This window comes from Arthrobacter cavernae (assembly GCF_017368795.1).
GTDB lineage: Bacteria > Actinomycetota > Actinomycetes > Actinomycetales > Micrococcaceae > Arthrobacter > Arthrobacter cavernae.
This window is the reverse complement of record NZ_JAFNLL010000009.1, coordinates 1-113189: the sequence shown is the minus strand read 5'-3', so window position 1 is coordinate 113189 and position 113189 is coordinate 1. Positions and strand designations below refer to the sequence as shown.

Annotated in this window: 108 protein-coding genes and 2 pseudogenes; 27 read left to right on the top strand and 83 right to left on the bottom strand. The window is 66.9% G+C overall.

Features of this window, described 5'->3' with window-relative positions:
• Window positions 1-43 precede the first annotated feature (43 nt).
• The gene (locus tag J1902_RS05570) at window positions 44-961 is read right to left on the bottom strand and encodes a cation diffusion facilitator family transporter (RefSeq protein WP_207615257.1); all 918 of its coding nucleotides are present in this window, start codon (window positions 959-961) and stop codon (window positions 44-46) included.
• A 208-nt stretch (window positions 962-1169) separates the two neighbouring features.
• Here J1902_RS05570 and J1902_RS05565 point away from each other — a divergent pair, with 208 nt between their 5' ends.
• Window positions 1170-1436: a GlsB/YeaQ/YmgE family stress response membrane protein gene (locus J1902_RS05565; RefSeq protein WP_207615256.1), complete on the top strand. Its 267-nt coding sequence runs from the start codon at window positions 1170-1172 to the stop codon at window positions 1434-1436.
• Window positions 1437-1568: 132 nt separating this feature from the next.
• Here J1902_RS05565 and J1902_RS05560 read toward each other — a convergent pair whose 3' ends face one another.
• The 4 genes from J1902_RS05560 to infC all read right to left on the bottom strand — a co-directional run bounded on the left by J1902_RS05560 (window position 1569) and on the right by infC (window position 4593).
• Window positions 1569-2465: a TrmH family RNA methyltransferase gene (locus J1902_RS05560; RefSeq protein ID WP_207615255.1), complete on the bottom strand. Its 897-nt coding sequence runs from the start codon at window positions 2463-2465 to the stop codon at window positions 1569-1571.
• A 25-nt stretch (window positions 2466-2490) separates the two neighbouring features.
• The gene (gene rplT, locus J1902_RS19780; RefSeq protein ID WP_207615254.1) at window positions 2491-3147 is read right to left on the bottom strand and encodes a 50S ribosomal protein L20, sunset domain variant; all 657 of its coding nucleotides are present in this window, start codon (window positions 3145-3147) and stop codon (window positions 2491-2493) included.
• Window positions 3148-3266: 119 nt separating this feature from the next.
• Window positions 3267-3461, bottom strand: coding sequence for a 50S ribosomal protein L35 (gene rpmI, locus J1902_RS05550; RefSeq protein ID WP_003798720.1), 195 nt, complete (start codon window positions 3459-3461; stop codon window positions 3267-3269).
• A 118-nt stretch (window positions 3462-3579) separates the two neighbouring features.
• Complete coding sequence (gene infC, locus J1902_RS05545) at window positions 3580-4593, bottom strand: translation initiation factor IF-3 (RefSeq protein WP_372434381.1); 1014 nt, start codon at window positions 4591-4593, stop codon at window positions 3580-3582.
• A 369-nt stretch (window positions 4594-4962) separates the two neighbouring features.
• Between infC and J1902_RS05540 the strand changes: the two genes are divergently transcribed.
• The gene (locus J1902_RS05540; protein WP_207615252.1) at window positions 4963-5355 is read left to right on the top strand and encodes a DUF1844 domain-containing protein; all 393 of its coding nucleotides are present in this window, start codon (window positions 4963-4965) and stop codon (window positions 5353-5355) included.
• 138 nt (window positions 5356-5493) lie between these two features.
• On the opposite strand, the gene J1902_RS05535 is transcribed toward J1902_RS05540, so the two are convergent.
• The 8 genes from J1902_RS05535 to J1902_RS05500 all read right to left on the bottom strand — a co-directional run bounded on the left by J1902_RS05535 (window position 5494) and on the right by J1902_RS05500 (window position 11695).
• Window positions 5494-6798, bottom strand: a complete 1305-nt coding sequence (locus J1902_RS05535) for an MFS transporter (RefSeq protein WP_207615251.1) — start codon at window positions 6796-6798, stop codon at window positions 5494-5496.
• A gap of 53 nt (window positions 6799-6851) precedes the next feature.
• A complete protein-coding gene (locus J1902_RS05530) occupies window positions 6852-7775 on the bottom strand; it encodes an SseB family protein (protein WP_207615250.1) in 924 nt (307 codons plus the stop codon).
• Window positions 7775-8518 carry a bifunctional 1-(5-phosphoribosyl)-5-((5-phosphoribosylamino)methylideneamino)imidazole-4-carboxamide isomerase/phosphoribosylanthranilate isomerase PriA gene (priA, locus tag J1902_RS05525; protein ID WP_207615249.1) on the bottom strand — a complete coding sequence of 248 codons (744 nt, stop codon included), beginning with the start codon at window positions 8516-8518 and terminating at the stop codon, window positions 7775-7777. Before priA ends, J1902_RS05530 begins: the two co-directional genes overlap by 1 nt.
• Before the next feature lie 34 nt (window positions 8519-8552).
• Complete coding sequence (locus J1902_RS05520) at window positions 8553-8711, bottom strand: CG2302 family histidine operon protein (RefSeq protein ID WP_200846897.1); 159 nt, start codon at window positions 8709-8711, stop codon at window positions 8553-8555.
• The gene (gene hisH, locus J1902_RS05515; protein ID WP_207615248.1) at window positions 8712-9479 is read right to left on the bottom strand and encodes an imidazole glycerol phosphate synthase subunit HisH; all 768 of its coding nucleotides are present in this window, start codon (window positions 9477-9479) and stop codon (window positions 8712-8714) included. It abuts the gene before it with no gap.
• Entirely contained in the window at window positions 9476-10102 is a 627-nt protein-coding gene (hisB, locus tag J1902_RS05510) for an imidazoleglycerol-phosphate dehydratase HisB (protein ID WP_207615247.1), read from the bottom strand. Before hisB ends, hisH begins: the two co-directional genes overlap by 4 nt.
• A 46-nt stretch (window positions 10103-10148) precedes the next feature.
• Window positions 10149-11267: a histidinol-phosphate transaminase gene (locus J1902_RS05505; protein WP_207615246.1), complete on the bottom strand. Its 1119-nt coding sequence runs from the start codon at window positions 11265-11267 to the stop codon at window positions 10149-10151.
• Window positions 11268-11335: 68 nt separating this feature from the next.
• Window positions 11336-11695, bottom strand: a complete 360-nt coding sequence (locus J1902_RS05500) for a LysM peptidoglycan-binding domain-containing protein (RefSeq protein WP_207615245.1) — start codon at window positions 11693-11695, stop codon at window positions 11336-11338.
• A gap of 358 nt (window positions 11696-12053) precedes the next feature.
• On the opposite strand from J1902_RS05500, the gene lexA reads away from it, so the two are divergent.
• Window positions 12054-12797, top strand: coding sequence for a transcriptional repressor LexA (lexA, locus tag J1902_RS05495; protein WP_207615244.1), 744 nt, complete (start codon window positions 12054-12056; stop codon window positions 12795-12797).
• 126 nt (window positions 12798-12923) lie between these two features.
• The gene (locus J1902_RS05490; protein WP_207615243.1) at window positions 12924-13535 is read left to right on the top strand and encodes a dihydrofolate reductase family protein; all 612 of its coding nucleotides are present in this window, start codon (window positions 12924-12926) and stop codon (window positions 13533-13535) included.
• Window positions 13536-13543: 8 nt separating this feature from the next.
• On the opposite strand, the gene J1902_RS05485 is transcribed toward J1902_RS05490, so the two are convergent.
• Together J1902_RS05485 and hflX are read right to left on the bottom strand one after the other, a co-directional pair.
• Complete coding sequence (locus J1902_RS05485; protein WP_207615242.1) at window positions 13544-15601, bottom strand: ATP-dependent DNA helicase; 2058 nt, start codon at window positions 15599-15601, stop codon at window positions 13544-13546.
• The gene (gene hflX, locus J1902_RS05480) at window positions 15594-17156 is read right to left on the bottom strand and encodes a GTPase HflX (protein WP_207615241.1); all 1563 of its coding nucleotides are present in this window, start codon (window positions 17154-17156) and stop codon (window positions 15594-15596) included. The genes J1902_RS05485 and hflX overlap by 8 nt, the downstream gene beginning before the upstream one ends.
• Window positions 17157-17582: 426 nt before the next feature.
• Between hflX and J1902_RS05475 the strand changes: the two genes are divergently transcribed.
• Window positions 17583-18197: a class I SAM-dependent methyltransferase gene (locus tag J1902_RS05475; protein WP_207615240.1), complete on the top strand. Its 615-nt coding sequence runs from the start codon at window positions 17583-17585 to the stop codon at window positions 18195-18197.
• Here the strand turns inward: J1902_RS05475 and dapF are convergent.
• The 6 genes from dapF to J1902_RS05445 form a co-directional block, all read right to left on the bottom strand.
• Window positions 18178-19146, bottom strand: coding sequence for a diaminopimelate epimerase (gene dapF, locus J1902_RS05470; protein ID WP_207615239.1), 969 nt, complete (start codon window positions 19144-19146; stop codon window positions 18178-18180). The two genes, J1902_RS05475 and dapF, sit on opposite strands and share 20 nt — an antisense overlap.
• A gap of 97 nt (window positions 19147-19243) precedes the next feature.
• Entirely contained in the window at window positions 19244-20164 is a 921-nt protein-coding gene (gene miaA, locus J1902_RS05465) for a tRNA (adenosine(37)-N6)-dimethylallyltransferase MiaA (RefSeq protein ID WP_207615238.1), read from the bottom strand.
• Between the two features lie 4 nt (window positions 20165-20168).
• The gene (gene miaB, locus J1902_RS05460) at window positions 20169-21704 is read right to left on the bottom strand and encodes a tRNA (N6-isopentenyl adenosine(37)-C2)-methylthiotransferase MiaB (protein ID WP_207615237.1); all 1536 of its coding nucleotides are present in this window, start codon (window positions 21702-21704) and stop codon (window positions 20169-20171) included.
• Window positions 21704-22222, bottom strand: a complete 519-nt coding sequence (locus J1902_RS05455; protein ID WP_307794378.1) for a regulatory protein RecX — start codon at window positions 22220-22222, stop codon at window positions 21704-21706. Before J1902_RS05455 ends, miaB begins: the two co-directional genes overlap by 1 nt.
• A 79-nt stretch (window positions 22223-22301) precedes the next feature.
• On the bottom strand, window positions 22302-23348 hold the full coding sequence (gene recA / locus J1902_RS05450) for a recombinase RecA (protein ID WP_207615235.1): 1047 nt from the start codon (window positions 23346-23348) through the stop codon (window positions 22302-22304).
• A 247-nt stretch (window positions 23349-23595) separates the two neighbouring features.
• Complete coding sequence (locus J1902_RS05445) at window positions 23596-23820, bottom strand: DUF3046 domain-containing protein (RefSeq protein WP_207615234.1); 225 nt, start codon at window positions 23818-23820, stop codon at window positions 23596-23598.
• Between the two features lie 32 nt (window positions 23821-23852).
• Here J1902_RS05445 and J1902_RS05440 point away from each other — a divergent pair, with 32 nt between their 5' ends.
• Entirely contained in the window at window positions 23853-24359 is a 507-nt protein-coding gene (locus tag J1902_RS05440; RefSeq protein ID WP_207615233.1) for a MarR family winged helix-turn-helix transcriptional regulator, read from the top strand.
• Between the two features lie 83 nt (window positions 24360-24442).
• Here J1902_RS05440 and ltrA read toward each other — a convergent pair whose 3' ends face one another.
• From ltrA to J1902_RS05400, 8 genes are all read right to left on the bottom strand, one after another.
• Window positions 24443-25819, bottom strand: a complete 1377-nt coding sequence (ltrA, locus tag J1902_RS05435) for a group II intron reverse transcriptase/maturase (RefSeq protein ID WP_207615232.1) — start codon at window positions 25817-25819, stop codon at window positions 24443-24445.
• A 557-nt stretch (window positions 25820-26376) separates the two neighbouring features.
• The gene (locus tag J1902_RS05430; protein ID WP_207615231.1) at window positions 26377-26811 is read right to left on the bottom strand and encodes a helix-turn-helix domain-containing protein; all 435 of its coding nucleotides are present in this window, start codon (window positions 26809-26811) and stop codon (window positions 26377-26379) included.
• A gap of 131 nt (window positions 26812-26942) precedes the next feature.
• Window positions 26943-27440, bottom strand: coding sequence for a CinA family protein (locus tag J1902_RS05425; protein ID WP_207615230.1), 498 nt, complete (start codon window positions 27438-27440; stop codon window positions 26943-26945).
• Entirely contained in the window at window positions 27437-28039 is a 603-nt protein-coding gene (gene pgsA, locus J1902_RS05420; protein WP_207615229.1) for a CDP-diacylglycerol--glycerol-3-phosphate 3-phosphatidyltransferase, read from the bottom strand. The genes J1902_RS05425 and pgsA overlap by 4 nt, the downstream gene beginning before the upstream one ends.
• Before the next feature lie 40 nt (window positions 28040-28079).
• On the bottom strand, window positions 28080-30938 hold the full coding sequence (locus J1902_RS05415) for an FtsK/SpoIIIE family DNA translocase (protein ID WP_207615228.1): 2859 nt from the start codon (window positions 30936-30938) through the stop codon (window positions 28080-28082).
• A gap of 151 nt (window positions 30939-31089) precedes the next feature.
• The gene (locus tag J1902_RS05410) at window positions 31090-32781 is read right to left on the bottom strand and encodes a ribonuclease J (RefSeq protein WP_207615227.1); all 1692 of its coding nucleotides are present in this window, start codon (window positions 32779-32781) and stop codon (window positions 31090-31092) included.
• Between the two features lie 28 nt (window positions 32782-32809).
• Window positions 32810-33721, bottom strand: a complete 912-nt coding sequence (gene dapA / locus J1902_RS05405) for a 4-hydroxy-tetrahydrodipicolinate synthase (protein ID WP_207615226.1) — start codon at window positions 33719-33721, stop codon at window positions 32810-32812.
• A gap of 115 nt (window positions 33722-33836) precedes the next feature.
• Window positions 33837-34826, bottom strand: a complete 990-nt coding sequence (locus J1902_RS05400; RefSeq protein ID WP_207615225.1) for a GDSL-type esterase/lipase family protein — start codon at window positions 34824-34826, stop codon at window positions 33837-33839.
• Between the two features lie 49 nt (window positions 34827-34875).
• Between J1902_RS05400 and J1902_RS05395 the strand changes: the two genes are divergently transcribed.
• Window positions 34876-36108: a heparan-alpha-glucosaminide N-acetyltransferase domain-containing protein gene (locus tag J1902_RS05395; protein WP_207615224.1), complete on the top strand. Its 1233-nt coding sequence runs from the start codon at window positions 34876-34878 to the stop codon at window positions 36106-36108.
• Here J1902_RS05395 and J1902_RS05390 read toward each other — a convergent pair.
• From J1902_RS05390 to J1902_RS05350, 9 genes are all read right to left on the bottom strand, one after another.
• On the bottom strand, window positions 36084-36572 hold the full coding sequence (locus J1902_RS05390; protein ID WP_207615223.1) for a hypothetical protein: 489 nt from the start codon (window positions 36570-36572) through the stop codon (window positions 36084-36086). The two genes, J1902_RS05395 and J1902_RS05390, sit on opposite strands and share 25 nt — an antisense overlap.
• Before the next feature lies 1 nt (window position 36573).
• Window positions 36574-37332, bottom strand: a complete 759-nt coding sequence (dapB, locus tag J1902_RS05385) for a 4-hydroxy-tetrahydrodipicolinate reductase (RefSeq protein WP_207615222.1) — start codon at window positions 37330-37332, stop codon at window positions 36574-36576.
• A 78-nt stretch (window positions 37333-37410) separates the two neighbouring features.
• A complete protein-coding gene (locus J1902_RS05380) occupies window positions 37411-37866 on the bottom strand; it encodes a molybdenum cofactor biosynthesis protein MoaE (protein ID WP_207615221.1) in 456 nt (151 codons plus the stop codon).
• Entirely contained in the window at window positions 37856-38359 is a 504-nt protein-coding gene (locus J1902_RS05375; protein WP_207615220.1) for a MogA/MoaB family molybdenum cofactor biosynthesis protein, read from the bottom strand. Before J1902_RS05375 ends, J1902_RS05380 begins: the two co-directional genes overlap by 11 nt.
• Entirely contained in the window at window positions 38356-38883 is a 528-nt protein-coding gene (gene moaC / locus J1902_RS05370) for a cyclic pyranopterin monophosphate synthase MoaC (RefSeq protein WP_207615219.1), read from the bottom strand. Before moaC ends, J1902_RS05375 begins: the two co-directional genes overlap by 4 nt.
• A complete protein-coding gene (locus J1902_RS05365) occupies window positions 38871-40076 on the bottom strand; it encodes a molybdopterin molybdotransferase MoeA (RefSeq protein WP_207615218.1) in 1206 nt (401 codons plus the stop codon). Before J1902_RS05365 ends, moaC begins: the two co-directional genes overlap by 13 nt.
• 63 nt (window positions 40077-40139) lie before the next feature.
• Entirely contained in the window at window positions 40140-41699 is a 1560-nt protein-coding gene (locus J1902_RS05360) for a molybdopterin-dependent oxidoreductase (RefSeq protein WP_207615217.1), read from the bottom strand.
• On the bottom strand, window positions 41696-42919 hold the full coding sequence (locus tag J1902_RS05355; protein WP_207615216.1) for a sensor histidine kinase: 1224 nt from the start codon (window positions 42917-42919) through the stop codon (window positions 41696-41698). Before J1902_RS05355 ends, J1902_RS05360 begins: the two co-directional genes overlap by 4 nt.
• Complete coding sequence (locus J1902_RS05350) at window positions 42906-43712, bottom strand: response regulator transcription factor (protein ID WP_242701637.1); 807 nt, start codon at window positions 43710-43712, stop codon at window positions 42906-42908. The genes J1902_RS05355 and J1902_RS05350 overlap by 14 nt, the downstream gene beginning before the upstream one ends.
• A 110-nt stretch (window positions 43713-43822) precedes the next feature.
• Here J1902_RS05350 and moaA point away from each other — a divergent pair, with 110 nt between their 5' ends.
• The 3 genes from moaA (at window position 43823) to J1902_RS05335 (ending at window position 45595) form a co-directional block, all read left to right on the top strand.
• Entirely contained in the window at window positions 43823-44947 is a 1125-nt protein-coding gene (moaA, locus tag J1902_RS05345) for a GTP 3',8-cyclase MoaA (protein WP_207615214.1), read from the top strand.
• A gap of 3 nt (window positions 44948-44950) precedes the next feature.
• Complete coding sequence (locus J1902_RS05340) at window positions 44951-45217, top strand: MoaD/ThiS family protein (RefSeq protein ID WP_207615213.1); 267 nt, start codon at window positions 44951-44953, stop codon at window positions 45215-45217.
• A gap of 84 nt (window positions 45218-45301) precedes the next feature.
• Window positions 45302-45595 (top strand): hypothetical protein, encoded by a 294-nt coding sequence (locus tag J1902_RS05335; protein ID WP_207615212.1) that lies wholly within the window; start codon window positions 45302-45304, stop codon window positions 45593-45595.
• A gap of 33 nt (window positions 45596-45628) precedes the next feature.
• On the opposite strand, the gene J1902_RS05330 is transcribed toward J1902_RS05335, so the two are convergent.
• The 9 genes from J1902_RS05330 to truB all read right to left on the bottom strand — a co-directional run bounded on the left by J1902_RS05330 (window position 45629) and on the right by truB (window position 54358).
• The gene (locus J1902_RS05330; protein WP_207615211.1) at window positions 45629-46090 is read right to left on the bottom strand and encodes a DUF1579 family protein; all 462 of its coding nucleotides are present in this window, start codon (window positions 46088-46090) and stop codon (window positions 45629-45631) included.
• Window positions 46091-46165: 75 nt separating this feature from the next.
• Window positions 46166-47509, bottom strand: coding sequence for a M16 family metallopeptidase (locus tag J1902_RS05325; RefSeq protein ID WP_207615210.1), 1344 nt, complete (start codon window positions 47507-47509; stop codon window positions 46166-46168).
• A gap of 172 nt (window positions 47510-47681) precedes the next feature.
• A complete protein-coding gene (locus J1902_RS05320) occupies window positions 47682-49922 on the bottom strand; it encodes a polyribonucleotide nucleotidyltransferase (protein WP_207615209.1) in 2241 nt (746 codons plus the stop codon).
• Between the two features lie 242 nt (window positions 49923-50164).
• Window positions 50165-50434 (bottom strand): 30S ribosomal protein S15, encoded by a 270-nt coding sequence (gene rpsO / locus J1902_RS05315; RefSeq protein WP_207615208.1) that lies wholly within the window; start codon window positions 50432-50434, stop codon window positions 50165-50167.
• A 214-nt stretch (window positions 50435-50648) separates the two neighbouring features.
• Window positions 50649-51503 carry a tryptophan 2,3-dioxygenase gene (gene kynA, locus J1902_RS05310; protein ID WP_207615207.1) on the bottom strand — a complete coding sequence of 285 codons (855 nt, stop codon included), beginning with the start codon at window positions 51501-51503 and terminating at the stop codon, window positions 50649-50651.
• 33 nt (window positions 51504-51536) lie between these two features.
• The gene (locus J1902_RS05305) at window positions 51537-52520 is read right to left on the bottom strand and encodes a bifunctional riboflavin kinase/FAD synthetase (RefSeq protein ID WP_207615206.1); all 984 of its coding nucleotides are present in this window, start codon (window positions 52518-52520) and stop codon (window positions 51537-51539) included.
• A 106-nt stretch (window positions 52521-52626) separates the two neighbouring features.
• A complete protein-coding gene (locus tag J1902_RS05300) occupies window positions 52627-53061 on the bottom strand; it encodes a hypothetical protein (RefSeq protein ID WP_307794377.1) in 435 nt (144 codons plus the stop codon).
• 20 nt (window positions 53062-53081) lie between these two features.
• Window positions 53082-53435: a hypothetical protein gene (locus tag J1902_RS05295; protein ID WP_207615205.1), complete on the bottom strand. Its 354-nt coding sequence runs from the start codon at window positions 53433-53435 to the stop codon at window positions 53082-53084.
• Window positions 53436-53437: 2 nt separating this feature from the next.
• Window positions 53438-54358 carry a tRNA pseudouridine(55) synthase TruB gene (gene truB, locus J1902_RS05290; RefSeq protein WP_207615204.1) on the bottom strand — a complete coding sequence of 307 codons (921 nt, stop codon included), beginning with the start codon at window positions 54356-54358 and terminating at the stop codon, window positions 53438-53440.
• A 34-nt stretch (window positions 54359-54392) separates the two neighbouring features.
• On the opposite strand from truB, the gene J1902_RS05285 reads away from it, so the two are divergent.
• A complete protein-coding gene (locus tag J1902_RS05285) occupies window positions 54393-55547 on the top strand; it encodes a pyridoxal phosphate-dependent aminotransferase (protein WP_207615203.1) in 1155 nt (384 codons plus the stop codon).
• 112 nt (window positions 55548-55659) lie between these two features.
• On the opposite strand, the gene rbfA is transcribed toward J1902_RS05285, so the two are convergent.
• The 5 genes from rbfA to rimP all read right to left on the bottom strand — a co-directional run bounded on the left by rbfA (window position 55660) and on the right by rimP (window position 61580).
• On the bottom strand, window positions 55660-56169 hold the full coding sequence (gene rbfA, locus J1902_RS05280; protein WP_207615202.1) for a 30S ribosome-binding factor RbfA: 510 nt from the start codon (window positions 56167-56169) through the stop codon (window positions 55660-55662).
• A 271-nt stretch (window positions 56170-56440) separates the two neighbouring features.
• Complete coding sequence (gene infB, locus J1902_RS05275; RefSeq protein ID WP_207615201.1) at window positions 56441-59296, bottom strand: translation initiation factor IF-2; 2856 nt, start codon at window positions 59294-59296, stop codon at window positions 56441-56443.
• A 152-nt stretch (window positions 59297-59448) separates the two neighbouring features.
• The gene (locus J1902_RS05270; RefSeq protein ID WP_207615200.1) at window positions 59449-59790 is read right to left on the bottom strand and encodes a YlxR family protein; all 342 of its coding nucleotides are present in this window, start codon (window positions 59788-59790) and stop codon (window positions 59449-59451) included.
• Window positions 59791-59985: 195 nt separating this feature from the next.
• Entirely contained in the window at window positions 59986-60966 is a 981-nt protein-coding gene (gene nusA / locus J1902_RS05265; RefSeq protein WP_207615199.1) for a transcription termination factor NusA, read from the bottom strand.
• Complete coding sequence (rimP, locus tag J1902_RS05260) at window positions 60966-61580, bottom strand: ribosome maturation factor RimP (protein ID WP_207615198.1); 615 nt, start codon at window positions 61578-61580, stop codon at window positions 60966-60968. The genes nusA and rimP overlap by 1 nt, the downstream gene beginning before the upstream one ends.
• 135 nt (window positions 61581-61715) lie before the next feature.
• Here rimP and J1902_RS05255 point away from each other — a divergent pair, with 135 nt between their 5' ends.
• The 3 genes from J1902_RS05255 (at window position 61716) to J1902_RS05245 (ending at window position 64646) form a co-directional block, all read left to right on the top strand.
• On the top strand, window positions 61716-62768 hold the full coding sequence (locus J1902_RS05255; protein WP_242701635.1) for a DUF4439 domain-containing protein: 1053 nt from the start codon (window positions 61716-61718) through the stop codon (window positions 62766-62768).
• Between the two features lie 73 nt (window positions 62769-62841).
• Window positions 62842-63570 (top strand): VIT1/CCC1 transporter family protein, encoded by a 729-nt coding sequence (locus J1902_RS05250; RefSeq protein WP_207615196.1) that lies wholly within the window; start codon window positions 62842-62844, stop codon window positions 63568-63570.
• 53 nt (window positions 63571-63623) lie between these two features.
• Window positions 63624-64646 (top strand): aminoglycoside phosphotransferase family protein, encoded by a 1023-nt coding sequence (locus J1902_RS05245; protein ID WP_207615195.1) that lies wholly within the window; start codon window positions 63624-63626, stop codon window positions 64644-64646.
• A 46-nt stretch (window positions 64647-64692) separates the two neighbouring features.
• On the opposite strand, the gene J1902_RS05240 is transcribed toward J1902_RS05245, so the two are convergent.
• The 3 genes from J1902_RS05240 to J1902_RS05230 all read right to left on the bottom strand — a co-directional run bounded on the left by J1902_RS05240 (window position 64693) and on the right by J1902_RS05230 (window position 67772).
• Entirely contained in the window at window positions 64693-65490 is a 798-nt protein-coding gene (locus J1902_RS05240) for a sulfite exporter TauE/SafE family protein (protein WP_207615194.1), read from the bottom strand.
• A complete protein-coding gene (locus J1902_RS05235; RefSeq protein ID WP_207615193.1) occupies window positions 65487-67298 on the bottom strand; it encodes a proline--tRNA ligase in 1812 nt (603 codons plus the stop codon). Before J1902_RS05235 ends, J1902_RS05240 begins: the two co-directional genes overlap by 4 nt.
• Window positions 67299-67547: 249 nt before the next feature.
• A complete protein-coding gene (locus J1902_RS05230) occupies window positions 67548-67772 on the bottom strand; it encodes a hypothetical protein (protein WP_207615192.1) in 225 nt (74 codons plus the stop codon).
• Window positions 67773-67981: 209 nt separating this feature from the next.
• Between J1902_RS05230 and J1902_RS05225 the strand changes: the two genes are divergently transcribed.
• Genes J1902_RS05225 through J1902_RS05215 form a run of 3 tightly spaced genes read left to right on the top strand, consistent with a single transcriptional unit; the run spans window position 67982 to window position 70127 of the window.
• Entirely contained in the window at window positions 67982-68764 is a 783-nt protein-coding gene (locus J1902_RS05225; protein WP_372434374.1) for an ABC transporter ATP-binding protein, read from the top strand.
• An 8-nt stretch (window positions 68765-68772) separates the two neighbouring features.
• On the top strand, window positions 68773-69516 hold the full coding sequence (locus tag J1902_RS05220; protein ID WP_372434373.1) for an ABC transporter permease: 744 nt from the start codon (window positions 68773-68775) through the stop codon (window positions 69514-69516).
• Window positions 69513-70127 (top strand): TetR/AcrR family transcriptional regulator, encoded by a 615-nt coding sequence (locus tag J1902_RS05215; RefSeq protein WP_207615190.1) that lies wholly within the window; start codon window positions 69513-69515, stop codon window positions 70125-70127. The genes J1902_RS05220 and J1902_RS05215 overlap by 4 nt, the downstream gene beginning before the upstream one ends.
• Before the next feature lie 35 nt (window positions 70128-70162).
• Here J1902_RS05215 and J1902_RS05210 read toward each other — a convergent pair whose 3' ends face one another.
• From J1902_RS05210 to J1902_RS05185, 6 genes are all read right to left on the bottom strand, one after another.
• The gene (locus J1902_RS05210) at window positions 70163-70903 is read right to left on the bottom strand and encodes a hypothetical protein (RefSeq protein ID WP_242701634.1); all 741 of its coding nucleotides are present in this window, start codon (window positions 70901-70903) and stop codon (window positions 70163-70165) included.
• Window positions 70904-70947: 44 nt separating this feature from the next.
• Window positions 70948-71826, bottom strand: a complete 879-nt coding sequence (locus J1902_RS05205; protein WP_207615289.1) for a GNAT family N-acetyltransferase — start codon at window positions 71824-71826, stop codon at window positions 70948-70950.
• Complete coding sequence (gene ispG, locus J1902_RS05200) at window positions 71789-72955, bottom strand: flavodoxin-dependent (E)-4-hydroxy-3-methylbut-2-enyl-diphosphate synthase (protein WP_207615189.1); 1167 nt, start codon at window positions 72953-72955, stop codon at window positions 71789-71791. Before ispG ends, J1902_RS05205 begins: the two co-directional genes overlap by 38 nt.
• An 85-nt stretch (window positions 72956-73040) precedes the next feature.
• Window positions 73041-73331 (bottom strand): YciI family protein, encoded by a 291-nt coding sequence (locus J1902_RS05195; RefSeq protein WP_207615188.1) that lies wholly within the window; start codon window positions 73329-73331, stop codon window positions 73041-73043.
• A gap of 105 nt (window positions 73332-73436) precedes the next feature.
• Window positions 73437-74351: an NUDIX hydrolase gene (locus tag J1902_RS05190; protein ID WP_207615187.1), complete on the bottom strand. Its 915-nt coding sequence runs from the start codon at window positions 74349-74351 to the stop codon at window positions 73437-73439.
• A complete protein-coding gene (locus tag J1902_RS05185; RefSeq protein WP_207615186.1) occupies window positions 74348-76174 on the bottom strand; it encodes an ABC transporter ATP-binding protein in 1827 nt (608 codons plus the stop codon). The genes J1902_RS05190 and J1902_RS05185 overlap by 4 nt, the downstream gene beginning before the upstream one ends.
• A 371-nt stretch (window positions 76175-76545) precedes the next feature.
• On the opposite strand from J1902_RS05185, the gene J1902_RS05180 reads away from it, so the two are divergent.
• Window positions 76546-78606 carry an S-layer homology domain-containing protein gene (locus tag J1902_RS05180; protein WP_307794376.1) on the top strand — a complete coding sequence of 687 codons (2061 nt, stop codon included), beginning with the start codon at window positions 76546-76548 and terminating at the stop codon, window positions 78604-78606.
• Between the two features lie 110 nt (window positions 78607-78716).
• On the opposite strand, the gene J1902_RS05175 is transcribed toward J1902_RS05180, so the two are convergent.
• The 4 genes from J1902_RS05175 to dxr form a co-directional block, all read right to left on the bottom strand.
• Window positions 78717-79112, bottom strand: a complete 396-nt coding sequence (locus J1902_RS05175; protein WP_207615184.1) for a hypothetical protein — start codon at window positions 79110-79112, stop codon at window positions 78717-78719.
• Window positions 79113-79397: 285 nt separating this feature from the next.
• Window positions 79398-84230, bottom strand: coding sequence for a peroxidase family protein (locus J1902_RS05170; RefSeq protein ID WP_242701633.1), 4833 nt, complete (start codon window positions 84228-84230; stop codon window positions 79398-79400).
• 363 nt (window positions 84231-84593) lie between these two features.
• On the bottom strand, window positions 84594-85925 hold the full coding sequence (locus tag J1902_RS05165) for a M50 family metallopeptidase (protein WP_207615182.1): 1332 nt from the start codon (window positions 85923-85925) through the stop codon (window positions 84594-84596).
• An 18-nt stretch (window positions 85926-85943) separates the two neighbouring features.
• Entirely contained in the window at window positions 85944-87128 is a 1185-nt protein-coding gene (dxr, locus tag J1902_RS05160) for a 1-deoxy-D-xylulose-5-phosphate reductoisomerase (protein ID WP_207615181.1), read from the bottom strand.
• Window positions 87129-87175: 47 nt separating this feature from the next.
• On the opposite strand from dxr, the gene J1902_RS05155 reads away from it, so the two are divergent.
• The gene (locus J1902_RS05155) at window positions 87176-88636 is read left to right on the top strand and encodes a lipase maturation factor family protein (RefSeq protein ID WP_207615180.1); all 1461 of its coding nucleotides are present in this window, start codon (window positions 87176-87178) and stop codon (window positions 88634-88636) included.
• Between the two features lie 13 nt (window positions 88637-88649).
• Here the strand turns inward: J1902_RS05155 and J1902_RS05150 are convergent, their stop codons facing one another.
• The 7 genes from J1902_RS05150 to J1902_RS05120 form a co-directional block, all read right to left on the bottom strand.
• A complete protein-coding gene (locus tag J1902_RS05150; protein WP_242701631.1) occupies window positions 88650-89516 on the bottom strand; it encodes an HpcH/HpaI aldolase/citrate lyase family protein in 867 nt (288 codons plus the stop codon).
• Window positions 89517-89549: 33 nt separating this feature from the next.
• Window positions 89550-90074 carry a MaoC family dehydratase gene (locus J1902_RS05145; RefSeq protein ID WP_207615179.1) on the bottom strand — a complete coding sequence of 175 codons (525 nt, stop codon included), beginning with the start codon at window positions 90072-90074 and terminating at the stop codon, window positions 89550-89552.
• Entirely contained in the window at window positions 90071-90811 is a 741-nt protein-coding gene (locus tag J1902_RS05140; protein WP_242701630.1) for a CoA transferase subunit B, read from the bottom strand. Before J1902_RS05140 ends, J1902_RS05145 begins: the two co-directional genes overlap by 4 nt.
• Before the next feature lie 2 nt (window positions 90812-90813).
• Window positions 90814-91605: a CoA transferase subunit A gene (locus tag J1902_RS05135; protein WP_207615178.1), complete on the bottom strand. Its 792-nt coding sequence runs from the start codon at window positions 91603-91605 to the stop codon at window positions 90814-90816.
• A gap of 73 nt (window positions 91606-91678) precedes the next feature.
• On the bottom strand, window positions 91679-92842 hold the full coding sequence (locus J1902_RS05130) for an acyl-CoA dehydrogenase family protein (RefSeq protein ID WP_207615177.1): 1164 nt from the start codon (window positions 92840-92842) through the stop codon (window positions 91679-91681).
• Window positions 92843-92844: 2 nt separating this feature from the next.
• On the bottom strand, window positions 92845-95127 hold the full coding sequence (locus tag J1902_RS05125) for an acetyl/propionyl/methylcrotonyl-CoA carboxylase subunit alpha (protein WP_207615176.1): 2283 nt from the start codon (window positions 95125-95127) through the stop codon (window positions 92845-92847).
• A gap of 4 nt (window positions 95128-95131) precedes the next feature.
• Window positions 95132-96742, bottom strand: a complete 1611-nt coding sequence (locus tag J1902_RS05120; RefSeq protein WP_207615175.1) for a carboxyl transferase domain-containing protein — start codon at window positions 96740-96742, stop codon at window positions 95132-95134.
• A 215-nt stretch (window positions 96743-96957) separates the two neighbouring features.
• On the opposite strand from J1902_RS05120, the gene J1902_RS05115 reads away from it, so the two are divergent.
• A complete protein-coding gene (locus J1902_RS05115; protein WP_207615286.1) occupies window positions 96958-97560 on the top strand; it encodes an SACE_7040 family transcriptional regulator in 603 nt (200 codons plus the stop codon).
• 110 nt (window positions 97561-97670) lie between these two features.
• On the opposite strand, the gene J1902_RS05110 is transcribed toward J1902_RS05115, so the two are convergent.
• Genes J1902_RS05110 through pdhA form a run of 3 tightly spaced genes read right to left on the bottom strand, consistent with a single transcriptional unit; the run spans window position 97671 to window position 101229 of the window.
• On the bottom strand, window positions 97671-99056 hold the full coding sequence (locus J1902_RS05110) for a dihydrolipoamide acetyltransferase family protein (protein WP_207615174.1): 1386 nt from the start codon (window positions 99054-99056) through the stop codon (window positions 97671-97673).
• Window positions 99053-100063: an alpha-ketoacid dehydrogenase subunit beta gene (locus tag J1902_RS05105; RefSeq protein WP_207615173.1), complete on the bottom strand. Its 1011-nt coding sequence runs from the start codon at window positions 100061-100063 to the stop codon at window positions 99053-99055. The genes J1902_RS05110 and J1902_RS05105 overlap by 4 nt, the downstream gene beginning before the upstream one ends.
• Complete coding sequence (pdhA, locus tag J1902_RS05100; protein ID WP_207615172.1) at window positions 100063-101229, bottom strand: pyruvate dehydrogenase (acetyl-transferring) E1 component subunit alpha; 1167 nt, start codon at window positions 101227-101229, stop codon at window positions 100063-100065. The genes J1902_RS05105 and pdhA overlap by 1 nt, the downstream gene beginning before the upstream one ends.
• Window positions 101230-101422: 193 nt before the next feature.
• Here pdhA and J1902_RS05095 point away from each other — a divergent pair, with 193 nt between their 5' ends.
• The 3 genes and pseudogenes from J1902_RS05095 (at window position 101423) to J1902_RS05085 (ending at window position 102861) form a co-directional block, all read left to right on the top strand.
• The gene (locus tag J1902_RS05095) at window positions 101423-101896 is read left to right on the top strand and encodes an Lrp/AsnC family transcriptional regulator (protein ID WP_207615171.1); all 474 of its coding nucleotides are present in this window, start codon (window positions 101423-101425) and stop codon (window positions 101894-101896) included.
• Between the two features lie 155 nt (window positions 101897-102051).
• A pseudogene (locus J1902_RS05090) lies at window positions 102052-102225 on the top strand (DUF4383 domain-containing protein); the annotation flags it as partial.
• 99 nt (window positions 102226-102324) lie between these two features.
• On the top strand, window positions 102325-102861 hold the full coding sequence (locus J1902_RS05085) for a hypothetical protein (RefSeq protein ID WP_242701629.1): 537 nt from the start codon (window positions 102325-102327) through the stop codon (window positions 102859-102861).
• Window positions 102862-102972: 111 nt separating this feature from the next.
• On the opposite strand, the gene J1902_RS05080 is transcribed toward J1902_RS05085, so the two are convergent.
• On the bottom strand, window positions 102973-104580 hold the full coding sequence (locus J1902_RS05080) for a monocarboxylic acid transporter (protein ID WP_207615285.1): 1608 nt from the start codon (window positions 104578-104580) through the stop codon (window positions 102973-102975).
• A gap of 5 nt (window positions 104581-104585) precedes the next feature.
• On the bottom strand, window positions 104586-104966 hold the full coding sequence (locus tag J1902_RS05075) for a DUF485 domain-containing protein (protein WP_207615169.1): 381 nt from the start codon (window positions 104964-104966) through the stop codon (window positions 104586-104588).
• A 217-nt stretch (window positions 104967-105183) separates the two neighbouring features.
• On the opposite strand from J1902_RS05075, the gene J1902_RS05070 reads away from it, so the two are divergent.
• Genes J1902_RS05070 through J1902_RS05055 form a run of 4 tightly spaced genes read left to right on the top strand, consistent with a single transcriptional unit; the run spans window position 105184 to window position 108933 of the window.
• On the top strand, window positions 105184-106371 hold the full coding sequence (locus J1902_RS05070; protein ID WP_207615168.1) for a sensor histidine kinase: 1188 nt from the start codon (window positions 105184-105186) through the stop codon (window positions 106369-106371).
• A gap of 23 nt (window positions 106372-106394) precedes the next feature.
• The gene (locus J1902_RS05065; RefSeq protein ID WP_207615167.1) at window positions 106395-107114 is read left to right on the top strand and encodes a LytR/AlgR family response regulator transcription factor; all 720 of its coding nucleotides are present in this window, start codon (window positions 106395-106397) and stop codon (window positions 107112-107114) included.
• The gene (locus tag J1902_RS05060; protein ID WP_207615166.1) at window positions 107111-107470 is read left to right on the top strand and encodes a DUF485 domain-containing protein; all 360 of its coding nucleotides are present in this window, start codon (window positions 107111-107113) and stop codon (window positions 107468-107470) included. The genes J1902_RS05065 and J1902_RS05060 overlap by 4 nt, the downstream gene beginning before the upstream one ends.
• A complete protein-coding gene (locus tag J1902_RS05055) occupies window positions 107467-108933 on the top strand; it encodes a sodium/solute symporter (protein WP_207615165.1) in 1467 nt (488 codons plus the stop codon). Before J1902_RS05060 ends, J1902_RS05055 begins: the two co-directional genes overlap by 4 nt.
• 33 nt (window positions 108934-108966) lie before the next feature.
• On the opposite strand, the gene J1902_RS05050 is transcribed toward J1902_RS05055, so the two are convergent.
• From J1902_RS05050 to J1902_RS05025, 6 genes and pseudogenes are all read right to left on the bottom strand, one after another.
• On the bottom strand, window positions 108967-109551 hold the full coding sequence (locus J1902_RS05050; protein ID WP_207615164.1) for a DivIVA domain-containing protein: 585 nt from the start codon (window positions 109549-109551) through the stop codon (window positions 108967-108969).
• A gap of 22 nt (window positions 109552-109573) precedes the next feature.
• A complete protein-coding gene (locus J1902_RS05045; protein ID WP_207615163.1) occupies window positions 109574-110509 on the bottom strand; it encodes a phosphatidate cytidylyltransferase in 936 nt (311 codons plus the stop codon).
• On the bottom strand, window positions 110509-111066 hold the full coding sequence (gene frr / locus J1902_RS05040; RefSeq protein WP_207615162.1) for a ribosome recycling factor: 558 nt from the start codon (window positions 111064-111066) through the stop codon (window positions 110509-110511). Before frr ends, J1902_RS05045 begins: the two co-directional genes overlap by 1 nt.
• Window positions 111067-111169: 103 nt before the next feature.
• Window positions 111170-111907: a UMP kinase gene (gene pyrH, locus J1902_RS05035; protein WP_207615161.1), complete on the bottom strand. Its 738-nt coding sequence runs from the start codon at window positions 111905-111907 to the stop codon at window positions 111170-111172.
• A gap of 141 nt (window positions 111908-112048) precedes the next feature.
• Window positions 112049-112885 carry a translation elongation factor Ts gene (gene tsf, locus J1902_RS05030; RefSeq protein WP_207615160.1) on the bottom strand — a complete coding sequence of 279 codons (837 nt, stop codon included), beginning with the start codon at window positions 112883-112885 and terminating at the stop codon, window positions 112049-112051.
• A 120-nt stretch (window positions 112886-113005) separates the two neighbouring features.
• A pseudogene (locus J1902_RS05025) lies at window positions 113006-113189 on the bottom strand (30S ribosomal protein S2); the annotation flags it as partial.

Genomic DNA, 113189 nt, shown 5'->3' with positions numbered 1-113189 from the left:
GCGGGTTTTCGCGGGAGCCCTTCTGCGTTGTGACTGACGTGCGCTATGCCTGGACGCGCTCCACGTCCGGCTCAAGGTAAATGACCCGGGCGATGGGGACCGCCGCGCGGATCCGTTCCTCGGCGTCGTCGATCACCTTCGCGATCTCCTGCCCGGTGTCGGCGGCCTCGACGCTGATCTTGGCCGCGACCAGGAGCTCCTCCGGCCCCAGATGCAGGGTCTTGAGGTGGATGATCCGCGTGCCGTCGGCCTCGATGGCCCGCGCGATCCCGGCCGCGTCGTCCTTGGTTGCGGACTCACCCAACAGCAGGGACTTGGTTTCCAGTGCGAGGATCACGGCGATGGCAACCAGCAGCAGGCCGATCATCGCTGTGCCCAAAGCGTCCCACACGCCGTCCCCGGTGATCAGGGTCATGCTCACGCCGAAGAGGGCGAACACCAGGCCAAGCAGTGCGCCGAGGTCTTCGAGCAGGATCACGGGCAGTTCAGGCTGCTTGGCATTGCGGACGAAATTGATCCAGCTCTGGTTCCCGCGGACATGGTTGGATTCGATGATGGCTGTGCGGAAGGAGAACGACTCGGCCACGATGGCTCCGATCAGCACGGCCAGCGGCACCCACCAGAAATCGCCCTCGATGGCGTGCGGGTGCTGGAACTTGTCCCAGGCCTCGTAGAGGGCGAACAGGCCACCCACACTGAACAGCACGATCGAGACGATGAAGGCGTAGATGTAGCGTTCGCGTCCGTAGCCGAACGGGTGCTCCGGGCTCGCCGCCCGCTTGGCGCGCTTGCCGCCCACCAGCAGGAGGATCTGGTTGCCGGAGTCGGCCACCGAGTGGATGGCCTCTGCCAGCATGGACGACGATAACGTCAGGACGAACGCAATGAACTTCAGTACGGCGATCGTCAGGTTGGCGGCAAGGGCCGCCACGATCGCTTTGGTACCGCCACTTGCAGCCACGAAAGCTTCACCTCTTCAGGATTCAGGGAATTGGGAGAACCGGCAGGAAGAGGGACGTCGGTGGCGCTCCCCTGCAAGCAATACCGTACCGTTACGGCCCCGCCAGGTGCACAATCAAATCGCCAAGGCTACTGACTATCCGAGAGCCGCGTGTTAGTTTTGGGCCGTGAACCGGGCCGCACAACGGCCCTGAGCCGAAGGAGGCGCCATGGGTTTTCTCGGATGGATCATTCTTGGACTCATTGTCGGAGCGATCGTCAAGGCAATCATGCCCGGCAGGGTCGGAGGTGGCTGGCTGACCGGCCTGGTGCTGGGTGTGGTCGGCGCGATCGTCGGCGGCTGGATCGGTGACCTGGTCTTGGGTTCCGGCAAGATGGAGTTCTGGAACCTTGGTTCCTGGGTCCTGGCCATCGTCGGCGGCCTGGCCGTGGCCGGCGTCTACGGCGCGATCACCGGACGTAAGTCCACCACCTGACGGCACCATCTGCAGCAAACGCAACGCCCGCCCACATCCGTGGACGGGCGTTTGCTTTGCGTCCCGTGGTGGCGTTCCGTGGTGGCGTGCAGCGCCGGGGTGCCGACGTGCATGGGCAGGCCCTGGGCAGGCTCAGGAGCCCTGCTGGGACCGCGCGCTGGCGTAGAGGCATACTGTGGCGGCGGTGCCCAGGTTGAGGCTCTCAGCGAAGCCGTAGACCGGCACGGCCACGCGGTGGTCCGCCAGCGCGAGTTCGGCGTCGGAGAGGCCCTGGGCCTCGTTGCCGAACAGCCAGGCCGTGGGGGCTTCCAGTGCGTAGTCAGAGGCGACGTCTGCCGAACCGAGCCGCCGGGCAGCGTTTTCGTCCTGGAGTTTGTCCAGGTTGAGCGTGCCGTAGCCGTCGGCAGCCAGGACACCGATGCCGAGTTCCTTGCACCGGGCCACGAGTTCATCCACCTCTGCGCCCAGCACCACGGGCAGGTGGAACAGGGAACCCGCAGTGGAACGGACAGCCTTGGGGTTGTAGATGTCCACGCTGGAGGAAGTCAGCACCACAGCGTCGGCCCCGGCAGCGTCGGCAGCACGCAGGACGGTGCCTGCATTGCCGGGGTCGCGCACCTGGCACATGACGGCGATCAGGCGGGGACCGGCGTCGAGCACTGAGTCCAGGCTCACATCCACGAAACTGCAAACAGCCACGATCCCCTGCGGATTGACGGTGTCCGCCATGGCGGACAGCACCTCGTCGGTGGCAAGCCTCAGGACGGTGCCCGAAGCCAGATCGGCGAGCTCGGGGAGGCGGTCGAGGCAGGCCTCGCTCGCGTACACTTCATGCACGACGCCGGGCCCCCCTGCCGCGATCCGCCCACGGTGCAGGGCCAGGGCCTCGCGGACGGCCTGTGGCCCCTCGGCCAGGAACCGTCCGCGTTTTAAACGCGCCGGGCGCCCGGCAAGCTTTGCGACATCCCTCACCCGATCAGCTCGGGGGTTGGACATCGGAAATTCTTGCGGGCGCCCGGTTTCGTTCATATAAGAACTTTAGTGGCAGTTGCGACTAGTTCTTGATCTGCTGGCGGCCTTCGCCGCCGGCCGGCTCGAAGCCGGCAGCCTTTGCAGCTTCAACCGTGGCGAACCAGTATTCAGCGGCGGTGGCGTCGTACCAGGTGGAACCCGGAACGTGGTACTTCTTGGACTCGGCGTTGCCCTTGATGGCGTAGCCTTCCGGAGCGTCTTCGCCTTCAACGGCAGCAACGGCGCCCTCGATGTCCGACGTGGCGGCAGCGGCGACCGGAGCAGCCTTGGCGGCAGCCTTCGGAGCAGCGGCTTCAACCTTGGCGGCCGGAGCGGAGGTGTCGGCCGGCAGTGCAGCCTTGGCAACGTTCACCAGAGCAGTGAAAGCGTTGGCGTCGGAGACGGCCAGTTCGGCCAGCATGCGACGGTCAACCTCGACCTCAGCGGCCTTCAGGCCCTGGATCAGACGGTTGTAGGTGAGGCCGTTGGCGCGGGATGCAGCGTTGATGCGCTGGATCCAGAGGCGACGGAAGTCACCCTTCTTCTTGCGGCGGTCGCCGTAGCTGTACACAAACGAGTGCAGCAGCTGCTCTTTGGCCTTGCGGTACAGGCGAGACCGCTGACCGCGGTAACCCTTTGCGCGTTCAAGGACAACCCGGCGCTTCTTGTGGGCGTTTACCGCCCGCTTCACACGTGCCACGTGCGTACTCCTTCAGAAATCTTTATCCCAAGCTGCTACTGCCGGAAACCCGGCCGGCCTGAGAAGGCTTTTGGTGTAGTCGGTTACTGCCGGTTGGCAGAAACCAGAGAACTTGGAACTTAGATGCCGAGCATCTTCCGGATGACCTTTGCGTCGCCCTTGAAGACGATCTTGTCGCCGGCGAGGCGGCGGGTCAGCCTGGAGGACTTGTGCTCCAGGTAGTGACGGCGGTTGGCCTGCTGGCGGCGCAGCTTGCCCGTACCGGTCAGCTTGAAGCGCTTCTTAGCACCGCTGTGGGTCTTCATCTTCGGCATGGGAACCGATCTCCTTACGTGTCCGCGGACGTGGTCCGCAGTTCTTTCGTGCAGCCGACCCCATGGGGCGGCGTGCTGGTTGCTTGCCGTGTGGAGGCTGGCCTCCTGCGGCATTGAACTAGTTTGTCTTGCGTGCCGCAGGCTTCGGCGCGGCCTTGGGGGCCGCAGGCCGGGCTGCAGGCTTCGGGGCTGCCGGCTTGGCGACGGGCTTCGGAGCTGCCGGAACGGCGGGCTTCGGAACCACGGGCTTCGGGGCTGCCTCGGCCGGTGCCGCTTCAACAACCGGAGCTTCGACAGCTGCGGGTGCTTCCTCGGCCACCGGGGCTTCTACGGCCACGGGTGCTTCCTCGGCCACCGGAGCCTCTTCGACTACGGGAGCTTCCTCAACAACCGGAGCTTCCTCAACTGCCGGAACCTCTTCAACAACCGGGGCTTCTTCGACCACGGGAGATTCCGCTGCGGGAACCTCCACGGCCTCTGCTGCGGTTTCCTCAGCGGGCTCTTCGGCGGCTGCGAGCAGTCCTGCGGGCATCAGGTCTGCCAAGGACTGGGTCATCGGCACATCTTCGCCGGTGAGGTCCACGCGGCCGGCTGCCTTGGCTTCGTTCTGGGCCTTGGCCTCTGCACGCTGGGCGGCGCGGCGGGCTTCAGCCTTGGCCTCTGCCTTGTTCTTCAGCGGGCCGATCACCATGACCATGTTGCGGCCGTCGATGCGCGGGCTGGATTCGACGATGCCAACCTCGGCGACGTCTTCGGCAAACTTCTGGAGCAGGCGGATGCCCATCTCCGGACGCTGCTGCTCACGGCCACGGAACTGGATCATGGCCTTGACCTTGTCACCGGCACCGAGGAAGCGGAGGGCGTGGCCACGCTTGGTTTCGTAGTCGTGCTTGTCGATCTTCAGGCGGAAGCGGATTTCCTTCAGAACCGTGTTGGTCTGGTTCTTGCGGGCTTCGCGGGCCTTGACGGCTGCTTCGTACTTGTACTTGCCGAAGTCCATCAGCTTGCAAACAGGAGGCTTGGCCTGCGGGGCAACTTCAACGAGATCGAGATCGGACTCGGCAGCAAGGCGCAGTGCATCCTCAATGCGGACGATTCCTACCTGTTCGCCGGCAGGGCCGACCAACCGCACCTCGGGGACGCGGATACGCTCATTGATTCTTGGCTCGCTAATGTTAAAGCTCCTGTGGTTGTGGTGAGTGTCACCGGCAAAATAGAGAAGGCCCCCAATTGCTGGCGCAATCGAAGGCCTCGAAGATCGGAGCAGGCTGCCCATGGGGCAGTGCGCATTGCTTGTGGGCTGGGCCCACGGGCAATGTCCGACCAAGTACCCGGCAACTTCTATCCCCTGAGGGAAACGGCTGACGCGGGTGGGAGAGATCTCCGCTTGCAAACTGAAAACCAATTCTACAGAAATACCCCGCCAAGCGCACATTAAGCGCGGCGGGATTCAACACAGCAAAATAACGACTTCCAGTCGGTCTGTGACAAGCTTAGCAGCATGAGCACTTCAGACAGCAATTTGCACAATTCCTACAGCGAGGCACCCGCCGCCGACGCCGGTGTGGCCCAGCAGATCCGTGACATCTCGGAAGTTCCGGCCGTGGAGGTCATCACCACCGGCGCCGTCCACCTCATGAGCGCCGCGGCCGTCAAGGTCGGCCTGGCAGACGACGCCAACGCTGAAGAACTCAAGGACCTCGATGAAGCCCGCAAGCTCATCACGGCATTGGCCGGCCTCGTGACCGCAGCCGCTCCCGAGATCGGCTCCCAGCACGCCGGCCCCTTGCGCGACGGCCTCCGCTCCCTCCAGCTCGCCTTCCGCGAAGCCTCCCTCATCCCCGACGAGCCCGGCAAGGGTCCGGGCGAGAAATTCACCGGCCCGGTTAACTAGCGTTCGGGCAAAAACAAGCAGACGACGACGGCGGGCCGACCTTTCAAGGTCGGCCCGCCGTCGTCGTCTGCTTAAGGGTGCCGCTGCTGAGGGGCGCTGCCGGCTCACCGCAGCTGACTACACACCCGGGGAACGGGCTCAGACCCTGGCCACACGCCTGCCCTTCATCAGCACCAGGCCTGCCAGGCACAACACCACGCCTGCCGTCCCCACGGCCACAAAGCCGCCCGAGGGGCCGATCCCGTCGATGAACACGCCGGCCAGCGGCGACCCGAGCGCCACACCGGCGGTGAGGGCCGAGCCGTACCAGCCCATGGCCTCGCCCCGGCGGTCCTCGTCCACGAGGTCCGCGACCTTCTCGGACGCCGCGGAGAGCACGGGCGCGCACAGCAGGCCGGGCAGCAGGGAGAACAGGGCCAGGGTCCAGGTGTCCTGGGCGAAGCCCATCGGAATGGTCAGTGCCGCCATGCCGAGCAGAAGAAGCATCGGCGAGACGGGCCGGTGCATGGCCCCGTAGATGAGGCCGCCCACCACCGAGGCGGCGCACCAGAAGAAGAACACGATGCCGATTTCGCTTTCGTGCCCGCCTCGTTCCAGCAGTGCCACGATGCCCACGTCGGTTCCGCTGAGCACCATGCCGGCGCCGCCCGCCACGGCGAACAGGGCTGCGACGGAGGCGGTGAACCAGGTGAAGTTGCGCGCCAGCCTGCCCCTGAAGGACCCGCCGCGGGATCCGGTGCCCGGCGCCATTTCGGAGGCCGCTTCCTGGACATGGGCCGGGGCGGAGGCAACCACGGCCGCTTCGGCGGCGGCAAGATCATCCGCGGCACGGTCCGCGGCTTCTTCCGGCGTGCAGAGATCCTCGCTGCGTGTGGGCGGGTTGAACCAGATGAGGAACAGCCCGGCCACGGACACGGAGACGCCCACCGCAGTGAGGCCCGCGACGGTGAAGCCATTGGTAGCGACGATGGCGCCCACGGCCGGCCCGATCATGAAAACGAGTTCCGTGGCAATCGAGTCAAGGGCGAACGCCGAGCGGCGTTGTTCGCCGTCCACCATGACGCCCAGGGACTGCCGGACCACGCTGAAGATCGGCAGCGTGAAGAGTCCGCCGACAAACACGAGGGGAAGAATCCATTCGTAGTTGACGTGCGGGACGATGGACCAGATCACGGTTTCGGAGATCACCGAGGGGATCAGGGCTTTCCGCAGCCCGGCGGTGTCCACTCGGCGCCCGCGCCAGGGAGCGCCGACGGCGATGCCGATGGTCATGACCGCGGCTGCGGCGCCGGCGGCGGCGTAACCCTGCTTGAGTGTCAGGACGATGTGCAGCGTCAGCAGCACGCCGGCTGCTGAGTGCGGAATGCGGGCGATCATGCCCACGAGCAGGAGCCGCCTGACCGGCACGATGGACAGCATCTCTTTGTAGAGAGCGAAATTCACGAGCTACATCCTTTGTTCCCCCGGGGCAGCCCCGGGGGAAACCGGTGCCGCCGTTATTGCGGTGCGGGCTCCTGCGCCGCACGCTGCAGCTTGACCTCGATGGAGTCGACGCCTTCCGCAAATGCATCAAGCCGTGCCCACGATTCGTTGAGCCCCGCAACCAGGGCCTGGACGGCCGCGGCGTCGAGACCGTCTTCGAGGAAGAGCACCACGCGCAGTTCCGGTCCCGCGCCGCCGCCGGCGACCGGCAGGCCGCCGGCCGTGAGCGATCCGACGCCCCCGCCGGGATGTGTCTCCAGGCGGCGGACGGCAGGAAAGGCCGCCGCGGCGGAACCGAGAGCAGACTCCAGTTGATCATCAAGGTAGGACGGCGTCCAGTCCTGCTGCTGTGCCAGGGCCCACATCGCGGGTCGGCGGACCACGAACGCGAAGTCGGAGCCCGGGTCCAGCACCAGGAGCTGTGCGCCTTCGGACACGGCAGAGAGTGCCGCCCGTGCAGCGTAGACAGCCACGGGCCTGGCCTCGGGATGCCAGGCTTCCAGCGCCGCGGCGGAGGTGAAGACCGGCATGGCCGTGCGGCCGTCCGGGGCCTTCAGGGTGACCAAGGCCATGTCGGCCTGCTTGTCGGCGTGCAGGCCGTCCACGCCTTCGGATTCCTCGGCCAGCTGGGCCACCACCGGCACGAAGACCCGCGCCGTCGCCAGGGCCTTCACCACGGCGGCTTCCCCGCCGGTCCCGGCCAGCAGCCCGGCGAGGGCGGCGAGGTATCCGGCGTCTGCGGAGCCGTCGTCGTCCTCGAAGTTGTGGATATTGGCGTCATCGCCGAGAAGGCTGCGCCCGGCCCAGGGCTGGCCTGCGGAATCGCCCGCTCCCCCGGCACCGGCCAATGCTGCGGCGATATGGCCCGGCAGCTCGCGTCGGGGCTGGTCCCGCTTGGGCAGCTCTGCAGGGTTTGGCTGTGCTTGCGGCTCCCGCATCAGCGGCGGCCGGCCACGTCCAGGGCCTCGGGCAGGGTGAAGGCACCGGCGTACAGGGCCTTGCCGACAATTGCGCCCTCGACGCCGAGTGGAACGAGTTCGCGCAGCACGCGCAGGTCCTCGAGGCTGGAGATGCCGCCGGAGGCCACCACGGGCTTGCCGGTCTTCTCGACCATCTGGCGCAGCAGTTCGACGTTGGGGCCCTGCAGGGTGCCGTCCTTGGTGACGTCGGTGACCACGTAGCGGGCGCAGCCGGCGTCCTCAAGGCGGGCGAGCACCTCCCAGAGGTCGCCGCCTTCCTTGGTCCAGCCGCGGCCGGCCAGGGTGGTGCCGCGGACGTCGAGCCCGACGGCGATCTTGTCACCGAAGCGGTCGATGGCGCGGCGGGTCCATTCCGGGTTTTCCAGGGCTGCCGTGCCGAGGTTCACCCGGGCGACGCCCAGATCCAGGGCACGCTCAAGGGATTCGTCGTCGCGCAGGCCGCCGGAAAGCTCCACCTTGATGTCCAGCTTGCCCACTACCTCGCGGAGCAGTTCGGCGTTGGAGCCGCGGCCGAAGGCGGCGTCAAGGTCCACCAGGTGCACCCATTCGGCGCCGTTGTTCTGCCAGTTCAGTGCTGCTTCGAGCGGGGTGCCGTAGCTGGTTTCGCTGCCGGCCTCGCCCTGGACGAGGCGGACGGCCTGGCCATCCACGACGTCGACGGCGGGCAGGAGTTCCAGGATGGACGTTTCGGAGCTGGTCATGAGGGTCCTCGGAGGTTGTTGGGGACGGCGGGCGTCAGTTGCCCGGAAGCGTCAGGAGGTAGGCGGCCAGCAGGGACATGCCTGCCAGCACATAGAACGAGATGGAGACCCAGCGGGGTTTCTTCTGCTGGTGGAAGGAGATTCCCCCGCCCACCAGCACGCCGGCGAGTCCCATGAGGACCACGGACCACATCTAGGCGGCGTCCGTTCCGGCTGTTCCGGCCCGGGCAGTACCGGCCTGGGTAGCGGCAGGCTTGCGGAGCCCGTCCACCCAGTTGCGCAGGAGACGGGCACCGGCGTCGCCGGACTTTTCCGGGTGGAACTGCGTGGCGCAGAGCGGCCCGTTCTCCACGGCCGCGATGAACGGGGCACCGTGCTCGGACCAGGTCACCAGCGGCGGGGCCATGCGCGGCTGCACCACGTCGAAGTTCCATTCCTGCACGCCATAGGAGTGCACAAAGTAGAAGCGCTCCTGCTCGACGCCGGCGAACAGCTTGGAGCCTTCCGGGACCTGGACAGTGTTCCAGCCCATGTGCGGGACCACCTTGGCGGGCAGGAGTTCGACCTTGCCCGGCCATTCGCCCATGCCCTCGGCCTCGGTGCCGTGTTCCACGCCGGCTTCGAAGAGGACCTGCAGGCCCACGCAGATGCCCAGCACGGGACGTCCGCCGGCTACGCGGCGGCCGATCATGCGGATGGCGTCAACGGCCTTGAGTTCCTTCATGACGGTTTCGAAGGCCCCGACGCCGGGGACCAGGAGACCATCGGCGTTGAGCACGTCCTCGGGCTTGGCGCTGAGGATGACCTCGGCGCCGGCCCGTTCTAGGGCGCGGACAGCGGAACGGACGTTGCCCGAGCCGTAGTCGAGCACCGTGACCGTGGGTTTGCCTTCGGCGGACACGGGCTTGGCGGCGGCGATGGAGTCGGTGACGGCGCCGTCCTTCAGGATCTGGGCGCTCACAGGGCACCCTTGGTGGACGGGATGCCGTCGACGCGCGGGTCCGGCTCGACGGCCGCGCGCAGTGCACGGGCGAAGGCCTTGAACTGGGCCTCGACGATGTGGTGCGGATCCCGGCCGGCGATGACGTTCATGTGCAGGCAGATGCCGGCGTGCAGCGTGATGGCTTCGAAGACGTGACGGGTCAGGGAGCCCGTGAAGTGGCCGCCGATGAGGTGGTATTCCTGTCCGGCGGGCTCACCGCCGTGCACCAGGTAGGGGCGTCCCGAGACGTCGACGACGGCGTGGGCCAGTGCCTCGTCCAGCGGAACGGTGGCCTCGCCGAAGCGGCGGATGCCGGCCTTGTTCCCCAGGGCGGTGCGCAGGACCTCGCCGAAGGTGATGGCCACGTCTTCCACGGTGTGGTGGGCGTCGATGTGGGTGTCGCCCGTCGCCTTGACGGTCATGTCGATGAGGGAATGCTTGCACAGCGCCGTCAGCATGTGGTCATAGAACGGGACCGTGGTGCTGATGTCCGAGAGGCCCGTGCCGTCGAGGTTGATTTCAACCAGGACGGAGGATTCGCTCGTGGCACGCTCCATGCGTGCGGTGCGGGCGGCGGACGGCGTGGCACCGGATTCGCTCATTGATATGTCCTTATGTACGAAGGATTGGCTGGGTCTAGCTACCAGTTTAGGCGGGCAAAGGCGCCTGGCCGCCCAGAAGGGATTCCAGCGCCTCGAGGAAGGCTGTGGTTTCCGTCTCAGTTCCGGCGGTGACCCTCAGATGGCCGGGGATTCCGACGTCGCGGATCAGGACGCCGGCGTCGAGCAGGCCCTGCCAGATGGCGTGCGGGTTCCCGAGGCCGCCGAAGAAGACGTAGTTCGAGTCGGAGGCGGCGGGCTTGAGGCCCAGGCGGCGCAGTTCGCTGACGATGCGGTCGCGCTGGACCTTGATGTCCTCGACGTCGGCCATGAGTGCCTCGCGGTGCCGGAGGGCAGCGAGAGCCGTGGCCTGGGTGACGGCCGAGAGGTGGTAGGGCAGGCGGACCAGTCGGATGGCGTCAGCGACCTCCGGGGCGGCGGCCATGTAGCCCAGCCGCGCACCGGCCAGCGCGAAGGCCTTGCTCATGGTGCGCGAGACGATGAGCCGCTCACGGCCCGGCAGCAGGGTGAGGGCACTGGGCGTGTTGTCGTGCGCGAACTCGTGGTACGCCTCATCGACAATCACGATCGCCTGGCTGGCCTCACCGGCTTCATAGACGGCCTCGACGACGTCCAGGCCCAGCCCTGTTCCGGTGGGGTTGTTGGGCGAACAGAGGAAGACGATGTTCGCACCGGTTGCGCGGACCTGCGCCGCGGCAGAGGCGGCGTCCAGGCCGTAGTCTTCCGCACGGACGCCGCGGACGTACTCGGTGTCGGTGCCGCTGGCCAGCAGCGGGTACATGGAGTACGTGGGAGGGAAGCCGAGGGCCTTGCGGCCGGGGCCGCCGAAGGCCTGGAGGATCTGCTGGAGTACCTCGTTGGAGCCGTTAGCGGCCCAGATGTTGTCGGCGGAGAGACCGTGGCCTAGGTATTCGGCGAGTGCTTCACGGAGCTCTGTGAATTCGCGATCCGGGTAGCGGTTCAGGCCCGTGGCGGCTGCCGCGACGGCCTCCGTGATGGCGGTCTGCACGTCGGCCGGCACGCCATGGGTGTTTTCGTTGACGTTGAGCAGGATGGGGACATCGAGCTGCGGTGCACCGTAGGGGCTCAGTCCACGCAGATTGGTCCGGAGGGGAAGTCGGTCAAGTCGCTCAAGCTGGTCACTCACCATGACAGTTTAAGGTGCAAGGACGCCTGCCCTGTAACTGTGACGGCAGCGACCGCGACAGGCCCGGCCTAGCCGGCAGGAACAAACAGGGTCTGCCCGGGCACGATCTTTCCGCCCCGGAGGTTGTTCAGCTGGATGATTTCGGCGATGACATCGCGCGGGTCACGCTCCGGCGCAGCAGTTCCGGCAATGCCCCATAGGGACTGGCCCGGCTGGACCGTGACCGTGACGGCCACCGGCGGGTGGAGCTCGGACACGGCGTCGGAGGCCTTGGCCGGGGAGTTGAAGAATCCGGCCAGGCTCAGCAGCACAGCCACGAGCACGAACAACGGGAAGCCGAAGAAGACGATCCGGCCGCGGCGGGTCAGCCGAAGCTTGCCGGGTGCCGGCGTGTAGTGGGAACCCTGGACCGTGGTGTGTGTAGACATGAGCTGAGCCCTCCTGAGCGATCGCCTCCGCCCGGTGTATCCCGGTGGGCGGCTGCCGTTTTCTGTATCCGTTGGCCCTTCGCGGCCCGGTGTTCGAATGAATCATTCGAACACTGGAGCCCGGCCGAAGGTTTTATAGAACACATATTCGAACCTTGCTGTGACATTTTTAGCACTTATCAACGAACGGTGTCGAGACTCGCTAGAACAAATGTTTGATAAACGCCTGCGCCTGGCCTACGTTTGAGTGAAGAAACAGGCACTGTTTCAGTGGATCAACAGGGTCTGACATTCAGACCGAACAGTCCCGGAAACCGCAGGACACGCGGCCGGGCGGAACGGAAGGGCGTTGGCGAACATGGCAGCGAAAGCCACGGACGGCAGGGCAAGCCTGCGCAGCCAGCCGCAGAAGAGTCCCAAGAGCCTGACCGTCCGGCAGAAGAAGATCCTGGAAACCATCCAGCGTTCGGTCAATGACAACGGCTACCCGCCGTCCATGCGTGAGATCGGCGACACCGTGGGGCTCGCCAGCCTGTCCAGCGTCACACACCAGCTGTCCCAGCTGGAGAAGCTCGGCTATCTGCGGCGGGACCCCAAGCGCCCCCGGGCGATGGAAGTCCTCATGCCACTGATTCTTGATGCCGGCGCGAAAATCCCGGGCGTCGAGACCCCGGCGAAGCTGCGCAGCACCGCCGGCCTGGCCGTGACTGAGCTGGCCAGTGCCAGCGACATGGCCATGGTGCCCCTCGTGGGACGCATTGCCGCCGGCGGGCCCATCCTGGCCGACCAGACGGTGGAAGACGTCCTCTCACTTCCCCGCCAGCTGGTAGGCCACGGCGAGCTCTTCATGTTGAGGGTGGCCGGCGACTCCATGATCGACGCCGCCATTTGCGACGGCGACTGGGTAGTGGTCCGGCGCCAGAATGATGCCATCAATGGGGATATCGTTGCCGCCCTGCTGGATGACGAAGCCACGGTGAAGACGTTCCGCCAGCGCGACGGCCACACCTGGCTGCTGCCGCAGAACACGCAGTATGAGCCGATCCTGGGCGACCAGGCAACCATCATGGGCAAGGTCGTGTCCGTGCTGCGCTCCCTCTAGGCGTGTCTCCAAACCTTCGCCTGGTGCTCCAGCCGTTGCTACCCGTTGCTTCGCAGGGGGATCGTGTGGCAGCCTCGAGGTGATCCCGTCGCCGGGGCGACGACGGGCGCAGAGAAAGAGCACGGCATGGGACTCATCCATATCGATCTGTTCACCACGCTCGACGGCGTCGCGCAGGCACCTGGCGGGCCGGACGAGGACGCTGACGGCGGTTTCGCGTTTGGCGGCTGGCAGGCGCCTCTCTTCGACGAGGTCGTCGGCGAGCAGGTCGACTCTGGGATGGCGGGGATGGACGCGCTGCTGCTGGGGCGCCGGACCTACGACATTTTCGCCGCGTACTGGCCGCACGCGGACGGGGGCATCGCGCGGCTGTTCAACCGGCTCCCGAAATACGTGGCCTCGCGCCAGACGCCGGCCCTCGAGTGGGCCGACTCCACATTGCTCGGTCCTGATGTCGTCGCAGCCGTGCGCGAACTGCGCGAACGGCACGCGAACATCCACGTCATAGGCAGTCTCGACTTCGTGCAGACCCTGTTCGCCGAGCGGCTCTTCGACCGGCTCACGCTCTGGGTGTATCCGATCCTCCTCGGCAGCGGAAAGAGAGTCTTCGCCGACGGGGTGGTTCCGACGAACCTCAGACTCATCGAGCCGGTGGTCGCCTCACCGAAGGGTGCGGTGTTGCAGCGTTACGCGCTCGCCGATGGCACACCTGGCGTCGGCGATATGTCAGCGGACTAGCAGGAGGACTAGGAGTCTGCTGCGTGCAGCCGTTCCAGCACGCCCCGCACCACGGCCCGGTCCGTTGTGGCCCAGAACGGCGGCAGGGCGGCGCGCAGGAAGCCGCCGTAGCGCTCCGTCGACAACCGTGAGTCCAGCACGGCCACCACACCCCTGTCGCCGGTGGAGCGGATCAGGCGGCCGGCCCCCTGGGCCAGGCGGATGGCCGCATGCGTTGCGGAGACCGCCATGAAACCGTTGCCGCCGGCCTGTGCCACGGCCCGGGAGCGCGCCGTCATGAGCGGGTCATCGGGGCGGGGGAACGGAATGCGGTCGATGACCACCAGCCGGCACGATCCGCCCGGCACGTCGACACCCTGCCACAGGGACATGGTGCCGAAGAGGCAGGTGTCCGGTTCCTCGGCGAATTGGCGCACCAAGGCCGCCATGGTCGATTCACCCTGGCAGAGAATGTCGACATCTAGCCTGGCCCGCATCGCCTCCGCAGCCTCCTCCGCAGCCCGCCGTGAGGAGAACAGGCAGAGCGCACCTCCGCCGGAGGCCCGGATGAGGTCCTCCAGCTCGTCCAGCGCCTCGGGCGAGGTGCCGCGGCCCGGTTTGGGCAGGTGCTTGGCCAGGTAGAGCACGCCCTGCCTGGGGTAGTCGAACGGGGAACCGACGTCAATCCCGGTCCACCTGGGGGCGCCGTCGCCGGTCAGGCCCAGTCCGCCGGCAGCCGGTTCGAACGCGGAACCAATCGCCAGGGTGGCCGAGGTGAGCACCACCGTGTGCCCGGCGAACAGGCCTTCCCGCAGGCGGCCGGCCACGCTCAGCGGGGCAACGTTGATCAGCACGGGCGACGTCTCGTCGGGCTGCGCGTAGCCCTGCTGGGGGTCGAAGGTGCTGTTCCGCGAGAACCAGACCACCTCGCGGTTTTCCTGTGCTGCCAGCAGTCGCTCGCACAGCTCCAGGATCAGCATGAGCCGTGAGCGCGCAAGCTGCCGGCCGCCGTCGACGGCGTTCGCAGAGTCCGACTTCGAGTCGGACAGGGCGGCACGCGAGGCGTCACGCAACTGATCCACGCAGTCGAGCTGCTCACTGTTCAGGCCATGGGGCAGCAGGCCGCTCGGCGCGCCGGCCACCGCATGTTCCAGGCGTTCCGCGGCGGCGTACAGTGCGTCCACGGTGATGGCGGTGTGCTTGCGCGCGCTGGACGCGGCGGCATGGACCATGGCCACAGACAACTGCCCGGACACTGCCCCGGTGACCCGGTCCTGCAGTTCGTGGGCTTCGTCCACCACCACCACGTCGTATTCGGGCAGCACGGCCAGGCCCTCGAAGGCGCTGACGGCGAGCATGGCGTGGTTGGTGACCACGACGTCGGCCTCGGCAGCCCGGGCGCGGGCCAGTTCACTGAAGCAGTCCTCGGCCATGGGGCATTTCTGCGCGCCCAAGCACTCCATCGACGTGACGGAGACCTGGCGCCAGGCGCGGTCGGTGACGCCAGGCATGAGCTCGTCCCGGTCGCCGGTGGCGGTTTTGGCGGCCCATTCGCGCAGCCGCACCACTTCCTTGCCCAACTGCGACGACGGACCCCCCACTGCAGCGGCAAAGTGCGGCACGCTGGTGTCCTCGCCCAGGGAGAACAATTGCCCTTCGGCCGGCTCCTCGCTGGGGAAGCCGCCCTCAAGCTTCTGCAGGCACACGTAGTTGGCCCGGCCCTTCACGAGCGCCACGTTGACGGGGCGTTCCAAGACGGGATCGATCGTATTGAGGAGCCGCGGCAGGTCGCGGCCCACGATCTGGGTCTGCAGTGCGAGGGTGGCGGTGGACACGAGGGTCGGCTTGTTGCTGTCCATCGCGTGGGCGATCAACGGAATCAGGTACGCCAGGGACTTCCCTGTGCCTGTCCCTGCCTGGACGAGCAGGTGCTCCCCCGCGCCGATGGCCCGGGCCACTTGCCGGGCCATCTCGTGCTGGCCTGCACGGCTTTGGCCGCCCATGCCGGCCACGGCCTTGTCCAGGAGCTCCAGGGTGAACTTCTCCCCGGCCGTTTCGCCGGCGTCCCCCGCCACCTTCTCAACCATTGCTGACGAACGACTCCAGTTCGGCGGCGAGGCCCTCGCGGACCATTGCCAGCACACGCGTGCCGTGTTCCTCGTGCTCCAAGCTGAGGATCTCGGCGTCGGAGTTGTGGAGCTTGTTGATCAGGTCCCCGCGGTGGTACGGAATGAGGACTTCCATACGGACACCGGGCCGCGGAATGGCCTGACTGATGAGCTGCAGGAGCTCGGCAATACCCTGGCCCGTGCGGGTGGACACCACTGCGTGCCGGGGTTCCCTCTGCCTCAGTCTCTCCACGACGAACGGATCCGCCACGTCCACCTTGTTGAGGACGATGATCTCCGGGATCTTGCGGGCATCCACCTCGCTGAATACGTGCCGTACGGCGGCGATCTGGCCTTCCGGATCCGGGTGCGAGGCATCCACCACGTGCAAGATCAGATCGGCGTCCGCCACTTCCTCCAGGGTGGAGCGGAAAGCCTCCACGAGCTGGGTGGGCAGCGAGCGGACGAAGCCGACCGTATCGGCGAGCGTGTAGCCGATCCCGTCGGGCGTCTGGGCCTTGCGCACCGTGGGGTCCAGTGTGGCGAACAGCGCGTTCTCCACCAACACACCCGCGTCAGTCAAGCGGTTGAGCAATGAGGACTTGCCGGCGTTGGTGTAGCCGGCAATCGCCACCGAGGGGACGAAATTACGACGCCGGTTGGCCCGCTTGGTCTCGCGGGCCGGCTTCATCGCGGCGATCTCGCGGCGCAGCTTGGCCATCCGGGTGCGGATGCGGCGGCGGTCCAGTTCGATCTTGGTTTCACCCGGGCCACGCGAACCCATGCCGGCGCCCGCCCCGCCCACCTGGCCACCGGCCTGGCGGGACATCGACTCGCCCCAGCCGCGGAGCCGTGGAAGCAGGTATTCCAGCTGGGCCAGTTCCACCTGGGCCTTGCCCTCGCGGCTCTTGGCGTGCTGCGCGAAAATGTCCAGGATCAGTGTGGTACGGTCCACCACCTTGACCTTGACGATGTCTTCAAGGCCACGGCGCTGGGACGGGGAAAGCTCGGTGTCCACCACCACGGTATCCGCGCCGGTGGACGACACGATGTCCTTGAGTTCCTGCGCCTTGCCCGACCCCAGGAATGTGCCGGGGTCCGGCTTCATGCGGCGCTGGACGATCCCGTCCAGCACTTCCGAACCTGCGGTTTCGGCCAGTGCGGCCAGTTCCCGCAGGGAGTTCTCGGCGTCCGCCAGGGTGCCCTCGGTCCAGAGCCCGGCCAGCACCACGCGCTCGAGGCGCAGCTGCCGGTATTCGACCTCGGTGACGTCCTCGAGTTCCGTGGACAGACCGGCCGTGCGGCGCAGGGCGCGGCGCTCGGCAAGATCTTCCTGCTCGCCGTCGTAGACGCTGTGCTCGTGGTCGAGGGTGGAGATCGCCTGGGCCTTGCCGAACACTCCCCTGGCGTCCTGGTCTGCTGGAGCCGCGGAGGGGGCTTCCTTGGACAAAATCCGGTCGATGACAGCCTGGATTTCTTCAGGCCCCATGTTCTGGGCGTCGGATTCGGATCCGGAGTGCTGCTGGGTGGTCATGGTCTCCTTATGGTGTTCGGCATATCCAGAATAGTGCTCTTTGGCGTCCAGCGGTGCGGTATTCGCGCTGGGCTGACGGTCTTGGGTCATCCGGGCCTCCAAGGTGGGCTCGTGGCAGCTGCGGCGTCTGGGCCGTGGACTTTGCTGCAGGGAAAACCGCCGGTCCGAGGCTGCGGCCTGGTGGCGGGAGGATTGATGTTCTGAGTGCCCGGTCAACTGCAGGCGCCATCGTATGGATGGCGGACAGTCTGCACCGGTGGGACCTGCCGCGCGGAATGGCGCAGCGCTGGTGCGCTGGCGTGCGTCGCGGGCGGTGCCGGCTACTCGAAGATCAAGAACATGTCTTCAACCCTAGCAGCGTGTGTCAACCGCCCGCCGGGGCGGGCAGTTTCCCAAGCCGCCCGCGGGCAACTAATCTGGCAAATTATGGAGTCTGCACACTATTTCAGCGCCCAGCCGGCCGGACCGTTCACCCGCAAGCCCCTCACGGTGGAACTCGCCGGCGCCCAGCGGCGGCTGCAGACCTCCTCCGGCATCTTCAGCCCGGACGGCGTGGACAAGGGCACCACGGTGCTTCTGGCCGAGGTTCCGGCGCCCTCCCCGCAGGGAAATCTGCTGGACATCGGCTGCGGGTGGGGACCGATCGCGTTGACCATGGGCCTCATGGCCCCGCACGCAAGCGTCTACGCCGTCGACGTCAATGAGCGCTGCATCACGCTGACGAACGAGAACGCTGCCGCACTGAAACTGAGGAATGTCACCGCGAGCCTGCCCGACGACGTCGACCCTTCACTGATGTTCGACACCATATGGTCCAACCCGCCCATCCGCATCGGCAAGGACGAACTGCACTCGGTGCTGCTCAAATGGCTTCCGCGCCTGGCGCCGGGCGGCAACGCCTGGCTGGTGGTCCAGAAGAACCTCGGCTCGGACTCGCTGCAGCGCTGGCTTGGCGAGCAGCTGGACAGCACTTTCACGGTGTCCCGTGAAAGCACGTCCAAATCCTTCAGGATTCTGCGGGTCAGGAAAGCGTCCCACTAGCGACGATGACGGCGGGACCGCTGAGCTCCACATGCTCGCGGCCGCTGTCGCCTGGGAAGAACGTCACGCCGACGACGCCGCCCGGAACGTTTACCTGCCAGGCGTCCGGAGCGCCGGCCCCGGCCCAGTGCCGGATCGCGACGGCGGCGGCGCAGGCGCCAGTGCCGCAGGACTGGGTCTCGCCCACCCCGCGTTCGTGGACGCGCATGGTGATGGTGCCGACGCCGTCGTGCACCAGGGGTTCGGCCGGAACCACGAACTCGACGTTGGTGCCGTTCACGGGTTTCGGATCCACGACGGGAGCCTTGAACAGCTGGGTTGCTGCGAGTTCGCTGAGCTCGGCCAGGGCCACCACGGTGTGCGGGTTGCCCATGCTGACGGAGAGCCCGGGACGGGCGACTTCGAGGCCTTCGGCACTAACGAGCGCGTCCATGGCCTTGCTGGTGGCCTCCTCCGGGAAGATGAATTCCCAAGGGCCCATGTCCACGGCGTAGCCGCCGTCCGTGCGGACGATCTTCTTGATGCCGCCGCGCGTGCCGATGGTGAGGCTTTCGCCGGCGCCCAGCTGGACGAGTCCTTGGGCTATCAGGAAGTGGACGAAGACGCGCACGCCGTTGCCGCACATTTCCGAGAGCGAGCCGTCGCCGTTGCGGTAGTCCATGAACCATTCGGCGGCGGGGTCGGCGGCAAGGAGATCGCGGCCCTCAGGCAGGAAGCGGGACGGTACGGCACGGATGAGGCCGTCGCCGCCGATGCCCAGGTGCCGGTCGCACAGCTGCGCTACCTGCTCCGGGGAAATCAGGTGGGAATCCTCGGGATCGGCGATCAGGACAAAATCATTGCCCGTTCCATGGCCCTTGGAGAACGCCAGCCCGCTGAGCGTTGAAGCGGACGTGGCGGAACCGTCAGCCGGGGGCTGCGGGGCGGGAACTGCAAGAGTTTCATCCATGGAACTAGGCTACCCGCAGCGCGGGATCCGCCCGAAATTGCCTGTGGCCGCTGCCCCGGCAACAGGTGCTGGGAACGCGACTGTCAGCAGCCGGGTGTCAGACGAGGGACACGGCTTTGGCCAGCAGTCCGGGGTCCTGCCAGTCGATCCAGTGGATGCGCGGATCCGCCCGGAACCACGTCAGCTGCCTCCGGGCGAATTGCCGGGTGGCCACGATGGTTTCCTCGGCCGCCGCCGCGGCATCCGAGTCGCCGTCGAGCACGCGCAGGAACTGGGAGTAGCCCAGGGCGCGGGAGGCCGTCCTGCCTTGGCGCAGGCCCGCGGCGTCGAGCCGCTCAACCTCGGCGAGGAGCCCGGCATCGACCATCCGGTGGACGCGCGCGGCGAGCCGTTCTCGCAGGAGCTCCCGATCCACGTCGAGACCGATCTGCACGGCGGGCTGGAAGTATTCGCGCGTTGGCATGTAGGAGCTGAAGGGGCGCCCGGTGATTTCGAAGACCTCCAGGGCCCTGATGACGCGGCGGGCATCGCTGACACGTCCTGCCGAGACTGGATCAACGTCCCGCAGGCGCTCCTGCAGCACGGCCAGGCCGGCCGCTTCGACTTCGCCTTCGAGGCGTTTCCTGACGGCGGCATCGGTCCCGGGAAATTCAAGGATGTCGAGGGCAGCCCGGACGTACAGGCCGGAACCGCCGACCAGGATGGCCCGCCTGCCGCGGGCGTGGATGCCGGCGATCGCGGCGCGGCACTCGGCCTGGAAGTCCGAAACACTGGCTTCCTGGGCGACATCGAGGGTGTCCAGCAGGTGGTGCGGCACGCCCTTGCGTTCGGCGAGGCTGATCTTGGCCGTGCCGATGTCCATGCCCCGGTAGAACTGCATGGCATCGGCGTTAATGACCTCGCCGTCGAGGGCAAGGGCCAGCTCGACGCCGAGATCGGACTTCCCCGAGCCTGTGGGCCCGACGACGGCGATCACCGGGGGCTGGGCGGCCCCGGGCTGCGCGGGTGCAGTGGCCACGGTCCTAGCCGCGGCGGAGGGGCAGCGAGGGCATGCCCAGGGACACGCCGGCCTTGCCCGTGGCGGAAGATGGCACCGGGGCGCCGCAGGAATCGGCCTGCGAGCGGTCCCACGCGTCACCGGCGCGGGAGCGGCGCAGGGAGTAGCCGGCCATCGTAGCGGGGTCGGCCACGAGGTGGAAGGCTGCGGCCTCGGTGATGGTCACGGTGACAAAATCGCCGGGGCGCGGGGTCTCGGCACCCTCCGGGACGGAGAAGTGCACCAGCCTCTGGTCCTGCGCGCGGCCGGACAGGCGGTGCGTTTCCCCGGCCTTGCGCCCGGACTGGGCGGTCACGAGGACCTCGACCCGGCGGCCAAGCTGCTTGGCGTTTTCCTCGGCCGCGATCTGGTCCTGCAGGGCGGTGAGGCGCTCGTAGCGTTCCTGCACAACAGCTTTGGGCAGCTGCTCCGCCAGCTCGGCGGCCGGGGTCCCGGGACGTTTGGAGTACTGGAAGGTGAAGGCCGAGGCGAAGCGGGACTTCTCGACGACGTCGAGCGTTCCCTGGAAGTCTTCCTCGGTCTCGCCGGGGAAACCCACGATGATGTCGGTGGAGATGGCCGCGTTGGGGATCTTCTCGCGGACCTTGTCCAGGATGCCCAGGAACCTGGTGGAGCGGTAGGAGCGGCGCATGTCCTTGAGGACCTTGTCCGAGCCGGACTGCAGCGGCATGTGCAGCTGGGGCATGACGTTGGGCGTCTCGGCCATGGCATCGATGACGTCGTCGGTGAAGGCGGCCGGGTGCGGGCTCGTGAAACGGACGCGCTCCAGGCCTTCGATCTGGCCGCAGGCGCGCAGCAGCTTGGAGAAGGCCTCGCGGTCCCCGAATTCCACGCCGTAGGAGTTCACGTTCTGCCCCAGGAGGGTGACCTCGACTGCGCCGTCGTCCACGAGTGCCTGGATTTCGGCCAGGATCTCGCCGGGGCGGCGGTCCTTTTCCTTGCCTCGCAGCGACGGCACGATGCAGAACGTGCAGGTGTTGTTGCAGCCCACGGAGATGGACACCCAGCCCGAGTAGACCGAGTCGCGCTTGGTGGGGAGCGTGGACGGGAAGACGTCCAGGGATTCCAGGATCTCCAACTGGGCCTCGTTGTTGTGGCGGGCCCGGTCCAGCAGTGCCGGCAGCGCGCCGACATTGTGGGTGCCGAAGACGGCGTCCACCCAGGGGGCCTTGCGCACGATGGTGTCGCGGTCCTTTTGCGCCAGGCAGCCGCCGACGGCGATCTGCATCCCCGGGTTGGCGGCCTTGACCTGCTTGAGTTCGCCCAGGTTCCCGTAGAGCTTGTTGTCCGCGTTCTCCCGGACAGCGCAGGTGTTGAACACCACGACGTCGGCCAGGGCGCCCTCGGCGGGCACGTATCCGGCGGCTTCAAGCAGGCCGGCCATGCGCTCGGAGTCGTGGACGTTCATCTGGCACCCGAAGGTCCTGACCTGGTACGTCCGCTGCTGCGGCGCGTCAGAGGGTGTGGTGTCTGCTGCTGGGGAAGGAATGGTCAAACTCACTAGTCAAGGGTACCGGCTTCGGTACCGGCCTCGGCCAGGACCTCGGCGACGATCCGGAATGCCATGGACGGCTGGTAGCCCTTGCGCGCCAGCATGGAGGCAAGCCGTCGCGTGTGCTTGTCGCGTTCGGCACGATCGGAGAGGTCGACGCCGGCCCGCAGCTTGCGGGCCACGAGATCCCGGGCGGCCTGCTCTTCAGCCTGCTCGCTCAACTGCCCCAGGGCGTCCTCTGCGGTGTCCTGGTCGATGCCCTTATCGGCAAGCTCGCGACGGATTGCGCCCTTGGCCAGCTTCCGGCTCTGGGAGCGGCTGCGGACCCACATCTGGGCGAACTCGGCATCATCGATCAGCCGGACCTCCTCGAAGCGGTCCAGCACGGCCTCGGCGACATCCTCGGGAACATTGCGCTCGGCAAGTTTCCGGGCCAGCTGAAGCCTGCTCTTGGGCGAGCTGGTCAGCTGGCGCAGCACGATCGCCCGGGCGACGGAGGCCGGATCGGGCTCCGGATCGGCCGCCACCGGCGAATCCACGGCAGGCGACTCATCCGCTGGCTTACGCCAGTCGCCCCCGCGCCCGCCGCGCCGGTATGCGCCGTCTCTAGCCGTCAACGGCCTTCAGCTTCGGGGAGTCCTCGGTCTCTGCCGGCTTGACGCCGACGCCGAGCTTTTCCTTGATCAGGCGTTCCAGTTCCTGGGCGAGTTCGGGGTTGTCGCGCAGGAAGCGCCGGGAGTTCTCCATGCCCTGGCCCAGCTGGTCGCCGTCATAGGTAAACCAGGAACCCGACTTCTTGATGATGCCGTGTTCCACGCCCATGTCGATGATGCCACCCTCGCGGGAAATGCCCTGGCCGTAGATGATGTCGAATTCGGCGATCTTGAAGGGCGGTGCCATCTTGTTCTTGACGATCTTGGCCTTGGTCCGGTTGCCGACCGAGTCCGCGCCCTCCTTGAGGGTCTGGATACGGCGGACGTCGATGCGCACGGAGGCGTAGAACTTCAAGGCCTTGCCACCGGTGGTGGTTTCGGGGGATCCGAAGAACACGCCGATCTTCTCGCGCAGCTGGTTGATGAAGATGGCCGTGGTCTTGGTCTGGCTCAGGCGGCCGGTGATCTTCCGGAGTGCCTGGCTCATGAGGCGGGCCTGGAGGCCGACGTGGGAGTCGCCCATTTCGCCTTCGATTTCGGCGCGGGGAACCAGTGCGGCCACGGAGTCAATGACGATGATGTCCAGGGATCCGGAACCGATGAGCATGTCCATGATTTCCAGGGCCTGCTCGCCGGTGTCCGGCTGCGAGACCAGCAGGGCGTCCGTGTCCACGCCAAGCTTGGCGGCGTAGTCCGGGTCCAGGGCGTGCTCGGCGTCGATGAAGGCGGCGATGCCGCCCAGCTTCTGCGCATTTGCGACCGCGTGCAGTGCCACGGTGGTCTTACCGGAGGATTCGGGACCGTAGATCTCCACGACGCGGCCGCGGGGCAGGCCGCCAATTCCCAGGGCTACGTCCAGGGCAATCGAGCCAGTCGGGATGACCTCGATGGGCGCGCGGACTTCATCGCCCAGCCGCATGACGGAGCCTTTGCCGAACTGCTTGTCAATCTGGGCAAGCGCTGCTTCGAGCGCCTTTTCACGATCCGGGGCTGCCGCCATGGTTCACACCTCTGATGCTTTCTCGCTGTGGAGTGGCCTGATCTGCCGCTTCTGTCATCTCAAACGCTAGCCCCGCCCTCTGACATTTTTGGCGACGGCTTCGGCTATGTGGATAACCGTGGCTGCTGAGTGGCCGGGAAACGTCCATCAAGATCAATTTTCCTCTGAAAGGAGCATAACCCATCCGAACACATATTCGAACAAGTGGACGGCGTGTCACGGCGGTCCGGAAGGTTTCCGTCCCGAATCAGCCGGCGGCCGGCTTGATATCGCGGCCAAGCCTGCGCTCCGGCGGCACATCCTGGACATCACAGATGGCCAGCCAGACTTCGCGGGGGCCGCGGCCCGAGGCCAGGGCCTCCACGGCGGTCTTGCCGCCCACGCCGGCCAGGACGAGGGAACTGCCCAGGACGCGGGAATACCCCGCCCCGAACTCGTCGTCCATCAGCCGCCAGAAGTCACTAATCCGCACCAATAGAGTCTCTCATGGCCCCGGACTCTAGAATGGTTGCCATGAGCAATCCTCTCCAGAGCACGCCTGAACCGGCTGCAGAAGGCGACTCAGTGGATGACGCCCTGCAGCAGGTGGAACACCAGCTGAGCCTGCTCTGGCGCCGCGCTCGTTCGTTGTCGCACCAGCTCTCGCGCCAGGTGCACCCGGACATGGAACCGGCCGCGTACGGCCTGCTCACCATCATCCGCCGCGAAGGCACCATCAGGCTGACGGACCTCGCCACGTGCATCGGCGTCGGCAAGCCCTCGGTGAGCCGCCAGATCGCCTTCCTCGAAAGCATCGGGCTGGTCTCCAAGGAGGCCGATCCGCAGGACGGCCGTGCCCAGTCCATCCGGCTGACGGCCAAGGGCGAGGAAAAGATGCACCAGGTCCAGGACGCCCGGCGGCAGGTCTTCCGGGAGCGCCTTGGCGAATGGCCTGTGGATGACATCCAGACGCTGGCTGAGTACATGCGCCGGCTCAACGCCACGTATGGCGAACCGACCGCCAAGGACTGACCCAGGACAGCGCACCGCGCAAGACGAAGTGTGCCCCGCACGTGCGGGATCGAGTAGGAGGGCCGGGTTTCCCGGCCCTCCTCTCACACCACCGTACGTGCGGGCCTCGCATACGGCGGTTCGCTGGGTCGTTGAAGACGATCCCATGCAGCGCGAAAGAGAATGAGGCCTTGCTCTGCCCAGTGTTGATTGGGCAGTGCGCGTTGAAGGATTGGTGATCCTGCGGTGCGCCAGTAGGCTCGGCTGCTATTGCCCCATTGGTAGGCCAGATCCGGCCTGATCCCGAGCTTGCGCAGTTTTGCCACCCGCGTCCGAGGGTTCTTCCATTCCTTCCACCGGATTTGGCGCATCCTGCGCCTGAACCATTCATCAAGGGCGGCGAACTTCTTCGGTGTCTGTGACAGCCGGAAGTAGCCCATCCATCCCCGGACATAGCGGTTCAGTTGTTGGATGCGGTACTCCATGGAGACGCTCCACCTCCGCGAGGTCAGGTCTCTGATGCGGTCCTTCATGCGCTTGAACGCCTTCGGAGCGATCTTGATCTTGACCCCGGCTTTGGTGAAGTAGAACCCGAAACCCAGCAACGTAGCTACAGTTCCCGGATTGATCGCGGATTTCTCCCGGTTTACCCTCAATTTCAGGTCCTTCTCAAGCACTTTCGTGGCCTGATCCAACACCCGCTGCGCGGCCCTCTTGGACTTCACAAAGACCCTGATGTCATCGGCATACCGCACGAAACGGTGTCCGCGAGCCCAGAATTCCTGATCAAAATCGTCCAGCATGATGTTGCTCAGCAACGGCGACAAAGGCGACCCCTGCGGGGTTCCCTCCTCCGTCGGCTGCCGCATCCCATCAGCCATGATTCCCGCTTCAAGATAGCGTCGAATCAGCTTCAGGAGCCGCTTGTCTTTCACTTTCCGCGCCACCCTGGCCATGAGCACGTCGTGGTTCACCCGGTCAAAGAACGCATCCAGGTCAACCTCGACCACCCACCGATACCCCTGTGAAATCACCGTTCGGGCGACTTTCACCGCATCGTGGGCGCTCTTGCCCGGCCGGAACCCATACGAGACCGGCACGAACCCCGGATCAAAGACCGGGGACAGGACTTGCGCGACTGCCTGCTGGATCAACCGGTCCAGCACGGACGGTACTCCCAGCTTCCGTTCCCCGCCGTCAGGTTTGGGAATCATCACCTGACGAACCGGCAACGGCACATACGTACCCGCGTCCAACGTTTCCCGGGTTTCTGTCCAATGTCCTAAGCACCACGCACGGAGTTCCTCCGTGCGCAGCCCGTCAGCACCGGCAGCACCCCGGTTACGCTCAACACGGTTCAACGCGATCATCAGATTCCGCTTGGAAAAGACTTCCTCCCAGAGTTCCTGACCATCCCTGATGTTCTCCCCGATACCCGCCGGGTCCTCACTACGCACAGAAAGGGGCCATCCCGGATTCACCGTTCGCTCCTTACACTTTCTGTCCCACCACTCCCGTGGGTTGGCTGCGATTCTTGTGGAACACACGAGAAGCACCGCTTCAAACCATCAATTCCCAGCGTTCAGCCCTTCCCGGCGAACCATCCTGATTCCCGCCGGTACTACGGCCTCGGCTGACTTCTGCCCCATCAGCTACGGCCCTTAGAGCCGCACCGCTCCACCCGGCAACCCGGATGACGCACTGGGACAGACCTCCCCAGATAAGAACATTTGCTTTCCCCCTGCCGCCGCCGCATTTACACACTGGCCGTTTCGGTGGAACGGGCTTCACCATCGCGTGCTGGCTCACCCCAACCAGCATGCCTTCTATGCGGTTCGTGTCCCTCGGTGCAGGGATTTGCCTCCGGCTTCCTTCCCACCCCACCTCACGATGACGCAGTTGCCTTCAGCTAGAAGTTAAACCACCTTCTCCTCCAGAGGACTCACACCTCCAAGCAAATGCCCATGCTGGGCGTACACGCAGGAAAGCCCCGGCCAATGGCCGGGGCTTTCCTTGTGTGAAGTTTGGTGGAGTCTGCTTACCGCGCGCCGGAGAGCAGGCCCTGGGTGAAGTCCTCGCTCAGGTCGATGTCGCGGCCGTAGCGCTGCGCGAATTCCTGCGGGACAGTGTCCGGAACCGCGACGCCTTCAGCCACCGCAACGCGGTCGCTGACTTCGCGGAGCATGGTGGACAACGGGACGTCCAATGCGGAGCAGATCGAGGACAGGAGCTCCGAGGAGGCTTCCTTCTGGCCGCGTTCGACTTCGCTCAGGTAGCCGAGGGAGACGCGCGCACTGTGCGAGACTTCGCGGAGTGTACGGCCTTGACGCTGGCGGACATCGCGCAGTACATCACCGATTTCGTGGCGTAGTACAACCATTTTGCGCTCCTTCTGTTCGCTCTGTGCCTTCTCGGCCAAGCCCACATCCTTCCAGCGGACAACGCCGTTCACGGATACGGGCTGCTTAACCATCTGTATCGCCTTGCTCCTCATTCATCCGGCCCTTGGAAGACCGCTTGGTTTTCTACATCCTAGGCGCCCGGGACATTCCGAAGCGACACATTGACACAACTATTGGGGATCAGTTTTTGTTCCCGGCAACTTTACGCGTGGTAAGTGCGGCTCTCCAGCGCCTCGAGCAGCCGTTCAAGAGCGGCCGCGCAGGCCTGTTCCCGGATGGCGGCCCGCTCCCCCGCGAGACTGTAGCCGAACGACGTCGAGCCCTGTTCCGTCGCCACCCCGATGAAGACGGTGCCCACCGCCTTTCCGCCATGCGGCTCGGGCCCGGCGACCCCGGTGGTGGACACCCCGACGTCGGCCCCGCAGGCACGCCGGGCGCCGTCGGCCATCGCGGCGGCGACGTCACCGTCCACCGAGCCCGCGGCGTCGAGCAGCTCCACCGAAACCCCGAGGACCCGGGCCTTGACGGAGTTCTGGTAGGCCACCACTCCGCCCTGCAGCATGCCGGACGCACCGGGGGTGTCGGCCAGGGTGGCGGCGACGAGGCCCGCGGTCAGCGACTCGGCGGTGGCGACGGTGAGGCCCCGGGCGATGGCCAGCCCGACGGCGGAGGCCGCCGTTTCGGCGGCGGTGCGGCTCACGCGCGCCTGCCCGCGGCCCGGAGGCGGAGTGCCTGGACGACGTATTCGACGCCGGTCCAAACGGTGATGGCCAGAGCCACGATCATGACCCAGAACGCGACGTCACCCAGCCAGGGGGCGAAGGATTTCAGGGGCAGGATGAAGAGGAAGATGGCGATGGTCTGCACGACGGTCTTGAGCTTGCCGCCCCGCGAGGCCGGCATGACCCCGTAGCGGATGACCACGAAGCGCAGCGCCGTGATGCCCCATTCGCGGACCAGGATGACGATGGTAATCCACCATGGCAGCTCTCCCAGCACGGACAAGAGAACCAGGGCCGAACCGATGAGCAGCTTGTCTGCGATGGGGTCGGCGATCTTGCCGAAGTTGGTGACCAGTCCGCGGCTGCGGGCGATGTCGCCGTCGAGCTTGTCGGTGTAGATCGCCACCGCGAAGGCGAGCACCGCGGCCCAGCGCCACAGCCCGTGCCGGCCGTCGTCGGCAAGCAGGAACCAGACGAAGAAGGGGACCAGGGCGATGCGGAGCATCGTGAGGATATTGGGCAGGTTCCAGACGTCGGAGCTGCTGGAACGGGCGTTGTCACCCTCGGCTGTAGTCACCCCTCTAGGCTACCGCCCCTTGGACTGCGGTCCCCCTGTACTACCTCCCGGTGAGCGACCAGGCGTCCTCGCTGCCGTCGTCGTCCTCTTCCGTGCCGTCTGCGCCGTCGTAGTACTCCACGGCCTGCTTCCGGGCCTCGAGGTCGTTGGCGACGAGGTCTTCCGCATAGCCCCCGACGGCGATGTTCGCGTTGGCGTTGTCGCTCAGCGCCGCCGTGTGGGCGTCCGGCGTTGCCGGGGCGTCCTGGCCCTTCATGGCGGCAAGAACGGGGGCGAGGTCGTCCGGCTTCACCAGGACGTCGCGGGCCTTGGAGCCCTCGGAGGGGCCCACCACGCCGCGGGATTCGAGCAGGTCCATGAGCCGGCCTGCCTTCGCGAAGCCGACGCGCAGCTTGCGCTGCAGCATCGAGGTGGAGCCGAACTGCGTGGTGACCACCAGTTCGGTGGCCTGCAGCAGGACCTCGAGGTCGTCCCCGATGTCGTCGTCGATCTGCTTCTTCTGCGCCTCGGGGGCGACGTCCTCGCGGTAGACGGCCTGCAGCTGGCCCTTGACGTGCTCCACCACGCGGTGGATTTCGCTCTCGGTGACCCAGGCACCCTGCACGCGCATGGCCTTGGAGGCGCCCATGGGCAGGAACAGGGCGTCGCCCTGGCCGATGAGCTTCTCGGCGCCGGGCTGGTCCAGGACCACGCGCGAGTCCGTCACGGAGGACGTCGCGAACGCCATCCGGGAGGGCACATTGGCCTTGATGAGGCCGGTGACAACGTCCACGGACGGGCGCTGGGTGGCGAGCACCAGGTGGATGCCGGCGGCACGGGCCAGCTGGGTGATGCGCACAATGGAATCTTCGACGTCGCGCGGGGCCACCATCATGAGGTCCGCGAGCTCGTCCACGATCACCAGCAGGTACGGGTACGGCTTGATGACGCGCTTGGAGTCAACGGGGGGCGTGACCTTGCCTGCCCGGACCGCCTTGTTGAAGTCGTCGATGTGCTTGTAGCCGTAGTTGGCGAGGTCGTCGTAGCGGGCGTCCATTTCGCGGACCACCCACTGAAGGGCTTCGGCGGCTTTCTTGGGGTTGGTAATGATGGGCGTGATGAGGTGCGGGACGCCCTCGTAGGCGGTGAGTTCCACGCGCTTGGGGTCCACCATGACCATGCGGACCTCGTCCGGGGTGGCGCGCATCAGGATGGACGTGATCATCGAGTTCACGAAGCTCGACTTGCCGGCGCCCGTGGCACCGGCCACGAGCAGGTGCGGCATCTTGGCAAGGTTGGCCACCACGTAGCCGCCCTCGACGTCCTTGCCGACGCCCATGACCATAGGGTGGTCGGTCCGCCGGGCGTTCTGGCTACGCAGGACGTCGCCCAGCGAGACCGTTTCGCGGTCCGTGTTGGGGATCTCGATGCCGATGGCCGATTTGCCGGGGATGGGGCTGAGGATGCGGACATCGCTGGAGGCGACCGCGTAGGAGATGTTCTTAGACAGCGCAGTGACGCGCTCCACCTTGGTGCCCGGAGACAGTTCGATCTCGTAGCGCGTGACGGTGGGCCCGCGGCTGAAGCCGGTCACTGCGGCGTCCACATTGAACTGGACCAGGGTGTCCGTCAGGGCCGCCACGATGGCGTCGTTCGCTTCCGTGCGTTCCTTGGGGATGGACCCGGGCGTCAGGAATTCGGACGCAGGCAGCGTGTAGGTGATGTCACCGGCGAGCGAGAGTTGCTCGGTGCGCTGCGGGATCGGGGTGGGCGGCATCGGCGGGGCCGCCGGCCTGGCGGGTACGGGAGCGACGGCGGCCGACGCCTGCCCGGGAATGAGCAGGGGAATGGCTTCGGTGGGGTGCTCCATGGTGCCGTGATCCATGCTGTGGTCCATCGAGCCGGCGCCCAGGCCCTGGGCCGCCTTGATCTTCTCGACGGCAATCTCGGCCGGAGTGGGGCGCCGGACACCGGGCGGCACGCGGGGCGCGGATGCCCGCGGGACCTGCCCCTCGTCATCGACGATGGCATGTTCGAACGGCTCGTCCCCCACATAGCCCTCGAGGCCGGCGTCGTCGTCGTGGTCCCTGCCGAAGAAGCGCATGCGCTTCTTCCTCTTCGGCTTGGCGGCATCGCCTTCGTAGAGGTAGCTGCGGTCGTGTCCGTCGTCCTCGGGCGCGCGTTCCGCGAGGTCCACGCCCATGAGGTGCTCGTAGGCGCTGCGGATCCGGCCGGGGATGGCTGTGAACGGCGTTGCGGTGACGATCAGCAGGGAGACAACGGCCAGGATCCCGTAGGCGATGGCCGGAACGGCCGCATGGATGGCGGCCAGGGGCGAGGCCGCCAGGAAACCGAGCATGCCGCCGGCACGCCGGAGGCCGTCGAAGCCTTCGGCGACCGTAGGCTGTCCGCCGATGATGTGCGCCAGGCCGCTGCCGGCAACTGTCATGATCAGGAAGCCGATGCCCACCCGGTTGTTCCCGCGGCCGTCCTGCGGCTGCCGGAAGAGCCGGAAGGCGCAGACGAAGAGCATGAGCGGAAGCAGCAGCGACATCCAGCCGAAGGTTCCGTTGACGATGCTGTACACGGCGTCCGGGAGCCAGCCGGTGAAGCCCCACCAGGCGAAGGTGGCGATGAAGACACCCAGCACCAGGTTGAACAGGGCGGCGCCGTCGCGGCGGTCCGCCGGGTCCAGGTCGCTGACGTCGTAGCCGATCCGGCGGATCCCGGCACCTATCATGTGGCCGGTTCCCTGCCATGCCCAGCTGAGGGCGCGCACGGGGAAAGGCTGCTGGGGCTCGACGGCGGGCAGCTGCTTGGTGCGGGTCGTGCCCGTTTTGGCTGTGGCTGTGCCCCGGCCTGTGCCGCCGGACTTACTGCTGGAGCTGCCTCTAGGCGCGGAGGAAGTACGGGTCGCCATACCGGCCACGCTACCCCAGGACACCGGCAGTTCCGCGGATTTCCGCCTTCCGCGGGGATCCATGTTGCCCGGCCGGCCGCAGAAACACGGATGGCCCGGTTCCTGGGAACCGGGCCATCCGTGGCATCTGTTGGGGCTGGAGCCCCACGGCCTATGCTTCCAGGACCACCGGGATGATCATGGGGCGGCGGCGCAGTTTGCGGTTCACCCAGGTTCCGATCACGCGCCGGACCACCTGCTGCAGCTGGTGGTTCGTGTGGTCGGAGTGGTTGAGGACGGCGTCTTCGAGGGCGGCGTTGATCTTGGGGATGATCTCGTCGAAGACCGAATCGTCCTCGGCCACGCCGCGGGCGTGGATCTCCGGCCCCGAAACGACCTTGCCGGTGGCGCGGTTGATGACGGTGATGATGGAAATGAAGCCCTCATCGCCGAGCACCCGGCGGTCCTTGAGGTCGGCGTCGGTGATTTCGCCGACACTGGAGCCGTCCACGTAGACGAAGCCCACCTCGACCTGACCTACGACCCGGGCCTGGTGGTCCTTGAGGTCGATGACGGTGCCGTTGTCGCTGAGGATGACCCGCTCCGTGGGGACGCCGGATTCCTCGGCGATTTTGCCGTTGGCGATGAGGTGCCGGGTCTCGCCGTGCACGGGCATGGCGTTGAGCGGCTTGAGGATGTTGTAGCAGTAGAGCAGTTCCCCTGCGGCGGCGTGGCCGGAGACATGCACCTTGGCCGTGCCCTTGTGCACGACGTCGGCGCCGAGCTTGAGCAGTCCGTTGATGATGCGGAACACGGCATTCTCGTTGCCCGGAATCAGGCTCGAGGCCAGGATCACGGTGTCGCCCTTGCCGACGACGACGCGGTGGTCCCCGCTGGCCATGCGGGACAGTGCTGCCATGGGCTCGCCCTGGGAACCCGTGGACATCAGGACAACCTTGTGGTCCGGCAGGTTGTCGATGTTCTTGATGTCCACCAGGATTCCCTGCGGGACATCGAGGTAGCCCAGCTTGGCCGCGATGGCCATGTTGCGCACCATGGAGCGTCCGACGAAAGCGACGTTGCGCTTGTGCGTGGCGGCGGCGTTGAGGACCTGCTGGACACGGTGCACGTGCGAGGAAAAGGACGCCACGATGATGCGCTTCTGTGCCTCACCGAAAAGACGGTCCAGGGTGGGGCCGATTTCCTTCTCGGCCGTGGTGAAACCGGGCACGTCCGCGTTGGTGGAATCGGCCATGAACAGGTCCACACCTTCCTCGCCGAGCTTGGCGAAGTGGCGGAGGTCCGTGATGCGTCCGTCAAGGGGCAGCTGGTCCATCTTGAAGTCGCCGGTGTGCAGGACGCTGCCGCCGGCGGTGCGGATGAAGACCGCCAGGGCGTCCGGGATGGAGTGGTTCACGGCCACGAATTCGCATTCGAAGGGGCCGAACTGTTCCACCTGGTGCTCGGCCACCGTCAGGGTGTAGGGCTTGATCCGGTGTTCCTGGAGCTTGGCCTCGACGAGGGCAAGCGTCAGCTGCGAGCCCACCAGGGGCAGGTCCGGGCGCAGGCGCAGGAGGTACGGCACGGCGCCGATGTGGTCCTCGTGGCCGTGGGTCAGGACAATGGCGACGACGTCGTCCAGCCGGTCCTCGATGTACGAGAAATCAGGCAGGATGAGGTCGACGCCCGGCTGGGTCTCTTCGGGGAAGAGCACGCCGCAGTCCACGACGAGCAGTTTGCCGTCGATCTCGAAGACGGCCATGTTGCGGCCGATCTCTCCCAGTCCACCAAGCGGCACGATCCGAAGGGTGCCCTTGGGCAATTTCGGCGGTGTTGCGAGTCCGGGAAGGGCGGTTTGGGTCATGGTGTGGCTACTTTCCGGCGGAATCGATCTAGACGGTGAAGTCCATTCCGGCTTCTGCCAAATCCTCGCGGATGATTGCGATCTCGACATCGTCCGGCTCCACGAGGGGCAAGCGGACAATCGAGTTGGGCAGGACTCCCTGCCATTTAAGAATCTGTTTGGCGGCTACTGCGCCCTGGACCCGGGTCATGGTTGCACGGACCACGGGTTCCAGTTCGAAATTGATCTTGCGGGCCGTGCCGAGGTTGTTGGCGTTGACGGCATCGACCAGTTCGCGGAACCGCCGCGTGGCCACGTGCGTGGTGACGCCGATCAGTCCGACGGCGCCGATGGCCATCCACTGCAGGGTCAGGCCGTCGTCGCCCGAGTAGAACAGGAGATCGGTTTCGGCCATGACGCGGGTTGCGGCAGCGAAGTCAGCCTTGGCGTCCTTGACCGCAACGATGTTGGGGTGGGCGGCCAGGCTGATCATGGTTTCCGGTGCGATCTGGATGCCGGAACGGCCCGGAATGTCGTAGAGCATCACCGGCAGCTCAGTGGCGGAGGCGATGGCCTCGAAGTGGGCCCGAACGCCCGCCTGGCTCGGCTTGTTGTAGTAGGGCGTGACGATCAGGAGTCCGTCGACGCCGAGCTTGGCCGCCTCCCGGGAGAGCCGGATCGAGTGGGCGGTGTCGTTGGTGCCGGTCCCTGCGATGATGGCGGCCCGGTCCCCCACGGCTTCCTTCACGGCACGGAACATGCCGAGGTTTTCCTCGTCGGTGAGGGTGGAGGTTTCTCCCGTGGTACCCGTCACCACGAGGCCGTCGCAGCCGTCGTCCACGAGCTTGACCGCCAGTTCTGCCGCCTGCCGGTAGTCCACGTCGCCATCCTTGGTGAAGGGCGTGACCATGGCGGTCAGGAGGGTACCGAGCGCAGGAACGCTCGCGCGAGAGTCAGACATAGCAAAAACGTTACCCTGTCACAGGCTTGTTAGGAGAATGACGGCGGCGTGATGGCCGTCAGTTTCCGCCGAATCGGCGCCCGGCCGGGCCCATCGGCCGGGCCTCCGGACAACCTCAGTACCGTGCGTTCGCCACGGCCGCCAGCTGCGGCCCCAGCCTCGTGGCCATGAGCCGGTAGCCTGCGTTGTCCGGATGCAGGGTGTCTGGCATGAGCGTTGCCGACTCAGCCGGACTGAACACGGATTCGCCGTCCAGGCAGTGGATGCGGGTATCGCCGCGTTCGCGCAGCACCCGGACCACGTCCGCCGTCGCCGCCCTGTACTGGCGAAGGGTCCACCCCACGGCATTCGGCGTTTCCTCGCGCGGCAGCGACAGCATCGGCGTGATCACGGCGAGGGGGACCTTGGGATGCGCCTTCCGGATGTTGGCGATGAAGCCCAGGACCTGGCTGGCGTAGCTGCGCTCGGAGAACACGGCGGCGTTGTACGAGTTGATGCCCAGGCACAGCGAGATGAAGTCCGCCGGGAGCTGTTCGATGGTGCTTTCCGCGGCAGGGTCCAGTTGGCATTCCCCGGCGAATCCGAGCGAGTACAGCTGCCAGCCGTATTGGCGGGTCACGATCGAGGGCCAGGCTTCGGAGGGACCATCGGCCTGCTGGCAGTGCGTGATGGAGCTGCCGTACGTGAGCCAGCGTTTGCCGGACTCGGAGACCGCGGCGACGTCCTCGCCCTTGAGGGAGGCTTCGAGGACCTTCAGCCTGCCGAACTGGGGCAGCCAGAGCTGGACAGTGGAGCCCACGGGGAGCACGCCCAGGTCCAGTTCGTGGCTGACACGGCCCGCGGCCGGAACCCGCTGGGCAAGCCTGCCGTTGACAAGCACGTCGAAGGGCGAGCTGTCCTCGGTGCCTTCGGCCTCCACCACGAGCTTGCCGGACGACGCCGTCCAAGTGGCCCGGATACCGGCAGCCATGCGCGCCCGGTCTTCCAGCCCGTCGGTGGCGGGGAAAATGAACAGTGCCGGGTCCAGGCGGCGGAAGTGCTGCCACCCCTCGGCGTCGGTGACGATCTTGAAAGCTCCGGCCCAGCGGGCCTCAACGGAATCCATGGGACAAAGTTACCGCCGTCGGGCGGCCCGGCCGTGAGACGATCAGCCCATGACGTCCCGTGACACGGCGCCGCCGCAGGGAGCGCCCGGGAAGGGCGCGGCCTCTCCGCGGCTGTCCGGAATCGATGCAGCCCGGGGCGCCGCCCTGCTCGGCATGATGGCAACGCACCTGATGCCGACCTTCGAGGCCGACCCACAATTGACGCCCACGTGGGTTGGTCTGGTGTTTTCCGGCCGCTCGGCGGCGCTGTTCGCCGTCCTGGCCGGAATCGGCCTGGCCCTGGCCACCGGCAAGGAGCGCCCGCAGCAGGGGCCGGGGCTGAAGGCGTCCCGGCGCGGCATAGCGCTGAGGGCGCTGCCCATCGCCGTCGTCGGCCTGATGCTCGGCGGGCTTGAGGTCAACATCGCGGTGATCCTGGTCCACTACGCCGTGCTGTTCCTGTGCATACTGCCCTTCCTCGGGCTACCGGCGAGGGCCCTGTGTGCCTGGGCAGGCGGCTGGCTGCTGCTCTCCCCGGTGCTGGCCTACCTCGTCCGGCCCTGGCTGCTGGCCGCCACACCGCCGCTCCAACTGGGCCACAACCCGGGCACGGATGACCTGGAAATCCCGGGCGCGCTGCTGGCCGATCTCTTCTTCACGGGCTACTACCCGGTGTTCCAGTGGATGACGTACCTGCTGATCGGACTGGCCATCGGGCGGCTGGCGCTCCCGACGGCGGCCGTGCAACTGCTGCTGCTGGGCTGCGGCACCGTGGTGGCGGCAGCAGCCAAGCTGCTGGGGACGGCGGCCATGGACAACTGGGGCGGCAAGACTGCCCTGCAGTCGCTTCCCGGCCAGGACTCGCGCCTCGACAGCCTCCTCCAGGTGAATCTGACGGGCGTGGAACAGGCGGATTCTTGGTGGTGGCTCGCCACGGCCGCGCCGCACTCCGGAACCACGCTGGACCTGCTGCACACCGCGGGAACGGCAGCCGCCGTCGTCGGTCTGTGCCTGCTGCTCGGCAGGATCGGCGGGCGGCGGAAGGTCAACGTCCTGCTCCCGCTCAGCGGGCCGGGGGCCATGACGCTAACGCTGTACTCGGCCCACGTGTGGGTGGTCTCCGGTTTCCACGAGCAGGGCCTGCCGGCGGGGTGGACCGACGAGGGCATGTACTGGACGCAGGCCATCGCCGTAGTGGGCATCGGCGTGCTGTTTGCGCTGCTGCGCCGGCGCGGTCCGCTCGAATGGCTGGGGCACCAGGCCTTCCGACTGGGGCGTTACCGCCCGGCAGTGGTGGGCTGAGTGCGGAACAGCTTGGCGGCGTCGCGCATGGACGCACGGGCCCGCTTGCGGTCACCGGAGGCGTCGTAGGCGCAGCTGAGGCGGAACCAGGACCGCCAGTCCTCCGGCGCGGCCTCGGCCTCGGCCCGGTACTTGTCGAATTCGGCGTCGGCGGCGGCCCGGACGATGCGTCCCGCGGGTGTCCGGGGAAGCGTGTCCTCCGGCAGGCCGCCTTCGGCCTCAAGCACCTTGGCCATCTGCTCGGTGCGTGCGCCGAAAAGCAGTTCGCGGATGAGCGCCCAGGCCCCCACGAGGGGCAGCACCAGGTAGGCCGCGCCGATGCCCTTGGCCACCAGGTTGGCGTCGCCCAGCAGCAGAATGGAGCGCTGGAAGGACACCACCAGGTACAGCACCAGCAGCAGCGTGACGGCGCCGACCCAGATCTTGGTGCGGTTCTTCTTGAACGTGGTCCACAAAGTGCCCATCTCAGAGCCCCAGATCCAGGTAGCCGTCAAGGCCGACCGTGAGGCCGGGGTGTTCCGCAACCTTGCGCAGGCCCAGCAGGACGCCGGGCATGAAGGAGGCGCGGTCGTAGGAATCGTGGCGGAACGTCAGCTGCTCGCCGGGACCGCCGAGGAGGACCTCCTGATGGGCGACCAGCCCGCGCAGGCGGACGCTGTGGATGCGGACGCCGTCAACGTCGCAGCCGCGGGCGCCGTCGAGGGCGGTTTCGGTGGCATCGGGGCTGGCCGGGACGCCGGCTTCGTGGCGCGCCGCGGCGATGAGCTGTGCGGTGCGGACGGCGGTGCCCGACGGCGCGTCCACCTTGTTGGGGTGGTGCAGCTCGATGATTTCCACCGATTCGAAGTACTGGGACGCCTTGGCAGCGAAGGCCGAGGCCAGGACCGAGCCGAGGGCGAAGTTGGGGGCGATCAGCACGCCCGTGCCCGGGTTTTCGGCGAGGAGGGCGCGCAGTGCGGCCAGGCGCCCGGCGTCCCAGCCGGTGGTGCCGACGACGGCGTGCATGCCGTGTTCGACGGCGAATCGGATGTTGGCCTCGGTGCTGTCCGGGACGGTCAGGTCCACAACGTACCTGGCACCGGCGTCGACGAGGGCGTCCAGGGAATCGCCGCGGCCCAGGGCTGCCACGAGCTTCATGTCGGCGGCGGCTTCAACGGCCTTGACGGCTTCTATTCCCATGCGCCCGTGGGCGCCCAGTACGGCGACAGCAAGTTGTTCGGTCATGCCGTTAACCCTACCGCCGGGCAGGGTCCCGGCTTGAACTGCGTGGCGGACGTTACAGGCCCACGCGCCGCCGGCGAGCTACTCCCCCGCCCCGACCCATTCCACGGTGCCGTCGCTGAAGAACTGTTCCTTCCAGATGGGCACCTGCTCCTTGATCCGGTCCACGAGTTCCGAGCACACGGCGAAGGCCTGGCCGCGGTGGGCGGCGGCCACGGCGCACACGAGCGCGGGGTCGCCGATCTCCAGCATGCCGATGCGGTGGGCGGCCCAGATACGCACAGGCTGCTCGGCTTCCCCGGAATGCTCGGCCACGAGCTGCGCCACGACCTCGGCCATGATGCGGTGTGCCGTGGGGTGGGCGCTGTAGCTCAGGCGGTCCACGGCCTTGCCGTCGTCGTGGTTGCGGACCACGCCGCTGAAGCTCACCACGGCACCGGCGGTGTCCGATTCCACGGCCGCGATCGCCTGGTCCACGGAGATGGGTTCCGGGCTGAGGACGGCGCTGACTACTTCGAAGTCCGTTTCAGTGCTCATGGCTTCCTTCCAGTTGCTCGCACAGGTGCCCGATCACCGGGTCCAGGACTGCCAGGCCGTCCATGACGCCTTTCGGGGAACCCGGCAGGTTGATGATGAAAGTTTTTCCGGCGGCGCCCGCGTGGCCGCGGCTCAGCATGGCCAGGGGTGTCTTGGCGGCGCCTGCCCGGCGGATGCCCTCCATGATGCCCGGGATTTCCCGGTCCAGCAGGGGCAGCGTCATTTCCGGCGTGAGGTCGTCCGGGCTCAGACCCGTGCCTCCGCTGGTGATGATGACGGACGGTTCCTGGCTCAGCAGGGCGCGCAGGGCGGCGCCCACCGGTGCGCCATCCGGCACCACCATGGCCGGGAAGGTATCGTAGCCGTGCTCGGCCAGCCAGTCCAGGATGACGGGTCCGCTCCGGTCCTCGTAGATTCCCGCGGCGGCCCGGTTGGAGGCGATCACGACGCCGGCCTTCCGCGGGCCGTGGTTGTGGGGTTCGCAGGCGCTCATACCTTGCCTCCGTCGCCGAGGCTCCAGTCGCCGCTCTTGCCGCCGCTCTTGGCGAGGACGTGGATGTCCGTCAGGACGGCGTGCTTGTCCACGGCCTTGATCATGTCGTAGACGCTCAGGGCGGCCACGGAGGCTGCGGTCAGCGCTTCCATCTCGACGCCGGTGACGCCCCGGGTCTTGACGGTGGCCAGCACCTCCACGGAATCCGCACCGAGCTCGAAGTCCACGGTGACTTTGGAGATGGGCAGCGGGTGGCAGAGGGGGATCAGCTCGGGTGTCTTCTTGGCCGCCATGATGCCGGCAACGCGGGCCACGGCCAGGGCGTCGCCCTTGGGCAGTTCGCCTGCTCCCAGCAGGGCCAGGACCTCGGCGGTGCTGCGGACGGTGGCGGTGGCCGTGGCTTCCCGGGTGGTCACGGCTTTTTCGGAGACATCCACCATCTGGGCGGTGCCGTCCTGGCGCAGGTGGGTTAATCCGCCGGTGGAGCCCCGGCTGTCGTTTTCGGTGTCGTTCACAGCATCCATACTTCCACTTCGGCACCGGCCGGGAGTTCCGTGACGTCGGCGGGCACCTGGACCAGCACATCGGATAGCGCCAGGGCGTGCATCAGGTGCGATCCTGCGCCGCCCACGAGCCGGACAGTGCCGCCGGCCTGCAGAGCGCCGCGCCGGACCTGGTGCTTGCCGGCCGGGGACGCCAGGGGCTCTGCCAGCCGGGCGAGCGGGGCCGGGCGAAGGGCCGGCGCACCGAGGACGGCGGCGAGCGCCGGGCGCAGGAACATCTCGAAGGACACCAGGCAGCTGACGGGGTTCCCGGGGAATCCGAGGAACGGCACGCCGTCGAAGGTTCCGATTCCCTGCGGCCCGCCCGGCTGCATCGCCACGGACAGGAACTCCACGGGCTGGCCATCCATGGCCTGGCGGACCACCTCGTAGGCGCCCTTGCTCACGCCGCCGGTGGTGACGATGAGGTCCACCGAGTCCGCGTGGCCGCGCAGCAGCCGGAGCAGCGCGGCGGGGGCGTCGTCGGAGATCCCTGTCCGCAGGACCGCCAGGCCTGCCTGCGTCATTGCGGTTTCCAGCAGGATGCCGTTCGAGTCATAGATCTTTCCGGGCCTGAGCTCCTGGCCGGGCTCCACGACTTCGTCGCCGGTGGTCACCAGGAGCACGCGGAGGGGCCTGCGGACCTCGGCCGCGGTCAGGCCCAGTGCGGCCAGGAGCCCCAGCTGTGCCGGGCCGAGGACGGTTCCGGCGGCCAGGGCCAGGGCGCCGCGGGCGATGTCGCTGCCGGCGTCGCGGACAAAAGACCCAGGCTCGGTAGCAGGAAGCGTGACGCGGGTTTCGGCCCCTGGGGCGGGGAAGGTGTCCGGCTGGGCCTTTTCGATGGGCACGACGGCGTCGGCACCGTCCGGGATCATGGCGCCCGTCATGATGGGGGCGGCGTCGCCGGGCTGCAGGGGCTCCGGAGCGGCACCGGCCGGAACGGGGGCCGCAACACGCAGCTCCGCACCGCCGTCGGGAATGTCCGCGGAACGGACGGCATAGCCGTCCATCTGGGAGTTCGGGAAGGGCGGCAGGTCCAGCGGGGCGTGGACGTCGACGGCGAGCGCCCTGCCCAGTGCCTCGGGCAGCGGGACGCGTTCGCTGCCGCGGGCGCCAGGCAGGCCGGACAGGAGCTCCACCACGGCCTCGCGGTGGGCAAGCACGGATCGGGGCACGGCGTTCCTCCAGTGGTGTCGCTCAGTGGTGTCGTTTCGGGGTTGCGTACCCAGCGTAGGGCCTCAGGCGACCCTCACCGTGATGGTGTGGAATCCTGTGGCGCCGTCCGGGGCCACGGGAGCCCGGGTTTCGGTCTGGGGAGTCCCCGTGGCGTCGGTGGCACGGACCTGGATCTCGTACTCCCCCGGGGTGAGGTCGATGCCCAGTTGCCACTGGTACCAGGTGTCCCGGGAGATCCCCGGCGCGAGCACGGCCCGCTGCCAGGGGCCGCGGTTCACCCGGAGCTCGACGCGTTCGATGCCGCGGTGCTGGGCCCAGGCGACGCCGCCGAACTGTACGGTCCCTGCCTTTGCGGTGCGCCCGGCCCGTGGGACATCGATCCTGGACTGGGTCTTGATGGGCCCGTGGTCGCTCCAGCCCCGGGGTGTCCAGTAGGCGATGTCGTCGGCGAAGCGGGTGACCTTCAGCTCCACCAGCCACTTGGTGGCGGACACGAAACCATAGAGCCCGGGCACCACCATCCGCACGGGAAAGCCGTGTTCGAGCGGCAGCGGTTCGCCGTTCATGCCGACGGCCAGCAGGGCGTCCCGACCGTCCGTCAGCGCCTCGAGCGGGGTGCTGGCGGTCCAGCCGTCGCTGCTGCGAGACAGGACCATGTCCGCCCCCGCCTTGGGACCGGCCATGGCGAGGAGTTCCCGGACGGGCCAGCCGAGCCAGAGCGCGTTGCCGATCAGGCCCCCGCCCACCTCGTTGGAGACGCACGCGATGGTGACGTGGCGGGCCGTCATGGGCTTGGCCAGGAGCGTGGCGAAGTCGATCTCAATCTCTCGGTCCACCATGCCGGTGACCTTGAGCTTCCACTCCGGCGGGTTGATGGCCGGGATGGTCAGGGCAGTGTCGATGCGGTAGAAATCGGGGTTGGGCGTGATCAGGGGCAGGAGCCCGTCCACATCCAGCGCGGCACCGGCGGGAACGGGCTGGGGCGCCGTTGATGGGGCGGGCAGGGCCAGCCCGCGGCGGAAGTCCGCTGCGGCGGCCGTGGCGCGGCGCAGCACGGCGGTCACTCCGCCCGCGACGGCGGCAGCGAGCCCGGTCACGGCGATGGCCTGCAGGAAGCCGCGCCGGGCCGGTGACGTCAGTTCCGGTGCCGGTTCCGGCGTCGTGGAAGTGGAAGGCGCAGTGGAAGGCGCCCAGGCGGCGAGGTGCCGGCACAGCACCCGCAGCAGGACCATGGTCAACGCGGCGGCGGCGACGGGTGCGACGGCGGCGTTGGGGGTGGACTGGGCCCGGGTCACCACGGCGGCGAAGCCGGCCACGCCGGCCAGGGCAGCCAGCAGCAGGCCCGTTCCTTTCCGCCGGTATTCCAGCACCCCGGCGACGGCCGCGAGGAGGCCAGCCACCAGGGCGATGCAGATGATCAGCACCGCCTTGTCGGCCGTGCCGAAGAGCAGGATGGCCAGGTCCTTCACGGGCGGCGGGGTGGCGTCGATGACGGCTCCGCCGAGCGCCGTCACGGGAGAGAGGAGCGGACTCCAGATGGCGGCTATGAGTTCCCCGGTCACGACTCCCGCCGCGCCCGCCGCAACCCCGCCGGCGGCCGCCCACCACCGGGCCTTCTTCATGCTGCGCCTCCCTGGAGTGCGTCATGTCCTGTGCCCGGGCCCGCCGGAAGCCGCAGCGTGAAGCAGCATCCGCCGTCGGCGTTCTGTACGGTGACGCTGCCGCCGTGGGCCTGGACGATCCCGGCCACCATGCTGAGCCCGATGCCTGCACCGCTGTACTGGACCCCACTGCCTGCTTTCGGGCCGGGGCGCCCGGCCCTGCCGCCGCGGGAAGGGTCTTTCTGCCAGCCGGTTTCGAAGAGGTGCGGCAAGTCCTCGTCCGCGATGCCGCCGCAGCTGTCCTGGACGGCGACGACGGCGTCCCCGCCGTCGCGTCCGACGCCCACGTGGACGTCGCTGCCGTCCGGGCTGTAGATGATGGCGTTGAGCAGGACGTTGCGGACGGCCCGGCCCAGGCTGGGACCGTCGGCGACGGCCATGCACTCCCGGTCCCCGCCACCGTCGAGCCTGATGCCGCGCTGGGCGGCCACGGGGGCAAGGTCGGAGATGGCGTCGCTGACGAGGTCGTAGAGGTCCAGGGCCTCGGAGCTCAGCCGCAGGGTCCCGGCCTGGATCTTGGAGAGCTCCAGGAGGTCGTTGACCATGAGGGCCATCTGATCTGTCTGGGCGATGATCTTGCGGTAGTAGGCGGGGACATCCGCCGCCATGCCGTCCTCGAGGGCTTCGGCCATGGCCCGCATGCTGGCCAGTGGGGTCCTCAGGTCATGGGAAATCCAGGAGACGAGCTCGCGGCGGGCCTTCTCGACGGCGGCCTCGCGGCGGCGGGACTCCCCAAGGCTGCGGCTGCTCGCCTCGAGTTCCTGGGCGAGCTTGGCAAGCTCGGAGGTCATGGCGGGGGCGTCCCTGCCCGGGGCCCCGGGGCCGGTAGCCTCCCCGCCGAGGGTCTCGCCGCGGCCCAGCCGGCGGGCCGCCGCGACCAGCCTGGCGGCATTCCGGGACACCCCGGCGCCGAGCATGAGGGACAGTGCCACGGCCACCGCGGAGGCCACCGCGAGGATGTACCACATGACCTCGAGGTCCCGGGCGGAGATGAACATGGCGTTGAACGCGCTCACCATCCCGGCCACGAGGACCGCCACCGTGGCCACCACCACCAGGCAGATCTGGACCAGGATCGAGGCACGGCGCAGGGCCCGCAGCAGCAGCAGGGTGAGCACGCCGATGGCCACGGCCCACAGCAGCACCCAGGCGAGGATGGTGACCAGCTCACTGCCTTGCATGACCACCGTCCTTCGCGTCGAAACGGTAGCCCACGCCCCACACCGTCTTGAGCAGTTCCGGCGTGGTGGGGTTGTCCTCGATCTTCTCGCGCAGCCGGCGCACGTGCACAGTCACCGTGGACAGGTCGCCGAAGTCCCAGCCCCAGACGGCTTTGATCAGTTCCTCGCGGCTGAACACCTGGTTGGGCCGGCGCAGCAGGAAGGCCAACAGATCGAATTCGCGGACCGTGAGGGCCAGCGGCGCCCCGTGGTGGGTGACGGTCCTCGAAGCTGGATCCAGCTCGAAGCCGGCGATCTCCACGGGCGGTTCGGGAGTGAATTCGCGGATGCTGCGCCGCAGCACGGACTTGACCCGGAGGACCAGTTCGCGGGGCGAGAACGGCTTGGTGACGTAGTCGTCGGCGCCGGTTTCCAGGCCCAGGATCCGGTCGTCCTCGGTGCCCAGGGCGGTCACCATGATGACGGGGACACTCATGGTCTGACGGAGCCGGCGGCAGACTTCCACGCCGTCGAGCCCCGGCAGCATGCGGTCCAGGATCACCAGGTCCGGCCGCCGGGAGGCGGCCAGGCTGAGGGCGGTGAAGCCGTCCCCCGCCACGTCAACCTGGAAGCCGGCCTGCAGGAGGTAGTCGCGCACCACGTCCGCGATGGTCAGTTCGTCCTCGACCAGCAGGATGCGGCGGTTTCCGGGTTCGGCCGCGGCGGGCGCAGGCTGGATGTTCACGCTTTCAGCATAGGTTCGCCGGCGGCCCGTGGCAGCGGGTAGGGGGCTCCCGGGGGCAACCGTAGGCATTCCGTAAGAACTGCCTGGCGGCGGGACTGCCCTGCTGGATGTGGCGAAGCATCCCGAAATGACCAGTGGCCGATATCACTCTTGGGCACGGGGTGGCGTAGCCTGAATTCATGAGTGTTCAGCTGGGCATGCCGGTGCCCGCCGCGGGCGACGCCTCGGCTGCCGGCGCGCCGCCGCCCCGCCCTGCAGGCACCCCCGCCGGGCTCTGGGACCGCTACGGCCGCCGCGCCACCGACATGCGCCTGTCCCTGACGGACAAGTGCAACCTCCGCTGCACGTACTGCATGCCCGCGGAGGGGCTCGAGTGGCTCAGCAAGCAGGCCGTCATGACGGCCGAAGAAATCGTCCGGATCGTCCGCATTGGCGTCGACGCCCTCGGCGTGCGGGAACTCCGCCTGACCGGCGGCGAGCCGCTGGTTCGGGCCGACCTCATCGAGATCATCTCAGCCATCCGCGGCGAGCACCCGGAGCTGCCGATCTCCATGACCACCAACGGCGTCGGCCTGGACAAAAAGGCGGCCGCCCTCAAGGCGGCCGGGCTGACCCGGATCAACGTCTCGCTCGATTCCCTCCACGAGGAAACGTTTGCCAAGCTCACGCGCCGGCCGTTCCTGGACAGGGTGCTGGCCGGCGTCGACGCCGCCTGGGCGGCAGGGCTGGGACCGGTCAAGCTCAACGCCGTGCTGATGCGCGGCATCAACGACGCCGAGTCCCCCGATCTGCTGGCCTGGGCCCTGGGCCGCGGCTACGAACTGCGCTTCATCGAACAGATGCCGCTCGACGCCGACCATGGCTGGACACGCCGGAACATGATCACGGCAGCGGAAATCCGGGAACTGCTCTCACGTGACTTCGTGCTGAGTCCCGATCCCCGCGAACGCGACGGCGCCCCGGCCGAACGCTTCGAAGTCCGACGCCGGGACACCTTGTCGCAGGACGCCGCGGGACCGGTGCTGGGCACCGTGGGCATCATCGCCTCCGTCACCGAGCCGTTCTGCGCCGACTGCCGCCGCACCCGCATCACCGCCGAGGGCAAGATCATGAGCTGCCTGTTCTCCCGCGAGGAATTCGACCTCCTGGGCCTCCTGCGCCAGGGCGCCAGCGATGCCGAACTCGCAGAACGCTGGCAGGATGCCATGTGGGTCAAGCCCAAGGCACACGGCATGGACCACACAGGTCTCGGCGCCGCGGACTTCGTCCAGCCGGACCGCAGCATGAGCGCCATCGGAGGCTAATACTTGCTCGTACGTTACTTCGCTGCCGCACGCGCAGCCGCAGGTGTTGAGGAAGAGCACCACGCCCTGCCCGAAGGCAGCAGCCTGGAAGCGCTGCTCGAGGCCGCGCTCGCCGTCGAACGCCCCCTGCCACCGGAAGGCACTCCCCCACTGGCCCGGATCATCGCCCGCAGCAGCTTCCTGCGCAACGAAATAGCCGTCCGGGACCGCACCGCAGGGCTCGGCGCGGACGATGTGGTGGATGTCCTCCCGCCGTTCGCCGGCGGCTGACGGGGTTCCCTGCCCGAAGGGTATGGTTCGGGGCGGCGGATGGTCCTACGCTTTGCCTGTACGTCATCGAGCAAAGGAATAGTCATGTACACCCTCCAGATCGAGCATGCAGTGAACGACTACTCCGCGTGGAAGCAGGCGTTCGACGCCGATCCCGTGGACCGTGCCGGTTCGGGCGTCGTCTCGTACCGCATCAGCAGGCCCGTGGGCGACTCGCAGCGCGTCCTGATCGAGCTTGATTTCGCGGAGCGGGAGCAGGCGGAGTCGCTGCTGGGCAAGTTGCAGGAGAACGTGTGGAGCGGACCCGGAAGGCCGGCCGCGCTGGACGGAACACCGGACACCCGGATTGTTGAAGCCGTGGAGGCGAAAACCCTCTGATTGGCGCCCTGGGGCATCCGCGTATGGCTCCTGTCAGGCCCGGCGGAACACGGAGCTCAGCAGCGGGCTGAAGTCCCTGGCCCCCTCCAGCCGCAGCTCGGCCGTGTGGATCAGGACGCCGTCCTCCACGCGGAAGGCATGCCGGGCCACCCCGTAAGCAGTGCGCCGCTCCACGGTCAGCACCCCGTTATGCCATGAGCCCCGTGACGGAGCCGCCGGAGGGCGGCCCATGCTGTCCACGTAGTACCAGAGAGTCTCCCCGTGCCCGGGGTCCAGGGTGAACATGCCATGGCCCTCAAAGTGCGAACCATCCGGCTCCGTGTGCCGGTAGCTCTGCACCACGGCGTAACCGCCGGCGGCGCGCGTGAAGGTGGCCTCGGCGTCGGCGGTCCTGGCCGCGCCCCACGGCGACGCCGCAAGTTCGGTGATGCCCCGCCAGTGGCCGATGAAAGCCTTCAACGCATCCCCGGCGCGGCCCGTCAAGGGGAAGTCCATGGCGCCTCCAATGTCCGCTGGGCACCATCATCGTGCCCACGGCAGGGCAAGTCCAGAGCCTGCGGTGCCAGGCCGTCAGAACCCGAACGTCTCGGTTTCCTCGAAGGGCCCGACGACGGTCACGGTGCGCGGCGCCGCGGCCAGCACGCGTGCCATCTCCTGGACCTCCTCCGCCGTGACGGCCTTGATACTGCCGAGGGTCTCGTCGATGTCCTGGAATTCGCCGGACACCAGTTCCGCGCGGCCCAGGCGGGACATCCGCGAGCCCGTGTCTTCCAGTGCCAGCACGATTCCGCCGCACAGCTGGCCCACGGCCTTGCGCAGCTCCTCCTCCGTGATGCCGTCCGCGGCGAGCTTGTCCAACTCCGCGCCGAGCAGCTCCAGGACCTGCTTGACCTTCGACGGCGTGCAGCCGGCGTACATGCCGAAGTAGCCGGCGTCGGCGTAGGCGGACGCGAAGGAGTACGTGGAGTAGACCAGGCCGCGCTTTTCGCGGATTTCCTGGAAGAGCCTGGAGGACATGCCGCCGCCCAGGACGGCGTTGAGGACGCTCATGACGAAGCGCTGGCTGTCCGTTGCCACGATGCTGGGGCAGCCCATGATGATGTTGGCCTGTTCCACGGGGCGCTTGACCACATGGAGTCCGGCCGTGCCGGTGATTTCCGCGCGCTGGGTAGAACGGCGCTCCACCGGGGCTGCGTCCTCGGCAAGGTCCCAGCCGGCGGACCGCAGGGCGTCGAGCACCAAGCCGCACACGATGTCGTGGTCCAGGCCGCCTGCCGCCGTAATGACAAGCTCTTCGGGGCGGTAGTAGCGCCGGTAGTGCTCCCAGACGGAATCCCGGGGCACGGCCTTGATGGCGGCCGGGGTGCCGCCGATGGGCCGGGCCAGGGGGTGGCTGCCGAGCACCGCGGCGACAAAGTTTTCGTGGGCGACGTCCGTGGGGTCGTCGCTGTCCATGGCGATTTCCTCGAGGATGACGTCACGTTCCTGTTCCAGCTCAGCGGGGTCCAGCACGGCGCCGGTGATCATGTCGGCAATGACGTCGATGGCCATGGGGAGGTCGGAGTCCAGGACGCGGGCGAAGTAGCAGGTGCTCTCCTTGGCCGTGGCCGCGTTGGATTCGCCGCCCACCTCGTCAAAGGCGGAGGCGATCTCCAGGGCGGTGCGCCGCCTGGTGCCCTTGAACAGCAGGTGCTCCAGGAAGTGCGTGGAGCCGTGCTGGCCCTCGGCTTCGTCGCGGGATCCGACGGCCACCCAGAATCCGATGGTGGCAGAACGCTGCCCCGGCATGGCTTCGGTGAGCACCCGTACGCCGCCCGGAAGGACCGAGCGCCGGACTACGGAGCCGCCCTCGGCACCATGGATCAATTCGCCACCGGGAACAGTCTGCTCCAGCGGCAGGGGTACGACAGTCATCAAGGCCTTTCGGTTCTGCGGAAGCCCGCTCGGCGGGCCAAATCTGCCTGCAATCGTACCAGTGGCGCGATTGCGTGGCGGGTGGTTTGGTGCTTGGTGTTAAAGCCCGGCGGGGCCGGTGGAGCTTCTTCTCAAAGCCCACCGGCCCCGCCGGGTACTGCCTGGGTTCAGGCTACTCTGCAGATTCCTCTGCATCATCCTCGGACTCGGCGCCCTCTTCCTCGGCCACAACCGGGGAAAGGGAGAGCTTGCCGCGGTCGTCGATCTTGGTGATCTCGACCTGGATCTTCTGGCCGACCGAGACGACGTCATCGACGTTGTCCACGCGCTTGCCGTTGGCCAGCTTGCGCAGCTCGGAGATGTGCAGCAGGCCGTCCTTGCCCGGGGTGAGGGAAATGAAGGCGCCGAAGGTGGTGGTCTTGACGACCGTGCCCAGGTAGCGCTCGCCGATTTCCGGAACCTGCGGGTTGGCGATGGCGTTGATGGCGGAGCGTGCTGCGTCGGCAGACGGACCGTTGGTGGCGCCGATGTAGACCGTGCCGTCATCTTCGATGGAGATGTCCGCGCCCGTGTCTTCCTGGATCTGGTTGATCATCTTGCCCTTGGGGCCGATGACCTCGCCGATCTTGTCAACGGGGATCTTGACCGCGATGACGCGCGGTGCGAACTCGGAGAGCTCGTCCGGGGTGTCGATCGCGGCGTTGATGACCTCGAGGATGTGCAGGCGTGCTTCGCGGGCCTGCTTCAGTGCTGCTGCCAGCACGGAAGCCGGGATGCCGTCGAGCTTGGTGTCCAGCTGGATGGCCGTGACGAACTCGGAGGTACCGGCAACCTTGAAGTCCATGTCGCCGAAGGCGTCTTCGGCGCCGAGGATGTCGGTCAGTGCTGCGTAGCGGGTCTGGCCGTCAACCTGGTCGGAGACCAGGCCCATGGCGATGCCTGCAACGGCGGCCTTCAGCGGCACACCGGCGTTGAGCAGCGACAGCGTGGAGGCGCAGACGGAACCCATCGACGTCGAACCGTTGGAGCTGAGGGCCTCAGACACCTGGCGGATGGCGTACGGGAATTCCTCGCGGGACGGCAGCACCGGCATGATGGCGCGCTCAGCGAGGGCACCATGGCCGATTTCGCGACGCTTCGGGGAACCGACGCGGCCGGTCTCGCCGGTGGAGTACGGCGGGAAGTTGTAGTTGTGCATGTAGCGCTTGCGCGTTACCGGCGACAGCGAGTCGATCTGCTGCTCCATCTTGAGCATGTTCAGCGTGGTGACACCCATGATCTGGGTTTCGCCGCGCTCGAAGATCGCCGAACCGTGGACGCGGGGCAGAACCTCGACCTCGGCGGTGAGCTGGCGGATGTCCGTCAGGCCACGGCCGTCGATGCGGATCTGGTCCTTGAGGATGCGCTGGCGCACAACGTGCTTGGTGACCGAGCGGAATGCTGCGGACAGCTCCTTCTCGCGGCCTTCGAACTGTCCGGCGAGGGTGCCAAGGACTTCGTCCTTGAGCTCGTCGGAAGCGTTGTCGCGCTCCTGCTTGTCGGCGATCTGGAAGACGGCTGCCAGCTTGTCGGCGGCAGCGGCCTCAACGGCTGCGTAGACATCGTCCTGGTAGTCCAGGAACACCGGGAACTCAACGGTCGGCTTGGCGGCGCGGGCAGCAAGGTCAGCCTGTGCTTCACACAGGGCCTTGATGAACGGCTTGGCAGCCTCGAGGCCCTCGGAGACAACCTCTTCGGTGGGGGCGGTGGCGCCCTGTTCCTTGATGAGTGCCCAGGAGTTGTCCGTGGCTTCGGCTTCAACCATCATGATGGCGACGTCGTCACCGGCGATGCGGCCGGCCACAACCATGTTGAACACGGCGTTCTCGAGCTGGGAGTGCTTCGGGAAAGCAACCCACTGCGAACCCTGCTCGTCGGCGATGAGGGCAACGCGGACGCCGCCGATCGGGCCGGAGAACGGGAGGCCGGAAAGCTGGGTGGACATCGAGGACGCGTTGATGGCGACGACGTCGTAGAGCTCGTCCGGGTTGATCGCCAGAACGGTGACCACGATCTGGACCTCGTTGCGCAGGCCCTTCACGAAGGCCGGGCGCAGCGGGCGGTCCATGAGGCGGCAAGCCAGGATGGCCTCGGTGGACGGGCGGCCTTCACGGCGGAAGAACGAGCCCGGGATGCGGCCGGCAGCGTACATGCGCTCTTCAACGTCAACCGTCAGCGGGAAGAAGTCGAAGCCTTCGCGCGGCTGCTTGCCCGCGGTGGTTGCCGAGAGGAGTGCGGTGTCTTCGTCGATGTAGACCATCGATGCACCGGCTGCCTGCTTGGCAAGACGGCCGGTTTCGAAGCGGATGACACGCTTGCCGAAACGGCCGTTGTCGATGATCGCTTCGGAGAACTGGATTTCGGGACCCTCCATTGAGAGTCACCTCCGTTTCTGTGTGACGGAAGTCCGCCGCATCAACCCAGGCCACGTCTTTTGTTGGCCTGTACGACACCCGGTCATCGATCGAGACCCTCGGGCCGTGCCTTCGTCACCGAAGGCTGCTCCCGGGGATCACTACCGAGGACCGCGAATGCGCGATGCGGTTGATTCCTGATGTAGTTGTTTTTCCAAGAAGGCGGCCCGGTCCGCGTGGAACGAGCCGCCCCTAAAGCTGACTAGCGGCGCAGGCCGAGGCGCTCGATGAGCGAACGGTAGCGGGCGATGTCAGTGTTCTTCAGGTAGCCAAGCATGCGCTTGCGACGACCAACCATGGCCAGCAGACCGCGCTGGGTGTGGAAGTCGTGCTTGTGCTCCTTCATGTGCTCAGTCAGATCCTTGATCCGCTGGGTCAGGACAGCAACCTGGACCTCGGGCGAACCGGTGTCGCCTTCAGACGTTGCGTATTCCTTGATGATGGACTGCTTTACAGCGGCGTCAAGTGCCACGTGAACTCCTAGAGTTGTGCCGTGCTTCCCGATTCAGCGCCTCGCTGCCGGGTTGTCTTCGCTGCGGCAACCGCACACAAAAACAGGTCCAGCCGCCACGGACTGCAGCCGGATCCACAGACCAGTTTACCGGCAGGCCGGCAAAGTTGTCGAAAGCGGTGCTGTGAGCCTGCTCTTCAGCGTCCGGAAGGTGCCCCGGGACGCTGCCGGGCGCTCATGTGCCGATCTCGGTCCGCACCGCGAAGAGTTCCGGGAAGAAGGTCAGTTCAAGGGCTTTCTTGAGGAAAGCCGCCCCGGTGGAGCCGCCGGTTCCGCGCTTCATGCCGATGGTCCGCTGGACGGTGCGCAGGTGCCGGAAGCGCCAGAGCTGGAAGTTGTCCTCCAGGTCGACAAGTTCCTCGCAGGCCTCGTAGGCTCCCCAGTTTTCCTTGGCGTGTTCGTAGATGTGCTTGAACACCGGAACCAGTGCTGGCTCGAACTGGTGGGCCTGGGTGACGTCGCGCTCCAACAGCGCGGCCGGGACCGCGAACCCCCGGCGGTGCAGGTACGCCAGGAACTCGTCGTAGAGGCTCGGGGCGTGCAAGATCTCCTCGAGCATGGCCCTGGCCTCGGGATCGGAGTCGAACACGGGCAGCATCTTGCTGTTCTTGTTGCCGAGGATGAACTCCACGGCGCGGTACTGGCTGGACTGGAAGCCGGAGGAGCTGCCGAGGAAGCCGCGGAACTGCGCGTACTCTGTGGGCGTCAGCGTGGCCAGGACCGACCACTGCTCGGTGAGCGTCTTCTGGATGTGCTTGACGCGGGCGATGGCTTTGAGCGCGGCGCCAAGGTCATCCGAGCGGAGCCAGCCGGCCGCGCTGCGCAGCTCGTGCAGGACCAGCTTGAGCCAGAGCTCGGTGGTCTGGTGCTGGATGATGAACAGCAGCTCATCATGGTGGACGGGCTGGCTGACGGGCTGCTGGGCGCTGAGCAGCACGGGCAGCTGCAGGTAGGAGGCATAGCTCATGCGCGAACTGAAGTCCTGGACGATGCCTTCGTCCAGCTGCCGGGTGTTCTTCTCGATCGCCACAGTCCCGCCTTCCCGCCGGAGTCTTGCGTTGGGCTACCCCTGGAGCAGGAGCTTGCGGGCCTGGACCACATCCAGGCCGATCTGCTCGGCCAACGCTTCAGGCCCACGGTACGCCACCATGCCGCGCAACCGTGCGGTGAACTCGACCACGATCAGCTGGCCGTAGAGGTCGAAGGCCTCGACGGCCTCCTCCGGACGGTCGATGACGTGTGCCTCGACCTGGCGGCTGACGCCGTCGAACGTGGGGTTGGAACCCACGGAAATGGCGGCCGGCCAGCGCGTGCCGGCCTCATCGACCAACCAGCCGGCGTAGATGCCGTCGGCGGGAACGTAGCCGGTGGCGTCGTGGGAAAGGTTTGCCGTGGGGAAGCCGAGGAGGCGGCCACGGGCGGCGCCATGGACGACTTCGCCGCGCATGCTGTGCGGACGCCCCAGCACGGCGGCGGCGGTCACCACATCGCCTTCGGACAATGCCTCGCGCACCCACGTGGAGGAACAGCGCCGGTCGATTCCACCGTCGTCGTGGACCGGGAAGCCTTCCGCGCCGAACTCATGGACCACCTGGACGGTAAAGCCCAGTTTGCCGCCGAGTTCCTGCATGGTGCCGACATCGCCGGCGTTGCCGGCGCCGAAACGCAGATCGTGGCCCACCACAACGTGGGCGCTGTGCAGGCTGCCCACCAGGATGTCGCCGACGAACTCTTCCGGCGTCATTGCCGCGAGGTCGAGCGTGTACTTCATGACGAGCACGGCGTCGAGCCCGGTGGCCGCCAGGGCGTCCAGCTTGTCCTGCAGGCCCATGATGAGTTCAGGGGCGGACTCCGGGCGGTGCAGCTGCGCGGGGTGGGGGTCGAAGGTGACGGCGACGGAGCGCGCGTTGCTTTGCCGCGCGGTGGCCGCGAGCTGGGAGAGGACCTGCTGGTGGCCGCGATGGACGCCGTCGAAGTTGCCGATGGTGACGACTGTGGGGCCGAAGTCCTCCGGGACCTCGGTGGGATCGTTCCAGATGTGGACCATCAACCTCGCCTTTAACTGCAGACATTCCGTGCCGTCCGGCGGCCTGCTCGGCTCCGGAACTCTCTAAGGTTACCCGCAATGGCCGGGCGCACAGGACAGCCCGGTACTACGGGGCAGCGGCCTTCGCCGGGCGCCTGCGGTTGAGCCAGAGGAGCCCGAGCACGGGCAGGACCAGCGGCACGAAGCCGTAGCCGCGGCCGAACAGGGACCACACTGTGTCGTGCGGGAAGGCCACGGGGTCAAACAGACTGACGGCCCCGACCACCAGCACTCCCACCAGTTCCACCAGCACGGCCGCCAGCGACACCCTGAACCAAGTGCGGCCCGGCTTGGCCAAAGACACGGTGGCCACCACGTAGACCAGCGCGGCAAAGGCCGAGAGGATGTGCGCCAGCGGGGCCTCGGAAAACTTGGTGGCGATCTGGTAGCCGGCACGGGCCGTAGCCGAGAGTGCGAACACGGCGTACACCGCTATCAGCAGGCGGCCGGGGCCGGTATTGCGGGTGTCGCGCTTCGCGCCTTGTGCTTCAATAGCCGTCACTTCGGGTGCTTCTTCCAAGGTCAGTACCAGATCTGGTTCATGCGGGCCGCCATGACGAGGGCCGTGACGCCCACGGCGCCCAGGACAAAATTGCTCCAGCGCGTCCGCTCCAGGATGGACCAGTACACGGCTGCGGGCGGAATCATCAGGGCGGTGGCCAGGTAGCCCCAGAATTCCCAGGCCTCGCCTGCCATGTGCTCCCCCAGCGCCACGCGCACGATCGAGCCGATCAGGTAGACCAGCAGGACGGCTTCGACGGCGAGCACGGAGAAGATGGTGATGTCGTTCGGGGCCTTCTTCATGATTCCCGCAACGACGCAGATGATCGTGGAAATCAGGCCCACGGCAAGCACCGCGTAGAAGTATCCGTCCACGGCTACTTGGCCTGTTTTTCGTTGTCCGGTGCGAATACCAGGACCGGCTTGGCGAAACTTCCGGCGTCTGCCAGCAGCGCCACCAGCTCACCCGCCGGGGAGAAGGCCGCGGCTGGCTTGTCCGGGGTGGCGGCCTGGGGTGTGCCGGCTCCGGGGCCCGCGGCGATGCGGCGGCCGAAGGAGATTTCCGTGGTTTCCTCGTCGCTGAGTTCGCGGTTGGGCATCAGTGCCCGCGCGGCCTGGGACATTTCCAGGACGTCGAGCTCCTCGGCCAGCTGCTCCAGCGTGCGGGCCTGCTCGATCGAGTACGGGCCCACCTTCGTACGGCGGAGCGCGGTCAGATGGCCGCCAACGCCCAGCGCCTCGCCGAGGTCGCGGGCAAGGGCCCGGATGTAGGTGCCGGACGAGCATTCAACGGTGACGTCCACGTCCACTACCCTGCCGCCGTCGACCCTTCGGATCCCGTGGATCTCGAAACGGTGGATGGTCACCGGACGGGCGGCGAGCTTGACCTCTTCACCGGCGCGGACGCGCGCGTAGGAGCGCTCGCCGTTGACCTTGATGGCGCTGACGCTGCTGGGAACCTGCTGGATCTCGCCGGTGAGGGCCGCGACGCCGGCAGCGATGGCGTCATCCACGACGGCGGCGGCGCTGCTTGTGCCGGTGACCTCGCCCTCGGCGTCGTCGGTGATGGTGGTTTCGCCGAGCCTGATGGTGGCCGTGTACGTCTTGGAGGTGCCGACGATGTAGGTCAGAAGGCGCGTGGCCTTGTTGATTCCGACCACCAGGACGCCCGTGGCCATGGGGTCCAGGGTCCCGGCATGGCCAACTTTCCGGGTACCGGCCAGCCGCCGCATCCGTCCAACCACATCGTGGCTGGTCCATCCCTGCGGTTTGTCAACGATTACCAGTCCAGAAAGCACGCTTCCCAGTATATCCGTGGCTAGGATGGCTCCCATGCCTGAGCTTGCCGCGCACGTCCGTGACGTCCCCGTGAACCAGATCCGCGAGATCACCGAGGCCGCCTGGGCCACTCCCGGGGCATTGGTGCTCAGCATCGGCGAACCCGGTTTCGCCCTGCCCCGGCACGTGCTGGAGGCCGGCATGGCGTGCCTGGACCGGGATGAGACCAACTACACGCCCAACGCCGGCATCCCGGCACTCCGGGAGGCCTTCGCGGCCCGTTTCCGGGAGCACACCGGCGTGCACATCGGCGCCGAACGGGTCTACGTGGTAGACGGCGCCCAGCAGGGGCTCCACTTTGCCATGAGCCTGCTTTTGGCTCCCGGCGACGAGATCCTCATCCCCAACCCCGGTTACCCCACCTTCGCCATGACGAGCCGCCTGCTGCACGCCGTCCCGGTGGAATACCCGCTCTACCCCGGGCACGACTTCCAGCCCCGCATCGCGGACATCGAAGCCCTCATCACGCCCCGGACCAGGGTCCTGATGCTCAATTCGCCGTCCAACCCGCTGGGCGCCGTGATCGGCGAAGACCTGACGCGCCAACTGGTGGAGCTCGCCGTGCGGCACGATCTGTGGATCATCTCCGACGAATGCTACGAAGCTTTCACCTTCGACGTCCCGCACGTCAGCCCCGCCCGCTTCGACAGTGACGTCCCCGGTCAGGCCCGGGTGTTCACCTCCGTCACGCTGTCCAAGACCTACGGGCTGACCGGGCTGCGGATCGGGGCGTTGATCTGCCCGCCGGGACTGGAACTGAAGATGAACAACGTCATGGAGGCGATCGTGTCCTGCGTTGCCTCGCCCTCACAATACGCTGCATTGGCGGCCCTGACCGGCCCGCAGGACTATGTGGAAGCGGCCCGGGAGCACTACCGCGGCAACCGCGACGCCGCCTCGACGGCCCTTGTGGCCAAGGGCATCCCGTACCTTGATGCCCAGGGCGCGTTCTACCTCTGGGCAGACGTGTCGCATGTGAGCGGCGGGAACGTGCGTGCCTGGGTGCGGCGGTTCCTGGCGGAGGCCGGCGTTTCCTTCGCCCCCGGCACCGCCTTCGGTTCGATCGGCGAAGGCTGGATCAGGATCGCCCTGTGCGGCGGGCAGCAGGAACTGCTCGACGGCGTCGGGCGGCTTCCGGTACGGCAGTAGCCCCCGACGTCGGGCGGCGTCTTCAGAGGCAGCCACAAGCCGGGAAGCCGCTTAACGCGGTGAAGGCCGGACCCCCCCCAAGGGGATCCGGCCTTCACCCGTGCGGACGTGCCTAGCGGCCGGCGTCCTCGTCGAGTTCCTCATCGTCCGTGAGGTCGATGTCCTCTTCGTCAAAGTCGTCTTCGTCGATGTCCGTGTCCTGCGGGGCATCGCTCTTGTACGGGTCGGCCTCGCCAGCGTGCTCGGCGCCGGCGGCCAGTGCGGCCACCTCGGCGTCGCGCCGCTTGGCGGTGCGCAGCAGCTCCTCGAGGTTCGAGGCGTTGACCGGGATCTGGTCGGCCACGAACTCGAGGGTCGGGGTCAGGCGGACGGTGATGTTGCGGCCCACTTCCTGGCGCAGCACCCCCCTGGCCTTCTCCAGTGCCTTACGGGCATCGGCGTGCGCGAGCTCATCGCCGAACACCGTGTAGTACAAGGTTGCGTGCTGGAGGTCGTTGGTGACGCGCGCATCGGTGATCGTGATGGCCTCAACCCGCGGATCCTTAACCCGACGGCCGAGTGCCTCAGCGACAACAACCTTAATCCGCTGCGCCAACTTGGCAGCGCGTGCCGGATCAGCCATTTCCACTCCTAAAAAATTCGAGGGTACGACGGCGCGTGTCCGCTGGCGTACTTAAGTTTGCATGGTGCCACGCGCCTGAGGCGAGCCTACGACGGACTCCCGTTGGGTTTTTCCGGCGGCCAGGGAGTGGCATCGGGCCTGTCGGAGCCGGACGGTTTGCGATCGCAGATCGAAAACCGTCCGGCGAAGGGGCGGGGCCGCCGGAAAAATCCAACGGCCCCGCACCTTGTGGGCGGGCGCCCCCAAAACTCGGAGGCCCCCACCAGACTTCTTAGACGCGCGGCTTTTCGCGCATCTCGAAGGTCTCGATGATGTCACCTTCAACGATGTCGTTGTACGATCCCAGGCCGATACCACACTCGAAGTCCGTGCGGACTTCGGTGGCGTCGTCCTTGAAGCGCTTGAGCGTCTCAACGGTGAGGTTGTCACCGATGATCTTGCCATCGCGGGTGACGCGTGCCTTGGTGTTACGGCGGATGATGCCCGAGCGGACGATGGAACCGGCGATGTTTCCGAACTTGGAAGAACGGAAGACTTCGCGGACCTCGGCGGTGCCGAGCTGGACTTCCTCGTACTCCGGCTTGAGCATGCCCTTGAGGGCCAGCTCGATGTCATCGATCGCACCGTAGATGACCGAGTAGAAGCGCATGTCCACGCCTTCACGGTCAGCCAGGTCGGCGACGCGCTCAGCAGGCTTGACGTTGAAGCCGATGATGATCGCGTTGTCGACCGTTGCCAGGTTGACGTCGTTCTGGGTGATGGCACCCACACCGCGGTGGATGACGCGCAGCTGAACGTCGTCGTCTCCGACGTCGATCTTGAGCAGTGCGTCTTCGAGGGCTTCCACGGCACCGGACACGTCACCCTTGAGGATGAGGTTGAGGGTGTCGATCTTACCTTCGGCCACAGCCTTGTCGAAGTCCTCGAGGCTGATGCGCTTGCGGCGCTTGGCCAGGGCGGCGTTGCGGTCTGCTGCTTCACGCTTTTCGGCGATCTGGCGGGCCGTACGCTCGTCCGAGGTCACCAGGAAGGTGTCACCTGCACGCGGCACATTGGACAGGCCCAGGACCTGTACCGGGCGGGACGGCAGTGCGATGTCGAGGGCGTTGCCGTCCTCGTCGAACATGGCACGGACGCGGCCGTGGGCCGTACCGGCCACGATCGTGTCACCGACGGCCAGGGTACCGGACTGCACCAGGACGGTGGCCACGGAACCGCGGCCCTTGTCCAGGTTCGCTTCGATGGCAATGCCTCGGGCGTCCTTGTCCGGGTTGGCACGCAGGTCCAGGGCGGCGTCTGCGGTCAGGAGGACGGCGTCGATCAGTTCGTCGATGTTCAGGCCCTGGCGGGCAGAAACCTCAACGAACATGGTGTCGCCGCCGTATTCCTCGGGAACCAGGCCGTACTCGGTGAGCTGGCCCTTGACCTTGTCCGGGTTCGCACCTTCCTTGTCGATCTTGTTCACTGCGACGACGATCGGCACGTTGGCTGCCTGGGCGTGGTTGAGTGCTTCCACCGTCTGCGGCATGACGCCGTCGTCGGCTGCAACAACCAGGATCGCGATGTCGGTGACCTTGGCACCACGGGCACGCATGGCGGTGAACGCCTCGTGGCCGGGGGTGTCAATGAAGGTGATGTCGCGGGCTGTGCCCTCGTGGACGTGGCTGATCTGGTAAGCACCGATGTGCTGGGTGATGCCACCGTGCTCGCCGGCAACCACGTTGGTCTTCCGGATGGCGTCGAGCAGGCGGGTCTTACCGTGGTCAACGTGACCCATGACGGTGACGACCGGAGGACGGGCCTCAAGGACGTCGTCGCCTTCGGCGTCGAGCTCACCCTGAAGGTCGATGTCGAACGAGTCGAGCAGTTCGCGCTCTTCGTCTTCCGGTGAGACAACCTGGAGCTTGTAGCCGAGTTCGGCGCCAAGCAGGCCAAAGGTGTCCTCGTCGAGGGACTGCGTGGCCGTTGCCATTTCACCGAGGTGGAACAGCACGGTCACCAGCGAGGCGGGGTTCGCATCGATCTTCTCGGCGAAGTCCGTGATGGACGAGCCACGGCGCAGGCGGATGACGGTGTTGCCGTCGCCGCGGGGCACGCTTACGCCGCCCAGCGACGGAGCACTCATCTGCTCCAGTTCCTGACGCTTGGCACGCTTCGACTTGCGCTGCTTGCCGCGTCCTGCGCCACCCTTGCCGAAGGCACCCTGGGTACCGCCGCGGCCGCGGCCGCCCTTGCCGAAGCCACCGCCGGCAGGAGCTCCGCCACCTGCACCGGGAGCACCGGTACCGGGAGCGCCACCCGGGCGACCCGGGCCACGTCCGCCGCCACCGGGGCGTGCCACGGAGCCGGGAGCCGGACGCTCAGTGCGGTTGGGCATCATGCCCGGAGTCGGACGGTTGCCACCGGGGCCACCGGCCGGACGCGGAGCACCCGGACGGGGTGCGCCGGGACGCGGTGCACCCGGACGCGGGCCACCTGCACCGGCTGCCGGGCGGGGGCCGCCGGCGCCGGCTGCGGGACGGGGACCACCGGGGCGTTCACCCTCGGTACGGCCGCCCGGACGGGGCATGCCCTGGGACGTTGCAAACGGGTTGTTGCCCGGACGCGGCGGACGCTCGCCGTCGCCGCCACGGCCGCGGGGCATGCCCTGCGAGGTGGCGAACGGGTTGTTGCCCGGACGCGGACCGCCGGGACGCGGAGCCTGGCCACCCTGGCGTGCCGGGGCGGGAGCCTCGGCCCTGGGGGCGGGACGGGCGCCGGGCTTGGCGGAAACGGGGGCTGCTGCGGAGGGAGCAGCAACTGCTGCCGGTGCCGGTGCCGGAGCGGGGGCCTTGGCGGCAGGGGCGGGGGCCGGAGCCGGAGCCGGAGACACTGCCTTGGGGGCGGCCGGGCCCGGTGACGGGCTGGATGCCGCAGGGGCAGCCGGTGCCGTGGGTGCTGCTGCGGGGGCCGCGGCCTTTGCAGCGCCGGCACCCGGGTAAGCGTCGCGAAGCTTCTTCACGACGGGGGCCTCAATGGTGGAAGAGGCGGAGCGAACGAATTCGCCCAGTTCCTGCAGTTTTGTCACTGCATCTTTGGAAGTAATACCGAGCTCTTTGGCGAGCTCGTGTACGCGGACCTTGGCCACATTTCTCCTGTCTCGGTCCGCACCGAGCCAGGCACGAACCGTCTACTTCTTACTGCGGGCCCCTGCCACGACGGTGGCGGAAAGGCCCTGTGCAGAGCGCAACAAAGTTGTCATCGTTGCGCACTCATCGCTGGGAACTCATCGGGTTTCCATCAGATTTCTGACCCGCTTTCAGGTTTGGACGGTTTTCCTGCGGTGGCCGGAGCCTCCGCAGGGTGCGTGCCTGGCACTATGTAGCGTTCGACGTCGGCGGTTCCGGTTGCGCCCGCAAGGGCCCTTCCGAAGGCGCGCCGCTTGATCGCCAATGCCAAGCACGTTTCGCTGGGGTGCAGCCAAGCACCCCGGCCTGCCATCCGGCGTCGTTTGTCCATCAGGACAGCGGTTGACCCGCCGCCTTCGGCGACGAGCCGGACAAGCTCGGACCGGGAGCCTTGCTTCCGGCATCCGATACAGGTGCGAACAGGCTGATGGCCGTGTTGAAGCAGTTCAGCCACTGTGTGTCCTTACCTGCCTCTGCATCTGGTGCTTCATGGGCGCCCCAGCGGCATTGCCGCCGGAGCACGCCAAAGCGCACGGATACCGGACGTAAGTCCGGTTCCATCTATTCTAGCCCCCGGCGCCGGGCTGCCGAAACCGGCGGGCCGGGCAAACCGGGGCTGGACCGGCGGCCAGGGCCACCGGTCCAGAAGCTAGTCGTTCTTCGGGGCGGCCGCGTCGGAGACGATATCGATCCTCCAGCCGGTCAGCTTCGCGGCGAGCCGCGCGTTCTGGCCTTCCTTGCCGATGGCGAGGGAGAGTTGGTAGTCGGGAACCACCACGCGGGCGGAGCGGGTGGCCTCGTCGGTGATGGTGACGGAATTCACGCGCGACGGCGAGAGCGCGCTGGCGATGAACGTCGCCGGGTCCTCGCTGAAGTCGACGATGTCGATCTTCTCGTCGTTGAGTTCCGTCATGACGGCGCGGACACGCGAACCCATTTCGCCGATGCAGGCACCCTTGGCGTTGATGCCCGGAGTGTTGGCCTTGACGGCGATCTTGGTGCGGTGCCCGGCTTCACGGGCCAGGGCCACGATCTCCACGGAGCGGTCCGCGATTTCCGGAACTTCCATTTCGAACAGTTTCCGGACCAGGCCCGGGTGCGAACGCGATAGCGTGATGGACGGGCCCTTGGCACCGCGGTGTACGTCAATGACGAACGCGCGCAGGCGGCTGCCGTGGATGTACTTCTCGCCGGGGACCTGCTCGGGCGGCGGCAGCAATGCCTCCACGGAGCCGAGGTGGACCTGGACCATGTGCGGGTTGTTGCCCTGCTGGATCATGCCGGCCACAAGCTCGCCTTCACGACCCTTGAACTCGCCCAGCACATTGTCGTCCTCAACATCGCGCAGGCGCTGCAGGATGATCTGGCGGGCGGTGCTGGCAGCGATGCGTCCGAAGCCGGCGGGGGTGTCCTCGAACTCGCCGACGGGGGCGCCGTCGTCGTCGATCTCGGTGGCCCAGATGGTCACGTGGCCGCTCTTGCGGTCAAGCTCGGCGCGGGCCTTTTCGAAGGCGCCCGGCGTCTTGTGGTAGGCCACCAGGAGCGCTTGCTCGATGGTGGGGATCAGGAGGTCCAGCGGGATTTCACGCTCACGCTCCAGGAGTCTCAGTGCGCTCATGTCAATATCCATTAGGCCTCCTCAGAAGGTCCGTTGTGCTCGTCTTCCAGCCCGGCCTCGTGGAGGTGGCTGAATTCAATCTCGACTTTTCCTTGGCGGATCCTGTCGAAAGGAAGTTTCACAGGGTCGCCCTGCTTGGGCTTCATCCCCTTCTTGACCTCATGCTCGGGAACCAGCGTCACGCCGTCGTTGTCAACGGACACGATGCGGCCGGTGAGGTCGTCGCCCTGGAGCACGTTGACCTTGGCCATGCGGCCGAGGGCGCGGTGCCAGTGCCGGGGCTCGGTGAGGGGCCGTCCGACGCCGGGCGAGGAAACCTCGAGGTCATAGGGGCGTCCGTCGTCGCGGGGATCGTTGTCCAGGATGTCCGACAGTGCGCGGGAGATCTCCGCGATGGCGTCCAGGCTGACGCCGCCGGTTTCCTCCTGGGGAAGGTCCACGACAACGTGGACGGTGCGGTGGGACCCTGCGACGTGGATTGCAACGTCCTCAAGGTAGAGCCGGTTGGCCAAGACAGCCGGCTCGAGCAGGGCCTTGAGCCTGTTCTCTTCCGGGTTCTGGATGGTGGGGGCCGTTGAGGATGAACCAGTACGGTCTGTTGAAGTCGTGGCTTCCGAGTCGCTCATGTTGCCAGCCGCCTCCCGATAGATGTTGTTGTGACTACTAGCCTAGCGATTTTCCCGGCAACGTGGTGCACGGAGTTTCCCGCCCGCGTGACAACATGGTCTGTTGTGAAGCACGAGAGCAAGGAAAACCGCGCAATGCCCGGCTGGGCGAGGACCGCTTTGGTGTTCCTGCTCGCGGCCATCGTGCTGGCCACCGGGATGGTCCTCATTCCGCGTGATCCCGGGCCTCCCCCGGCAGCTCCGTTCTCCGAATCCGCGCGGGTCAGCGCTTTCGCGGACACCCTTTCCCTGCTTGATGCTGCTACCGGCCTGCGCACTGCCGCCGCCCTTCCAAGCGGCAGCGGGCTGCCGGACACGGCGCTCGCGGACACTGTGACATTGCTGACAACTCAGTCACGCGCCCTGCTGGCCCCTGCCCAGGCGACACCCGCGTCGTCCGCCGTCTCCCCCGCCCCGGATTCTCCGGAAGGGCCGCGCACCCCGCAGGCCCTCGTCGCGGCGCTGTCGGCGAGCGGGGCGCAGCGCCTCGCCGATGCGGCAGAGGCCGACGGCGGCATCGCCCGGCTGCTGGCCGCCGTCGGGACAGCGCATGTGCTGCAGTCCGCCCAACTGGCTGCCGCCGCCGGACTTCCGGCCCCGGCCACCCCGGTGCGGATCACGCCGACGGCGGTCCCCACGGCGACGGAATCCTGCCCGGCACCGGCGGCGCCGTCGGGAACTGCGACGGCCGCAACCCTTGCCGGCGCGCTGGCGGCCGCGGTCCGCTCCGAGCAGGAAGCCGTATACGTCCATCAGGTCGCCCTGACCCGGCTGGACCCGGCCGCCTCCGGCACGGCCCAGAGCGCTCTGACGGCACACCAGACTGCCTTGCGGCAGGCGGAGGCCCTCGGGCGCGCGCACTGCCTGGAGGTGCCGCCCCGGGAGGCCGGCTACCGCCTGCCGGAACAGCTCTCCACCAAGCCCCTCGCCGCCCTTGGCGCGCTGGAGGCCGGCACGCTGCAAGGTTTCGGGGACCTGATCGCGCTCGGCACCGGCGACACCCGCCAATGGGCCCTGGACGGGCTCCTGGGGGCTGCCCGCCGCAGCACTGCCTGGGGCACCCCCCTAGACGCGCTGCCCGGGCTGGTTGTCGACGCCGGGGCCCTGCCTCCCCTGCCCGCTCCGAGCGCCGCGACCACCGCACCTTAACCGCCGGGCAGGTCACCTGAAGGAAAGCCTTGCTTGGCTGGCCAAGGTCCCCGTGCGGTGCTTGGCTTGAACCATGGCTTCCATCGAACCTGCCACGCTGCACGACAACGAACCGCACCGGGACGATCTGGCCCATCGGCTGAACTGGCTGCGGGCAGGGGTCCTGGGCGCGAACGACGGCATCGTGTCCGTGGCCGCGATCGTAGTGGGCGTCGCCGGCGCCACCTCCAACACCGCCCACATCCTGACGGCCGGAACCGCGGGCCTCGTGGGCGGCGCAATCTCCATGGCGCTCGGCGAATACGTCTCCGTCAGCAGCCAGAGCGACACGCAGAAATCACTGATCCAGAAGGAACGCCAGGAACTCGAGGAACAGCCGGAGGAGGAACTCACCGAGCTCACGGCGATCTACGAGGCCAAAGGGCTCAGCCCCGCCACCGCCCGCACCGTCGCCAGCGAACTGACCCGGCACGATGCCCTCGCCGCGCATTTGTCGGCCGAACTGAACATCCATGAGGACGATATCGTCAGCCCGTGGAACGCAGCCTTCGCGTCCGCGGTTGCCTTCACCCTCGGCGCCGTCCTGCCCATGCTGGCCATCCTGTTGCCGCCGGAAGGCCTGCGCGTGCCCCTGACCTTCGCGGCCGTGCTCGTGGCACTGGCCATCACCGGCGCGGTGGGCGCGTGGATCGGCGGCGCCTCCAGGGTCCGTGCCGCGGTCCGGGTGGTGATCGGCGGCGCGTTGGCCCTGGCCGCGACCTTCGCCGTAGGCAACTGGCTGGGCGCCAGCGGCATCGTCTGATCGGCGCTGACTCTGATCCACCGCTGCTTCCGATCCACCGCTAGGCTGGAGCCGTGATCCCACCGGCAGTTGTCCCCATTCCCAGTGACCTCCGGAAACGTTACAGCCGCAGCCCCGAAGGCCGCGCGTGGCTCGCCAGCCTGCCCGGGCTGGTCCAGGACCGCCTGGACGGCTGGCAGCTGGACGTGGACCTGGAACCCGGCGCGGGGCCGTGGAACGGCCACGGCGGGCTGGTGTTCCCGGTCCTGCAGCACGGCACCCCTGCGGCCCTGAAGGTTTCCTTCCCGCACGACGAGGCGCTCGTGGAACGCCATGCGCTGTCCCTCTGGGACGGCCACGGCGCCGTCCGGCTGCTGGCTTCCGATGCCGCAAGCTGTTCCCTGCTGCTCGAACGGCTCGACGCCGGCCGCTGGCTTCAGGACGTCCCGCTGGAACAGTGCCCGGACATCTGGGGATCCATGGTCCGGCAGCTGTCCATCGCCCCGGACGAACGGGCCGAATGGCAGGAATTCGACCATGTTGCGGCCGCCGCAGAGCGCTGGAGCGACGATCTGCCCGCCGATTGGGAGCAGCTGGGCAGGCCGTTCCCCCGCTGGCTGCTCGAAGCCGCCCTGGAGGTCTGCCAGACCCGCGGTGCCGTGGGCCGCCGTTCCGGCACGGATGTGCTGGTGCACACGGATCTGCATTTCATGAACATCCTGGCCAAGCCCGGCAGCAGACAGGACCACCGGGCCGAGTACCTGGCCATCGACCCCCAGCCCATGATCGGCGAGGCCGAATTCGCCGTCGCGCCGCTGCTCTGGAACCGCCTGGCGGAGCTGCCGCGAAGCGATCCGGAGCTGGCACTGCTGGCCCGCTGCGAGGCCTTCAGCACGGCCGCCGGCCTCGACACGGAGGTCGCCCGGCAGTGGAGCCTGGCCCGGGAAGTCGAGAACGCCCTGTGGTACGCCGCCAAGCCGGGCCACGGCGGCGATCTGGCGCGCTCACTCTGGGTTGCCAGCACCATGGCCGGACGCACCTTGGATGGCCTGCCGAAGGCGCATGAGCTCCCGGAACCCGGCCCGTCAGCTGTCTAGAATCGGTTCATGGCGAACGCAAGCGGAAGCTTTATCTGAGCACGCCCTATGCGCCGAAGTAGTCCTGCCAAACGTCGTAGCCGAGCTTAACGATGAGGGCGGCCACCACGATCAGGAAGACGATCCGCACAAAGGCGCTGCCCTGCTTCACGGCCGTGCGGGCGCCCAGGTAGCCGCCGGCCATGTTCGCCAGCCCCAGGACCAGTCCGAGGCCCCACAGCAGGGAGCCGTGCGGCAGGAAGAACAGCAGCGCCCCGGCGTTGGTAGCCATGTTGACGATCTTGGCCTTGGCGCTGGCCTCGAGGAAGGCGTAACCCATGGCTGAGACGAGCGCGATCACCAGGAACGAGCCGGTGCCGGGGCCGATCAGGCCGTCGTAGAAACCGATCACGGTCCCGATGAGGCAGGCCACGATGTAGTGCGTGTGGCCGTCGTGCCGCAGGGCGGTCAGTTCGCCGGCGTTGGGGCGCAGGGCCGTGAAAAGTGCGACGGCGACCAGGGCCACCACGATGATCGGCTTGAACACGCTCGCGGGCAGGTTCGCGGCCAGGACCGCCCCGCCGAAGCTTCCAGCGAGGGCGATCACGGCCATAGGGACGGCCGTCTTCAGGTCCGGGCCGACGCGCCGGTAATACGTCACCGCACTCGTGGTCGTACCGAAGATGGAACCCATCTTATTGGTCGCCAGCGCCTGGACAGGGGTGATCCCGGGCACCAAGAGCAGGGCGGGGAGCTGGATCAGTCCCCCGCCCCCTACGACGGCGTCAACCCAGCCGGCGGCAAAGCCGGCCACCACAATCAGGATGAGAGTGGTGAGCTGGATCGATTCGAAGCCGGAAATCACCGGCTACGGACGGCGTTGACCACGTAGTCGACGGCCTTGTCCACCGCAATGTTCTCTGCCTCGCCGCTGCGGCGGTCCTTGATTTCCACGACGCCGTCCACCAGACCACGGCCCACGGCCAGGATGGTGGGGACGCCGAGCAGCTCGGCGTCGCCGAACTTCACGCCGGGGGAAACCTTGGGACGGTCGTCGTAGATGACGTCCAGGCCGGCGGCCTCGAGCTCCGCGGAAAGCTTCTCCGCCGCCTCGAAGATGTCCTCGCCGCGGCCGACGGCCACCACGTGGACATCGGCAGGGGCGACGGCCCGCGGCCAGCTCAGGCCCTTGTCGTCGTGGTTGGACTCAGCCAGGGCAGCCACTGCGCGGGTCACACCGACGCCGTAGGAGCCCATGGTGACCACCACCTGCTTGCCGTTCTGGTCCAGGACCTTCAGCTCAAGGGCTTCGGCGTACTTGCGGCCGAGCTGGAAGATGTGGCCCATCTCGATGCCGCGGGCGGTCTCCAGCGGACCGGAACCGTCGGGGGCGGGGTCGCCTTCGCGGACCTCGGTGCACTCGATAACGCCGTCCCAGGTGAAGTCGCGGCCGGCCACGAGGCCGAAGACGTGCTTGCCGTCCACGTTGGCCCCGGTGACCCAGCTGGTTCCGGAGACGATGCGGGGGTCAACGAGGTAGAGCAGCTTGGTCGAACCCTCCAGGCCCAGCACCGCTTCGCCAAGGGCCCGGCCGGGGCCAATGTAGCCCTTGACGAGCAGCGGGTGCTTCTTAAGGTCGCCGTCGTTGGCGGCTTCGAGGCCGATCTCCCCCGCGATGGGGAGGAAGGATCCGATGTTCGCCTCGACGCGCTTGAGGTCCACGGCACGGTCTCCTGGCACACCGACGACTACGAGCAGGCGCTCGCCCGTGGGCAGGGTGACGGCAAGGACCACGTTCTTGAGCGTGTCCCCAGCCGTCCAGGTGCCGCCGTCGGCTCCGCTGCGCGGCGCCAGCTGGTTGGAAGCCGCCACGAGGCTCTCGATCGTGGGCGTGTCCGGGGTGTCCAGGACGCGGGCGGCCGGGGCGTTGCTGAAGTCGATTGAGGCCGGGACCACGGTGGTAACGGCTTCGACGTTGGCTGCGTAGCCGCCGGCGGAGCGGACGAAGGTGTCCTCGCCGATCTCGGTGGGGTGCAGGAACTCCTCGCTCTTGGACCCGCCCATGGCGCCGGCGGTTGCGGCAACGGGGATGACATCAAGGCCCAGGCGGGCGAAGATCTTCAGGTAGGCGGCGCGGTGGGCGGCGTAGCTGGCGTCCAGGCCGGCGTCGTCCACGTCGAAGGAGTAGGAGTCCTTCATGATGAACTCGCGGCCGCGCAGGAGGCCCGCGCGGGGGCGTGCTTCGTCGCGGTACTTGTTCTGGATCTGGTACAGGCTCAGGGGCAGGTCCTTGTACGAGGAGTACAGGTCCTTGACCAGGAGGGTGAACATCTCCTCATGGGTGGGGGCAAGCAGGTAGTCGGCACCCTTGCGGTCCTGGAGCCGGAACAGGCCTTCGCCGTATTCGGTCCAGCGGTTGGTGGCCTCGTAGGGCTCGCGCGGCAGCAGCGCCGGGAAGTGGACTTCCTGGGCACCGATGGCGTCCATTTCCTCGCGGACGACGGCCTCGACCTTGCGCAGCACGCTCAGGCCCAGCGGAAGCCAGGTGTAGATGCCCGGTGCCGCGCGGCGAATGTAGCCGGCCCGGACCAGGAGCCTGTGGCTTGCCACCTCGGCGTCGACGGGATCTTCACGCAGGGTGCGCAGGAACAGCTTGGAAAGGCGAAGGACCACGGGTACGTATCCGTTTCTATGGCAGAACTGGCAAAAACAACTGTCTACTAATCTACCGGCTGAGAGCGCACCCTCCGGCCCGCCCGGGCTGGCGACGGCCCGGAGCGCCCGCCTCCCTGCCGGCGGCGGACGCGGGCACAGAAGAGCCACGCCGTCGGAGCCGGAGCCCCTGGCCGCGAGGCGGCTGGTCATCCTGCAAAGGCGGCGTGGCTCAGCAGCCGGTCGGCCGCAGGCTCTGTCCCCGGAAAGCTACGTGGTCTTGCCCTCCAAGGCCACCAGTACGCCTGCGACTGCGAAGTACTTGTTGCTGCCGAGCTCGCGGACGGTGTCAATGCCGAGGGCATCCTTCAACGCCTGTGCGGCGGCATCCGTGACACCCGCCAGCGCAGCCGGAGACGCGTCCAGGATTTCCTTGAGAGATTTGTCTTCGTATGCCTTGTCAAGTGCCTTGGAAAGATCAACGCTTACAGCCATTGTGTGTGTTTCCTCTCTGCAACCCACCGCACCCCAACGACACGGTCAGTCTCGAAGTTATGTGATGCGACGCACGTTTTCAAGGATTTGCCCGCAACACGCCATTGACCAGCGCGCCATTGAGCACGCACGCCATTGACCGGAGGCGAGGGCCGGGCATAGCGTTTATTCATCATGTGGTGAATAAACGGATGTCGCCGGAGGTCCTGGTGTCACACCTTGCAAGAGACAAAACGAAACCCCGCGGCCACGCTGCCTCACCCGCAACCGCCGGGACTGCCGCGGTGGAGGCCGTGGCCCTGCACATTTCGAGAGGCCGGACCCGGATCCTGCGGGGCCTTGATTTCAGCATCGGGAACGGCCGCATCACCGGGCTGCTCGGCCCTTCCGGCAGCGGAAAGACCACCCTGATGCGCGGCATCGTGGGAGTCCAGAAGATCACCAGCGGCTCCATCAGCGTCCTAGGGCAGCCTGCCGGCGCGCCCTCGCTGAGGCACGACGTCGGGTACGTCACCCAGTCGCCCAGCGTGTACCCGGACCTGAGCGTGGAAGCCAACGTCCGGTACTTCGGTGCCATGCACGGCGCGACGGCGGCCGACACCGCGGAGGCGATTGCCGCCGTCGGGCTCGAAGAATTCGCACGGCAGAAGACGGCTGACCTGTCCGGCGGACAGTCCAGCCGCGTGTCGCTGGCCTGCGCGCTGGTCTCGCGGCCCAAACTGCTCGTCCTGGACGAACCGACCGTGGGACTGGACCCGGTGCTGCGGGCCGAGCTGTGGGAACGCTTCGCAGCCATGGCGGAGGCCGGAACCACCTTGCTGGTGTCCAGCCACGTCATGGAGGAAGCCTCGCACTGCTCATCCTTGCTGTTGCTGCGGGACGGGCTGCTGCTGGCCCAACTCAGCCCCGCGGAACTCGCCGAGCGGGGGCGCAGCAACGACCTCGAACGCGCGTTCCTGCACATCATCCAGGAAGGGCTGGCGGCACAATGAATCCCCGGATGATGCTGGCCACTACGGCCCGGGTGCTGGGCCAGTTGCGGCATGACCACCGCAGCGTGGCACTGATCCTGGTGGTGCCCGCCCTGCTGCTGACCGCGGTCTATTTCCTGTTCGAGAATGAGACCCTTCCGCCAGGATTCCCGCGCACGTTCGACCGCGTGGGCCTCATGATGCTGGCGATCTTCCCGTTCGTGGTCATGTTCCTGGTCACCTCCATCACCATGCTGCGCGAACGGACTTCCGGGACGCTGGAACGCCTGCTGACCACCCCCATCCACAAGGCCGATCTCCTCTTCGGCTATGCCCTGGCATTCTCGATCATGGCGGCGCTGCAGTCCCTCGTGGCCACCGCCGTGGCGTACTGGGTGTTCGGCCTGGACATCAAGGGCGGCCCGGGCCTGGTGGTGATGATCGCCGTCATCAACGCGGTGCTGGGCGTGGCCTTGGGGCTGCTGTGCTCGGCGTTCGCCAGGACGGAGTTCCAGGCCGTGCAGTTCATGCCCGTGGTGGTGGTGCCGCAGATCCTGCTGTGCGGTCTTTTCGTGGCCCGGGACCGGATGAACGACGTCCTGGAGGCGATCTCCAATGTGCTGCCGCTGACGTTCTCCGTGGACGCGCTCCAGGAGATCGCGGGCAATGCCGAGGCCACGTCGGCCATGTGGCAGGACGCAGCCGTCATGGTGGGAATCGTGCTGGTGGTCCTGGTGCTGGCATCGCTGACACTTCGACGGCGGACCTCATGAGCGGCAGCCTGCAGCCGCTGCGGCGGGGGCGCCGGAGCGGCGGCGAGGACTCCCGGGAGCTCATCCTCGGCACGGCCCGGCGGCTGTTTGCCGAGCACGGCTTCGACGGCACCAGCCTGCGGCAGGTGGCACGCGAGGCCCAGGTGGACCCCGCCATGGTCCACCATTTCTTCAAGGGCAAGGACGAACTCTTCGCCCTTAGCGTGGAGCTGCCGGCGGACCCTGAACAGGTCCTTGCCGGTGTGGAGACCCTGGACCCCGGAGAGCGCGCCGAGGCCATCATCCGGGCGGTGCTCCGTTTGTGGGAGGGCCCCGCCCAGCACGGGCTGGTGGCGTTCGTCCGCGGCACCATCGGCTCCACAGCCAAGACGGCCCTGCTGCGCGAAATGGTGGCCCGGACCATCCTGTCCCGGGTCATGGCCGGGGTGCCCGGCCCGGCCGGGGAGGTCAGGATGCGCGGCGACCTGGTGGCCAGCCAGATGGTGGGGCTGATGCTGGTGCGGTACGTGGTCCGGCTCGACCCCCTGGCCTCGGCAACGCAGGACGAGGTGGTGAGGATGGTCGCCCCGAACGTCCAGCGCTACCTCACGGGCGAGCTGGACAACCCCTGAGGTGCACCGGACATCCTGTGCCAGGCCCGAACGGGCTACTTGACCAGCGCGGCAGCCTGATCCAGAATCGCGCCGACCCGTGCGACGGCATCTTCCTCACTCTTCCCACCCGTGGCTATGACGGTCATCAGCACGCCCCGATGTACCACCTGCGCAGTGACCAGTGACTGCTTCCGCCCATCGGGCAGAGTCGTGTCCGTCCTGTAGGCAATTGTCTCTGGGACAGAACCGAGCCCGTTCAGCATGGTCAAGGCTACGTCGAACGCCGCGCCTGAGGTTGTCATCGACATGCTCGCGCACTTGTTCACCTCCCCGAACTGCGCAATGCTTTGCTTCAGGAATTCCGTGTCGAGCCCGGACGTCAGGGAGACCACGGTGGACGCCCCTGCTGTGGCGTCCAGGCTTGTTCCCATCGCCATGGAGGCACCCTCAACCGAAGGCGGCATGCCGGCAAGCGCCATCTCCTGGCACTCGGCCGGTTCAACCGTCATCGATGACAGCAGGGCTTTCGACTGCTCCATGGATCCTGAGAGGTTGGCGCTGGACGTCACTGAGAGCCTGGCACCCCGGGCGTCCTTGATTTCGGCCACAAGCGCCGTGAGTTCTTCCGTGTTGTACTTCTTTGCCGGCGCTTCCGTTGGCGCGGGCGAGGCTTCGCTGGACGCGCTCCCGGCGGTAGCGGCGACGTCCGGTGAGTTGCTTGGTCCGCCGCAGGCTGTCATCCCCATGATCAGCAGCGCCGCGGCACTGAATCCGCGCAGAGCGTTGTTCTTCATCTGTTCCCCCAATGAGACTCGAGTGATGTGCCGGCAATGGCCAACTAGAAAAGAACAGTAGCGAAGGTTCCTACCTGCTCGAAGCCGACGCGCTCATAGGTAGCACGGGCCCGGGCGTTGTAGTCGTTGACGTAGAGGCTGGTGACCGGCGCCAGTTTCCGGGCGAGGACCACGACGGCGGCCATGTACGCGGCGCTGAGTCCCTGGCCGCGCATGTCCGGGTTCATCCACACGCCCTGGACCTGTGTGACATCCGCAGTGACGGCACCCAGCTCGGCCTTGAAGACCACCGTGCCGGCGGCGTCGATGTGGACGAGGGAATGGCCCTGCCGGATGAGGCCGGCCACGCGCCGGCTGTAGTAGTCCTGGCCGCCGAGGAACGGCGAGTAGCCCACTTCCTCCTCGAACATGGCGGCGCAGGCTGGCAGGATGCGGTCGAAGTCGGCCATCCCGGCGACGAGCAACTGGCGGTTGGGCTCGATGAGAGGTGGCCCGGCGATGGTGAGCAGCGGCTGGCGGGCGCGGACCTCGTGGGCGAAATGCCCCAGCTGCTCCAGGTGCGAATAGAGCGCGAGGACGGTTTCGGCCGGCCCGAAGATGGAGGCGTAGCGGCGGCCGGTGTGGTGGACCGCCGTGGCGATGTAGCCGGCGAGCCCTGGGGCCAGCTGTACGGGAACCAGATTGGCCCCGGCCCAGCAGGCGCCCAGGAGCGTCCCGCCGTCGAACACGCCAAAAACTCTGGCGCCGCCCGAGGTGGGCGCGGCGGTGCCGGTCGAATCCAAATGCGCCAGGATGAAGACGTTGGCAACAACGTCTTCATCCGCAAGCGCGCGCAGAACCCGGGTGTCGGCGGAGCCGAGCACCCGGACCTGCAGGCCGGTCTCGTTACGAGACGCTAACCACGGGGCTACCCTTGACAGCATCTTCGCCATCGGCCTCCCCCATCTCTTCAGCGATACGCATGGCCTCTTCGATCAGTGTCTCAACAATCTGGCTCTCGGGGACAGTCTTAATGACTTCCCCCTTCACGAAGATCTGGCCCTTGCCGTTGCCGGAAGCGACGCCGAGGTCGGCCTCGCGTGCCTCGCCGGGCCCGTTGACGACGCAGCCCATGACGGCGACGCGCAGCGGAATCTCCATGCCTTCCAGGCCCGCGGTGACCTGCTCGGCGAGCGTGTAGACGTCCACCTGGGCGCGGCCGCAGGAGGGACAGGAGACGATTTCCAGTTTGCGCGGGCGCAGGTTCAGCGACTGCAGGATCTGGTTGCCCACCTTGATTTCCTCGACCGGCGGCGCCGAAAGGGAGACGCGGATGGTGTCGCCAATGCCGCGGGACAGGAGCGCCCCGAAAGCAGTGGCCGACTTGATGGTGCCCTGGAAGGCCGGCCCGGCCTCGGTGACACCGAGGTGCAGCGGCCAGTCGCCCTGTTCGGCGAGCATCTCGTAGGCCGCCACCATGATCACGGGGTCGTTGTGCTTGACGGAGATCTTGAAGTCGTGGAAGCCGTGCTCCTCGAAGAGCGAGGCTTCCCAGACTGCGGACTCAACGAGTGCCTCCGGCGTGGCCTTGCCGTACTTCTTGAGGATGCCGGGCTCCAACGAACCGGCGTTGACGCCGATGCGGATGGACGTGCCATGGTCCTTGGCGGCCCGGGCGATTTCCTTGACTTGGTCATCGAACTTGCGGATGTTGCCCGGGTTGACGCGCACAGCGGCGCAGCCGGCCTCAATCGCGGCGAAGACGTACTTCGGCTGGAAGTGGATGTCCGCGATGACCGGGATCTGGGACTTGCGCGCGATGATCGGCAGGGCATCGGCGTCGTCAGCCGACGGGCAGGCAACGCGCACGATGTCGCAGCCGGACGCCGTCAATTCGGCGATCTGCTGCAGCGTGGCGTTGATGTCCGTGGTGGGCGTGGTGGTCATCGACTGCACGCTGATGGGCGAATCGGAGCCGACGCCGACCGAACCTACCTTGATTTGGCGCGTCTTGCGACGAGGGGCAAGAACTGGTGGCGGTGCTGCTGGCATTCCTAAGCTGACCGGGGTCAAGACGTCCTCCATCTGCCGTCTTCCGGCAGGTAGTCGCGGATCATATTATCTGGCTTTGTGAACCTCTTCGCGGGCCTGTACCAGTTCACGTGTACTGGTTCAGCAGCCCGATCACAGGGCTCCACTCACTGACGCGCTTTCCGGCCACGAACCCGTGGGTATTGAACGGATCCTGCTTCAGTTCTTCCAACAGTGCCTCTTCCGATTCGGCCGTGAACAGCAGGAGGGCACCGCTGCCGTCAACATACGGACCCGAAGCAAGCAACCGGCCGGCCTCTGCATACTGGCCAAGCCATGCGCGGTGGGACGGGCGGAATTCGTCGCGACCTGCAGCGGAACCCTCGGCGTAGACATATTCAACTGCAAAAATACTCATGCGTCCAAGCCTACTTGCAGGAGACGAACCACGGGGCCGCACCCCCTCAGCAGGGTGCGGTATCCCACAACCTTTATTCAGGTGCTGTTGTCCGCGGGCGGCGGCTTATAAGAGGCCCGTTGTGGGCAGCGGTATGTAGTAAGCGGAATGATAGCGGGTATTATCGCCTGTCAGTACCCAGGCTGATCCCTTGCGGACGCGGAAGCGTTTATCCAAAATCGTGCGGTCGTGGTGGATCAGGTGGGCCATAACGCCTGACAGGACGTCCTCATGGGTACACAGGACGGTTCCGGTCCCGCGCGTCTGCGCCACCAGACCCATTGCGGCCTTGATACGTCCTTCGGCCAAGTGCTCGGAACGCTCCACTTCGAGGGACTCCCGCCGGGCCAGTTCGGCAACGGTCTCGATACAACGGATCAGAGGGGACGAAAAAACTCGCTCTATTTTGAACATCGATCCCAGCGAAGCCAGGGATTGGGCGGCTTTTTCGCCTTCCTCTGCCAGCGGCCGGCTGTGATCTGGATGCTTCCATTCGCTGCGGTCCGTGGCTTTGGCGCCGCGGACGAGCAGTAACATTGTTTCCCGGACGGACACCGGCCGTACGCCCAACTGCATTTGGAGCTGGGTGCCCAGGGCGATGATGGCCGGCCGGTCCCGTGGCTCGGTTACCGTGCGCAGGGCTGCGGGAAGAGAGAGCCACCGGACGGCGTCCACCTCTCGGTTGGCGGTGAAGTGCCCTGACTCTGCGGCCGCCGCCCAGTAACGGATCGTTTTGGTTCTTTTCTTGCTGTCCTCATACCGGATGCTTGGCAATTCAGCACCGAGACGGCAGTCAAAGCCGGTTTCCTCCCGTAGTTCACGCCGCGCGCATTCCCGCCCTGATTCTCCCGGTTCTGCTTTGCCCTTGGGAATGGACCAGTCGCCATGACGGGGGCGGTGAATAAGGAGAACTTCGAGCGCACCTTTGCTCCCGGTCCGCCACGGAAGCGCACCGTAGGTTCCGGGCTTGGTTTCGCTCATGCGATCGTCTCCGTCTGTGTCAGGCCCAATGTCGGCGCGTGGGTGTCCCCGGTGTGCTGGAGCCGGTCAAGGCGGCTGTAGAGGCCGCCGGAGGCGATAAGGTCGCCGTGCCGGCCGGTTTCGACCACCCTGCCGTGGTCGAGGACGTAGATTTGATCGGCGCGTTGGAGGGTTGAGAGGCGGTGGGCGATGACGATGACCGTGCGGCCGGCCATTAGCCGGTCGAGACCGCGCATTATGTACTGTTCGGAGATCGCGTCCAGGCCCGATGTTGGTTCATCGAGGATGACTATGGGGGTGTCCCGCACTAACGCGCGGGCGATGGCGATACGCTGGCGTTGTCCGCCGGAGAGGGTGACGCCGCGCTCCGCCACGGGGGTGTCATATCCCAGCGGCAGATTCCGGACGAACTCGTCCACATAGGCCGCCTGAGCCGCAGCGTACACGTGCTCGCGGCTGACCCCCTCGGAGCCGTAAACGATGTTGTCATGGATCGTCCCGCGAAACAGGATGGACTCCTGCAGCACCATGGAGACCTGCCTGCGCACGGTGGCTAGCTGCAGATCCCGGATGTCGACCCCATCGAGGAACACGGACCCCTGCGTCACGTCGTACAGGCGCGGGATGAGACTGGCTACCGACGACTTTCCGGCGCCCGTGGGTCCGGTGATCGCCACCATGTTGCCTGGCTCGGCTTTGAGATCTATTCCGTGCAGGACATCCCGGTTCTCCTGGTAGCCGAAGCTGACTCCGCGCAACTCCACCGCGCCGGCCAGCCGCGGGGCGGGCCGGGCGCCGGGCTTGTCAGTGATGGCCGGTGCCGTGTCCAGAATCTCCTGGATGCGCTCGGCGCTGGCCTGGCCGCGGCTGATCACCGTTGTCAGCTTCGCCAGGGCCTTCATCGGGGCGTACAGCGCCTTGAGGTAAGCGAGGAATACGAGCAATAGGCCCAGCGTCATGGTTCCCTCCAGTACCCGTTGGGCACCGACCCAGAGCACCAGCACCGTGCCCAAAGTGGCGATGACATCTACGAGTGGAGAGAACACGGACTGAAGCCCGATGACCTTCAGGCCGGCGTCCTTCCTCCCGTCGTTCCGGGTGCGGAAGTCTTCCTCGTGGCGTGTTTCGCTTGTGTAGGTCTGCATCACGCGCACCGAAGAGAACGTCTCGGACATAGCCGCCGCTATGTCGCTGTCCTTGCGTCGTGCCTCTCGGGATGCGGCTTTGATCCGGCGCCGGTAAACCAGCACCGTTACGAACAACAAAGGGGCCACTGCCAGCCCGATCAATGCAAACGCCGGATCGACCATCACGCAGATGGTGACGATGAACCCCAGAATGAACACGTTGGGCAGCAGCACGGAAAGCATCGACACCATGAGCGCACGCACATAATCAACATCGGTGGTGGTGCGTGTGACGAGGTCCCCCAGCCGCTGCCTGTCGTGGAAGGACAGGGATAAACGCTGCAAATGGGTAAAAACATCAACGCGGATGGTGGCCATGACCCGCTCCCCAACACCATTGAGCACACGGGTCCCCAGGTACTCCGCCGCGGCGTTCAGCAGGGTCATGGCCAGCAGAGCCGCCGCAGCGAGGAGAAGCAGCTGCAGGGGCCCAGCGTCGGCTAATCCGAGGAATCCCGGCAGACGGTGCTGCTCGGAAGGCCCTGATGGCTGCAACACGTCATCGACAATGACTTTCATCGGCCACGGCAATGCCACTTGCATGGCTGCGACGAAAATAACCAGCAGCGCGCCTCCGCCCAGCGGCCAGACATGGGAAGCGATCGCCCGACGAAACCGCCAAAAAGTAAGAAACATCTCATCACCAAAAATGGCCAGTTACGCCAACGGACAACCTCCGCCGAAGCTTCGAGGCTGCAGTAAAGCGTGCTTGCGCTGGAACCGTTCTACCGACGTGCAGATTGAGTGTCATTGCGTACCCCCTGGTTGGCGACATTTCGCACTGCGATGCATACCGCTTCCTTTATCCCTGACCACGGTTGCAGAAAACCTGCGGTCTTCGGACGGCAGCGGGCGGCTTACATGGTTTCTCCAAGAAACGGAGCGCAGTCTCTCAGTGATTGCTTCTTGAAGGGTGGGAGAAAATGACGATTTCACGACGACAAGTTCTCTTGATTGGCGGCCTCGGGGCCCTGGGGGTCGGAGCGGTATCGCTGCCGCTCAGATCCGTGAATGCCATTGTCGCGAGCGCACTCGACCCCGCGGACAGACCGCGGCCGTTCCAGACGGATTTTGTCCAGGCGCCTTTTCTGGCGCCATACGACACGGGCATAGACCCCGTGGATGGCGCTCCGGTCAACTACTACTCCGTCACGGAAATGGTCTCCACTGCCAACATCCTGCCCCGACTCACTACGCCGATTCTCGGTTACAACGGAATCTTCCCTGGCCCCACCATCAGCCTGGATCAGGGTACGAAAGCGGTTCTGCGCGTCCGCAACCAGATGCCCCTGCTGCATCCATCCGAAGGCTATCTGCTAGCATCCTCGGTTCATCTACACGGCTCAGCCTCACTGCCTCAGTTCGATGGCTATGCGAACGACGTAACCAATCCGGGATTCGCCAAGGACTACCGGTACCCCAATTTCCAGCCTGCCAGGACGCTCTGGTACCACGACCACGCCGTCCATTTCACCGCCCAGAACGTCTACTCCGGGCTGGCGGCCCAGTACCACATGCACGACCCCGTGGAACGGGCGCTGCTGCCGCAAGGCCAGTTCGATGTCGCACTGACCATCAGCGACGCAAGCTTTGCCCAAAGCGGCGCCCTGGGATACGACGCCAACGACCATTCCGGCCTCTGGGGTGACGTCATCCTTGTCAACGGCAAGCCGTGGCCGGTCATGAAGGTCCAGAAACGCGTCTACCGGTTCCGGATCCTGAATGCGTGCATCTCGCGGTCGCTGCGGCCCACATTGAGCAACGGGGATCCGGTCACGGTTGTGGCCACCGACGGCGGGCTGGTGCCTGTTGCGCAGACCGTGGCCAGCTGGCGGCACGCCGGCGCCGAGCGCTATGAAGTTCTGATCGATTTCCGCAAGTACTCGACCGGTCAGCGGGTGGAACTGCGGAACCTGTCCAATGAGAACAACGTGAACTTCGCCGACACGGGCAAGATCATGGCCTTCGACGTTGTCGATGACGCTGTGGACACCACAGACCCCACGTGGAACACCATTCCCACGCAACTGGCCGCGAGCGAATCCATGTCTATCCGGGAGGACGCGGCCACCAATGTGCGGAACTTCCGCGTGAATCGCAACGACCTCACCGGTGTGTGGACCATCGGCGACAATTCCTGGGAGGAGGTGGTGGCCAGCGGCTTCAAGAAGGCCATCGCGAACCCGGCGCTGGACGCCGTCGAAATCTGGCAGTTCGAGAATAATTCCGGCGGCTGGTTCCATCCCATCCACCTCCATCTGGTTGATTTCCGCATACTGGACCGCAACGGCCGGCCGCCCTTCCCCTACGAAAGGGGTCCGAAAGACGTCGTCTACGTCGGGGAGGGCGAGACAGTAAGGCTGCTCATGAAATTCGGGCCGCACCGTGGACGGTACATGATCCACTGCCACAACCTCCCCCACGAAGACCACTCCATGATGGTGCAATTCCGGGTTGGGATGGCAGAAGACGCAGTGGACGTCAATGACCCTGTCAAAGCCGCGCCAGCGCAATGGGACGGCATTGCACCGGCCCCGCCTGTTCCCGTTTTCCACGATGTCCAGTTCGGAAGCCAATTTGTTGCCGAGATCAACTGGTTGGCGGCCGCCGGAATCACCACCGGCTTTCCCGACGGCACCTTCCACCCCAACGAGCCGGTGCACCGCAACGCCATGGCCGCGTTCCTGTACCGCTTCTCCGGAAAGCCCAGCTTCACGAACACGGTCTTCTTCAGTGACAACCGGCCGGGAGGCCTGTTCTACAGGGAAATCAGCTGGCTGGCCGCCCGGGGCATCACCACAGGATTCCCTGACGGGACGTTCAGGCCGTTCGAGAGCATTAATCGCGACGCCATGGCGGCGTTTCTCTACCGACTGGCGGGCAAGCCTCCGGTGACGAAGCCGTCGGAGTTTCCGGATGTCCGGCCGGGCCACCAGTTCTTCACCGAAGTCAGTTGGCTCGCGTCAACCGGCATCACGACCGGCTTCCCGGACGGGACCTTCAAGCCCCAGGACAAAGTCAGCAGGGCGGCCATGGCGGCCTTCCTCTTCCGCTTCAACAACCTCTGACGCGGGTTCCCCAGTTCGCTAGCGAAGAGTCTGGGACCCAGGAATCCGGAAGTCGAGCAACCGGAGCAATTGCCCTGATGGGCCAGGAAATCGGCAGACTCCTGTCACCGTTAGAGCATCATCAGGACGAATCCGGCTAAACTGCACACAATCCCGACCGTGGTCAGGATCCATCCAACGATCAGGACAGTGTTGTCGTGTCGGGGCGGACCCAAGCCCCACCGGGCAGGGTGGCAGACATCGTAATGGAGCACGATTTCACTTCCGGTCACCAGTTCCTGCGCATGCTCAGGACGCAGCAGGGATAGACGGGGTGTATTCTCACTGTCGGTCCATCGGAAGCCCTTGTACCTGCCGGCCGCAAAGATCTCGCCCGTGGTGCTGACCCAGCGGCATCGCCGTCTGTCGATAATCCAGCCACAGACCAGCAGCGGCACGCCCGGAACGAACCCCACCCAGGTCATCAATTCCAGGACGGGGCCAAGAACATCCGCGGGTCCGGCCATGTCCCGATCTTATCCCGCCGGCCGTGCGGTCGGCAGGGGACGACAGGAGGTTGGGCCCACCCGGAGCGTGGTTGGGATGGAATGGTTAGCCGCTGGCAGTCCGCCGGCAAGCAACGGGAAATGAGAGCCTGATGGCACAAGGCCACAGGGGCCGGCCAAGTCACCAGCGGCGGAGCGAGGATGAGTGCGGCACGCGTCGGAACAGAGCCGAGTCGCTGGACAGGCTCCCTCAAAAGGGAGCCGGCCGGACGCAATGTCCGGGCCGGCTCCTTCCGTGGAGTCCGCCTATGGGGTGATGAACCCGTCGAAGCGGAACAGGAACGCTGCCATGGCATCCCGGTGGACATCCTCAAACGGGTGGAACGTGCCGTCCGGGAAACCGGTGGTGATACCGGTGCTGGCCAGCCAGGAGACTTCCTTGTAGAACTGGCTCGCCGGGGTCATGTCGCTGAACGGCGAGCTTGCCGGGGCCGTGAAGTCGGGCTCCTTCGCCAACCTGTAGATGAACGCGGCTGTGTCCTTGCGGTTGACGGCCAGGTCCGGCGCGAACGTGGTGGGCGTGAACCCGGTGGTGATCCCGGAGTCCTTGAGCCACATGATCTCCTTGAAGAACTGGTGGTCCGTCGGAACATCCGTGAATGGTGACGTAGCCGGCAACACAACCTCCGGGGATCCCGAGTACCGGTAGAGGAAAGCAGCCATCGCGGCCCGACTCACCGAGCTCAGGGGCTGGAACGTGCCGTCGGGGAACCCGGTAGTGATACCCCGTCTGGCAAGCCAGTTGATCTCCGTAGAGAACTGGTGGTCCTGTGGAACATCCGTGAACCGCGTAGGCGTCACCGGGTTCGAGCTGGCCGAGAACGGACCGGCGCCAGCGATGTTGACCGCCTGGACCTGGAATGTATATGTGGTTCCGTTCACCAGCCCGTCAACTTCCAGGCTACTCCGCTCCGCTCCAGCGGACCGCGGCAGCCCTACCTGGTTGCCGGCGCTGTCCAGGACCTTGACCGAGTATCCCGAGACTGCGGATCCCGAGGGTGCCACCCAGTTGACTGTCGCTGAGGCGTTGCCTGCGACCGCCTGAAGGATGATCGGCTGTGCCGGCGGCTGCGAGTCTGCGAAGACCAGCTTCTCGATGTTCCGGAGCGTATCCGTTCCATCCGCGGGCGCACTGTCGTCGACAGGGGCCCCAGGTTCGACCGGCACAACGTGCCTCACCGTTGTCACGCTGCCCGGAGCCCCGAGCGAAGCACCTGCGGGGAGGGTGGTGACGATGTAGTTGGCCCTGAGGTCGGAGAATACAGCGACGTCCTCATCACCACCGGCACCGCCGTCAACAATCTCCCGGACGATCACAATGTTGCCTGGGTCCACGGCTCCGGCGAACACTGCAGCCTGCAGGGTTGTGGAGCTGCCTGCAATATACGGCTTTTCCATGCCGTCGGTGCTGCCGATCTCCGTGGCCGGATCAGCGGGATTCGTCCGGACACTGAGCCGGACCCGCAGGTACTTGTCGCCGTCAAGGATGTCGTCCGCGCCGCGGCCTTCCAAGGTGTCGCTGCCGCCGCCGCCCAGGAGGATGTTTCCTTCACCCCAGACCTTGCCGCTGTCCGTTGCGCCGGACGGCAGCAGTGCGGCAAGCCCTGAAATCCGGGCCACACCGGCCGCATCCAGCCAGTCGTTCCCAGAGAATCCCTCGCCCACCACAAGCCGCGGTACGACTTCGTCGCCTCTGAGGATATCGTTCATGCCGGCGCCCGAAAGAGCCTCGACTTCGGCGTACCGGTCCCGCAAGGTTGCCGCCGCAGGCGGTACTCCGAGCAGGTTCCGGGTCAGGTCTGCGTCTGCCGGCAGCGCATCCAGCTGGTGGGTGGACCAGTCGAAGCCTGCAGCACCGGCGTTCCTTTCGACCCCGGGGTCAGCGAGCATGATGTCATCCCCGCCCTCGGCGTCGTAGTCGTCGTCGCCGTTCTGGCCGAAGATGACGTCGTGGCCGGGGGTGTTCGGATCGTCGAAGAAGGGGGCACCGCTGTCGCCGATCAGCAGATCGGCGCCGTCACCACCCTGGATCCAGTCGTCGCCGCCGTCCCCGATTGCCGTGTCGTTGCCGCCACCGGCAATGATCATGTCATCGCCTTCGCCGCCGAGGACTTCATTGGTGTTGGCGCCGCCGTTCATGAAGTCCTTGCCGTCGCCGCCGATGAGCAGATCCAGGCCGGGTCCACCGTCCATGGCGTCGTTGCCCGGTCCGCCCTTGAAGACGTCGTCGCCGGCAGAATCAGTAACGATGTCATTGCCATCGCCGCCCAAGACGGTGTCCGCACCGTCGTTGCCTTCGATGACGTCGTTTCCTTCATTGCCCAGGAACGTGTCATTGTCCACACCGCCCCAGATCCTGTCCGCCCCGGCGGTGCCGTTGAACACGCTTTGTCCGTTGATGCCCGGGGGGTCGATGGAATTGGTGGTCCGGTACCTGATGGTGCCGTCTGGCATCCGGATCAGCAGGGCCTGCTCATTGCACTCGGACAGCGGATCGTCCAGGACCGTTGTACCCGAGAACTGCAGCCTGCCGAGCTCGAACTTGCAGTCCGCGGTCGCAAACGTGTCGGCCTTCAGGCTCTTCGCGTCCGTGTTGCGCATGATCATCTCTGCAAACGAATTACCCTCGAGCTGGGTCAGCAGATTCATCCCCGGCGTCCGGGCCAGGTAGTACAGCCGGTCGCCGTTCTGGAGGTCCGACATTTGCCGCTCGAACACGTAATTGAACGTGGACCCCAACAGGCCGCCGAAGAGGTTGGTCCGCTCGGCCAGGCCGCCCACCCACAGGTCGACCTGGTCCAGGCCGGTCTTGGAGTTGCTCCCATCGTTTGCCCACGTCAGGGTGCTTCCCATGAAGTCCCCCGCATCCGCCGGAACTGAACCTTGGGGAGCATTGATGGGCGGATCCACGATCAGCTTTGCTGCGGCCCGCTTGTCAGCCAGGGTCGTTGCGTTGAGGATGCTCGGATGCTGCCCGTAAGCGGCGACAAAGTTGACCAGGGACTCCGGATGCTTCATGTTGAGGCCGAAGTCAATCCAGTTGGTGTAGGGCTTCAGCTGGCCGTCGTTGGTGGCGGAGAAGATCTGCTTGCGCAGGTTGTTCAGGGATGGGACCCCTGTTTCGCGTGCGCGGGCCAGGTTCAGTGACGGCAGATCCAGCGGCAGCCCCAGGAGGTTGTTGCGCAGTGTGTCCGTGACGAACTCGTCGAGCTCGTTGCCCACTTGGTCCGACAGGCCCATGGCAATGGCACCTGCGGCCTGCCTGGATGAAAGCGGCCCTGCAGGGCCGCCGTCAGCGTATGCCGGCGGGTTGAGGAAGGCGTTCAGCAGCGGGATGTCGTTCGATGTGCCGTCGGCATTCTTCCGTGGGACCGTATCCGTCAGCATGGAGTGGCCGAATCGGTAGACGGCGTGTGCGAACTCCGCCTGGATGGCTGGATTTATGTCGTCGTGGTAGCCGCTGAACGGTTCGATGAGAGGCTGGACTTTGCGGGCAAACTCTTCGAATGCCAGGTGCTGGTATTCCATCTCCGTGACGAACCGCGCAGCCTGGAAGAGCCGTTCACCGTTCCAGCCGTCGGCTCCCTCCGCAAGCTTCCACTCAGCCAGGGCCTTTGTGCCATTGCTCGACGTGTCCGAGGACAGCGTGTTCTTGATGTCCCCGATGAGCCGGTTGTGCTCGGAGTGGAACACCTGGTGGATGGTGGTCAGGCCGATGTTTTCATTGACGCGCCCGTCACCTGCAACGAAGTGTGCGTTGAGCATTTCGTCGTCGTAGGTGGACGCCGGCGGGCCGGGAGGATTGATGACCGTATCCGCGTCAGCGGCCATCGCCGCCGTCTTCGGCACAGCGGCGTGGGCAATGTCGTCAAGGAATGCCTCGTTGATCCGCACTGCGTTCCCGGGCACGGCTACCGGGGCCGCGGTGTTGCCCTCTACCATTCCCATGGCCGTGACGTACTGCGGCATGCCCCGCTCCGGACCCGGGATGAACTTGCCGTACGGGTCCACGGCGAGCATCGGGATGCTCAACACGTCGTGATCCACAAGCTTCAGGCCCAGCTTAGTGGCGGCCTGGTCCTTCAGCATGGCCCACGTGCCCATTCCATCGTCCGCGGATGCGAGCATCCTGCCGGTTGCCACCGGGCGTCCCGCGGCGTTGTTGGCGTACTCACGCAGGAACACCTGATGCGAAGCGTTCGACGAGTAGGTCTGGGACTGGTCAACCAAGGGGTTGGTCCGGTTGATCGCTTCCCGGACGTCGTCTGCGGTGCCGATCGCTCCGTCGGGTCCGGGCATGTTCGTGGCGCGGGTCAGCACCATGAACCGCATGCGCGGCGGCAGATCATCCGCGGTGCCCAGAACGCCGTCATTGCCCGGGATCAGCGGGTCATCCGCTTTCAGCGGCATGAAGACGGTGCTCCCGGACTTGTCCACCAGGTCCAGCCCGTGGTCGAAGAACTGGCCGAAGATCGTGAAAAGTGAATTGTACGGTGGCGAGAGCCCGACGTCGGTGGTGACGTTGGGGATGAACAGGGTCTCACCAGCCGGCACGCAGCCTTCGGGGAGCCCCTGTGCATCGCAGGGTTTGACGCCTTCATTTCCCTGGGTACGGACAGGGAACCCGGCTGCCGAGACCGCGGCAGGGTTGGTGGACGTTTGGTCCACAATGAGGTTGCTAATGACGCGCGGCTGGGAGTCGACGACGTTCCCGGTGCCGTCGTACGTGGTGGGGCCAGGCATGTGCATGGCAGCACCGTCTTCGCCTGCACGGTATTGGGGAGAACTCAGACGCGGAAACTGCTGGTTGGCCGTGGCGAAAAGCTCACGCTTGGGCTGGAGGTTGTTACAGGAGCCGTCCACCGTCCGCAGGCCGAAGGAAACCATCGGGTTGGGAACCTGGTCCGGCCCTGTGCCCAGGAGAGCACCGCAGGGGCCGGTGTCGGAGTTCGTGTTCCGGACGTGTGCCTCGGAAATCTTGATCTGCTTGAGAATAAAGGCGAGGTCGGCCGCTGTCACGTTGAAGCCCTGCCCCACGGGGGCTGCCTGGGCAGGCGCCGTCATCAGGGGCAGTCCCATGCCAACCACCATCAGGACCGCCGCCCCCAGCGCGGTACTCCGTTTCCACGGGGGGGCCTTTAAGAAGGAGCGGCCTGGCAGCAAGGCCCGCGCCCTGCGGCCCCGGCCGCCCTGGTCCACCGTTTGTGGCTGCTGACTCACACCCCTGACAGGGTGCGCAGCCTTTCCAGTAGCAGGTTCACCCTCATTTTCCCAGATGCTGTCCACATTGACTCCCACAGACGCGCCGGTTTCGGTCCCAACCGGATCAGGCCCAGACTGCTCGATTTAGGCTGGAAAAACCTTGGACGGACCGAGAAACCTCGCGCAGAAGAATCCCCAGCTTCCCTCGGGGGAGCCAACCGGCGTCGGGCGTGGCGGGGCCTAGCCGAAGATATTCACGGGCTTGACGATGTCCGCGTAGATCAGCAGGGCACTCATCGCCAGAAGCGCCGAGGCCACCACATAGGTCAGGGGCAGCAGCTTGGCGATGTCGAAGGCGCCCGGATCCGGCTTGCCGAAGATTTTCGCAACCCGACGACGGACGCCCTCGTACAGCGCCCCGGCGACATGTCCGCCGTCGAGCGGCAACAAGGGGACCAGGTTGAAGACGGCCAGCGCAAAGTTCAGGCCGGCCAGCAGCCCCACCAGGGCGCCAAGCCGCGCCTGCACCGGAATCTCCTCCATGGCCGCGACCTCGCCGGCGACGCGTCCCACGCCTACCACGCTGATGGGCCCGTTGGGATCCCGGGGTTCCTCGCTGAAGGCGGCCTGCGCCACCCCCACCACGCGGGCGGGAAGGTTCAGGATCACGCCCGCCACCTGTCTGATGTTTTCACCGGCCAGGGGCAGGACCGTCGACGCCGGCTGGGGCACCATTTCGGTCTGGGCGCCGATGCCGAGGAAGCCGACTTCCTGGTACTTGGCCTTGCCGTCGGCGTCCTTTTCGGGGCGGCCGTCGACGCCGATGATGGGCCGGGCGGACAGGACCGGGGTCACGGTGGTGGTGACGGAGGCGCCGTCGCGTTCCACCGTCATCTGCACTTCCCGGCCGGACGAGGCCCGGATCCAGGAGGTCATCTCCTCCCAGCTGGTGACGGCCTTGCCGTCAAAGGAAGTGACACGGTCCCCCGGCAGGAGCCCCGAGGCCGCGGCCGGCGTCGGCTTGCAGGCCTCGGAGTCCGGATCAACGGTCTCCCCTGCAGCGACCTGGCACTTGGAGACATCGGCGATGGTGGTGGTGGCAGTGGCGGCGCCGAAGCCCATGAGCAGCACGGCGGTCAGCACCAGGCCGACCAGCAGGTTCATCGCAGGCCCGCCGAGCATGATGATGATCTTTTTCCACACGGGCAGCTTGTAGAAGACCCTGTTTTCGTCGCCGGGGCCCACCTCCTCATGGGCTGCGGACCGGGCCTCTGTGGCCAGGGTCTGGAACATGCCTGTGCTGGAGGGCCGCACGCTGCCGTCCTGCGTGTTGGGCGGGTACATGCCGATCATGGCGACGAAGCCACCCAGCGGAATGGCTTTGAACCCGTACTCGGTTTCGCCCTTTTTCCTGGACCACAGGGTGGGGCCGAAGCCGATCATGTACTTCGTGACGCGCACCTTGAACAGCTTGGCCGGGACGAGGTGGCCGAGCTCGTGCAGGGCGATGGACGCCGCGACGCCGATCGCCACGAAGACGACGCCGAGAATGAAGAGAATGACGGGATTCATGCCGTGATGGACTGCTTCCTAGAGGGTGCTGCTGGCTAAACGATCGTGTGTGCGGGTCCGTGCCCACGTTTCAGCTTCCAGCACGGAGTCCACCGTCAGCTCCGAAGATCCTGAATGTTCGCTGAGAATGGATTCCACCGTGTCCACGATGTCCGTGAACCTGATCCGGCCGGCGTGGAAGGCCTGCACGGCTTCCTCGTTGGCGGCATTGAAGACCGCGGGGAACGTGCTGCCCTGCTTGGCGGCGTCCTTCGCAAGGTCCACGGCGGGGAAGGCCACGGAGTCCAGCGGCTCGAAAGTCCAGCTGGTGGCCTGGCTCCAGTCGCAGGCCTGGGCTGCCCGAGGCACCCGGTCCGGCCAGCCCAGGCCGAGGGCGATGGGCAGGCGCATGTCCGGCGGCGAGGCCTGGGCGATGATGGAGCCGTCCACGAACTGCACCATGGAATGGACCACGGACTGCGGGTGGACCACCACCTCGATCCGGTCCAGGGGCACGTCAAACAGCAGGTGCGCCTCGATGACTTCCAGGCCCTTGTTGACCAGGCTGGCCGAGTTGGTGGTGACCATGAGGCCCATGTCCCAGGTGGGGTGGGCCAGTGCCTCCGCAGGGGTGACGTTGTGGAGCTGCTCGCGGGTGCGGCCGCGGAAAGGGCCGCCGGAGGCCGTCAGGATGAGTTTTTCGACCTCGGCGCCCGTCCCCGAACGCAGGCACTGGGCGATGGCGGAGTGCTCCGAGTCCACGGGAACGATCTGGCCTTCGGCCGCGGCCGCCTTGACGAGGGCGCCGCCGACGATCAGGGATTCCTTGTTGGCCAGGGCCAGGGTTGCCCCGGAGGCGAGGGCGGCCAGGGTGGGGGCCAGGCCAATGGAGCCCGTGATGCCGTTGAGGACCACATCGCAGTCAATGCCGGCGATCCGGGTGGAGGCGTCCGGTCCCGCGAAGATCTCCGGCCGGTAGTCGCGCAGTCCGGCGGCCGCGGCGGCCGCATCGATGAGCTGCTGCAGTTCCGCGGCATCGCCGCGGGCGATGCCGACGGCCCGGGCCCTCGTGTGGACGGCCTGCCGGGCGATCAGTTCCGGATGACCGCCGCCGGCGCTGAGCGCCACGACCTCGAAAAGATGCGGGGCGCCGTCGACGACGTCAATCGCCTGTGTGCCGATGGAACCGGTGGACCCGAGGATGACGATCTTGCGCGGCTGCATTGCATAAGTATCCCAGCCCGGAGCCCTGCAGGCGTACCGTAGGAAACGTGGACTGGGTGTCCTGGTTCGAGGCGCCGGAGTACGGGTTCGCCCGGCAGGTTCTGCAGCGCGGTACCGCCGCGCTCTACTTCATCGCGCTCCTGTCCACCCTCAACCAGTTCCCTGCCCTTCTCGGCGAGCGCGGCCTGCTCCCCGTCCCCAGGTACCTGGCCGGCGGGCGCCGCCTGCTGCGTCCCACCCTGTTCCGCTGGCGGTATTCGGACCGGCTGCTCCGTGTGGTCTGCTGGACCGGGATGGGCATAGCGGCGACGCTCGTTGCGGGGCTGCCGCAGCTGGGGCCGCCCTGGGTGCCGATGGTGGCCTTCCTGGCGCTGTGGCTGCTGTACATGTCGATCGTGAATGTGGGCCAGACGTTCTATGGCTTCGGCTGGGAGATCCTGCTGCTCGAGATGGGGTTCACGGTGGCGTTCCTGGGCTCGGACCAGACGCCGCCGCCCCGGACCATCCTGATCCTGCTGGTGTGGCTGTTGTTCCGGCTTGAGTTCGGCGCGGGCATGATCAAGATCCGCGGCGGAAGCGAGTGGCGGAACCTGACGGCGTTGTTCTACCACCATGAAACCCAGCCGATGCCAGGGCCGTTGAGCCGGCAGGCGCACCTCCTGCCCAGGGCGTTCCACCGGATGGAGGTCCTGGGGAACCATGCCGCCCAGCTGGTGGTGCCGTTCTTCCTGTTCGCCCCGCAGCCGCTGGCCGGCATTGCCGCCGGCATCGTGGTGTTCACGCAATTGTGGCTGGTGGGGAGCGGCAACTTTGCCTGGCTGAACTGGAGCGCCATCGTCCTGGCCTTCGCCGCGGTGAGCGACCCGGTGGCGCACGCCGTGCTGCCGTTCCTGCCGCTGGACCGGCAAGCCGCCGCGGCTGGTGGGCAGACCCCGTTGTGGTGGCTCGCCGTCGTGCTGGCAGTGACGGTGCTGCTCCTGGTGCTCAGCTACTGGCCCATCCGCAATCTGTTCTCCAGCGGGCAGCTGATGAACGCCAGTTTCAACCGCTGGCGGCTGGTCAACACGTACGGGGCCTTCGGGACGGTGACGCGGCACCGCGTGGAGATCGTGGTCGAAGGCACCCTGGACGAGGAGCCTGACGCTCCGGACACTGCCTGGCGCGAGTATGCCTTCAAGGGCAAGCCGGGCGACGTACACGCGCTCCCCCGCCAGTGGGCGCCGTACCACCTGCGGCTGGACTGGCTCATGTGGTTCCTGCCCCTGCGCACCGTGCACGAGGAATGGTTCTACGCCTTCCTGCACAAGCTGTTGGACGCGGACCAGCCCACCTTGCGCCTGCTGCACCAAGACCCGTTCGACGGCGGGCGGCCCCGTTGGGTGCGCGCCAGCAGCTACCTGTACCGCTTCGCCAGCCGGGCCGAGTTCCGGGAGACCGGCGAGCGGTGGGTCCGCATGCCGCTGTATGAGGACATTCCGCCGCTGTCCCTGCCGCGGCGTCACACTTAATTGGCTGCTTCCGTCATACGGCCCTGCGCAGCGTCGCCTCGGCGTGCTTGAGGATAGGGCCGTCGATCATCTTGCCCTTGAACTGGAAGACGCCGCTGCCTGCGGCCGCCGCAGCCGCGAGAAGTTCCTTGGCCTCCGCCAAGGCCTCGGGCGAGGGTGCGTAGGCTTCCCGGACAACAGCCACCTGACTGGGGTGGATGCAGGCCTTGACGCCGAAGCCGCTCGCAACGGCGTCGCGGGATTCGGCCGCCAGGCCTTCAAGATCCGGGATATCGACGTAGACGGCGTCGATGGCTTCCTTGCCGGCCGCCTTCGCCGCCAGGAGCACCGTGGAACGGGCGTGCAGCGCGACGGCACGGTACCCGCCGTCGTCGGTCCTGCTGGACGTGCCGCCCAGCGAGGCGATCAGGTCCTCAGCGCCCCACATGAGGGCGACGACGTTCGGCTCGGCCGCAATGGCGGCCGCATTGACGATGCCCTTGGCCGTTTCGCATAGGGCAACCACCCGGTAGCCGGCAAGTTCCCTCAGCTGCGCGGCGCTTTCGGCCTTGGCCAGCATCACGGTGCGATACGGGGTGTGCGCGAGGCAGTGCAGGTCCTTGGTGAACTCCTCCGTGCCGGCCGGGTTGATCCGCACGATGGTGCGGCTGGGATCCAGTTCGGCGCTTTCCCCCTCTGATCCCAGCTGCGCGAGGATGGCGCCGCGGGCCCGTTGCTTGTCAGCGGGCGCGACGGCGTCCTCGAGGTCCAGGATGACGGCGTCGGAGCGTTCGGCTGCTTTGCCGAAGCGTTCGGGCCGGTCCGCGGGGCAAAAGAGCAGTGCGGGGCCCATGGTGAAGGCCGCCTCGGTGACGGCGGTTCCGGACTCGGAGGAGGGCATCGTGGATCCTTGCGTATGGTGTCTGAACTTGTGTTAGTCGGTCTTGCCCGCGGCGGCGGCCGAGGCACGGTGGGCATCCTTCATCCACATCAGGCATTTCCTGGTGGCCAGCGCCACCACGTCCCCGTGCTGGTTCCGGCCGGTGTGCTGCATGGTGACGATGCCCTGGCCGGGACGCGATTCCGAAGCCCGCTTCCCGGTGACCACCGTCTCCGTATACAGCGTATCGCCGTGGTAGAGCGGGTGAGGGAACGTGACGCTCTCCAGGCCGAGCTGGGCAATGATGGTGCCCTGGGTCAGCTGGGGCACGGACTGCCCCACCAGGGTGGCAAGCGTGAACATGGAGTTCACCAGCCGCTGGCCGAAGGGCTGGGTGGCGCTCCAGGCAGCGTCCAGGTGCAGGGCCTGGGTGTTCATGGTCATGGTGGTGAACAGGACGTTGTCCGTTTCGGTGACCGTGCGGCCGGGCCGGTGCGCGTACACCACGCCTTCCTCGAGCTCGTCGAAGTACAGGCCGCGCTGTTCGATCACCCTCTGCTGGGGTTCCGGCGCCGTCATACGGTCAGTTCCTGGTCCTCTTCGAAGAGCTCGGCACCGGTGGCAGCTGCCAGCTCCTCAATCGACACGTTGGGGGCGAGCTCGCGGAGCACCAAACCGTTCGGGGTCACATCGATCACTGCGAGATCGGTGATGATCCGGTCCACACAGCCCTTGCCCGTGAGCGGCAGGGTGCAGCGCTCCACGATCTTCGGATTCCCGTTCCGGTCCACGTGCTCCATCATCACAATGACTTTCTTGGCTCCGAAGACCAGGTCCATGGCACCGCCCATGCCCTTGACCATCTTGCCCGGGATCATCCAATTGGCCAGGTCCCCGTTGGCGGCCACCTCCATGGCGCCGAGCACGGCCACATCCACGTGCCCGCCGCGGATCATCCCGAAGGAAAGTGCGGAGTCGAAGAACGCCGCGCCCTTGTTGACGGTGACAGTCTCCTTGCCGGCGTTGATCAGATCGGCATCGACCTCATCCTCCGCCGGGTAGGGCCCCACGCCCAGGATGCCGTTCTCCGAATGCAGGACCACCTCCACGCCGGCGGGAATGTAGTTGGGAATCAGCGTGGGCATGCCGATGCCCAGGTTGACGTACTGGCCGTTGCTGAGTTCCTGCGCCACGCGGGCGGCCAGTTCGTTGCGGGTCCAGCCTTTGGTCTCCGGATGCTCGACGGCGGCGAGACGGTACTCGTGTCTGACCGCTTCCGGCCGGGGCGGGACATCCTGGAGGCTGTTCGGTTCCATGGCTATGCTCCTGCCTGCTCGGTGGTGCCCGACGCGGACGCGGCCGAAAGCGCCACCGTCCTCTTCTCGATGCGCTTCCCGGCATCCGGGGCGAGGACAACCCGCTGCACGAAGATGCCGGGAACGTGGATGTGTTCGGGGTCCAGTTCCCCCGGTTCCACGAGTTCTTCGACCTCGGCGATGGTGACCTTGCCTGCCATGGCGCAGAGCGGGTTGAAGTTCATCGCGGTGGCATGGAACACGAGGTTGCCGTGCCGGTCCCCCTTCCAGGCGTGGACCAGGCCGAAGTCGGGCGTCAGGGACTCCTCAAGCACATAGTCGGCCCCGTTGAAGGTGCGGACCTCCTTGGGCGAGGATGCGACCGCCACTGCGCCGCCGGCGTCGTACTTTTGCGGCAGCCCTCCCTCGGAGACCTGGGTCCCGACGCCCGCCGCGGTGAAGAACGCCGGGATGCCGGCCCCGCCGGCCCGGAGCTTCTCGGCCAGGGTGCCCTGCGGGGTGAGGACGACTTCCAGCTCCCCGGCCAGGTATTGGCGGGCGAACTCCTTGTTCTCCCCGACGTAGGAGCTGACGGTCCGGCGGATCCGGCCGTCCTTGAGCAGGATCCCCAGGCCCCAGTCGTCCACGCCGCAGTTGTTGCTGACCGTCTCGAGGTTCCTGGTGCCCTGCTCATGGAGTGCGTCGATCAGCGCCACCGGAATGCCGCACAGCCCGAAACCGCCGACGGCGAGCGAGGCGCCGTCGGGGATGTCCTTCACCGCGTCCGCGGCGCTGGCTACCACCTTGTCAATCATCGTCGATCCTTCCAGCCGGGGGGCCGGTCCCGGCGGTGGTGGCCGCCGGGAGCGGTAGAGCTACAGTCCGGTACTACAGCCCGAGATCACGGGCGATGAGCATCAGCTGGACCTCGGTGGTGCCCTCACCGACCTCCAGGATCTTGGAGTCGCGGTAGTGGCGGGCCACCGTGAATTCGTTGATGAAGCCATAGCCGCCGAACACCTGGGTGGCGTCCCGCGCGTTGTCCATGGCTGCCTCACCTGCGATCATCTTAGCGATGGCGGCCTCGGTCTTGAACGGCTTGCCGGCCAGCATCCGGGCAGCTGCATCGTAGTAGGCCAGGCGCGCCGAGTGGGCCCGGGCCTGCATCCGCGCGATCTTGAACTGGATGGCCTGGTACTTGCCGATGTTCTGGCCGAATGCGCTGCGTTCCTTGGCGTATTTGACGGAGAGATCCACGCAGCCCTGCGCCGCGCCGGTGGCCAGGGCGGCAATGGCGATGCGGCCCTCGTCAAGGATGGACAGGAAGTTCGCGTAGCCGCGGCCCTGCTGGCCGAGCAGGTTGGCTTCGGGAACGCGCACGTCGGCCAAGGTCAGCGGGTGCGTGTCCGAGGCGTTCCAGCCCACCTTGTTGTAGGCCTTTTCGGCTTTGAAGCCGGGCGTGTCGGTGGGCACCAGGATGGTGGAGATTTCCTTCTTGATGCTGCCGTCCTTGCGCTCGTGCTGGCCGGTGACGGCGGTGACGGTGACGAGCCGGGTGATGTCGGTTCCGGAGTTGGTGATGAACTCCTTGTTGCCGTTGATCACCCACTGGCCGTCCTCAAGGTGCGCATTGGTCTTGGTGCCCCCGGCGTCCGAGCCCGCCTCGGGCTCCGTCAGGCCGAAGCCGGCCAGGGCCTGTCCTGTGGCCAGCTTCGGCAGCCACTCTTCCTTCTGGGCCTGCGTGCCGAAGCGGTAGATGGGCATGGCGCCCAGGGAGACGCCCGCTTCCAGGGTGATGGCCACGGACTGGTCCACGCGGCCCAGCTGCTCCAGGGCCAGGGACAGCGCGAAGAAGTCCCCGCCCATGCCGCCGAGTTCCTCCGGGAACGGCAGGCCGAACAGGCCCATCTCGCCCATCTGCTTGATCACGTCGTACGGGAAGCTGTGTTCCTCGTCGTGCTTGGCGGAAACAGGGGCAACCACCTCGTCGGCAAACTCGCGGACGGAGTCGCTGAGGTCCTGGTATTCCTCGCTGAGTTCAAAATTGACCACGGTCAGACTTCCTTGTCGTTCTCGGCGCCGATGGACGCGCTGGTGTTGGCTGCTGCGCTGGTGTTGGCTGCTGTTTCGCTGGCGTTGGCTGCTGAATCGGGCGTGCCTTCGGGCACATGGATGGTGGCGAGGACCTGGTCGGCCTTCACCAGGTCTCCGGTCTTGATGGTCAGGTGCACGGTGCCGGACACGGAGGCCACCAGCTGGTGCTCCATCTTCATGGCCTCCACCGCGAGCAGGACCTGCCCGGCCTCCACCGCGTCGCCGTTGGCAACGGAGACGGAGACCACCGTGCCGGGCATGGGCGAGCGGACTTCGGGATCGGCCGCGCCTTCCTCCCGCTGGATGCCGGCCAGGACGCGATGCAGCCGGACTTCGCGGTCAAGGACCTCAAGGCGGCAGGACCAGCCGTCGTTGCCGAGGAAGACCTCCCGGACTCCGCGGTGGCCGCCCGGCGTCCCGACCGATGCCCGGCCCGGCGTCCCACCGAGGGCGAACCGGACCCGGCCGCCGTCGATCTCCAGGTCAACGCTGGAGGCGGAGCGGCCAAGAACCAGGACGCGGTGCTCGGCCCCGCCGTCCACCCGGACCATGGCGTGGCCCGGCCGGGGTCCGCCACGCTGAAGCCCGTCCTGCCCCACCACGGACACCGTGGAGACGGTTCCGCCGGGCAGGCCCAAGCTGACGGTCCACGGGGCGCGGCCGCCCACCCGCCATGCGTCCGGGGTGCGCCAGGCGTCGCCGGCCAGCGTGGAACCTTCGCGGTCCAGCCAGGCGGTCATGGCCACGGCAATCAGCTCGGCGTCGCCGGCGTGGCGGAACTGCAGCTCCGGCAGCTTCCTGTCAATGAGGCCGGTGTCGAGGTGTCCGGCCCGGACGTCGCCGTCGTTGATCAGCAGGCGGAGGTACTCGACGTTGGTGTCCAGCCCGAGCAGCGTGTAGCGGCCCAGCGCGCTGTCCAGCTTGTCGAGGGCGGCCTTGCGGTCCGGTCCCCAGGCGATGACCTTGGCGAGCATGGGGTCGTAGTCGCCCGTGACCTCCAGCCGCGGGCGCATGGCGGAGTCGATCCGCACGTCCGGGTCTGCCGTCGCGGGATCGAGCCCGTCGTTGTAGTCAACGCCGGAGGCATCGAAGATGGTGCCGCGTTCGTCCAGGGCGAGGACCTGGCCGATGGACGGCATGAAGTTGCGTTCCGGGACCTCCGCGTAGACGCGCGCCTCGACGGCGTGGCCGGTGAGTACGACGTCGGACTGTGCGACGGTGAGCACCTCACCGGCGGCGATGCGCACCTGCCATTCGACAAGGTCCACGCCGGTGACCATTTCCGTGACGGGGTGCTCCACCTGGAGGCGGGTGTTCATTTCCATGAAGAAGAACTCGTCCGGGGCGTTGTCCGAGACCAGGAATTCCACGGTGCCGGCGCCGCTGTAGTGGACGCTGCGGGCGGCGTTGCAGGCGGCCTCGCCGATCCGCGCCCGGGTGGCCCCGCCGTCGTTCAGTGACTCCAGAAGCGGCGACGGCGCTTCCTCGATCACTTTCTGGTGGCGGCGCTGCAGGGAGCATTCGCGCTCGCCGAAGTGAACGACGTTGCCGTGGTTGTCGGCCAGGACCTGAACCTCGATGTGCCGCGGTGCCTGGACGAGCCGCTCCAGGAACAGGGTGTCGTCGCCGAAAGCCGAGGCCGCGACGCGGCGGGCCGTCAGCAGGGTCGCGGCCATGTCGTCCAGCCGTTCCACGATGTGCATGCCTTTGCCGCCACCACCGGCCGAGGGCTTGATCAGGAGCGGGAAGCCGACGCCGGGAGCGGCGGCGATCAGCTGTTCGTCGCTGAGGCCGGGTTCGGCGATGCCGGGGACACAGGGAACGCCGAAGTCCATGACGTGGTTCTTGGAACGGATCTTGTCGCCCATGACGTCGATGGCCTCGATGCCGGGGCCGATGAAGGTGATCCCCGCGGCGTCGAGGGCCTTGGCGAACTCCACGTTTTCGGCCAGGAAGCCGTAGCCGGGGTGCACGGCCTGTGCCCCTGTCCGGCGGCAGGCCTCGATGATGGCGTCGATGCGGAGGTAGCTCTCGGACGGGGCGGTCCCGCCGATGCCGACGGCCAGGTCGGCCAGGGCCACGTGTTTGGCGGACGCGTCCGCATCCGAGTAAATGGCCACCGAGCGGATGCCCAGTGAGCGCAGGGTACGGATGACGCGGCAGGCGATCTCGCCGCGGTTGGCGACAAGGACGGTGTCAAAGGGCGGTGCCGCCGCCTCGGAGATCCGGTTAGTTGAAGTCATCGGGTCACATCCTGAAAAGGCCGAAGGCGGTATCGGGCAGGGGCTGGCGGGAGACGACGTCCAGGGCCAGGCCCAGGACTCGGCGCGTGTCCGCCGGATCGATGATGCCGTCGTCCCAGAGCCGGGCGGTGGAGTAGTAGGGGCTGCCCTGTTCCTCGTACTGCTGTTTGATCGGGGCTTTGAAGGCCTCTTCCTCGGCGGCGGACCAGTCCCGGCCGGCGGCTTCGTGTTGTTCGCGCTTGACGGTGGCCAGCACCGAGGAGGCCTGGTTGCCGCCCATCACGGAGATCCGGGAAGCCGGCCACATCCACAGGAAGCGGGGGCTGTAGGCGCGCCCGCACATGGAGTAGTTCCCGGCACCGAAGGAGCCGCCGATCACCACGGTGAGTTTCGGGACGCGGGCGGTGGCGACGGCGGTGACCATCTTGGCGCCGTTCTTGGCGATGCCGCCGTGTTCGTAGTCCTTGCCGACCATGAAGCCGGAGAGGTTCTGCAGGAAGAGCAGCGGGATGCCGCGCTGGTCGCAGAGCTCGATGAAGTGTGCGCCCTTGAGGGCGGATTCGCTGAAGAGGACGCCGTTGTTGGCCACGATCCCCACCGGGTGCCCGTGCAGCCGGGCGAAGCCGGTGACCAGGGTGGCGCCGTATTCCTTTTTGAACTCGTGGAATTCGGAGCCGTCCACCAGCCGGGCGATGACCTCGCGAACGTCGTAGGAGGCGTTCACGTCCACCGGGACCACGCCGTAGAGTTCGGCCGGGTCCGCGAGCGGCGGCAGGACGACGTCGGCTACGTCCCAGGCCGGGGCGGCCGGCGGCGGGAGGGTGGCAACGATGTTCCGGACAATTTCCAGGGCATGGGCGTCGTTCTCGGCCAGGTGGTCCGCCACGCCGGAGATGCGCGTGTGGACCTCGCCGCCGCCGAGTTCCTCGGCCGTGACGATTTCCCCGATCGCGGCCTTCACCAGCGGCGGACCGCCCAGGAAGATGGTGCCCTGGTTCCGGACGATCACCGTCTCATCGCTCATCGCGGGCACGTAGGCGCCGCCGGCGGTGCAGGAGCCCATGACGGAGGCGATCTGCGGGATCTTCGCCGCGGACATCTTTGCCTGGTTGTAGAAGATCCGGCCGAAGTGCTCCTTGTCCGGGAAGACCTCGTCCTGCTTGGGGAGGAACGCGCCGCCGGAGTCCACCAGGCAGATGCAGGGCAGCCCGTTCTCCAGGGCGATTTCCTGGGCGCGCAGGTGCTTCTTGACCGTCATCGGGTAGTAGGTGCCGCCCTTGACCGTGGCGTCGTTGGAAATCACCAGCACATGCCGGCCGTGCACCAGGCCGATCCCGGCAATGACCCCCGCCCCAGGGGAATCGCCGTCGTACATGCCGTCCGCGGCCAGCGGCGCGATCTCCAGGAACGGACTGCCCTCGTCCAGCAGGTAGTCGATCCGCTCCCGCGGCAGCAGCTTCCCCCGGGCAACATGCCGCTCCCGGGACTTCGCCGGGCCGCCCAGGGCAGCCGCCGCCAGGCGCTCCCGCAACTCCGCAGCGAGCGCCTCCTGGGCTTCCCGGTTGGCCTCGAAGGTGCCGCTGGCGGAACCCGGCAGATTGGCAATAGTCTCCATTGACCCGCATCCCATTCCCGGCCGCTGGTACCCAAACGGCCATTTCGGTTAGTGTCCTGTAACTGGAATTTAGGTTAGTCTCTATTAACTGTGAAGTCCAGCACACGACGCCCAGGACACGAGAACGAGGAGGAAGCGTGACCGGAGTCCCAGAGGCCAGGCCCGACGCCGTCCAGCGCGCCTCGACCCAAGTTGCCTCGACGCAGGGCGCCTCGATCCAGGCTGCCTCAACCCAGCGCGGCAGGGCCAAGGAAATCCGCCGCAAGGCCCTGCTGACCGCGGCGGCCGGGCTGTTCGCCGAAAAGGGCTTCAACCGCGTGTCGCTTGAGGACCTCGGTGCCGCCGCGGGCGTGAGTGGCCCCGCCGTTTACCGGCACTTTCCCGGCAAGCAGGCCGTGCTGGGTGAACTCCTGCTGAGCGTGAGCCGGGAACTGCTCGACGGCGGCATGCGGGTCGCGGCCGAAGTCACCGACCCCCGCGCGGCCCTGGACGAACTGGTGCGTTTCCAAGTGGACTTTGCCCTGAGCAACCCGGAGGTCATCCGGGTCCAGGACCGCGACCTGGACAGCCTTACGGAAGAAGACGAGACCGAGGTCCGCCATCTCCAGCGTCTCTACGTCGAAGTCTGGGTGGGGGTGCTCGAAAAGCTCCATGTGGGCACGGACATTTCCGAGCTTCGGGTCCGTGCCCACGCCGCTTTCGGCCTCATCAACTCCACGCCCCACTCGGTGCGCAACCACGGCCGCCGGATCGCGGCGAAGTCGGCCCGGACCATCCTGGAGCGCATGGCCATCGCCGCCCTGACGACGTCGTCCTGAGTTGACGGCGTCGTCCTGAGCGCACGAACGGGCAGCTAATGCCACCCAAACCCGGGTTTGAGGGCATCAACTGCCCGTTCGCGCTGCGCTGCGGTGGGCAGCGGCCGAAGCTACAGCATTGTCATGACTATCGCGGGGTCGGCCAGGATCGCACCCAGGTCCGTAAGGAAGCGGGAGCCCTGCTCGCCGTCCACCATGCGGTGGTCGAAGGACAGGCTCAGCGACATCACCTGGCGCACCGCGAGTTCATCGTTGTGCACCCACGGCGCTTTCCGCACCGAGCCCAGGGCCACGATTGCGGCCTCGCCCGGGTTCAGGATGGGAGTGCCCGCATCGATGCCGAAAACGCCGATGTTGGTGATGGAAATGGTGCCGCCGGACAGTTCCGCCGGCGAGGTTTTGCCCGCACGCGCCGTGTCCGTGAGTTCGGACAGCGCCATGGAGAGCTCCAGCAGCGTCATCCGGTCCGCGTCCTTGATGTTCGGCACGGTCAGGCCACGCGGCGTGGCGGCGGCGATGCCCAGGTTCACGTAGTTGAACTGGACGATCTCCTGGGCTGCCTCATCCCATCGCGAGTTCAGCGTCGGGTTCCGGCGCAGCGCAACCAGCACAGCCTTGGCCGCAATGGTCAGCGGCGTGAGCTTGTAACCTTCGAACCCCTTGCTGGCCTTGAGCCGCGCCAGCAACTCCATGGTGGGCGTGACATCAACCGTTAGGAATTCGGTCACATGCGGCGCCGTGAACGCGCTCTGCACCATGGCGGCGGCCGTGAACTTGCGGACTCCCTTGATGGGAGTGCGCGTCTCACGCTCGCCCGGAAGAACGCCCGGGACCCCGACGGCGGCCGGAACCGCAGGCGTCCCGGCGGCTGCTGCGTCCACGAAGTTCTGCACATCGGCGCGGGTGATGAGCCCGGCCGGACCAGTTCCCGTGACCATCTGAAGGTCAATGCCCAGATCCCGTGCCAGCTTGCGGACCGGCGGCGTGGACCGCGGCCGCTCCCCTGCCGACAATGCGTCGAGTGGCTCGTCCACGGGCGTGGCGGCCGGCAGCGGCTGCGCTGGTGCAGACTGTTCGGCGAGCGCGGCGGCCGCGCCGCTCTGCGCGCGCTGGCGCCGTACGGGGCGGCCCGATGCCTCGACGACTGCGCCGTAGCCCACCAGATTCGGTTCCCGCTTCGCCGGAGCCCCCACGGCTTCGGCAACCGGAGCGGCACTGCCGCCGGTGGCAGTGCCGGATCCGGCGTCGTCGACCTCGAAGGAGACGATCGGCTTGCCGACCTCGACAATGGTTCCCGGCTGTTCGTGCAGGGCAGTCACGACGCCTGCAAAGGGTGAGGGCAGCTCAACCACGGCCTTGGCGGTCTCCACCTCGGCGATGACCTGGTTGAGCGTGACAGTGTCCCCCACCGCCACCTTCCAGCTCAGGATCTCCGACTCGGTGAGCCCCTCGCCGAGGTCCGGCAGCCTGAATTCCTTGATCATGGTGGCGCTCATCCTTCCAGTCCGCTCAGCGAGTTGCGACGGCCCAGGGCCCGGTCAACACCGTCAAGGATCCTGTCCAGATCCGGCAGGTGGTGCATCTCGAGCTTGGAGTACGGGTAGGGCACGTCGAAACCGGTGATCCGCACCGGCGCTGCCTCGAGGTAGTTGAAGCATCGTTCGGTGATGCTGGCCGCGATTTCCGCGCCCAGCCCACCGGACTGCGCGGCTTCGTGTGTGATGACCAGGCGGCCGGTCTTGCGCACGGAGGCCTCCACGGTGGGGAAATCGATCGGGGCAAGCGAGCGCAGATCGATGACTTCCACGGAAATCCCCTCGTCGGCGGCAGCCAGTGCGGCGTCCCTGGCCGTCTTCACGAGCGGACCGTAGGCCACCAGCGTGGCGTCGCTCCCGGTGTTGACCACCCGGGCCTTTTCCATGGAGAGTGCGGTGGCAAGCTCCGCCGTCTCGTCCACCTCGCCCTTGTCGTGGTAGCGCCGCTTCGGTTCGAAGTACAGCACGGGATCATCCGAGGCGATGGCCTGCTGGATCATGGTGTACGCGTCCTGCGGATTGGACACGCTGATGACGCGGAGGCCGGAGGTGTGGGTGAAGTAGGCCTCCGGCGATTCGGAGTGGTGTTCGGGTGAGCCGATGCCGCCGCCGAACGGCACGCGGATGGTGATGGGCATCTTGACGCGGCCCTGGGTGCGGTAGTGCATCTTGGCCACCTGGCTGACGATCTGGTCGAAGGCCGGGTAGATGAAGCCGTCGAACTGGATTTCGCAGACCGGCCGGTAGCCACGGTAGGCCAGGCCCACGGCGGTGCCGATGATGCCGGACTCCGCGAGCGGGGTATCCACTACGCGGTGGGTGCCGAAATCCTTCTGGAGGCCATCGGTCACGCGGAAGACGCCGCCGAGCGTGCCGATGTCCTCACCCATGAGGACCACCTTGGGATCGCTTTCGAGGGATTTGCGCAGTCCTGCGTTGATTGCCCGGGCAAAAGTCAGTGTGGACATCAGAGTGCACCTTCCTCGGCAGATCCGCTGAAGCTTTCCAGGTAGCGGGAGTAGTGGTCCTTCTGGCGTTCGATCCAGGAGTTGGGCGTGCTGTACACGTGGTTGAAGACGTCCAGCGGCGCGGGATCCGGCATGTCGATGCAGCCGGCGCGGAACTCGGCTGCGACGGCGTCCGCCTTGGCCTGCACCTTGGCTTCCAGTTGCTCGGTCAACAGGCCCTTGGAGTCGAGCAGGGCCTTGAGCCGGGCGATGGGATCCTTGGCGGCCCAGTCCTCGAGCTCGTTGGGGTCCCGGTACCGGGTGGGGTCATCCGCGGTGGTGTGCGGCCCCATACGGTAGGTGACTGCCTCGATGAAGGTGGGCCCGCCGCCCTTGCGCGCACGGTCAAGGGCCACACGCGTGGCCGCCAGCACGGCCAGGACGTCATTGCCGTCCACCCGCATGCTGGGAATACCGAAGCCGTTGGGGCGGTCCGCGATCTGGACGTGGGACTGCAGCCGCACCGGCTCGGAAATGGCCCAGTGGTTGTTCTGGCAGAAGAAGACCACGGGAGCCTGGAAGCTGGCGGCGAACACCATGGCCTCGCTGACGTCGCCCTCGCTCGTGGCGCCGTCGCCGAAGTAGGCCATCACTACCGAGTCCGCGCCGTCGTGCTGGATGCCCATCGCGTAACCGGTGGCGTGCAGGCTTTGGGAACCGATGATGATCTGCGGGGTGGCCAGTTTGATGCGCTGGGGATCCCAGCCGTAGGAGGCGTTGCCGCGCCAGACCTTGGCAATCTCGGCGAGTTCTGCGCCACGGACGTAGGCCACGCCGCTCTCGCGGTAGCTGGGGAACACGAAGTCGTCCTCGCGCAGGGCCCGGCTGGAGCCGATCTGAGACGCTTCCTGCCCCAGCAGCGGCGGCCAGAGGGCCAGTTCGCCCTGGCGCTGGAGTGCGGTTGCCTCGGCGTCGATGCGCCGGATGACAGTCATGTCCTCGTACAGCGAGCCCAACTGCTCGTCGCTGACGTCCTTGACCCAGACGTCGAATTCGGGATGGCTGATGCGTTCGCCCCTGGGGGTAATCAACTGGATCAGGCTGCCGCCCGACCGCAGGGGATTGTCTGCACTGTATGCAGGGCGTGAGGCGCTTGTGGCGCCCTTGCCCACCTCGTCCGTCAACACAGGTGATCCATACCTTCCGCGTCGTTTTCGCCGGATCCTGCAGGCCTCGTGGACCCGCGCAAACCAGCCCCGGGCGCCCTCGCCCGGGATAATTGTGACCCTACTCACAACGCTCAATGGGCACAACCACCTGCGTAGAAGTTGAGCATCGTGCACTGTTTGAGCTCGCTACTCCGTGCTAATCTTGCGCATTATGCAACCCTTGGATGTCACTGACAAACGCCTGCTTTCGGCCATGGCGAAGGATCCGCGCGGCACTGTTGTGGCTCTGGCCCAGAAGCTCGGACTGTCGCGGAACACGGTGCAGGCCCGCATGGCGCAACTCGAAAAGAAGCATGCGTTCCTGTCCTTTGAACGGCGCATCAATCCAGTGGCCCTGGGCTATCCGCTCACGGCCTTCATCTCGGTGCACGTCCAGCAGCAGAAGCTTGCTTCGCTGGCCCAGGACCTGGGAGCCATTCCGGAGATCCTGGAGGGTTTCGGCCTGACAGGCTCCGCCGATCTGCTGCTGCGCGTGGTGGCCCTGGATGCCGAGGACCTGTACCGCATCAACGGCAAGATCCTTGCCTGCGATGGCGTCGAACGGACCGATACCGCCCTGGCCATGCGGGAAATGATCCCTTACCGCGTCCAGCCGCTGCTCGGCCTGCGCTCCGCAGCGGGCTGAAACCAGCGCGCGGTGCTGTAGGCGCAACGAAACCGGCTGAAAATCACACCCATCCAAGCCGGAGCATGCTCCGAATCACTGGGTGAGAGCCCCGCCCGGGGCTCCAAGGACCGGCCGGGTTCACCCGGCCCCACCGGAAGGTTCGGACCATGCGCGTGGGCGGCGTGTACCTGCTGGTCGGCATCCTGGGACTCTTCCTGGTGGGCTCCTCGCTGAACATCATCGCGCTGAACGGCGCGGACAACGTGCTGCACCTGGCAAGCGCTGTGGTGCTGCTCGGCGTCGGGCTTTCCCAGGACAGGGTTCCGGCCCGCACCGCACACGCCTGAGCCGGCGGGCCAAGCACCAGGCCTGGAAGCAAAGCCCCCGACCCGACCTTGGGGGCGGCCGTCACCTTGCTGGCAGGCTTTGCCGGGATGGCGGCCGGGATGGTGGAACTGTCCCTGGCCGCCGGCTACCTTGCCGGAAGCCAGGGGCAGGCTTCCGGGCCCCTCGTCCCGGCCGGCCTGCATCCGGCAGCGGGAACGCTGGGGCTGATCTGGGGCCTGTCGCTTCTGCTGTGGTCGCTGCTGGGCCTGCACGGCGGCCGGATCCGTTTCGCGGCACCTGCGGCCGCGGCCCTTGCAGCGTCCGCAGCTGTGCACCTCATGGCTCTGGCCGTGGGAATGAAACTGCACCTGCTCGACGCCGGGCACCTTGCCGCCTTTTTCCTGGCGCTCCTGGCTCTGGGGTCGGCAGCCTGGCTGCGCCGACAGGGCGCCGGACCGTCCGGTGGTAAAGCAGCCGATGGCGACACGGCCGCGACTCCCCTGCACGCCGGTGCGCTGCTCGGCGCCGCCTTTGCTGCCGCCGTCGTGGTTTCAGCGATCGCGACGCCGGGACTCGCCGCATCTTTCGCCGGCCAGCATGCCTTCCCGCACGGCGGGCATATGGTGGAGCGGGCAATCCCGGGCCACGGCCACTGAGCCAGCCCGCCACTGAGCCAGCCCCGCGCAGCGCCCTCCATCGCTCGCCGCCGGGCACAACGAAGCCCTCCCGCACCAGGATGCGGGAGGGCTTCGTGCTGCCGTTTCCGGTTAGTGGTCCACGGCCTTTTCGGCGCCCACTCCGGTCAGGGAACGGACCTCCATCTCGGCCTGCTTGGCGGGGTCTTCGCGCCGCTTGTCCAGCACGGTGCCGAGCCAGCCGAGGAAGAACGCCAGCGGGATGGACACGATGCCGGGGTTGCTCAGCGGGAAGACCGCGAAGTTGGCGCCGGGGATCATGGACGTCTTGGCACCGGAGACCACCGGGGAAAGTGTGATCAGCAGGATGGCCGAGGCCAGACCGCCGTACATGCTCCAGACGGCGCCCTGCGTGGTGAACTTCCGCCAGAACAGGGAGTAGACGATGGTGGGCAGGTTGGCCGATGCCGCCACCGCGAAGGCGAGCGCCACCAGGAAGGCCACGTTCTGGCCATTGGCGAAGATGCCACCGAGGATGGCCAGGATGCCGATGACCACCACGGTCCTACGGGCAACCTTGACCTCGGTGCCGGGGTCTGCCTTGCCCTTGGAGATGACGTTGGCGTAGATGTCGTGGGCGAACGAGGCCGCTGCGGTGATGGTGAGCCCGGCCACGACGGCCAGGATCGTGGCGAAGGCGACCGCGGAAATGAAGCCCAGGAGCAGCGGGCCGCCCAGATGGAACGCCAGCAGCGGGGCTGCCGAGTTCACGCCGCCGGGGGCGGACTTGATGGTCTCGGCCCCCACCAGGGCCGCGGCGCCGTAGCCCAGGACCAAGGTGAAGAGGTAGAAGAGACCGATCAGCCAGATGGACCACACCACGGACTTGCGGGCTTCCTTCGCCGTGGGCACCGTGTAGAAACGCATCAGCACGTGCGGGAGGGCTGCCGTGCCGAGCACCAGGGCCAGGCCAAGGGACATGAAGTCCAGCTTGGATGTCTCGGACTTGCCGTACTGCAGGCCCGGGTTGAGGATGTTCGGATTGTTGGCCGCATCAGCGGCCGCGCCGAGCAGATTGGACAGGTTGAAGCCGTAGATGGACAGGACCCAGGCGGTCATCACGGCGGCGCCGGCGATCAGCAGGATGGCCTTGATGATCTGAACCCACGTTGTGCCCTTCATGCCGCCGATCAGCACGTACATGATCATGAGGGCCCCGACGACGATGATCACCAGGGCTTGTCCGCCCCAGTCGCTGATGCCCAGCAGGAGGGAAATCAGGCTTCCGGCGCCGGCCATCTGGGCCAGAAGGTAGAAAAAGCAGACGGCCAGGGTGGACAGGGCGGCCGCGATCCGGACCGGGCGCTGCCGGAGCCGGAAGGAGAGGACGTCCGCCATGGTGAACTTGCCCGTGTTGCGGAGAAGTTCCGCGACCAGGAGCAGTGCCACCAGCCAGGCCACCAGGAAGCCGATGGAGTACAGGAAGCCGTCGTAGCCGTTGATGGCGATGGCACCGGTGATGCCGAGGAAGGACGCTGCCGAGAGATAGTCCCCCGCGATGGCGGTGCCGTTCTGGGAGCCGGTGAAGGAGCGGCCGGCGGCGTAGTAGTCCGCCGCCGTCTTGTTGTTCCGGCTGGCCCGGAACACGATCACCATGGTGACCAGGACGAACAGGGCGAAGATGCCCATGTTCAGGAGCGTGGTGTCTTTGAGCGCGCCAACGTTGACCGCAGGGACCATTCCGTTCACTTCGCTGCCCCCATCACTGCGTTGCCGTCCCTGTCGAACTCGTGGCCTTCGATCTCGTTGCGGATCTCGGCGGCGATCGGGTCCAGCTTCCGGTTGGAGTAGCTGACGTACCAAGCCGTGATGCCGAAGGTGGTGGCGAACTGAAGCAGGCCCAGGACGAGCCCGACGTTGATGTTGCCCCAGACCTTGATGGACATGAAGCCCACCGCGTAGTCGGCCAGGAGAACGTAAGCGAAGTACCAGAGCAGGAAAGCCACTGCCATGGGGAAGACAAAGCTGCGGTGACGGGTTCGCAGCGCCTTGAAGCGCTCCGTCTGCTGGACTTGCTGGAAGTCCACGGACGCCGTCTCGTCCTGGTGTTGGGCTCCATTGCCCATGGTTCCTCCTGATTGTGAATTGTCCACATCAGCTCCACACGCCCTGCCAATGTGACTGCAATCACTATCGAACGTGATGCGGGCCGCATTCCAGAGGGGCGCGGGGCAGCGTCGCTCAGCGGTCACGATGCTGCGCCCAACGGTGGGTTTCGGGGCCGTTGGGCGGCGCCCTGGCCATGCCACGCCCGGTCCGCGGCGCATTGGTTACGCTGGACTTATGCCCGACTCCCCGCTTTTCACCGTCGCCGCGATCGCCGTCATCGTCCTGGCCGTCGCCGTCGTCGTCGGCGTGGGACTCAAGGTGATGCGGTCCTTCCGGGACCTGGGCACGGACGCCGAGCGGGCCACCTACAACACCCTGCACGCGGCGTCGCGCGCAGGGCAGCATCTGCGCGGCGGGCTGCAGCCCGCCGGTGCCGCCAAGGCAAGCAAGCAGCTGCGGACCCTCCTGGGCTGCGAGGCCCTGGCCATCACGGACACCGGCTCCGTGCTGGCCTGGGACGGCGCGGCCGAAGAGCTGCGGCCCTCACTCATGCGGCTCGCCGCCGAGGTCCTGGCCACCGGACGGACGGCCGTGATTCCGGCAGCGAAGGAGTCCGCCCACGGCGACGCCGCCTACAGCGCCGTCATCGCGCCCATCCGGGCCGGTTCGCGCGTGGTGGGCGCGGTGGCCGCCTTCGCCCCCAACGCCGGCGCCGGGCTCGTCCGGGCCACCGGCGAGGTGGCCGACTGGATTGCCGCGCAGCTGGAACTGGCCGAACTCGAATCGTCCCGGACCCTCCTCATGGAGGCCGAGGTGCGGGCCCTGCGCGCCCAGATCAGCCCGCACTTCATCTACAACTCGCTCAACGCCATCGCCTCGTTCATCAACACCGACCCCGCCCGGGCCCGGGAACTCGTGGTGGAGTTCGCCGATTTCACCCGTTATTCCTTCCGCCGGCACGGCGACTTCACCACCCTGGCCGAGGAACTGCGCTGCATCGACAGGTACCTGCTGCTCGAGCGGGCCCGCTTCGGCGAGCGCGTGCAGGTCAGCCTCCGGATCGCCCCGGAGGTGCTCAGCACGGTCATCCCGTTCCTCAGCCTGCAGCCGCTGGTGGAGAACGCCGTGCGGCACGGCCTCGAAGCCAAGGAAGGCCCCGGGCACATCACCATCTGCGCCAACGATTCCGGCGCGTTCGCCGAGGTCACCATCGAGGACGACGGCGTGGGCATGGACCCGGAGCATCTGCGCTCGGTCCTGGCCGGGCACAGCGACGGCGACCACGTGGGACTGCGCAACGTCGACGCGCGGCTGCGCCAGGTCTATGGGGACGAGCACGGGCTGGTCATCGAAACGGCCCTCGGCGAGGGCACGCTGATCACCATGCGCGTACCCAAGTCCCAGCCGGGACACGACGCCTGAGAGGCCGGCGCTAGTCTTTAATCATGATCAACGTGCTCGTCGCCGACGACGAACTTCCCGCTGTGGAGGAGCTCGCCTTCCTGCTGGGCCGGGACGCCCGCATCGGGGCCATCCACCGGGCATCCTCGGGGGCCGAGGCCCTCCGTACGCTGGAGCGGGAGAGCGTTGACGCCGTCTTCCTCGACATCCACATGCCGGCCCTCTCCGGCCTGGACATCGCGCGCGCCATTTCGCGCAGCAGCAACCCGCCCGCCGTCGTGTTCGTCACCGCGGACGAGGACTGTGCACTGGAGGCCTTCGACCTCGCGGCCATCGACTACCTGCTGAAGCCCTTGCGCGCGGAACGCCTGGCCCGCTCCGTGGACCGCATCAGCGAGTTGCTCAAGGACGGCACCCCCGCGCCGGAAATGATCACCGTGGAGCTCGGCGGCACCACGCGCATGATCCGCCGTGATGACATCAGCTACGTCCAGGCCCAGGGCGACTACGCCCGGCTGCACACCGCCGAGGCCAGCTACCTGATCCGGGTGCCGCTCAGCGACCTCGAACAGCAGTGGGCCGAGGCCGGCTTCATCCGGATCCACCGTTCCTACCTGATCGCACTGAACCATGTGGGCCACCTGAAGCTTGCCGCGGCCCGTGCGAGCGTCACCGTAGCCGGCGCCGAACTGCCCATCAGCCGCCGCCACCTGCCCTCAGTGCGGGACAAGCTGCAGGCCACTCGCATCCGGCCGCAGGGATGACGCGGGTCAGGGTCACGGCCCCGAGGTCCTCGGCTGCCGCGCCGGCCCGCCTTCCGTACTCCCGCGAGCTCGCCGAGAACTCCGACGTCGGCCAGGTGTTCGTCCGATCTCTCATCCGGTCCCAGCTCCGGCTCGGGCTCGTGGTGGCGTGCGGCTTCCTCGTGATCGTGGCGGCCTTCGCCCTGGTCCTGGCGTTCGGCCCCGGGGTTGCCGGGACCCGGATCCTGGGCATCCCGCTGGACTGGCTGCTGATCGGCGCGGGCATCTACCCCGTGATCGGCCTCAGCGCCTGGCTGTACAACCGGGCTGCCGCACGGAACGAGGCCCGGTACTGCGATCTGGCGGAGGACAGGTGAACCCCGCGGTCGGCCTTGCGGCCTTCGTGGCGGTCTCGCTCGCGACGGCGGCCATCGGCTTCTATGGGCTGCGCATCTCCCGCACCACGAGCGACTTCTACGTCGCTTCGCGGACAGTGCCGCCCTGGTGGAACGCCTCGGCGATCGGCGGCGAATACCTGTCCGCCGCGAGTTTCCTGGGCGTGGCCGGCCTCATCCTGCTCTCCGGCACCGATGCCCTGTGGTTTCCCGTGGGCTACACGGCCGGTTATCTCATGCTCCTGCTGTTCGTCGCCGCTCCCCTGCGCCGCTCCGGCGCGTACACCATCCCGGACTTCACCGAGGCCAGACTCGAATCCAAGGCGGTACGGCGGGTCACCAGCCTGGTGGTGGTGGCCGTCGGCTGGCTCTACATCGTCCCGCAGCTGCACGGCGCGGCACTGACCATCCGGATCAGCACCGGCCTGCCTTCCTGGGTGGGTTCGGTGGCGGTGGTTGTGGTGGTGTGCCTGACGGTGGTGGCGGGCGGCATGCGCTCCATCACCTTCGTGCAGGCGTTCCAGTATTGGCTCAAGCTCACCGCGCTGGCCGTGCCCGTAGTGTTTTTGCTGTTGGTGCTGGCCGGCGGACAGACGGAGGCCGCGGCCGGGTTGGAGGCCAATCCGACGCAGCTGCCCGCCGCCGGCCCTTACCAGAACATCTCCCTCATGGTCGCGCTGCTGTTCGGCACCCTGGGCCTGCCGCACGTCCTGGTCCGCTTCTACACGAACCCGGATGGGCAGAGCGCCCGCCGGACCACGCTGATAGTGCTCGGCCTGCTGTCCGTCTTCTACTTGTTCCCCACCATCTCCGGCGCCCTGGGCCGGGTGTTCGCCCCCGAGCTCGCCCGCAGCGGGCAGGCGGATGCCCTGGTCCTGCTGCTGCCGGGCCGGCTGGTCGGCGGCACGGCCGGTGAGCTCCTCTCGGCCTTGGTGGTCGCCGGTGCCTTCGCCGCGTTCCTGTCGACGACGTCGGGCCTGGTGGTCTCGCTCGCCGGCGTCATCAGCCAGGACGTCCTCGGCGGGAGCGTGCGGGGCTTCCGCCTCGCGGCGCTGCTGGCCGCCGTCGTGCCGCTCGGCTTCGCGTTCCTGACGGATTCGCTGGCCCTTGCAGCGAGCGTCGGCCTCGTGTTCGCGTTTACGGCATCCACGATCTGCCCGGTGTTGTTGCTGGGGATCTGGTGGCGCGGGCTCAGCGACGCGGGTGCCATCGCGGGAATGGCCACGGGTGCGGTCCTGTGCGGCGGCGCCATGGTCTCCAGTGCCCTGCTGGGCCCCGGCAACTCTCCGGTATGGCTGGCACAGCCCGCCGCCTGGACCGTCCCCGCGGCCTTTGCCGTCATGGTCCTGGTGTCCCGTGCCACGCGGAAGCGGGTGCCCCGCAACGTGGTCCGCGTCATGACGAGGCTGCACGTTCCCGAGCGGCCGGTGGCCACCGAACGCTGAGCCAGTCCAGGCCATGCTGGGCCGGGGCTGTGGCTAGTCGATGGCCGCCATGAGTTCGACGGCGCGGTCCAGGAAGGCATCGACCTGGGTCTCTTCGTAGCTGTCCTGTCCCTTGGCTGCGCGGAAGACCGCCCGCCGGACGGCGTCCACGCTCAGTGGCTGGTCCTGCTCGAGGTAGCCGATGAGTTCGACGCACAGCCCGTCGACATCTTCGGTGTTGTAGCCGCGGACAGAGTTCTTGGCGGGGTGGCGGAAGCGCGCGCCGTCGGGCCGGTGCAGGCGTCCGCGCAGCACGCCAGAGAGCTTGCCGATCTCCCGCAGCCACGCCTCCTCACCCTGCTGGCTGATGAGTTCGTCACGTTCGCGGCGTGCGAAGGCATCTTCCAGCCGGTCCAGGGCCGAGTCGACGCTCGCCGGGTCATAGCCGCCCTTGACCGGGTCAAAGGTGACCGCCCGGACGTCGGCACTGCCAGGCGGGTGGGCGGTGCGGGCCGGGTCCTCGAACGCCACGCGGGCCCGTTTGAGGAACTGGTCCACCTGCTTGGCGTTGTAGCCGTAGGTGCCACGCTCCACGCGCTCGAACGTTGCCGGAATCTGGCGCCGAATATCCAATGCCACTACCTATCCTTCATGAGGGGTGTCAGACGCCGCTCAGCAGCGCAAAGAGAACAAACGCCACGGGGGCCGCGAAAACGATGGAGTCCAGCCGGTCCATCACTCCGCCATGCCCCGGCAGGATGCTGCTCATGTCCTTGATGCCAAGCTCGCGCTTGACCATGGATTCGGCCAGGTCCCCGGCCGTTGCCGCGGCCACCATGCCGACGGCCAGAACCAGGCCCACCCACCAGGGCTTGTCCAGGAACAGCAGACAGGCCAGGACACCAATGACCATGGCGCCCGCCACGGAACCGGCAAAGCCTTCCCAGGACTTCTTGGGGCTGATCTTGGGTGCCATGGGGTGCTTGCCGAACAGTGCGCCCACAATGTAGCCGAAGGTGTCATTGGAGACCACCAGCAGAAGCATGGTGACAACCTGCCAGACGCCTACGGGAATGCCCTGCGGCCAGAGGCCCACGGGGGTGGCGCCTCCTGTCGCATGCAGCGGAAGCACTGCGAAGCTGATCATGAACGGCACCCAGGCCAGCGTGAAGACGCCCGCGAAAATGCTTCGCGGGGCACCGGATGCGCTTTCGATGGAACGCCACAGCAGCACCGCCACGCTGCTGGCCAGCATGGTGAACAGCAGGCTTTCCAGGCCGCCGAAGTAGGCAGCCACGGGCATGGCACCGCTGCCGGTCATCACCGGGATGATGGGCAGCCGCGTGCCGTGGCTTTCAAGGGCGCGGAAAACCTCCCAGACGCCCAGGACCGCGAATCCGGTGGTCAGCAGCACGAATCCGAGCGGCAGGAACAGCAGCCCGCCCAAGACGGCAAAAAGCATGGCCAGCCCGACGCCGATGGCGGCCGGAAGATTCCGGCCAGCCTTCGGCGTCGGGTTTTCCCGCGGGCGCCTTTCGCGTTTCCGCCGTTCGCGTGTCGGGACCCGTTCAGCGGGCGCCGGCTCTGCCTGGTTCATCAGACCTCGAGCAGCTCGGCTTCCTTGCGCTTGAGAAGCTCGTCGATGCCGTCCACGTGGGCCTTGGTGAGGGCGTCCAGTTCCTTCTCGCCACGTGCGCCCTCGTCCTCGCCGGCTTCGCCGTCCTTGACAAGCTTGTCCAGGGAGTCCTTGGCCTTGCGGCGGATGCTGCGGATGCTGACCTTGGCGTCCTCACCCTTGCTCTTGACGATCTTGACGTATTCCTTGCGGCGTTCCTTGGTCAGCTCCGGAATGGTCACGCGGATGACGGTGCCGTCGTTGGACGGGTTGGCGCCGACCTCGGAGTCGCTCAGGGCCCGCTCGATGTCGCGCAGTGCTGTCTTGTCGTAAGGGGTGATGAGGATGGTGCGTGCATCCGGCACCGCGAAGGAGGCCAGCTGCTGCAGCGGCGTGGGCGTGCCGTAGTACTCCACGATCACCTTGCTGTAGAGGCCCGGGTTCGCGCGTCCGGTGCGGATGGTCGCGAAGTCCTCCTTGGCCACCTCGACAGCCTTGTCCATCTTTTCCCCGGCTTCGAGCAAGGTTTCTTCGATCACGGTTTCTCCTCAGAAATAGTCGCGTCCCGGGGCGCGGGCCGCGGTACACAGTAAAGATCCGCCTCTGCAGGCGGAATAGGTCCTGGAAATATCCTAGCCCTTGCTACGGGGTGACCAGGGTTCCCAGCTTTTCGCCGAGGATGGCGCGGGTGACGTTGCCCTCGCCTTCCATGCCGAACACCACCATGGAGAGGCGGTTGTCCTTGCACATGGTCATGGCGGTCTGGTCCATGACGCGGATGTCGCGGCGCAGGGCGTCGTCGTAGCTGAGCTTTTCGAGCTTCTCTGCCGTGGGGTCCTTCTTGGGGTCTGCCGTGTAGACGCCGTCCACGCCGCTCTTGGCCATCAGGACGACGTCGGCGTGCACCTCGAGGGCGCGCTGGGCGGCGACGGTGTCGGTGGAGAAGTACGGGAGTCCGGCGCCGGCACCGAAGATCACCACGCGGCCCTTCTCCATGTGGCGGATGGCACGGCGCGGGATGTAGGCCTCAGCGACCTGGCCCATGGTGATGGCGCTCTGGACGCGGGTTTCCACTCCGGCCTGCTCCAGGAAGTCCTGGAGTGCCAGGCAGTTCATGACCGTGCCGAGCATGCCCATGTAGTCGGCGCGGGAACGGTCCATGCCGCTCTGCGAGAGTTCGGCGCCGCGGAAGAAGTTGCCGCCGCCGACGACGATTGCCACCTCGACCTCGGAGACGGCGGCAGCGATCTGCTTGGCGACGGCGCGGACGGTGTCCGGATCAACGCCGAGCTTGCCGCCGCCGAAGACTTCGCCGGACAGTTTCAGAAGTACACGACGGCGGGTCTTCTCGGGCTGGATTGCAGTGTTGACGGTTTCCATGGTGCCTCCCGTTGGTGGACTCTGGCTAGATTATCTTGCTGTGGGCCCAGGCAGATACCGCCCGGGCCGGTGCACGCCCCGGGAATGCCGGTGCATGCAAAAGGGGCGGCCACCGAAGTGACCACCCCTTTTCATGTCTTACTAGCTTCCGACGCGGAAACGAGTGACTGCAGTTGCCTTCACACCGGCTTCTTCGAGAACCTGTGCAACGGTCTTCTTGGAATCCTTGGCGAATGCCTGGTCAACCAGAACTTCACCCTTGTAGAAGCCCGTCACGCGGCCTTCCACGATCTTGGCGAGTGCGGCTTCCGGCTTGCCTTCGGCCTTGGCGGTCTCCTCGGCGATGCGGCGCTCGGACTCGACCAGCTCGGCGGGAACGTCGTCGCGGGTCAGGTAGTTCGGAGCCATGGCTGCAACGTGGACAGCGATGTCGTGCGCGGCGGTAGCAGCAGCTTCGCCTTCACCGTCAACAGCGAACAGAACGCCGACCTGGGCCGGGAGGTCCTTGGAGGTCTTGTGCAGGTAAGCGTCAACCGTGGCGCCTTCAACGCGGGAAATGCGTCGTACGACGACCTTCTCGCCGAGGACAGCGCCCTCTTCGACGACGATCTCGGAAAGCGGCTTGCCGTCAACCTCGGTGGCCAGCAGGGTTTCGAGGTCGGCAGCGCCGGACTCGACTGCAATGGTGAGAACCCGGTCGGCCAAGTGGATGAACTTGTCAGCCTTGGCGACGAAGTCGGTCTCGCAGTTGACCTCGATCATTACGCCCACGCCGCCGGTGACCTTGGCAGCAACCAGGCCCTCAGCAGTGGAGCGGCCTTCGCGCTTGGTAGCGCCCTTGAGACCCTTGATGCGGATGATCTCGATGGCCTTCTCGGCGTCGCCGTTGGCTTCGTCGAGAGCCTTCTTGACGTCCATCATGCCGGCGCCGGTGCGCTCGCGCAGGGCCTTGATGTCAGCAGCAGTGTAGTTCGCCATGTGAACCCCTCTGTCTAGAAATTGTGTGATTACGGACTGACAGGACGGCCGCCCACCGTGTGGGCCGCCATCCTGTCAGTAGCCCCTAGCACCGGAACCGGTATTAGGGAAGGTCCAGATTTACTTGCCTTCTTCGGCTGCAGCTTCAGTTGCTTCTGCGGCCGGAGCTTCTTCAGCTGCGGGAGCTTCTTCAGCCGCCGGAGCTTCTGCAGCCTTGCTGCCTTCGAGGAGCTCGCGCTCCCACTCGGCCAGCGGCTCTTCCGGGGTCTCTGCAGCACCGGTTGCACGGCTGTGGCGAGCGATC

Bases quoted from the DNA above. Each gene is read 5' to 3' on its own strand.
- J1902_RS05565 (WP_207615256.1), top strand. From the start codon at position 1,170: ATGGGTTTTCTCGGATGGATCATTCTTGGACTCATTGTCGGAGCGATC.
- J1902_RS05560 (WP_207615255.1), bottom strand. From the start codon at position 2,465: ATGAACGAAACCGGGCGCCCGCAAGAATTTCCGATGTCCAACCCCCGA.
- rpmI (WP_003798720.1), bottom strand. From the start codon at position 3,461: ATGCCGAAGATGAAGACCCACAGCGGTGCTAAGAAGCGCTTCAAGCTG.
- J1902_RS05540 (WP_207615252.1), top strand. From the start codon at position 4,963: ATGAGCACTTCAGACAGCAATTTGCACAATTCCTACAGCGAGGCACCC.
- J1902_RS05530 (WP_207615250.1), bottom strand. From the start codon at position 7,775: ATGCGGGAGCCGCAAGCACAGCCAAACCCTGCAGAGCTGCCCAAGCGG.
- priA (WP_207615249.1), bottom strand. From the start codon at position 8,518: ATGACCAGCTCCGAAACGTCCATCCTGGAACTCCTGCCCGCCGTCGAC.
- J1902_RS05520 (WP_200846897.1), bottom strand. From the start codon at position 8,711: ATGTGGTCCGTGGTCCTCATGGGACTCGCCGGCGTGCTGGTGGGCGGG.
- hisB (WP_207615247.1), bottom strand. From the start codon at position 10,102: ATGAGCGAATCCGGTGCCACGCCGTCCGCCGCCCGCACCGCACGCATG.
- J1902_RS05500 (WP_207615245.1), bottom strand. From the start codon at position 11,695: ATGTCTACACACACCACGGTCCAGGGTTCCCACTACACGCCGGCACCC.
- lexA (WP_207615244.1), top strand. From the start codon at position 12,054: ATGGCAGCGAAAGCCACGGACGGCAGGGCAAGCCTGCGCAGCCAGCCG.
- J1902_RS05490 (WP_207615243.1), top strand. From the start codon at position 12,924: ATGGGACTCATCCATATCGATCTGTTCACCACGCTCGACGGCGTCGCG.
- J1902_RS05485 (WP_207615242.1), bottom strand. From the start codon at position 15,601: ATGGTTGAGAAGGTGGCGGGGGACGCCGGCGAAACGGCCGGGGAGAAG.
- hflX (WP_207615241.1), bottom strand. From the start codon at position 17,156: ATGACCACCCAGCAGCACTCCGGATCCGAATCCGACGCCCAGAACATG.
- J1902_RS05475 (WP_207615240.1), top strand. From the start codon at position 17,583: ATGGAGTCTGCACACTATTTCAGCGCCCAGCCGGCCGGACCGTTCACC.
- dapF (WP_207615239.1), bottom strand. From the start codon at position 19,146: ATGGATGAAACTCTTGCAGTTCCCGCCCCGCAGCCCCCGGCTGACGGT.
- recA (WP_207615235.1), bottom strand. From the start codon at position 23,348: ATGGCGGCAGCCCCGGATCGTGAAAAGGCGCTCGAAGCAGCGCTTGCC.
- J1902_RS05440 (WP_207615233.1), top strand. From the start codon at position 23,853: ATGGTTGCCATGAGCAATCCTCTCCAGAGCACGCCTGAACCGGCTGCA.
- J1902_RS05430 (WP_207615231.1), bottom strand. From the start codon at position 26,811: ATGGTTAAGCAGCCCGTATCCGTGAACGGCGTTGTCCGCTGGAAGGAT.
- J1902_RS05415 (WP_207615228.1), bottom strand. From the start codon at position 30,938: ATGGCGACCCGTACTTCCTCCGCGCCTAGAGGCAGCTCCAGCAGTAAG.
- J1902_RS05410 (WP_207615227.1), bottom strand. From the start codon at position 32,781: ATGACCCAAACCGCCCTTCCCGGACTCGCAACACCGCCGAAATTGCCC.
- dapA (WP_207615226.1), bottom strand. From the start codon at position 33,721: ATGTCTGACTCTCGCGCGAGCGTTCCTGCGCTCGGTACCCTCCTGACC.
- J1902_RS05400 (WP_207615225.1), bottom strand. From the start codon at position 34,826: ATGGATTCCGTTGAGGCCCGCTGGGCCGGAGCTTTCAAGATCGTCACC.
- J1902_RS05395 (WP_207615224.1), top strand. From the start codon at position 34,876: ATGACGTCCCGTGACACGGCGCCGCCGCAGGGAGCGCCCGGGAAGGGC.
- J1902_RS05390 (WP_207615223.1), bottom strand. From the start codon at position 36,572: ATGGGCACTTTGTGGACCACGTTCAAGAAGAACCGCACCAAGATCTGG.
- dapB (WP_207615222.1), bottom strand. From the start codon at position 37,332: ATGACCGAACAACTTGCTGTCGCCGTACTGGGCGCCCACGGGCGCATG.
- J1902_RS05380 (WP_207615221.1), bottom strand. From the start codon at position 37,866: ATGAGCACTGAAACGGACTTCGAAGTAGTCAGCGCCGTCCTCAGCCCG.
- J1902_RS05375 (WP_207615220.1), bottom strand. From the start codon at position 38,359: ATGAGCGCCTGCGAACCCCACAACCACGGCCCGCGGAAGGCCGGCGTC.
- moaC (WP_207615219.1), bottom strand. From the start codon at position 38,883: ATGGATGCTGTGAACGACACCGAAAACGACAGCCGGGGCTCCACCGGC.
- J1902_RS05360 (WP_207615217.1), bottom strand. From the start codon at position 41,699: ATGAAGAAGGCCCGGTGGTGGGCGGCCGCCGGCGGGGTTGCGGCGGGC.
- J1902_RS05355 (WP_207615216.1), bottom strand. From the start codon at position 42,919: ATGCAAGGCAGTGAGCTGGTCACCATCCTCGCCTGGGTGCTGCTGTGG.
- J1902_RS05350 (WP_242701637.1), bottom strand. From the start codon at position 43,712: ATGCCTACGGTTGCCCCCGGGAGCCCCCTACCCGCTGCCACGGGCCGC.
- moaA (WP_207615214.1), top strand. From the start codon at position 43,823: ATGAGTGTTCAGCTGGGCATGCCGGTGCCCGCCGCGGGCGACGCCTCG.
- J1902_RS05335 (WP_207615212.1), top strand. From the start codon at position 45,302: ATGTACACCCTCCAGATCGAGCATGCAGTGAACGACTACTCCGCGTGG.
- J1902_RS05330 (WP_207615211.1), bottom strand. From the start codon at position 46,090: ATGGACTTCCCCTTGACGGGCCGCGCCGGGGATGCGTTGAAGGCTTTC.
- J1902_RS05325 (WP_207615210.1), bottom strand. From the start codon at position 47,509: ATGACTGTCGTACCCCTGCCGCTGGAGCAGACTGTTCCCGGTGGCGAA.
- J1902_RS05320 (WP_207615209.1), bottom strand. From the start codon at position 49,922: ATGGAGGGTCCCGAAATCCAGTTCTCCGAAGCGATCATCGACAACGGC.
- J1902_RS05305 (WP_207615206.1), bottom strand. From the start codon at position 52,520: ATGGTCCACATCTGGAACGATCCCACCGAGGTCCCGGAGGACTTCGGC.
- J1902_RS05285 (WP_207615203.1), top strand. From the start codon at position 54,393: ATGCCTGAGCTTGCCGCGCACGTCCGTGACGTCCCCGTGAACCAGATC.
- rbfA (WP_207615202.1), bottom strand. From the start codon at position 56,169: ATGGCTGATCCGGCACGCGCTGCCAAGTTGGCGCAGCGGATTAAGGTT.
- nusA (WP_207615199.1), bottom strand. From the start codon at position 60,966: ATGGATATTGACATGAGCGCACTGAGACTCCTGGAGCGTGAGCGTGAA.
- rimP (WP_207615198.1), bottom strand. From the start codon at position 61,580: ATGAGCGACTCGGAAGCCACGACTTCAACAGACCGTACTGGTTCATCC.
- J1902_RS05255 (WP_242701635.1), top strand. From the start codon at position 61,716: ATGCCCGGCTGGGCGAGGACCGCTTTGGTGTTCCTGCTCGCGGCCATC.
- J1902_RS05250 (WP_207615196.1), top strand. From the start codon at position 62,842: ATGGCTTCCATCGAACCTGCCACGCTGCACGACAACGAACCGCACCGG.
- J1902_RS05230 (WP_207615192.1), bottom strand. From the start codon at position 67,772: ATGGCTGTAAGCGTTGATCTTTCCAAGGCACTTGACAAGGCATACGAA.
- J1902_RS05220 (WP_372434373.1), top strand. From the start codon at position 68,773: ATGATGCTGGCCACTACGGCCCGGGTGCTGGGCCAGTTGCGGCATGAC.
- J1902_RS05215 (WP_207615190.1), top strand. From the start codon at position 69,513: ATGAGCGGCAGCCTGCAGCCGCTGCGGCGGGGGCGCCGGAGCGGCGGC.
- J1902_RS05210 (WP_242701634.1), bottom strand. From the start codon at position 70,903: ATGAAGAACAACGCTCTGCGCGGATTCAGTGCCGCGGCGCTGCTGATC.
- J1902_RS05205 (WP_207615289.1), bottom strand. From the start codon at position 71,826: ATGCTGTCAAGGGTAGCCCCGTGGTTAGCGTCTCGTAACGAGACCGGC.
- J1902_RS05195 (WP_207615188.1), bottom strand. From the start codon at position 73,331: ATGAGTATTTTTGCAGTTGAATATGTCTACGCCGAGGGTTCCGCTGCA.
- J1902_RS05190 (WP_207615187.1), bottom strand. From the start codon at position 74,351: ATGAGCGAAACCAAGCCCGGAACCTACGGTGCGCTTCCGTGGCGGACC.
- J1902_RS05185 (WP_207615186.1), bottom strand. From the start codon at position 76,174: ATGTTTCTTACTTTTTGGCGGTTTCGTCGGGCGATCGCTTCCCATGTC.
- J1902_RS05175 (WP_207615184.1), bottom strand. From the start codon at position 79,112: ATGGCCGGACCCGCGGATGTTCTTGGCCCCGTCCTGGAATTGATGACC.
- J1902_RS05170 (WP_242701633.1), bottom strand. From the start codon at position 84,230: ATGGGACTGCCCCTGATGACGGCGCCTGCCCAGGCAGCCCCCGTGGGG.
- J1902_RS05165 (WP_207615182.1), bottom strand. From the start codon at position 85,925: ATGAATCCCGTCATTCTCTTCATTCTCGGCGTCGTCTTCGTGGCGATC.
- dxr (WP_207615181.1), bottom strand. From the start codon at position 87,128: ATGCAGCCGCGCAAGATCGTCATCCTCGGGTCCACCGGTTCCATCGGC.
- J1902_RS05150 (WP_242701631.1), bottom strand. From the start codon at position 89,516: ATGCCCTCCTCCGAGTCCGGAACCGCCGTCACCGAGGCGGCCTTCACC.
- J1902_RS05145 (WP_207615179.1), bottom strand. From the start codon at position 90,074: ATGACGGCGCCGGAACCCCAGCAGAGGGTGATCGAACAGCGCGGCCTG.
- J1902_RS05140 (WP_242701630.1), bottom strand. From the start codon at position 90,811: ATGGAACCGAACAGCCTCCAGGATGTCCCGCCCCGGCCGGAAGCGGTC.
- J1902_RS05135 (WP_207615178.1), bottom strand. From the start codon at position 91,605: ATGATTGACAAGGTGGTAGCCAGCGCCGCGGACGCGGTGAAGGACATC.
- J1902_RS05125 (WP_207615176.1), bottom strand. From the start codon at position 95,127: ATGACTTCAACTAACCGGATCTCCGAGGCGGCGGCACCGCCCTTTGAC.
- J1902_RS05120 (WP_207615175.1), bottom strand. From the start codon at position 96,742: ATGGAGACTATTGCCAATCTGCCGGGTTCCGCCAGCGGCACCTTCGAG.
- J1902_RS05110 (WP_207615174.1), bottom strand. From the start codon at position 99,056: ATGAGCGCCACCATGATCAAGGAATTCAGGCTGCCGGACCTCGGCGAG.
- J1902_RS05105 (WP_207615173.1), bottom strand. From the start codon at position 100,063: ATGTCCACACTGACTTTTGCCCGGGCAATCAACGCAGGACTGCGCAAA.
- J1902_RS05095 (WP_207615171.1), top strand. From the start codon at position 101,423: ATGCAACCCTTGGATGTCACTGACAAACGCCTGCTTTCGGCCATGGCG.
- J1902_RS05085 (WP_242701629.1), top strand. From the start codon at position 102,325: ATGGTGGAACTGTCCCTGGCCGCCGGCTACCTTGCCGGAAGCCAGGGG.
- J1902_RS05080 (WP_207615285.1), bottom strand. From the start codon at position 104,580: ATGGTCCCTGCGGTCAACGTTGGCGCGCTCAAAGACACCACGCTCCTG.
- J1902_RS05075 (WP_207615169.1), bottom strand. From the start codon at position 104,966: ATGGGCAATGGAGCCCAACACCAGGACGAGACGGCGTCCGTGGACTTC.
- J1902_RS05070 (WP_207615168.1), top strand. From the start codon at position 105,184: ATGCCCGACTCCCCGCTTTTCACCGTCGCCGCGATCGCCGTCATCGTC.
- J1902_RS05065 (WP_207615167.1), top strand. From the start codon at position 106,395: ATGATCAACGTGCTCGTCGCCGACGACGAACTTCCCGCTGTGGAGGAG.
- J1902_RS05060 (WP_207615166.1), top strand. From the start codon at position 107,111: ATGACGCGGGTCAGGGTCACGGCCCCGAGGTCCTCGGCTGCCGCGCCG.
- J1902_RS05045 (WP_207615163.1), bottom strand. From the start codon at position 110,509: ATGAACCAGGCAGAGCCGGCGCCCGCTGAACGGGTCCCGACACGCGAA.
- pyrH (WP_207615161.1), bottom strand. From the start codon at position 111,907: ATGGAAACCGTCAACACTGCAATCCAGCCCGAGAAGACCCGCCGTCGT.
- tsf (WP_207615160.1), bottom strand. From the start codon at position 112,885: ATGGCGAACTACACTGCTGCTGACATCAAGGCCCTGCGCGAGCGCACC.